This is a genomic window from Streptomyces mauvecolor, assembly GCF_039532965.1.
Taxonomy (GTDB): domain Bacteria; phylum Actinomycetota; class Actinomycetes; order Streptomycetales; family Streptomycetaceae; genus Streptomyces; species Streptomyces violascens.
Map to the genome: position 1 here is coordinate 1 of NZ_BAAASQ010000027.1, position 83,139 is coordinate 83,139.

The 83,139-nt window shown below is 70.5% G+C and carries 73 protein-coding genes and 1 tRNA gene; 34 read left to right on the forward strand and 40 right to left on the reverse strand.

All coding sequences use genetic code 11. The features are described 5' to 3' along the window. Positions 1-60: 60 nt before the first annotated feature. From ABD346_RS30730 to ABD346_RS30745, 4 genes are all read right to left on the reverse strand, one after another. Positions 61-1,233 (reverse strand): serine hydrolase domain-containing protein, encoded by a 1,173-nt coding sequence (locus ABD346_RS30730; RefSeq protein ID WP_381229810.1) that lies wholly within the window; start codon positions 1,231-1,233, stop codon positions 61-63. A gap of 303 nt (positions 1,234-1,536) precedes the next feature. Then, positions 1,537-2,355, reverse strand: a complete 819-nt coding sequence (locus tag ABD346_RS30735; RefSeq protein ID WP_344379325.1) for a hypothetical protein — start codon at positions 2,353-2,355, stop codon at positions 1,537-1,539. 69 nt (positions 2,356-2,424) lie between these two features. Next, complete coding sequence (locus tag ABD346_RS30740; RefSeq protein WP_344379326.1) at positions 2,425-3,162, reverse strand: SAM-dependent methyltransferase; 738 nt, start codon at positions 3,160-3,162, stop codon at positions 2,425-2,427. 93 nt (positions 3,163-3,255) lie between these two features. After that, on the reverse strand, positions 3,256-3,726 hold the full coding sequence (locus tag ABD346_RS30745; RefSeq protein WP_344379327.1) for a MarR family winged helix-turn-helix transcriptional regulator: 471 nt from the start codon (positions 3,724-3,726) through the stop codon (positions 3,256-3,258). Between the two features lie 56 nt (positions 3,727-3,782). Here ABD346_RS30745 and ABD346_RS30750 point away from each other — a divergent pair, with 56 nt between their 5' ends. Both ABD346_RS30750 and ABD346_RS30755 read left to right on the forward strand, forming a co-directional pair. Next, positions 3,783-4,742: an alpha/beta hydrolase gene (locus ABD346_RS30750; protein ID WP_344379329.1), complete on the forward strand. Its 960-nt coding sequence runs from the start codon at positions 3,783-3,785 to the stop codon at positions 4,740-4,742. Between the two features lie 111 nt (positions 4,743-4,853). Continuing rightward, positions 4,854-5,600 carry a class I SAM-dependent methyltransferase gene (locus ABD346_RS30755; protein WP_344379330.1) on the forward strand — a complete coding sequence of 249 codons (747 nt, stop codon included), beginning with the start codon at positions 4,854-4,856 and terminating at the stop codon, positions 5,598-5,600. Here ABD346_RS30755 and ABD346_RS30760 read toward each other — a convergent pair. The 4 genes from ABD346_RS30760 to ABD346_RS30775 form a co-directional block, all read right to left on the reverse strand. Then, entirely contained in the window at positions 5,511-6,101 is a 591-nt protein-coding gene (locus tag ABD346_RS30760) for a GNAT family N-acetyltransferase (protein ID WP_344379331.1), read from the reverse strand. The genes ABD346_RS30755 and ABD346_RS30760 overlap by 90 nt on opposite strands. 60 nt (positions 6,102-6,161) lie before the next feature. After that, entirely contained in the window at positions 6,162-6,683 is a 522-nt protein-coding gene (locus ABD346_RS30765) for a putative immunity protein (RefSeq protein WP_344379332.1), read from the reverse strand. A gap of 124 nt (positions 6,684-6,807) precedes the next feature. Beyond that, positions 6,808-7,542 (reverse strand): sensor domain-containing protein, encoded by a 735-nt coding sequence (locus tag ABD346_RS30770; RefSeq protein WP_344379333.1) that lies wholly within the window; start codon positions 7,540-7,542, stop codon positions 6,808-6,810. A gap of 91 nt (positions 7,543-7,633) precedes the next feature. Further along, a complete protein-coding gene (locus ABD346_RS30775; RefSeq protein ID WP_344379334.1) occupies positions 7,634-8,665 on the reverse strand; it encodes a helix-turn-helix transcriptional regulator in 1,032 nt (343 codons plus the stop codon). Between the two features lie 120 nt (positions 8,666-8,785). Between ABD346_RS30775 and ABD346_RS30780 the strand changes: the two genes are divergently transcribed. From ABD346_RS30780 to ABD346_RS30795, 4 genes are all read left to right on the forward strand, one after another. After that, positions 8,786-9,202, forward strand: coding sequence for a VOC family protein (locus tag ABD346_RS30780; RefSeq protein ID WP_344379407.1), 417 nt, complete (start codon positions 8,786-8,788; stop codon positions 9,200-9,202). Between the two features lie 167 nt (positions 9,203-9,369). Continuing rightward, complete coding sequence (locus ABD346_RS30785) at positions 9,370-10,464, forward strand: alcohol dehydrogenase catalytic domain-containing protein (RefSeq protein ID WP_344379335.1); 1,095 nt, start codon at positions 9,370-9,372, stop codon at positions 10,462-10,464. Between the two features lie 213 nt (positions 10,465-10,677). Continuing rightward, on the forward strand, positions 10,678-11,103 hold the full coding sequence (locus ABD346_RS30790) for a rhomboid family intramembrane serine protease (RefSeq protein WP_344379336.1): 426 nt from the start codon (positions 10,678-10,680) through the stop codon (positions 11,101-11,103). Further along, on the forward strand, positions 11,103-11,327 hold the full coding sequence (locus tag ABD346_RS30795) for a rhomboid family intramembrane serine protease (RefSeq protein ID WP_344379337.1): 225 nt from the start codon (positions 11,103-11,105) through the stop codon (positions 11,325-11,327). Before ABD346_RS30790 ends, ABD346_RS30795 begins: the two co-directional genes overlap by 1 nt. A gap of 69 nt (positions 11,328-11,396) precedes the next feature. Here the strand turns inward: ABD346_RS30795 and ABD346_RS30800 are convergent, their stop codons facing one another. From ABD346_RS30800 to ABD346_RS30810, 3 genes are all read right to left on the reverse strand, one after another. Further along, positions 11,397-12,563 carry a copper resistance D family protein gene (locus ABD346_RS30800; RefSeq protein ID WP_344379338.1) on the reverse strand — a complete coding sequence of 389 codons (1,167 nt, stop codon included), beginning with the start codon at positions 12,561-12,563 and terminating at the stop codon, positions 11,397-11,399. A 132-nt stretch (positions 12,564-12,695) separates the two neighbouring features. Next, on the reverse strand, positions 12,696-13,937 hold the full coding sequence (locus ABD346_RS30805) for an MFS transporter (protein WP_344379339.1): 1,242 nt from the start codon (positions 13,935-13,937) through the stop codon (positions 12,696-12,698). Between the two features lie 133 nt (positions 13,938-14,070). Continuing rightward, the gene (locus ABD346_RS30810) at positions 14,071-14,508 is read right to left on the reverse strand and encodes a protein-tyrosine phosphatase family protein (protein ID WP_344379340.1); all 438 of its coding nucleotides are present in this window, start codon (positions 14,506-14,508) and stop codon (positions 14,071-14,073) included. Positions 14,509-14,698: 190 nt separating this feature from the next. On the opposite strand from ABD346_RS30810, the gene ABD346_RS30815 reads away from it, so the two are divergent. The 4 genes from ABD346_RS30815 (at position 14,699) to ABD346_RS30830 (ending at position 17,416) form a co-directional block, all read left to right on the forward strand. Beyond that, positions 14,699-15,955, forward strand: coding sequence for a serine hydrolase domain-containing protein (locus ABD346_RS30815; protein WP_344379341.1), 1,257 nt, complete (start codon positions 14,699-14,701; stop codon positions 15,953-15,955). A 321-nt stretch (positions 15,956-16,276) separates the two neighbouring features. After that, positions 16,277-16,363 (forward strand) — tRNA-Ser (locus ABD346_RS30820). A 223-nt stretch (positions 16,364-16,586) separates the two neighbouring features. Further along, on the forward strand, positions 16,587-16,907 hold the full coding sequence (locus tag ABD346_RS30825) for an ArsR/SmtB family transcription factor (RefSeq protein ID WP_344379342.1): 321 nt from the start codon (positions 16,587-16,589) through the stop codon (positions 16,905-16,907). Further along, positions 16,904-17,416 carry an SRPBCC domain-containing protein gene (locus ABD346_RS30830; protein WP_344379343.1) on the forward strand — a complete coding sequence of 171 codons (513 nt, stop codon included), beginning with the start codon at positions 16,904-16,906 and terminating at the stop codon, positions 17,414-17,416. Before ABD346_RS30825 ends, ABD346_RS30830 begins: the two co-directional genes overlap by 4 nt. Positions 17,417-17,497: 81 nt before the next feature. Here ABD346_RS30830 and ABD346_RS30835 read toward each other — a convergent pair whose 3' ends face one another. Then, positions 17,498-17,812 (reverse strand): ArsR/SmtB family transcription factor, encoded by a 315-nt coding sequence (locus ABD346_RS30835; RefSeq protein WP_344379344.1) that lies wholly within the window; start codon positions 17,810-17,812, stop codon positions 17,498-17,500. Positions 17,813-18,093: 281 nt separating this feature from the next. Between ABD346_RS30835 and ABD346_RS30840 the strand changes: the two genes are divergently transcribed. Continuing rightward, complete coding sequence (locus ABD346_RS30840; protein ID WP_344379346.1) at positions 18,094-19,302, forward strand: MFS transporter; 1,209 nt, start codon at positions 18,094-18,096, stop codon at positions 19,300-19,302. A 143-nt stretch (positions 19,303-19,445) separates the two neighbouring features. On the opposite strand, the gene ABD346_RS30845 is transcribed toward ABD346_RS30840, so the two are convergent. The 19 genes from ABD346_RS30845 to ABD346_RS30935 form a co-directional block, all read right to left on the reverse strand. Further along, the gene (locus ABD346_RS30845) at positions 19,446-20,162 is read right to left on the reverse strand and encodes a response regulator transcription factor (RefSeq protein WP_344379347.1); all 717 of its coding nucleotides are present in this window, start codon (positions 20,160-20,162) and stop codon (positions 19,446-19,448) included. Positions 20,163-20,645: 483 nt separating this feature from the next. After that, complete coding sequence (locus tag ABD346_RS30850; protein WP_344379349.1) at positions 20,646-21,818, reverse strand: nitroreductase family protein; 1,173 nt, start codon at positions 21,816-21,818, stop codon at positions 20,646-20,648. 8 nt (positions 21,819-21,826) lie between these two features. Beyond that, the gene (locus tag ABD346_RS30855; RefSeq protein WP_344379350.1) at positions 21,827-22,582 is read right to left on the reverse strand and encodes a 4'-phosphopantetheinyl transferase family protein; all 756 of its coding nucleotides are present in this window, start codon (positions 22,580-22,582) and stop codon (positions 21,827-21,829) included. 29 nt (positions 22,583-22,611) lie between these two features. Beyond that, positions 22,612-25,284: an undecylprodigiosin ligase RedH gene (redH, locus tag ABD346_RS30860; protein ID WP_344379351.1), complete on the reverse strand. Its 2,673-nt coding sequence runs from the start codon at positions 25,282-25,284 to the stop codon at positions 22,612-22,614. 20 nt (positions 25,285-25,304) lie between these two features. Next, a complete protein-coding gene (locus tag ABD346_RS30865) occupies positions 25,305-26,399 on the reverse strand; it encodes an SAM-dependent methyltransferase (RefSeq protein ID WP_344379352.1) in 1,095 nt (364 codons plus the stop codon). Further along, positions 26,390-27,196, reverse strand: a complete 807-nt coding sequence (locus ABD346_RS30870; RefSeq protein ID WP_344379353.1) for a thioesterase II family protein — start codon at positions 27,194-27,196, stop codon at positions 26,390-26,392. The genes ABD346_RS30865 and ABD346_RS30870 overlap by 10 nt, the downstream gene beginning before the upstream one ends. Before the next feature lie 17 nt (positions 27,197-27,213). Next, entirely contained in the window at positions 27,214-28,791 is a 1,578-nt protein-coding gene (locus tag ABD346_RS30875) for a D-alanine--poly(phosphoribitol) ligase (protein WP_344379408.1), read from the reverse strand. 35 nt (positions 28,792-28,826) lie between these two features. After that, on the reverse strand, positions 28,827-30,452 hold the full coding sequence (locus tag ABD346_RS30880; RefSeq protein WP_344379354.1) for an aminotransferase class I/II-fold pyridoxal phosphate-dependent enzyme: 1,626 nt from the start codon (positions 30,450-30,452) through the stop codon (positions 28,827-28,829). Next, entirely contained in the window at positions 30,449-30,706 is a 258-nt protein-coding gene (locus ABD346_RS30885; protein WP_344379355.1) for an acyl carrier protein, read from the reverse strand. Before ABD346_RS30885 ends, ABD346_RS30880 begins: the two co-directional genes overlap by 4 nt. Positions 30,707-30,856: 150 nt before the next feature. Then, positions 30,857-31,174, reverse strand: coding sequence for a RedY protein (locus tag ABD346_RS30890; protein WP_344379356.1), 318 nt, complete (start codon positions 31,172-31,174; stop codon positions 30,857-30,859). Between the two features lie 44 nt (positions 31,175-31,218). Continuing rightward, positions 31,219-32,379: an L-prolyl-[peptidyl-carrier protein] dehydrogenase gene (gene redW / locus ABD346_RS30895; protein WP_344379357.1), complete on the reverse strand. Its 1,161-nt coding sequence runs from the start codon at positions 32,377-32,379 to the stop codon at positions 31,219-31,221. After that, positions 32,376-35,171 carry a beta-ketoacyl [acyl carrier protein] synthase domain-containing protein gene (locus ABD346_RS30900; protein WP_344379358.1) on the reverse strand — a complete coding sequence of 932 codons (2,796 nt, stop codon included), beginning with the start codon at positions 35,169-35,171 and terminating at the stop codon, positions 32,376-32,378. The genes redW and ABD346_RS30900 overlap by 4 nt, the downstream gene beginning before the upstream one ends. 31 nt (positions 35,172-35,202) lie before the next feature. After that, on the reverse strand, positions 35,203-36,441 hold the full coding sequence (locus ABD346_RS30905) for a beta-ketoacyl-[acyl-carrier-protein] synthase family protein (protein ID WP_344379359.1): 1,239 nt from the start codon (positions 36,439-36,441) through the stop codon (positions 35,203-35,205). Then, positions 36,441-36,680 (reverse strand): acyl carrier protein, encoded by a 240-nt coding sequence (locus ABD346_RS30910; protein ID WP_344379360.1) that lies wholly within the window; start codon positions 36,678-36,680, stop codon positions 36,441-36,443. Before ABD346_RS30910 ends, ABD346_RS30905 begins: the two co-directional genes overlap by 1 nt. Before the next feature lie 75 nt (positions 36,681-36,755). After that, positions 36,756-37,784 (reverse strand): beta-ketoacyl-ACP synthase III, encoded by a 1,029-nt coding sequence (locus ABD346_RS30915; RefSeq protein WP_344379361.1) that lies wholly within the window; start codon positions 37,782-37,784, stop codon positions 36,756-36,758. Continuing rightward, positions 37,781-38,233: a type II toxin-antitoxin system RatA family toxin gene (locus ABD346_RS30920; protein ID WP_344379363.1), complete on the reverse strand. Its 453-nt coding sequence runs from the start codon at positions 38,231-38,233 to the stop codon at positions 37,781-37,783. Before ABD346_RS30920 ends, ABD346_RS30915 begins: the two co-directional genes overlap by 4 nt. Then, positions 38,208-39,536 carry an aspartate aminotransferase family protein gene (locus tag ABD346_RS30925; protein ID WP_344379365.1) on the reverse strand — a complete coding sequence of 443 codons (1,329 nt, stop codon included), beginning with the start codon at positions 39,534-39,536 and terminating at the stop codon, positions 38,208-38,210. Before ABD346_RS30925 ends, ABD346_RS30920 begins: the two co-directional genes overlap by 26 nt. A gap of 7 nt (positions 39,537-39,543) precedes the next feature. Continuing rightward, positions 39,544-41,136, reverse strand: coding sequence for an aldehyde dehydrogenase family protein (locus ABD346_RS30930; RefSeq protein ID WP_344379366.1), 1,593 nt, complete (start codon positions 41,134-41,136; stop codon positions 39,544-39,546). A 285-nt stretch (positions 41,137-41,421) separates the two neighbouring features. After that, complete coding sequence (locus ABD346_RS30935; protein WP_344379368.1) at positions 41,422-43,668, reverse strand: MMPL family transporter; 2,247 nt, start codon at positions 43,666-43,668, stop codon at positions 41,422-41,424. An 81-nt stretch (positions 43,669-43,749) separates the two neighbouring features. Between ABD346_RS30935 and ABD346_RS30940 the strand changes: the two genes are divergently transcribed. From ABD346_RS30940 to ABD346_RS30965, 6 genes are all read left to right on the forward strand, one after another. After that, positions 43,750-44,343 carry a TetR/AcrR family transcriptional regulator gene (locus ABD346_RS30940; RefSeq protein WP_344379369.1) on the forward strand — a complete coding sequence of 198 codons (594 nt, stop codon included), beginning with the start codon at positions 43,750-43,752 and terminating at the stop codon, positions 44,341-44,343. Between the two features lie 100 nt (positions 44,344-44,443). Further along, positions 44,444-45,022 (forward strand): hypothetical protein, encoded by a 579-nt coding sequence (locus ABD346_RS30945; RefSeq protein ID WP_344379370.1) that lies wholly within the window; start codon positions 44,444-44,446, stop codon positions 45,020-45,022. Between the two features lie 357 nt (positions 45,023-45,379). After that, positions 45,380-46,102, forward strand: coding sequence for an AfsR/SARP family transcriptional regulator (locus ABD346_RS30950; protein ID WP_344379371.1), 723 nt, complete (start codon positions 45,380-45,382; stop codon positions 46,100-46,102). Between the two features lie 314 nt (positions 46,103-46,416). Further along, the gene (locus ABD346_RS30955) at positions 46,417-47,763 is read left to right on the forward strand and encodes an acyltransferase (protein ID WP_344379372.1); all 1,347 of its coding nucleotides are present in this window, start codon (positions 46,417-46,419) and stop codon (positions 47,761-47,763) included. Positions 47,764-47,860: 97 nt separating this feature from the next. Next, entirely contained in the window at positions 47,861-48,730 is an 870-nt protein-coding gene (locus tag ABD346_RS30960; RefSeq protein ID WP_344379373.1) for a hypothetical protein, read from the forward strand. A 10-nt stretch (positions 48,731-48,740) separates the two neighbouring features. Continuing rightward, entirely contained in the window at positions 48,741-50,303 is a 1,563-nt protein-coding gene (locus ABD346_RS30965) for an acyl-CoA carboxylase subunit beta (RefSeq protein ID WP_344379375.1), read from the forward strand. 58 nt (positions 50,304-50,361) lie between these two features. Here ABD346_RS30965 and ABD346_RS30970 read toward each other — a convergent pair whose 3' ends face one another. Beyond that, a complete protein-coding gene (locus tag ABD346_RS30970; RefSeq protein WP_344379376.1) occupies positions 50,362-51,270 on the reverse strand; it encodes an alpha/beta hydrolase in 909 nt (302 codons plus the stop codon). 107 nt (positions 51,271-51,377) lie between these two features. On the opposite strand from ABD346_RS30970, the gene ABD346_RS30975 reads away from it, so the two are divergent. Continuing rightward, entirely contained in the window at positions 51,378-52,421 is a 1,044-nt protein-coding gene (locus ABD346_RS30975) for a helix-turn-helix domain-containing protein (protein ID WP_344379377.1), read from the forward strand. Between the two features lie 77 nt (positions 52,422-52,498). Here ABD346_RS30975 and argG read toward each other — a convergent pair whose 3' ends face one another. Continuing rightward, positions 52,499-53,947: an argininosuccinate synthase gene (gene argG, locus ABD346_RS30980; protein WP_344379378.1), complete on the reverse strand. Its 1,449-nt coding sequence runs from the start codon at positions 53,945-53,947 to the stop codon at positions 52,499-52,501. A gap of 204 nt (positions 53,948-54,151) precedes the next feature. Between argG and ABD346_RS30985 the strand changes: the two genes are divergently transcribed. The 8 genes from ABD346_RS30985 (at position 54,152) to ABD346_RS31020 (ending at position 64,701) form a co-directional block, all read left to right on the forward strand. Beyond that, positions 54,152-55,168, forward strand: coding sequence for a LacI family DNA-binding transcriptional regulator (locus ABD346_RS30985; protein WP_344379379.1), 1,017 nt, complete (start codon positions 54,152-54,154; stop codon positions 55,166-55,168). Then, positions 55,165-56,724 carry a sugar ABC transporter ATP-binding protein gene (locus ABD346_RS30990; RefSeq protein ID WP_344379380.1) on the forward strand — a complete coding sequence of 520 codons (1,560 nt, stop codon included), beginning with the start codon at positions 55,165-55,167 and terminating at the stop codon, positions 56,722-56,724. Before ABD346_RS30985 ends, ABD346_RS30990 begins: the two co-directional genes overlap by 4 nt. Then, complete coding sequence (locus tag ABD346_RS30995) at positions 56,714-58,666, forward strand: ABC transporter permease/substrate-binding protein (protein ID WP_344379382.1); 1,953 nt, start codon at positions 56,714-56,716, stop codon at positions 58,664-58,666. Before ABD346_RS30990 ends, ABD346_RS30995 begins: the two co-directional genes overlap by 11 nt. Before the next feature lie 57 nt (positions 58,667-58,723). Next, the gene (locus ABD346_RS31000; protein WP_344379383.1) at positions 58,724-59,629 is read left to right on the forward strand and encodes a ribokinase; all 906 of its coding nucleotides are present in this window, start codon (positions 58,724-58,726) and stop codon (positions 59,627-59,629) included. A 421-nt stretch (positions 59,630-60,050) separates the two neighbouring features. Next, complete coding sequence (locus ABD346_RS31005; RefSeq protein ID WP_344379385.1) at positions 60,051-61,244, forward strand: low temperature requirement protein A; 1,194 nt, start codon at positions 60,051-60,053, stop codon at positions 61,242-61,244. Positions 61,245-61,364: 120 nt separating this feature from the next. Next, complete coding sequence (locus tag ABD346_RS31010; RefSeq protein WP_344379387.1) at positions 61,365-62,555, forward strand: MFS transporter; 1,191 nt, start codon at positions 61,365-61,367, stop codon at positions 62,553-62,555. Between the two features lie 51 nt (positions 62,556-62,606). Then, on the forward strand, positions 62,607-62,981 hold the full coding sequence (locus ABD346_RS31015) for a nuclear transport factor 2 family protein (protein ID WP_344379388.1): 375 nt from the start codon (positions 62,607-62,609) through the stop codon (positions 62,979-62,981). A gap of 109 nt (positions 62,982-63,090) precedes the next feature. Continuing rightward, positions 63,091-64,701, forward strand: coding sequence for an FAD-binding oxidoreductase (locus ABD346_RS31020; protein ID WP_344379389.1), 1,611 nt, complete (start codon positions 63,091-63,093; stop codon positions 64,699-64,701). Between the two features lie 69 nt (positions 64,702-64,770). Here ABD346_RS31020 and ABD346_RS31025 read toward each other — a convergent pair whose 3' ends face one another. The 6 genes from ABD346_RS31025 to ABD346_RS31050 form a co-directional block, all read right to left on the reverse strand. Continuing rightward, complete coding sequence (locus ABD346_RS31025; protein WP_344379390.1) at positions 64,771-65,601, reverse strand: SDR family NAD(P)-dependent oxidoreductase; 831 nt, start codon at positions 65,599-65,601, stop codon at positions 64,771-64,773. An 87-nt stretch (positions 65,602-65,688) separates the two neighbouring features. Next, a complete protein-coding gene (locus ABD346_RS31030; protein WP_344379391.1) occupies positions 65,689-66,138 on the reverse strand; it encodes a VOC family protein in 450 nt (149 codons plus the stop codon). A gap of 5 nt (positions 66,139-66,143) precedes the next feature. Further along, entirely contained in the window at positions 66,144-66,515 is a 372-nt protein-coding gene (locus ABD346_RS31035) for a nuclear transport factor 2 family protein (protein ID WP_344379392.1), read from the reverse strand. A 28-nt stretch (positions 66,516-66,543) separates the two neighbouring features. Next, on the reverse strand, positions 66,544-67,344 hold the full coding sequence (locus tag ABD346_RS31040; RefSeq protein ID WP_344379393.1) for an ester cyclase: 801 nt from the start codon (positions 67,342-67,344) through the stop codon (positions 66,544-66,546). After that, on the reverse strand, positions 67,331-68,959 hold the full coding sequence (locus tag ABD346_RS31045) for a GMC family oxidoreductase (protein ID WP_344379394.1): 1,629 nt from the start codon (positions 68,957-68,959) through the stop codon (positions 67,331-67,333). Before ABD346_RS31045 ends, ABD346_RS31040 begins: the two co-directional genes overlap by 14 nt. 28 nt (positions 68,960-68,987) lie before the next feature. Then, a complete protein-coding gene (locus ABD346_RS31050) occupies positions 68,988-69,401 on the reverse strand; it encodes a nuclear transport factor 2 family protein (protein ID WP_344379395.1) in 414 nt (137 codons plus the stop codon). Between the two features lie 354 nt (positions 69,402-69,755). Between ABD346_RS31050 and ABD346_RS31055 the strand changes: the two genes are divergently transcribed. From ABD346_RS31055 to ABD346_RS31085, 7 genes are all read left to right on the forward strand, one after another. Beyond that, positions 69,756-70,592, forward strand: a complete 837-nt coding sequence (locus tag ABD346_RS31055) for a type 1 glutamine amidotransferase domain-containing protein (protein ID WP_344379397.1) — start codon at positions 69,756-69,758, stop codon at positions 70,590-70,592. 47 nt (positions 70,593-70,639) lie between these two features. Next, positions 70,640-72,319, forward strand: coding sequence for a thiamine pyrophosphate-binding protein (locus ABD346_RS31060; RefSeq protein WP_344379398.1), 1,680 nt, complete (start codon positions 70,640-70,642; stop codon positions 72,317-72,319). A gap of 2 nt (positions 72,320-72,321) precedes the next feature. Beyond that, positions 72,322-72,930 (forward strand): DJ-1/PfpI family protein, encoded by a 609-nt coding sequence (locus ABD346_RS31065; protein WP_344379399.1) that lies wholly within the window; start codon positions 72,322-72,324, stop codon positions 72,928-72,930. After that, positions 72,927-74,960 carry an alpha-1,4-glucan--maltose-1-phosphate maltosyltransferase gene (locus ABD346_RS31070; RefSeq protein ID WP_344379400.1) on the forward strand — a complete coding sequence of 678 codons (2,034 nt, stop codon included), beginning with the start codon at positions 72,927-72,929 and terminating at the stop codon, positions 74,958-74,960. The genes ABD346_RS31065 and ABD346_RS31070 overlap by 4 nt, the downstream gene beginning before the upstream one ends. Beyond that, positions 74,957-76,426 carry a maltokinase N-terminal cap-like domain-containing protein gene (locus ABD346_RS31075; RefSeq protein WP_344379401.1) on the forward strand — a complete coding sequence of 490 codons (1,470 nt, stop codon included), beginning with the start codon at positions 74,957-74,959 and terminating at the stop codon, positions 76,424-76,426. Before ABD346_RS31070 ends, ABD346_RS31075 begins: the two co-directional genes overlap by 4 nt. Positions 76,427-76,488: 62 nt before the next feature. Continuing rightward, positions 76,489-78,684 (forward strand): 1,4-alpha-glucan branching protein GlgB, encoded by a 2,196-nt coding sequence (gene glgB, locus ABD346_RS31080; protein ID WP_344379409.1) that lies wholly within the window; start codon positions 76,489-76,491, stop codon positions 78,682-78,684. Further along, positions 78,677-80,035 carry a phosphohexomutase domain-containing protein gene (locus ABD346_RS31085; RefSeq protein WP_344379402.1) on the forward strand — a complete coding sequence of 453 codons (1,359 nt, stop codon included), beginning with the start codon at positions 78,677-78,679 and terminating at the stop codon, positions 80,033-80,035. Before glgB ends, ABD346_RS31085 begins: the two co-directional genes overlap by 8 nt. On the opposite strand, the gene ABD346_RS31090 is transcribed toward ABD346_RS31085, so the two are convergent. Further along, positions 80,013-81,368, reverse strand: coding sequence for a helix-turn-helix domain-containing protein (locus ABD346_RS31090; protein WP_344379403.1), 1,356 nt, complete (start codon positions 81,366-81,368; stop codon positions 80,013-80,015). The genes ABD346_RS31085 and ABD346_RS31090 overlap by 23 nt on opposite strands. A gap of 464 nt (positions 81,369-81,832) precedes the next feature. On the opposite strand from ABD346_RS31090, the gene glgA reads away from it, so the two are divergent. Then, positions 81,833-83,029 carry a glycogen synthase gene (gene glgA, locus ABD346_RS31095; RefSeq protein WP_344379404.1) on the forward strand — a complete coding sequence of 399 codons (1,197 nt, stop codon included), beginning with the start codon at positions 81,833-81,835 and terminating at the stop codon, positions 83,027-83,029. Positions 83,030-83,139: the final 110 nt, after the last annotated feature.

The window sequence follows — 83,139 nt, forward strand, 5'->3', positions numbered from 1 at the left end:
GCGTCCACACACCCAACATGCTCCCGAACAGGCCCACCCGGAAGACCTAACGGAGTCCTACTAGTGGTGGGTCAGCAGGGCGCAGACGAAGTCCTCCTCGACGGCGCGCAGGCGAGCCAGCAAGGCCGGGTTGGTCTTCTGGTTCACCTGCGAGGTGACGGAGAGGGTGAGGCCGCGGTGGCCGTCCGGGGTGCCCACGCCGAGCTGGGTGTAGCCCGGGGTGTTGCCGGTGTGTCCGTACACCACCCCGCACCGGGTGGTGTACTTGAAGATCGCCAGCCCGGCCTGGTTGGCGCCGGGGCCCGCCGGCTCCGAGGCGCCGTCGATGAAAGCCCGCTGCTGCTTGCGGGTCGCGTCGCCGATCAGCGTGCCGCCCGCGTACCCGGCCATGAAGACGCTGAAGTCCGCCGGGGTGGACACGATGCCACCCGAGGCCCAGGAACCGGAGGCGCCGAACAGCGTGGAGACGTCCTCCGCCGGCTTGCCCGGTTCGACGTCGTATCCGTGCAGGTACGGCCTGGGCAACCGGTAGCCGGCCGGGAGACTGGTCCCGGTGAGCCCGCGCGGCCGGTAGACCTCCGAGGCCAGCAGGTCCTCGTAGCTGCGCCCGGTCGCGGCCTCGGCCATCAGCGCGACGGCGATGTTGTCGGAGTTGGAGTACTGGTAGCGGGAGCCCGGGGCGAACTCCAGGTCCTGCCCGGCCACGAAGTCGAGCAGGTGCCGGGAGTCGAACACCCGGTGCGGGTCGGCCTGGATCAGCTCGACGAACTCCGGTGCCGCGCTGTAGTCCGGCAGACCGCTCGTGTGGTTGAGCAGCTGACGCAGCGTCACCGCACCCCAGGCGGCCGGCAGCGCGGGCAACCGGCTGAGGGTGTCGTCCAGGCTCAGCACCCCGCGGTCGACCAGGCGGAGCGCGACCGCTCCGCTGAACGCCTTGGCGGCACTGGCCAGCCGCATGTGGTCGGTGGCGCTGGGTGTCCTTCGGGTGCCGAGCTCGGCCACCCCCGCCCGGACCACCCGTACCCGGTCGCCGTCCCGGAGCACCGCGATCGCGCCGGGCGGGCCGTCCGGGCGGTCGACCAACTCGCGCAGGCGGGCCCGGAGTGCGCCGTCCTCGTCGCCATGGGGCGCCGCCCCGGCCGGGCCGGCCAGCGCCAACGAGGTGGCGAGCAGGACGACGAGCGCGCGCCCGCCGTGGCGGGGCAGCGGCAAACGGCGGTAGCGCAGTGACACGACAGAGCCTCCGAACGACGATGCGGCGGGAACGACGCTGCTCTGACCGCCATGCATCACCCGCCGGTACGCCATGCATCACCTGCCGGTGCCCGACCGAAACGCCCTGCCCCCGAAGTGACCCGCCCAGAGGAGCACCCCGGAGCAACGGGGCCGACATGCTGACGCAGCTCAACGGGCGTTGCCCCGGGTCGGCGCGAGGAGCCCCGGTGTCTCGCCTTGCTCCGCCCCTGCTGGTGAACGTCCACTCGGCGCAGCGCGTCGAAGTCCGCCCCGGCCCTGCGGAGGGCTCTGCCGGAAGGGTCAGTCGACGCGCAGGCGCCTGCCCCAAGCGCGGCCCCAGCCGCCGCGCCAGACGGCAAGACCCGCGTCGGTGAACACGCAGCCGATGCCGACGCCCCAGTCCTCGCCCTCGTACCGGATGGCAGGGTCGGCCAGGGCGCGCTGGAGATCGTCGGCGGGGATCACCGTGAACGCGTCGTCGTTCACGCCGGGGTAGTGCCGAACCTCGATCCACCCGGCATGAACAAAGGGGATGAGCGGGGCGAGCTGCCGGTCGACCCACGCGACGCGTTCCGCGCCGACCAGCCCGCTCGACAGGTCCTCCCAGATTCCGAACGGCCCCGTCAGCATGCCGCTTGCCTCCGCGGCGCAGACCAGAACCTCGCGTTGCGCTCTGCTCAACCCGTCCCAGTCGGGGAACCCGTCGGCTTCCACCGCGGGGTAGGCGTCGTCGGCCCAGTCCCGGCGGACGGCGTCCGGGGTCGCAAGGGAGAGGCGGCGCTCGGATGCGGGTGTCCAGAGCCAGTTGACCGGGTCCTTGAGGACCGCGTGCAGCGTATCGCCGGTCAGGATGGGGTCAGAGGGGGAAGGCGATGTGCCTTCCACTGCGCGGACGATGACCAGGTCGCGTTCGACGAGACTCCGCATCACCGCACCGAGCAGCGGGACCAACTCCCGCTGCTCGGCCTCGGAGTAACTACGAGGCGGCGGGGCCTCTGCGGCATGTGCCCAGCGCAGGGCCGTGCCGTAGGCCTGGATCACGCCGGCCAGGGGATCCTGGGACATGGCCCGGCGCAGCAGTGTCTGTTCCGCGAGGGTCAGGGAATTCCAGGAACGCACGACACGGATGATCCCACTTCCTCGCCCGGGCGGTGTCCAGCGCGGGGTTGGCCCGGCTGGGGGCCCGGCTCATCCGGACGTCGGGCGCAGGACCAGGCACACGAAACCGAAGACATCCCGGTACACCTTCAGCCACTCGTCGCGGTGGGTGGTGGCTGCCGCCAGGGCCTGCGGGCTGTCCGGGTCGGCCGGGTGGTCCAGGGCCCAGGAGGCCAGGGATCCCGTCCATGCCCATTCGTAGGCGTCGAGCTCCTGCTGGGTGCTGATGTGTCCGTGGACCGGCGTCCAGCCATCCGCGGTGACATGGGCCAGGGTGGTCGCCAAGTCGCTGAGATCGCCGAGCATGTCGGCGGCTTCGGGGGAGGGCTCGCGCGTCCAGAACCCGTCGCCGACCAGGACGCGTCCGCCGGGAGCCAGGTGCTTGCGTGCCGCCGCGAGGGTGGGGAGCAGGCCGCCGAAGGCGTGCGTGGCCCCGACGCTGAGCACAAGGTCGAAGGCGTGCGGGGAGGCGAACTCGGAGGCGTCCTCCTGGTGGAGGGCGAGGCGCTGTTCGACGCCGGCGAGCCGCGCGGCCTCAAGGGCGTGGGTCAGTGAGCCCTCGGAGATGTCCACGCCTTCGGCCCGTAGCCGCGGGAATGCGGTCAGGGCGCGCAGAAGCCACTCCCCGCCACCGCAGCCGAGGTCGAGTACGCGGGCGTCGGCGCGCGGGATGCCGCGTGCCAGCAGGTGACGTACCGAGCCGTCGTCGAGCGGGGCCGCGATCGGATGGTCCGCGTGGGCATGCAGCGAGATGCGTTCACGGTTCATTGAGGGCAGCCTGGCAGGGGCGGAGGGGGTATGCACCCGCTTTTCCTCGCTCTGGGGGCCGTGCTCCGCGGGCAGTTGGACCGCGTAGGCCCGTCAGCCTGTGGGCATGCCGATCTGGTCGCGTTCCAGTGCGGCGCGGAGTTCCGAGAGAGGCTGCGCGACGGTCGACATACTGGATGTGTCGAGCGTGCCTCCGATCAGCTCGGTCAGCCGCTCGGTGAAGGTGCGGTCGGCCGCTTCGACCAGCTCCGAGCCCTCGTCGGTCAGCGCCAGGAGTGATGACCGGCGATCCGATGGGTTGCGTTGCCGGACGACCCACCCCTGCTTCTCCAGGCGGTCGATGCCCTTGCTGGTCGCCCCGATTCCGACCGCGAACTCGGCAGCGAGGTCCGCCACCCGGGACCCGGGATGGTCACGGAGATGGCGCAGGAACTCGAACTGCGACGTGACGATCCCGTGCCGCTCACGGAGGCGGTCGTTGAGGGCGTTGTACAGCCGCGTCTCGCAACGGACGAGGTCGGAGAAGAGGCTCAGGAGATCAACAGCGTTGGATTTGTATGCCACGGCATATAGTGTAGCGGCAGCTATTTACGTGGCACTACTTGCGACGGGAGCCAGGAATGAGCAAGGAACAGCGCGCGATGGTCAACGCGATGCTCCGGCAGCCCCGACCCGAGGGTCCTCGGCCGGTTGAGGCGATCCGGGCCGGATTCAGGGCGATGATGGCCGAAATGATCGTCCCGGACGGAATCCGCACCACGGCCACGACGCTCGGCCCACGGCCCGCACTGCTTGTCGAACCGGCCGACGGCGCCCGCGGAGGGACGATCCTGTACTTTCACGGCGGCGGCTTCGTGTTCGGTTCACCCGAGACCGGACTGTCCCTGACGGGCAACCTCGTGGCCAGGACCGGATGCAGGGCCTACTCGTCGGACTACCGGCTCGCCCCCGAGCACCCGTTCCCGGCCGCGGTCGAAGACACCCTGAGCGCCTACCGCGCACTGCTCGACAGCGGCGAAGACCCCTCCGCCATCGTGTTCGCCGGAGACTCCGCGGGCGGCGGGCTCACTGTCACCACCTGCCTCGCCGCCCGCGACGCGAATCTCCCCCTGCCTGCGGCGATCGTCGCGTTCTCCGCCGGACTCGACGCCACCCGCACCGGCGAGAGCATGGACACCAAGGCAGGCATCGACCCCTTCTTCACACGCGAATCCCTCGCCCGCACCGGGGCCATGTACCTCGCGGGGCAGGACCCCCTTCAACCCATGCTCAGCCCGGCCGTCCTCGCCGACCCGACCGGATTCCCGCCGATGCTCCTTCAGGTCGGCACCAACGAAGTGCTCCTGGACGACTCCACACGCATGGCCGCGCGAGCGAGGGCTGCCGGAGTGGACGTCGTCCTCGACGTCACCGCCGACGTACCCCACGTGTTCCAGTCGTTCGCCGGCGTCCTCGACGAGGCCGACGAGGCACTGGACCGCGCGGCTCTCTTCCTCACCCAGCACATCCGCACCCGCACGCCGGACACGGCGAGCGCGTCGGCGGGGCAATGCGGTTCCCCCGCCGGCGAGTTCGTGTGACCCCGGCCCCGCCCCCCGGATCTTTCGTAGCTTCTGCCAGTACGGGCCTGCCGCCAAGTCTGGAGAGACTGCCGGTGTCCGGAGAGGACACCCCAACGGGAGGAGTGCGCGATGAGCGCGCAGGAGACGTACGACGAGATCGGTGAGGCGTTCGAGGGGTTCAAGGCCCTGCCACTGGCCCAGTACGTGGAAGCCCCCAGCTTCCTCGGCCTGGTCGGCGACGTCAAAGGCAAGAAGGTGATCGACCTGGCCTGCGGCACCGGCTTCTACAGCCGCGAGTTGAAGCGGCGCGGTGCGGCGGACGTGTTCGGCGTCGACATCTCCGGCGAGATGATCGCCGCCGCGACGGGCATCGAGAAGGCCGACCCGCTGGGCGTGCGCTACCAGGTCGGCGATGTGGCCGACCTGTCGCTGGCGGACGAACGCTTCGATGTGGCGACCGCCGTGATGCTGCTCAACTACGCCGAAACCGTTGAGGGGTTCGAGCACCTGTGTCGCAAGGTGCACGAGAGCCTGAAGAGCGGCGGCGATTTCTTCATGCTTCACCAGAAGCCGGACTACGACTTCACCGGGCCCTCGCCGCGCGCGTACGGCTTCCTCACCGAGCTGACGGGCGAGCAGTCCGGCACGGGGCCCCGGGTGAGGGTCACCGCGCTGCTGGACGGTGCGCCGATCTCGTTCACCTCGGGTCTGGCACGCCGCGAGGTCTTCGAAACATGCCTGGCCAAGGCCGGGTTCAGCGAGATCACATGGGTGCCCACCGAGGTGTCACCCGCCGGAATCGCCGCGTACGGCGCGGACTTCTGGGCGGACTACCGGGCCAACCCGTGCTTCGAGATGCTGCACTGCCGCGCCTGACGACCGGACAGGTGCTCGCCTGTAGCGGAGCTCGGTGACGGGGACTCCGTCGTAGTCCTCCTGCTCCTCGGCGCCGTCGGGGGCGTACCCGGCGAGTTCGTAGAAGCGGCGGGCGCGGGCGTTGTCCCGCAGGACCCACAGCTCGACGGCCGCCCCCGGACCGACGGCCTCGTGGACGGCCGCCAGGAGGGCCCGCCCCACTCCGGTGCCGATGCGGTCGGGGCGTACGTAGAGGGCGTGCAGGGCCCAACCGGTGTCCGTGTTCGGGCCGAAGGCGGCCCAGCCCAGGATCTCGTGGTCCTCGGCCACGGCCACCACGTCGGTGGTGGTGCCCGCCGGGTCGGCCAGCCGCTCCCGTGTCCTGCGGGCCGTTTCCTCGGTGCTCATCGCATCGAGGCAGGACCCGGGCACGATGCCCGCGTACGCCTCCTGCCAGCCCCGTACCCGTATCTCGGCCACGGCCGGGACATCCGTGTCGCCCATGATCCTCACGCGCACCATGCGGCACACGGTACGGAGTCGGGGGCGTGAGGGATCCGATGGGCCCGCACGGCCCGTCGTTCAGCTGCGAAGAGCCGAGTCGAGCTCGAAATACAGCGTGTCCAAGCGGCTGCGGCCGGGGCTGCGCGGTGGCATCCGCCGCAGCAGTTCGCGGACCTCCGGTGGGGCGTGGCCGATCGCCCGTCGGATTTCCTTGTCACCGACCGCGGCATCGCCGCCCTCCGCCAGCTCGCTCGCGCGAGCCCCGTACACCGCGGGCGCGAGCGCGTGCCTCGACTGGTGCGGGGTGGCCAGGGGGTGGATGTACGGCGTCGCCGCCGCGTAGCCCGCGGCGCGGGCGGCGGCGGTCGCGGCCGGGTCGTCGACGTCCCGGGCGGCTGCGAGCGCGGCCCAGGCCACGGCCCGCAGCCGCCCGGTGCGCCTCCCGTCGCATACGAAGGCCCGGATGCCCTCGATCGCCTCGCGAGGGCGGGTGTCCGAGGGAGCCCTCGTCTCGAAGAGGGGCAGCACGCCCTCCACGCAATCGGCGGCCCAGAGCCCGAGAGCCCGGCGGTCTTCTTCGCTGATGGTCACCTGGTTCACCCGTACATCCTGGTGGTTGTCGTGGCCATGCGGTAGCGGGTCGATGACGGGGCCCCGAGGCGCGTCCGGCGATCAGGCGCGCCCGTCCTGGCTCCCCGGCCCGGGCGCCATCGTGCAGATCGCACTAGCCGCGGCCGATCCCGGCACCGGGGGCGTCCACCCCGTCCGTGCCGGGCCCGGCCGGACGCCGGACGCGGGCCGCCGTCGGGGACTGCCTGGTGGGCGCGAGCAGCGAGTGCGTCAGGCGGGCATGCAGACGCAGCACGTACGGTGCGACGAAGAGCCCGACCGGAATCTCGACGAAGCCCAGCACGGCGGCCATGACCGCGTCGTCGTGGTCGCGGAGAGGGATGAACAGGTACCAACTGCCGTCCCAGGCGGTGACCACCGGCTCCCAGATCAGCGGCAGGAGCAGCCCGAAGACGCCGTGCGCCAGCATGCCGAACGGGATGATCGCAAGCAGTCCGCCGACGGTGACGGCCACCTGCGCCCACAGCAGGTCGCGCCAGGTGGAGCTGTCGGTGAAGAGCGCCTCGCACCTGCGCCGGGCGCCGAGCCAACCGCCCCGTGCCGGGGGAGCGGCCCGGTACGGGGAGGCGACCTCCACCCCGCTCGCGGCGGTCATCCGGCGCTGCGCCTGCGCCGACCAGCGCACCGCCGCGACCGTCGGCGGAACCAGGAACAGGCCGACGCCCATGAGCACCAGGGACATCGCGGTGAGCGCGAACCAGGCGAGGAACACCGCCAGTAGCCCGAGGCCGAACATGGCGAGCCCGCGCCCCATCGCCACCCACCCCGCCGTGAACCACGAGCGCCCCTGCCGCACTCCGTGCGCGGAACCGGTCGAACCATCCGTCATGTCAGTCGTCTCCTGTGCTTGGCCCGGGAGGATCGCCCCCGCTGTCGTACCTTGATCATCCTTTGCGTTGCACAGGCGAAGGGCGGCAGGTCTAGTCCAATGTGTCTGTGGGCTGAACCTGACTCCCGCCGTCCCCGGGCCGCCGAGCCGAATCGGCCAGCCGGTCGGCGAGGGCGGCGACGCGTGCGCGGAGTTCGTCCGGTCGATCGATGACGAACGGCCGGTCCAGCGCGGCGAGTTCACCCGGCAGCCAGTCGAGCCGTTCCACTCGCAGCTCGACCCGGAACCAGGGCCCGGCCGAGGCATCCGCGCCGTTCGCGGACGGCAACTCCTCCAGGGTGGCGAGGCCTGCGGGCAGCCGGGCGCGGATCTGCTCGGCCGTCCCCTGGATCCGCAGGGTCACCTCATGCCGGTACGGAGCCGTGGCGAGCCCGGACAGGACGCGTTGCGCGGGGTCGATTCCGGCGGGCGGCACGAACGAGCCGGGGAGGATCCTTGCCTCGGCGATGCGGTCGAGCCGGAACGTCCGGTCCTCGCCGATCGCGGGATCCGAGCCGGTCACGTACCACTTGCCCGCGTGGGCGACGAGCCCGTACGGGTGCAGGGTGCGTTCGCTGCGCCGGCCGTCGGCTGCGGCGTACCTGATCGAGACCGGCCGGTGATGGCGTACGGCGTCGGCGATCGGGAGCAGCACCGTGCTCTCAGGCGTGCTCGACGCGCCGGGCCCGGCCGTGAAGGACAGCGAGTCGAGCACGGCGCCGAGTCTGCGGCCGAGCCGCGCGGGCAGGACCCGCCGGACCTTGGCCGCCGCCGTCTCGCTCGCCGAGCCCGTACTCGTCATCAGGCCGGCCCGCTGACCGGCGACCAGACCGAGGAGCACGGCCAGCGCTTCGTCGTCGCTCAGCATCAGCGGAGGCATCCGGTAACCGGAGGCGAGCCGGTAGCCGCCGTAACGCCCGCGCACCGACTCGACGGGCACGTCGAGGTCGATGAGGTGCTGGACGTAGCGCCGCACCGTGCGTTCGTCCACATCGAGCCGGTCGGCGAGCTCGGCGACGTTACGGACGCCGCCGGACTGCAGGAGTTCCAGCAGGGTGAGCACGCGGGCGGTGGGTCGGGTCATGTCCAGAAGTCTCTCGCGAATACCGGGCGGTTTCTGTCCGGTATTCGCCATAGCGTGCGATCGAAAGCGCAAACGCGCTCTCCCGCACCTCACCCAGGGAGCCAACTCATGGACAGGAACATGGACTTCGTCTCGATCCGCGTCATCACGGACGACATCGGCCGCCTCGTCGACTTCTACGAGCGCGCCACCGGCGTGCGGGCCGACTGGTCCACCGAGGACTTCGCCGAACTCAGGACCGCCACGGCCACCCTCGCGATCGGCAGCACCCGTACGGTCCCGATGTTCGCGCCCGGCGCCGCACACCCGGCCGACAACCGGAGCGTCATCCTGGAATTCCGCGTGGACGACGTGGACGGCGTCCACGAGCACCTGACCGCCCTCGCCCTTGCCGAGGACTTGGTCCAGAAGCCCACCACGATGCCGTGGGGCAACCGCTCCCTCCTCCTCCGCGACCCCGACGGCAACCTCGTGAACTTCTTCACCCCGCCGCGCCTTTCGCCGTCGAGCGACGGTGGCCCGGATGCAGCTCCGTAGCCAGGACCTCAGGCAGGGCCCTGTCAGTCCTGGGACGATCCGTTCCTGGATGCGGGCGGGCGGACTTGTCATGGTGGTCCGGGTCCATGGGTCTCCGTGGATCTTCCATGGACCTCGGTGGAGTTCCATGGATCTCCGTGGCCCTTCAGGGCCTCCAGAAATGAGCCATGACCATGAAAGCCGCACTGCTCAGGACGTTCGGATCACCGCTGGCGGTCGAGACGATGCCGGACCCGGTCCTTGGTACGGGGGAGGTGGTCGTGGATGTCGTGGCGAGTTCCGTACTCCCTTATATGGACGAGGTGTTGAGCGGTGAGCGCGGGTATCTGCTCGACCTGCCACTCGTGCCGGGGATCGGGGCGATCGGCAGGGTGCGGGCGGTCGGGCCCGACGCGACGCGACTGGCCGTCGGCGACTGGGTGTTCTGCGACCCCACCGTCCGCTCGCGCGACGGCGGGCGGACCCCCGACATCACACTCCAGGGCCTGAGCGCGCGCGGTGACGGCGGCCTGCGCCTGCAGCGGCACTTCCGTCACGGCCCCTTCGCCGAGCAGATGCTGATCCCGACCGAGAACGCGATCCCGATCGGCCCGATCGACGCCGCGGATGCCGGACGCTGGTGCGGGCTCGGACCGCTCCTGGTGCCGTACGGAGGCCTCCTCGCGGCGGAGTTCCAGGCAGGCGAGACGCTCCTCGTCAGCGGCGCGACCGGCTACTTCGGAAGCGGGGCCGTCCAGGTCGCCCTGGCGATGGGGGCGGGGTGCGTGGTGGCGCCGGGTCGCAACGAGAAGGTGCTTGACGACCTGGTTCGCCGCTTCGGCCCGCGCGTCCGGCCCGTGCGGCTCACCGGTGACCAGGACGAGGACCGTGAACGGATGCGCCGGGCGGCCCCGAACCCGATCGACTGCGTACTCGACCTGCTCCCGCCCGGCGCAGGGCCGGCCCCGGTGCGGGCCGCCGCGATGACCGTCCGCGAGTTCGGCCGGGTCGTTCTGATGGGAGGCGTGGGCATGCAGGGCGGCGACGATCTCCACCTGCCCTACGCGTGGCTCATGCGGAACAGCGTCACGGTCCGGGGTCAGTGGATGTATCCGGCGGTGGCCGGCGCCCGCCTGGTCACGCTGATCCGGTCCGGCCTCCTGGACCTGGCCGAATGCGACGTCGCGGAATTCGGCCTGGACGAGGCGAATGAGGCCGTTGCCCACGCTGCGGCCGACGGGGGTCCCTTCAGGACGACGGTGATCCGGCCCGACCGGCGGTGATTACCCACCCGTGACCGGAGCGGGTTGCCGAGGCTTGGCCCGGAGGTTGGGGAGGCGCTGCGAGCCTGCCCGAGTCACCCGTTCAAGCGGCGTTTCATACGGGCTTACCATGCCTCTCCAGAGTGTATGAGGACTGGGCTACAGGGGGGGGCGGATCCGGTGGGCAGGCTGCTGCAGGGGTGGGATCGGACGGGGCAGCGAAGCGCCGAGGAAATGATCGCGGAGGCGCGCAAGGCGTTCTTCGTCATGTTCGGATTCATGGTGGTCGTCTGGGCCCTGCAAGTCGTCAACTGGCTGTCGGGCTACCGGCTGGACATGGACTTCGGGGTCGTCCCGCACGATCCGGGCCGTCTGGGCGCCATCCTCGTCGCGCCCTTCCTGCACTTCGGCTGGGACCACATCGAGGCCAATTCCGGGCCGCTGTTCGTCTTCGGGTTCCTGGCGGCGTACCGGGGTGTGGTCCGCTTTCTGTGGCTGACCCTGCTCGTCGCGGTGACCAGCGGCCTCGCGGTCTGGGTCTTCCAGGGCAGCAACACCCTCGGCGTCGGCGCGAGCGGCGTGATCTTCGGCTACTTCGGATACGTGGTGCTGCGCGGCCTGTTCGCCCGCGGCTCATCGACACGCTCATCGGCCTGGTGATGGCGGCGTCCTTCGCGTACATGGTGACGGTCGCCGTGCCCGGCACGCCGGGCGTGAGCTGGCTGGCGCACCTCGGCGGGCTGGTGGGGGGCATGGTCGGCGCATATCTGCTGCGGGACGGCCGCCGTCCCGCGGCCGTCCCGGGTGAAGCGCGGCCTGCCGCCCCGCTGGACCCGGGCCGCGCCGACCTGCACAAGGAACTCCGCGACCTGGGTCTCCTCTGAAGGCATCTTCCCGAGGGCTGCTCCGAGCGCGAGGAGCGCCGACCGGATGCTCAACCGTCCCGTACGGGATCAGGCCGCAGCCAGGTCTCCGCGCCGGGCCAGGGCGTCCGACGTCCTCGCCGTGATGCAGAGGGACGCCGCGAGCGTGAGGACCAGGGCGGCGCCCACCGTGATGATGCTGCCGCTCGTGACGGCCGGCGGGCTGCCCGCCTCCGAGCGGGCCGAGCCGCTGAGGAAGGGGATCACGGCCAGGACGGCGATTCCCAGGGCGACCTCGGCCCATACGACCCTGGGGAAGTGACGCAGCGTCAGGTGCAGCAGAGAGGCCGTGGCGTCGGCCCGACGGGCCTGGGCGATGCGGGGCATCAGCCAGAACTGGTTGACGCCACCGGCGGTGACCATGCCGAGCACCAGCGCGATCTTGATGAGCAGGAAGAGCCCGTAGCTCGTGCTCCACAGCTGCCCGATGCCGCCGACGTGCTTCCAGCTCATCCACAGCCCGGAGGTGAGTACGGCGCCGACGCAGATCAGGGCGACGAGGCTGAAGCGGCGCCAGAGGTCCGCCCACAGTGCGCCCGCGCTCTCGCTGAGCCGGCCGCGGGTCGTGGCGAGGGCGGCGAGGACGGCCAGGCCGCCGATCCACACCGTCCCGCTCACGATGTGCACCTGGTCGCATACGAGGTCGATCACCTTCTCCGCGTTCTTGGGCGCGGTGGCCGGTACGGCCCCGATGAGGGACACCGCCAGCGTCAGGGGCAGGGCGGTGCCGGCGAGGGCGTCGAGGTGTCTTCGAACGCGGGGGAGGAGGAGCGCGATCAGCGTGGCGGACGCCAGGACCAGGACGACGTTCTGCACGATGTAGATCGTTCCCTGAGCCACCCACGCGCCCTTCGCGGCGGGTGCGCGCAGGAAGTCCCAGATGTTCCCCGGCGCGAGCGCCTCGCCGAACGGCATGCCCTTCCCGGCGCGCGCCACGCGGCCGGCGAGCTGGAGGTAGCCGGTCACCAGCAGGACAACCCCGGCCCACGCCAGGTACGTCGCCGACCGCCGGCGCAGCGCGTCGATGTCACCCTGCTCGTTCCCGGGCGTACGAAGTGCCGGGCGGATGGTGGCGGCGTACGTCACGGTGGCGCCGATGGCTCCGGACAAGCCTGCGAAATAGCCCGATTTCGTGAGAATGCGCCAGAGCGGGGGCGTGGTGTATCCGGCCGAGGCGGCCAGGTGGACGAGATTCATGAGAGGTGAGGCTAACCTAAGTGACCCGATGTCGAGTCACGTCGTCCGTCGATCGGGCATGCAAGGTGCGCCTTTGTCCTCGGTAGTCGTAATTGCACCCGGAGGCGGGGGTGCGTGCGGGGGTCCATCTCCTCAGCTGGCGGCCGACTGCCGTGCGGCGGCCTTCGCATGCTCCTGCGGGACGTGCGGCTGGTGGCGCTGCGCCCACCCGACGACGAGAGGTGCCGCCAGCCCGGCGAGGGTGAACAGTGCCCCGACCACGTACCAACCGGGGCGGCCCCATGTGATGCACAGGGCGATGAGCAAGGTCGGGCCGACGGCTTCGGCCAGGCCCGCGCCGAGCCCGAAGACGCCGAGGTACTGACCGGTGGCGTGCTTGGGGGCGAGGGTGAAGGAGACCTCGAAGCCTGCGGCGGCGTGCCACAGTTCACCGATCGTATGGACAACCACCGCGCCCAGAAGAAGAGTTGCGGCCGCCCAGGCCGGTATCCCGGCGGACAGGGAGATGAGCGCGCAGGACAGGAGGAAGGCGAGGCCCGAGCGGCGGTAGGCGAGTGCGCCGGCGGCCGGGGTGTCGACATTGCGGCCGGCGCGCATCTGGAACGCGATGACGATGACGGTGTTGAGCAGCATGGTGCCCGAGATGAGCCAGTGCGGGGCTGTGGTGGCGGCGACCAGCCAGAGCGGGACGGCCACGGTGAGCACCTTGAACTGGATCGCCATGACCCCGTCGAGCAGGGTGAGCGCGAGGTAGGGCCGGTCGCGCAGGGCCGCCCAGCGGGGGCCGCTCGCGGCGGGCTCCGGGGCGACCGGTGGCAGGAGCAGCAGGACCGCCGCGGATGCGGCGAAGGCGAGGGCGTTGCCGATGACGAGAACCTGGTACGCGCCGTGACTGCCGACCTGCACGGCCCACCCCGCCAGTACGGCGCCCAGTGAGATGCCGATGTTGGTCACCGCGCGCAGATAGGCACGCAGCGCCTGCGGCCGGTCGCCGCCGTGGTGCCGGATGAGCGGCCCCCGCGCGGCGTTCCCGGCCCCTTTCGCCCCCGTGGCCACGGACACCGCGAGCACGAACGGCCAGAAGCTGTCGGCGAGTACGAAGCCGGCCGTGGCCAGCGCCTGCACGACAAGAGCAGCCGCATACACCCCGCGCGCACCCCGCCGGTCCGCGAGGTGACCCACGGCGATGCCCAGAGCGAGGGCGAAGATCCCCGCGATGCCGAGCCCGAGCCCGACTTGCGCCGGTGGAAGGTGACGGTCGTGAGTGAAGTAGAGGACCCCGGCGGTGAGATAGAGCCCGCTGCCGACGGTGTAGACGAAGTTCGAGGCGACGAGGGCGCGCTGGGGTCCGGGCTCCGGTAACAAGTAGGCCACGGCAGGGTCCGTTTCATGAGCGGACGGTAAGGACTGGTCTAGCTTGTTGGTTATTACGTGTCGGCGCAAGGGGGTTGTGCGGTGCGGGTATCCGGCGACCGTCTCGCAAAGCCAGCCTTGCCGCGGCCATGCCCTACCCGAACCTCGCAACGAACCCCCGCTGCCAAGGTGTTTCGACCGCGCGGTGTGCGTAGTGCTCCCGTACGTACGCGACCGCGTCCTCGTTGGGGACGCCGTCCAGGACGGCCAGGCAGGCCAGGGCCGTGCCCGTGCGGCAGAGGCCGCCTCCGCAGGCCACCTCCACGCGCTCCTTCCCGGCGCGGGCCAGCAGCGTGCGCAGAGCTTGCGCGAAGGCCGGGCGGTCGGTGGGCAGCCAGAAGTCCGGCCAGCGGAGCCACTGGTGTTCCCACTCGACCGGAGCGGGTCGGCGGCCGCGCAGGTGGAGGGCGAACTCCGGTTTCGGGCCGGGCGGGAGGGGTTTTCGTAGGCCTCGGCCGCGTACGAGCAGACCTGATGGCAGGTGCAGGACGCCCTCGGCCGTTGGGTCCCAGGGTTTCTCCAGCGCGTTCATGGGGCGAGGCTAGACCTTGGGTGCCGAGGGAGCCCGGATCCGTTCGGCGGGCTCATGCACGGTCCTGCCGCTCTCGCAACCCGGGTGCCGCCATGCGGGGGCGGCTCGGCGGGCCTAGCGTGGGAAGCGAGTGATGTCATCGTCCGGATGCCGTTGTCCGGATGTTCCTCGTCCGGCAGGAGGCCTGCCCGTGAGGTATTCACAGATCCAGTGGCGCAGAGCGGGCGTGGGAGTCGCGGCGGCCGCGCTGCTGGCCGTCCCGGCCGTCACGGGCACCGCGTACGGAGCCACCGTGTCCCCGTCCCCCTCCGTGTCGGCATCGAGTGACGGCAGCGGCGACTTCGCCCAGCTCAGCCCGGCCGTCGCCGCGAAGCTGGACACCGCCATCAAGCAGGTCATGAAAGAGACGGGCGTGCCCGGGGTGAGCGTGAGTCTCTCGGCGCCCGGCAAGGGGAACTACGTCAAGAGCTTCGGCGTCGCCGACAAGGCCACGGGCGCCCCGATGAAGCAGGACATGTACACGCGCATCGGCAGCATCACCAAGACCTTCACGGTGACCGCACTGCTCGAACTGGTCGACCAGGGCAAGGTGGGCCTGGACGATCCGATCGGCAAGTACATCTCCGGCGTCCCGAACGGCGACAAGATCACCCTGCGTCAACTCGCCGAAATGCGGAGCGGGTTGTACAGCTACTCGGCAGACAACGACTTCGTCAAGGCGCTCGTCACCGACCCGACGAAGCCCTTCACGCCACAGCAGTTGCTGGACTACTCCTTCAAACACCCGGTCCTGTTCCAGCCGGGCAAGGAGTTCCTGTACTGCAACACCAACCTGATCCTGCTCGGGCTCGTCGTGGAGAAGGCGAGCGGCATGCCGCTCAACCAGTACATCGAGCAGAACGTCGTGAAGCCGGCCGGGCTGACCCACACCAGCTTCCCGACCGACGCGGCGTTCCCCACCCCGCACGCCCAGGGCTACACCAACCAGACCCTGTCCGGAAAGGTCGAGGAAGCCACCGACTGGAACCCGTCCTGGGGCTGGGCGGCCGGAGCGATGATCTCCAATCTGTCCGACCTGAAGAGCTGGGCCACCACCCTCGCCACCGGCACCCTGCTCTCGCACAAGACGCAGGCCGAGCGCCTCAAGACCATCTCCACGGGGATTCCGGGCGCCGGTTACGGTCTGGGCATCTTCAACATCCAGGGCTGGATCGGCCACAACGGCTCACTGCCCGGGTACGAGGCCCTGACGATGTACCTCCCCGAGGCGAAGGCCACGGTGACCCTGGTCCTCAACACGGACATCCTGCACAACGAGAACGAGCCCAGCACCCTCTTCGGCCAGGCGATCACCAAGATCGTGACTCCGAAGCACGTGTTCAACATCCCGGTCGTGGAGCCCCATGCGTCGACCGCCCCGTCGCCCTCGCCGAGCAACTCCGGGTGAGTGGGCGGTACTGGCCCGTGACGAGCAACTTCCTTGCGAGGGAGCGCAGTTCCTCCCCTGGCCCATGGCGGCCAGGGCCTTGAGGGCGTTGAGGCCCACCGGGGCCGAGTCGATCAGGTCCACGAGGACGGGAACGGCGCGGTCCCTGTGACCCCGTCGTGGGCCTCCGCGGCCGCCATCCGCGTCCACGCGTAGCCGTCCGTCAGGCGCGGCTCGATGAGGGGAAGGAGTGGAGCGGCGGCGGTGCCGAGCAGCTCGGGCCCGGCCCGGCTCGCTTCGGGCGGGCGGATCTTATTCGCGTGCCGGTGTCACCGAGCGCGAGCTAACGTGGTGCTCGTCCAGGTGCGCAGGCAGCGGTTACTTCGGCTGTTAACCGAGAGGTCGCGGGTTCGAGTCCCGCCGTCGGCTTCGGCCGGTGTAGCTCAGATGGGTAGAGCACTACGTACCGCCGCCGTCCTCGACCTCTGGACGCATGCTCGGCCCCCGGCCGGCCTTCGGGCCGGACGGGGGCCATCTGCGTTGGCCCGGGTTGGTCTGCGGTGGTGGGGCGGCGGGCGAGCCGGGAAAGGGTGGCAGATCAGGTGGGCTGTATTCCATTGCTGGAATATAGCTGTCGAGGTATATTCGAAGCGTGAGCAGCCCCGCAGGCGACGTCATCGAAGTGCTCGCCGAACCCAATCGCCGACGGATACTCGACCTCCTCAAGGACGGCGAGCGGCCCGTCGGAGAGCTGGTCGACGAGCTGGGGCTTGCGCAGCCGACCGTCTCGAAGCACCTGCGCACGCTGCGCGATGCCGGGCTCGTGGAGGTCAGGGTCGACGCCCAGCGCCGGCTGTACCGGATACGGCCCGAGCCGCTGGCCGAGCTCGACGCATGGCTCGCCCCCTATCGAAGGCTGTGGAGCGGAAGCCTGGACCGTCTCGAACGCCATCTGGAAGAAGGAACGTCATGAACGACTCCGTCCTGTCCGACGAAGGCGTGCTGAGCACCGGCGGCGCCCGGCCCGTCCTGCGTTTCGAGCGGGTTCTGGCCCGGCCTCCCGAGGCCGTGTGGCGCTCGATCACCGACCGCGAGGAGCTCAAGGCGTGGTTTCCGTGCGAGGTCGTTGTCGATGCGTGGGAGCCGGGTGCGCACATCGACTTCCCATTCGCCGGGGGCGATCCGACGCTCACCGGGACCGTTCTGGACGTCGATGAGCCCCGCCTCCTCGCCTACACCTGGGGTGAGGAGACCCTCCGGTTCACCCTGACGCCCGAGCCGGGCGGGCGCACGCGCCTGGTGTTCACCGATGAACTGGGCCCTTCCATCGCCGCCCGCAACGCGGCCGGCTGGCAGGTCTGCCTCGCCCGGCTGACCGGCGACACCCCCGCCGCCGACGCCTGGAAGGGCCACTTCAACCGCTACACCGCCGCGTTCGAACCGGCCCTCGGCCCGCAGGAAGGGCCTCCGGCGGGGCACTGACGCTTCGGGGGATCGGCGTTACGCCGTTCCTCCGAGCACTGTGGCGGGTGCCCATCACTTCCCCTTGCGACGGGGAATGGTTCAAACGGGGTCGACGTTGTCCAGGACCGCGCGCAGCAGGCCGGGGAAGCGGGCCTCGAACTCGTCCGCGCGCAGCCGGGCGCTCTGCTGCTGGCCTTGGTGGGTGCGCAGGAGGATTCCGCACTCGCGCAGCACGCGGAAGTGGTGCGAGGCGTTCGACTTGCTGATGCCCAGGGCGTTGTAGATGTCCGAGCACTCGGTCTCGCCCTGGCGGGCGAGCAGCCCGACGATCCGGAGCCTGAGCGGGTCGCTCAGCCCGTGCATCGCGTCGGCGAGGCTGACGTTGGCCAGCTCGGCGTGGAAGGTGTCTCGCATCGTGGTTGGCCTTCTCCGACCTCTGGGAGAGGTCGCTTGGTGACGGGCGCGGGTGCTGGTGCACCGAGGCTTGCGCGACGGGCGGGCGGACTTCAAGGTAACCATGTCGATCGCCTTCATGGTCCTGGGCCTGGGGCGGGAGGCGTGGGAACCCGCGCCCGCCGACATGGATGGACCGATAGTCGGACTCTCCCCTTGCCCTCAACGGCCCTATCCGCGTGCCCTGTTGGGATTCTCCGGTGCTGCTTCCAAAGGTTCAAGAATCATTGTACCGTTGGACCATGAACCCACGGATCTACCTCTTGGCCCTCGGTACGTTCACAGTAGGAACCGAAGGGTATGTGATCGCCGGCGTGCTGCCGGACGTGGCGCATGACCTGCATTCGACGGTCTCCGTGTGTGGGCAGATGGTCACGGTCTTCGCGCTCGTATACGCCCTGGCTGGACCGCCGTTAATCGGGCTGTTCCAGAACGTGCGGCCCAAGCGACTGCTCATCTGGGCCGCGTTGGGATTCGCCGCTGCCAACCTGGTCGCCGCCGCCTCGCCCAATGTGGCGGCCCTGGCCGGTGCGCGGGTCCTGGCCGCGCTCGGTGCCGCGCTGTTCGCCGCGCCCGCGGCGGCAGCCGCCGCCGCCCTGTGCCCGCCCGAGGACCTGCCCCGGGCGATCGCCGTGACGGCCGGTGGAAACGCGATCGCGCTCACCCTGGGTGCTCCGATCGGCACCATCGTGGGCGCGGCCTTCGGCTGGCGGGCTGCGTTCGGCTTCGTCACAGTTCTCGCGCTGGTCACGGCGGGCGCCGTGTGGGCCTGGCTCCCCGAGGTCCCCACCTCCACGGCCTCCACAGCCGGACGGCTCAACCTCCTGCGCCAAACCCCCATCAGGTGGGGCCTGTTGACGACCCTGGGGCTCTTTCTCGCCGCGTACACCGTGTACACGTACCTCTCGCCCGTGGTGCACGAGGCGACTGGGCTCGGCAGCGACGGCGTGGCCGCCCTGATGATCGTCTTCGGTGCGGGCGGCTTCCTCGCGGGCCGGCTGATCGGCCGGGTGCTCGCCAAGCATCCGATCGCGACCGTCCTGCGCACCGTCCTGCTCCTGATCACCCTGCTGCTCGCCGTCCTGACCCTCACGACGTACGTGCATGTACCCGCCGCGTCCAAGGTCATCGCGTTCCCGTTGCTCTTCGCCTTCGGTGCGGCCTGGTGGTCCGGCGGCATCAGCCAGCAGACGCGGCTCGCCGGCCTCGCGCCGCAGCAGCGGTCGCAGGCCCTGGGGCTGCACTTCTCCGCCCAGTTCCTGGGCGTCGCGATCGGCGGTGCGGTGGGCGGTCTCGCCCTCTCGGCGGCCGGGGCGGGTGCGGTGCCGGTGGTCGGCGGCGTCATCGCCCTGGCCACCATCCTCAGTGTCCGGCAAGTCGTGCCGGGTGCCCGCAAGGACGAAACCCCAGCTGGGGCGCGGACGTTGTCCGGCGACTCCACCTCCGTGTGATGAGCGGCGGCCCGGACGCCGGCGTGTGCGCCCTCCGCGACACCGCGGGCGCGCCGCCCCTGGCCGGGCTGCCCTCTCCCGCGACTCCCGCCCCCATGCCTTCCATCCCCCGTAAGGTGTGGGGGCGGGCCCTTGACGCAGCGTCAGCCCGCCCGCTCCTGAGTGAGCGGCGGGTTGTGACCGATCGCGAGCCGGAAGCCGACCCCTCGGACCGTTTCGATGAGGGCCGGCACCCCGAGTTTCTTGCGGAGCCCCGACATGTGCACCCCCAGGGTGCGGGTGTCCCCGGCACCGTCGTGGCCCCACACCTCGCTCATGATGTGCTCCCGAGTGAATACCCGGGTGGGGTCCGAGACGAGGAGCGCGAGAATGTCGAACTCCTTGCGGGTCAACGGCACTTCATGGCTGTTCGCCGTCACCCGGCGGAGCTGGACGTCGATGCGCAGTGGGCCGAGTTCATGGACCTCCGTCTCGCCCGGCCACCTGGGCTTCCATGGGTCCCACGATTTCTTGGCGCGTCGGATCGCGGCCTGGGTGCGGGCGGTCAGCTCGCGCAGGCTGTACGGCCGCACGATGTAGTCGTCGGCACCCAGCTTGAGGCTCAGTACCCGGTCGAATTCATCACTGCGGGTACTTATCATGATCACGGGGACGTCGGAGACGGCCCGGATAGCTCGGCAGACCTCTAAGCCATCGATATCATCGAGGACCGGATCAAGGAATACCAGGTCCACAAATCGGCAGCGTTCGAGGGCTATTTCGCTGGTGTTTCCGGTCGAGACCTCGAATCCCTGAGTGCTCAGTTCCGCTGCGAACTCTGCAATGAAGTCAGTGTCACCGGATATCGCAAGAACCTGCATTGTTCTCCCTTACTGTGACCCGGCCGCGCCCGGCAGTGGGGAGATCGACGGCCGGTGCGGATCATTCAGCAAGGAATGTTGTCCGGTGTTTGTTCCGACGGGCTCGATCGACCACGTCACGCCCACGACCACGAGGAACGCCCGTGTGCGGAGTCTTATGACGCTTGAGTCAGTACCTGCTTGAGTACCGTCGGGACCGCTGATCGCGAGGGAGGGAAATCATGACGATTCCGGACCTGCAATGTGTGGTGCCACACCCGGTAAAGCAACCATGCGAATGTCAACCCCCGTACGGTCGTCATGTGATTATGACAGCATGGCTTGCCGACCCTCTTTTGTGAGGTCGGTGCGCCTATCACAAGTCTACATAATCGGCTAGATGGCCCGTCAAGCGGCGGCGGGCGTCTTTGCCTTCTCTAAACCATCTCATGGCGCCGGGAGGGATTGTTTCCAGTCGGTGAACTTTTCGGATCCGGGAATATTTCAGATCCGGCGGCCGGACCGGCCGGGATCGAGGCGGGGAGCCGCGGGGAAGTCGGTAGTGGGGCGGCCGAGGCGGGCGACGAAGACGGTCCTCCCGCTCAGACCGAGGGAGGACTGCAACGCCCGGCGCAGGTCGTCGTGCTGGAGCAGTACGCTGACGGGGTGCACGGCGAGCCCCGCGCGGGTGGCTCGGAGCCAGTAGTCCACGAGGTCGCCGCCGGCCCGCACGAGCGAGGCGCCGCCCGGTGCCTCATCGGGTAGGCTCATCGCCACCGTCGCGGGCGCCTTGTCGGCTGCCGCGGCGATGCCCCGGGCGAACACGCGGTGGTAGCCGAGGGGGCGCAGCGTGCGCATCGTCGCCGGGGCGAGCGCTAGGGAGAACAGGCGGCGCCGCGGCGCCGACATGGGGCCGAACAGCTGGCTGAGCGCGAACCCGTCGCCCGCCGCCTGCGCCGCCGCCTCGTCACGGCGTACGAACGAGTGCGTTTCCCGCCACGCCGCCGTATGACTGAAGTCGCGCCCGCCGTGCCGGGCGAGCAGCCGCACGAAGTGGGCCCGCTCGTCCGCGCCGGTGAAGTGGCGGATGATGGTTCCCGCGCTCGTGACGTCCCCCAACTGCCCCAATGTGAAAAGGAGTTCATTGTCGACCGGTTCCTTCCGGTACGGAGCGCGGTTGGTGTGGCGTTCGGTCGCGGTGGTGCGGAGCTCGGCGAGGCTGTCCCAGTCGGGAACGCCGTGGCGCCGTAGCTCCACCACGGCCAGCAGCGCCCAGGTCGACGGCCAGGAGTCGCCGAGTTCGGACACCGGGTGGAGCGGGTGGTCCGGGTACCCGTCGGCGGCCACGGCCCAGCCCTGGATGCCGAGTGCCCGTAGCAGCAGCCACCAGTACGCGCCGCAGCTCAGCAGCATCTCCAAGTCGTGTGCAGGCAGGGCCACAAGACTGCGCTCGCGGTCCAGTGCCAGCGCTAGATACGTGCTGTCACTGTCCTCCGTGCGCCCCATGTGATGGGCAGCGGCGCGGCGGGCCCCGGGGCTCGTGAAATGGGCCAGACCCCACGGCTGGCAGTTGTGCGATGAGGGGGCGAGCACGGCGATCGCCATGGCGTCGCGCAGTGCCGCGTCGAAGGACACCGGCTGACTCGGACGGGCGGGCGGCGCAGGGGTCGGGGTCATGGCTGGTTCTACCTCCACACCAGAGCGAATGCGTAACCGTCGATCTCCCGGACCAGGCTGCGGTACGAACCGCTGTCGCCGGGGGGCGCGTAGGCGGCGATCTCGGGGCCGAGCCGCCACGTGAAGCCGCCGTCCGGACACCAGGTGGTCAGCCGCACCTCCCGCGGGTCGAAACGCAGACCGAAGCCGAACGCCTTGAGCACCGCCTCCTTGCAGGCCCACCGCAGCGGCAGGGGCATGTCTTCAAGGCGGCGACGGGCACCGGGCTCGACGGCCGGCGGCACGGCGAGGAGGTCGGCGAAGTGCGGACCCATCGGGCGGTTGCGTTCGAGATCGACGCCAATGGTGTTCGGCCCGCAGGCGGCCACCGCGAAGTCGCCGGAGTGCGCGAGACCGACGCCGAGCGGAAGATCGACATGGGGCTTACCGGCCCGCAGTCCCTTCGTCTCCACTTCCACATGGACGTCACGGGTTCGTACCCGGGTGTCGGAGTGTCGCCAAAAGTGGGCGGCGACAGCCGACTTGACGGCTAGTCGGCCTGCGAACCAATCCAGGCGGCGTTTCGGGAGGATCAACTTCCCCGCGTGGGCGGCTTCCGGAGCCGAGAGGTGCTGCGACTCCAGCGCCGCGCGCATCGCAGGGCCGCGCCGGTGCAGCCACGCGATCGAGACCACCGTCAGTGTCGGCCCGCCTTCGATGTGCAGAACCCGCCACGGCAGCCCCGGAGCGAACGCGAGGTCCCGTTCATGCTGTCCCTCACCCATCGGCCGACGTGGCGGTGCGGACACCCGGCTCACTCCTCGACTACCTCGACTGTGCCCGTGTCGCCGTCCACGACGATCAGGTCGCCCGTGGAGATCTGCCGGGTGGCGTGCTTGGTGTTGACCACCGAGGGAACGCTGAACTCGCGGGCCACGATGGAACTGTGGGACAGCATCGAGCCGATGTCGGTCACCACGCCGCCCGCGATGGCGAACAGCGGAGTCCACGACGCGTCGGTGAAGCGCGCCACGAGGATCTCCCCGGCCTGGAACTCGTCGGCCTGCCAGGTGAGATCCCCGATGACCCGGGCCCGGCCCACGACTCGCCCCGGGCTCGACCCCAGACCCTCAAGACGCGCGCCGTCCGCCACCGGACGCACGCTCGCAGTCGCGTCGTACTCCCCGATGAAGGTCAGTGGCGGCTCGGGGAGCCGGCTGCGGTACTCGTGCACGCGGCGCCGCTCGTCGATCCGCTGCCGGGGGAAGGCCGCAGGCTCCGGCTCGTCCCCGGCGAGGTAGCTCCGGATCTCCTCGAAGTCGAGGTAGGCGGCCTCGTCCAGGGAGTGCAGCACACCCGCCTCGGCCAGCCGTCGCGCCACCTCGTACACCACACCCCGGACCAGCCAGACCGAGGTGACCATCGCCATCCGGGTGCTCTCGCGCAGCTCGCTGCACGTGGCGTACAGCGACATGACGGTCCTGAGCACCCTGCGCCTGGCAGGGGGCAGCCGGCGCAGCACCCCCTCGGATTCCCGCTCGGCCGAACGGCCGTGCCCCGCACCCGAATCGAGGGTGTACTCCCCGTCGGCATAGCGGCGGATCAGCTGGAAGATGTACGAGGGATCGTCGATCCAGCGGGGGTTGGTGAGCTCCATCTCCTGGCTGCCGCGGGTGCCGTTGGCGCGCAGGAAGGGCTCCATGTGGTCGTCCCAGAAGGAGCGGCCCGCCTCGTCCGCGCGCAGCCGTACGGGGATGTCGGCGGGCCGGGTCCCGCGGATGATCCGCATGACCTCGGGCCGATCCTTGGCGGCCTGTGCCAGGTTCCACAGCTCCCGGGCCGACGCCACGGTCCGCAGACCTGACATATCTGACTTGATGCGGTTCTGTAGGTTGGTGCCGTCGTCGCCGAGCCACGAGGCGCACAGCATGGTGAGGACGTCGTAGAAGCCGAACGCATTGATGTAGTAGGGCATGTAGCCCACGTGCATGTCGTGCAGGAACGCCAGGCGTCGGTCGAGCTCGGCGTGCAGCTCGCTCCGGTCGAGGGCGGCGAGGTCGATGCCGCGGGCGCGGTCGAACTCGTAGAGGCGAGCCCGGTCCATCCGCTCCGCCCGGCGCTCGGCCCCGCGCAGCTCGGACGCCGCGTACTTCGCCCAACTGCCCGCCGCCAGCGCCCCCTTGACGCCGCCGGGATAGGGACCGAACGGGTTGCGGTACGTCGCGAGATCGACCTCCTCGCTCGCGAAGCGCTCGGTGAAGGGTCGCTGGTCCCGGGTGGGCGGGCATTGGGCAAGGATGTGCGCCGTATAGGAGATGTTGAGGTAGACGTGCCCCTGGAGATACCCCATGTGCAGGTCCATGTCGCCGACGTCGCGCACACCCAGGGCCCGCGCGCAGTCGCCGTGCACCTGATGCTGGTAGTAGCGGGCGAAGCTCAGGCCCAGCGGCGACATCATGCCGACGAAGATCTCGCCGATGTCCATGCGCGACCACAGCGTCCGGTGCAGCACGTCCGGCGGCTGCGGTATGCCGTAGGGGCTGGGGGAGTCCGCGGCGCGCCCCGGGCGGACCGTGATCGGCCGGGTCTGGAGCAGATGGAGGTTGCCGTCCTTGAGCGCCCACTCGATGTCCTGCTCGGCGCCGTAGTGGTCACGCACCCGCACGGCCAGAGCGCCCAGCTCGGCGAGTTGACGGTCGGTCAGGCACGGTGTGTTCCGCAGCTCCGGGTCGACCTTCACCAGGTCGACGCGGCCCGGTTCCACGGGTACGCACCGGGTGACCTTGTAGCGGACCCGGCGCTCGACGACCTCCAGGCCGCCGCCGTCCACGACGAAGGAATCGCTGGTCACCTTCCCCGCGACCAGGCCCTCGCCCAGGCCCCAGCACGCCTCGACCACCAGTCGCCCGGACTCGCCGCTGATCGGATCGGCGGTGAACAGCACTCCGCTGGCGTCAGAGTTCACCATCTCCTGGACGACGACGGCAATGAGACCGACCGGCCCGGGGCCCTGGCGGTAGACCGCCGCCCGGTCCGACCACAGCGACGCCCAGCACGTCTTCACCGCGGCGAGCAGCGCCGCCTCGCCCTCGACGTTGAGTAAGGTGTCGTGCTGTCCGGCGAACGAGTGCGAGGCGCCATCCTCCTGGCTGGCCGAGGAGCGCACCGCCACCCGCGGCCGCCCGAGCGCTTCGTAGGCGGCGAGTATCGCGTGGGCGATCGGCGCCGGTATCTCGTGGTCCAGGATCTCCTTGCGGATGGCGTCGGGCTCCGCGCCCTCGACCGTGTGGAGGAGCCCGGTCTCCGCCAGGAAGGCGTGGAACAGCTCGGTGGTGACGCAGAAGGCGGGCGGCACCGGAAGGCCGGCCCGGGTCATCTCGGCCAGGTGCGCGCCCTTGCCGCCGAGCAGGGCGCCGTCGGCCGTCGTGCCGCCGATGGTGACGACGGCACCGGAGTGGGCCGCCGACAGGTCATTGAGTGCTGGCATGAGTCGGTCTCCTGTGGGGATCACGCTTGGGCGGTCCGGAAGGCGTGCGCGTTGGTGCCCACGAAAGCGCGGAACTGCTCGCCCGGGACGATCTGGGTGGCGCTGACACCGGTGAAACCGGCCCGCTCCATCTGCCACACCAGTTCGTGCTCGTGGGGGAGGGGGCCGCCGAAGTCGGCGTTCTCGAACCAGAGGTTGAGCGCCCGCAGGCCGGCGTTGCCGCCCTGGCACGAGGTGGTGAGCAGCAGCCGCCCGCCGGGGGCTAGCAGGGCCCTGGCCCGCTCCAGGGCCGCGGTCCGTTCGGCCTTGGGGAAGTAGTAGATGTTGTTGTGCATCGTCACGAGGTCGAACTGCGGCTGGAGCTCCAGCGCGCGCAGATCGCCGTGCCGGGTGCGGACGCGGTTGGCGAGTCCCCAGCGGGCCATGTTGGCGGCAGCCTCCTCGGCGACCTCCTCCTGGAGATCGATGGCCAGCGCTGAGAGACGGGGGTTGAGCGAGGCTGCGTAACGGACGTAGACCCCGCTGCCGCAGCCGATCTCCAGGAGCCGCACTGGGGAGGTGCGGTCCAGGGTGCGGGCGATGGCCTCCTCGATGAAGGGCTGCACGATGCGGCTGGATCGGGCGATGACGCCGCCGTCCTGGTCGCCGAGGGAGAGCCGGCGGCCGTCGCGCAGCATGGCGGGCGCCTGGAGGAGCACGGTGGCGTGGAAGCGTACGACCTCTTCGAGGGCGGCACTCACCGCGTCGTTCTCGGGGCGTGACAGCGCCTTGGCCACGCGGCTCCTGAGCCGGTAGCGGCCGTCGCCAAAGCCCAGGTCGCCGAGTTGGACGCCGATGTCGAGCCAGGAGCGCAGCCGGTCGCCGCCGCCCGGGATGCCGAGCCCGGCCGCAAGTTCGTCCGCCCCGGCGGGTCCCTGCGCCAGCGTACGCAGCACGCCGTGCCCCGCCGCCGAGGTGAGGAAGAACGCCCGGTAGACCGGCGTGGCCAGGTTCTTCGACAGGGAGAGCAGGAGCGGGATCTGCCGGTTGCCCACGATCCTGGCCAGCGCCCGCGCGTGGGTGGCGGTGGTCCTGGAGCGGTGCCTTGCGCTCGTGGCGAGCATCTTTACGTCCATGATCCGTTCCTCTGTGCGGTAAGGACTGGAGGGCGCCCGGTCGGGGCGAGCCCGGCGCGTATCTCATGCAGGGCGCGGCCACGGGACGGCCCGGTCAGGAAGAAGTGGCCGCCCGGAAGGTGCCTGCTGCGGAACGGGCCCGAGGTCACGTCGCGCCAGGCCGCGACCGCGTCCGGCGGGGCCACCGGGTCGCCCTCGGTCGAGAAGGCCGTGACGGGGCAGCGCAGCGGGTCACGTGGTGCACTGCGGTAGTTCTCGCAGGCGGCGAGGTCAGCCCGCAGTGCCGGAAGGCGGCGCTCCCAGTAGCCGTCCGCGACCGCCGATCCGCCGTCGATTCCGCCCAACTCACGCAAACTGTCCCAGAGTTGACGCTCATCGAGCAGATGGTCGCGGCGCCCGGCCGGTAGCTGTGGGGCCCGGCTCGCGGCGACGTACAGGTGCCGCGGCTCGGCGAGCCCCCGACGGCGCAGCCCGCAGCAGGTCTCGTAGGCCACCAGTGCTCCCATGCTGTGGCCGAACAGTGCGTAGCCGCCATCCGTGAGACCCCGGTCGAGCAGTGCGTCGACGACGGCGGTGACCAGGGCCGCCATCGTGGCGTACGGCGTTTCGCCCAGCCGTACGCCCCGGCCCGGCAGCAGCACCGGCACCACCCGCACGCCATCGCCGAGACTGGCCTGCCAGTCGCGGAACAGGGAGGGGGTGCCGCCGGCGTGCGGGAAGCAGATCAGCGGGAGGGCGGCGCCGGTGCCGATTCCGGTGCCGGGGAACCAGGGCACGGGGCGGCGGTCGGGGGTCACGGTGGCCGGCCCGCCTTCTAGTGGCCGTCGGCCGCGAGCGCGGCCAGGGTGCGGTAGTCGGTCTTCCCGTTGGCGTTGCGCGGCAGCTCCGCCAGGCAGGTGGCGGAGTGCGGCAGCATGTACTTCGGCAGGTACTGCGAGCAATGCCTCTTGATTCCCAGCAGGTTGGGCCGCACGCCGTGCGGGCGGAGTGTGTAGTAGAGGGCGAGCCGGGCGGCCGGGCCCTCGCCGTGCACCACCACCGCGGCCTCGGCGAGCCACGCGTGGCGCAGCACCGCGGCCTCGATCTCGCCCAGTTCGAGACGGTAGCCGGAGAGCTTGACCATCCGGTCCTTGCGCCCGCGGTAGACGAGCCGCCCGTTCTCCTCACTGACGATGTCGCCGGTCGCATGGCGGCGCGCCCGGTGCAGCTCCGCGGCGGGCTCCGTCTCACGGCGCCAGTAGCCGGGGGTGACACAGTCGCCGGACACGATCAGTTCGCCGTGCGCGCCGGGCTCCTCGACCGGATCACCGTGCTCGTCGACGACCGTCAAGGTGGTGCCGGAGATCGGTACGCCGATGGGTGCGGGCTCCTCGCGCGCCAGGTCCTCCGGGCGGACCCGGTGATGACTGCACACGTTGGTCTCGGTCGGTCCGTAGAGGTTGTACAGGGCAGTGGAGTCGCTCAATAGACGGGCCAGCCCCCGGAGTTGAGGCATTGGGTACACCTCTCCGGCGAACAGGACGTAGCGCAGGCTGGCGGCGCCCTCGGCGGTGAGGGCACCCGAGGCGGTGAGGAGGTGGAGTATCGAGGGCACCGAGTACCAGACGGTGACGCGGTGCTCCCGGATGCCCGCCGCGAGGGCGGCCACGTCACGGGCGAGCGCGTCCTCGACGACCCACACCGCGGCCCCCGACGAGAGGGCCACGAACAGGTCGAACGTGCTGAGGTCGAAGTTGAACGAGGCGTGATTCGCGAACACGTCACCCGGGCCCACATCCAGCTCGTCGCGGGCCCACCCGACGAAGTTCGCCAGATTGCGGTACGAGATCTTCACGCCCTTGGGCACCCCGGTCGACCCCGAGGTGTAGAGCAGCGCGGCCAGGTCGTCCGGGGCGGGCTCCGGCGCCGCGCTGGAATGGTCTCCGGCGGTGGCGGTGAAGGCTTCCCACGCGTGGACGCGGACGCCGCCGATGCACTCCACGTCCGGTGCGGCCGGGCCCGCCACCACAACCGCACGCACGGAGCCGGGCAGTTCGGCCCCGGTGAGGGCGTCCAGGTGGCGCCCGTCGGTGAGGACCACGGCTGGCTCCGCGTCCGCGAGGATCGTCGTGACCCTGCCGACCGGCTGGCCGCCGTCCAGCGGGACGTACACACAGCCCGCGTCGAGGGAGGCAAGGATCGCCTCCACGTACCGTGGCTGCTTGTCCATCCAGATCGCCACACGGTCACCGGGACGGACGCCCTGGCAGAGCAGTGCGTCGCCCAACAGGCGTACACGACGGGTGAGCTCGCCGTAGGTGACGGGATTGGGGCCCACGAGCGCGGGGCGTCCGGCCCGGTCGGAGGCCGGCTCGTGGGGGAGCCGGATGAGGGAGGTGCCCTTGGCGCCCATGGTCTGCACGTACCTTCTCCTTTCGCGGGGGTGGGTCACTCGGCGGCGGGAAGCACACCCGTCTCGTGGGCGGCCTCGACGAAGATGCCCGCGGCCTCCGCCAGGTCCTCGGGGGTGTGCTCGCTGGTCACGCTGATCCGCAGCCGGGCGTCGCCCAGCGGGACGCCGGGGAAGACGACGGTCTGGCAGAACAGTCCGCGGGCGCGCACCGCACGGCCCATCTCCATCGCCCGGCGCTCGTCCCCGATGACGATCGGCAGGATCGCGCTCTCCGTGTTCTCCAGGTCGAACCCGGCGGCAGTCAGGGCGCCGCGCAGGGTACGGATGTTGCTCCAGAGCTGCTCTAGCCGGTGCGGTTCGCTCTCCATGACGTCGATCGAGGCGATGAGCCCGGCCGCGACCCCGGCGGGGATGTTCGCCGCGAAGACGTAGGAGTTGGAGTAGAAGCGGAGGTAGTCGACGACCTCCTCGTCACCGACGACGAACCCGCCCATGCCGGCCAGCGCCTTGCTCATCGTGCCCAGCTCCAGGTCGACCTCGCCCTTGAGCCCGAAGTGCTCTGCCGTGCCGGTGCCCCGGGCACCCAGCACACCCGTGGCGTGCGCGTCGTCGACCATGACCCGCGCCCCGTATTCCTTGGCGAGCTTGACGATCTCGGGCAGGTCGCAGATGTCGCCGTGCATGCTGAAGACGCCGTCGGTGACGATCAGCTTGCCCAGCACGTCGTCCGCACAGCGCTCCAGGACCCGTTCCAGGTCGGCCATGTCGTTGTGGCGGTAGATCTTGCGGGCCGCGCCGGACAGCTTGCCGCCGTCGACGATGCTCATGTGGTTGAGCTTGTCGACCACCAGCGCGTCGTGGCCCTTGACCAGTGCCGAGATGGCGCCGAGGTTGGCGGCGTACCCGCCCGGATAGACGATGCAGGCAGGGCGCCCCTTGAACGCGGCCAGGCGTCGCTCCAGCTCCTGGTGGAGGTGGTTGGTGCCGCCGATAATCCGTGAGCCGGTGTGGGTGGCGCCGTAGGTGCGGGTGGCCTCGCACACGGCCTCCACGACCTTGGGGTGATTGGCCAGGCCCAGGTAGTTGTTCGACGCGAACATCAGGAACTCGCGCTCCCGGCCGGTCTGTTCGTCGTCAATGAGCACGCGGTTGCCGGACCGCGAGCGCATCGGCATGCCGTACCAGTACAGCTGCTCCTCGTTGCGCCTGCGGAAGTACGCGCTGAAACCGCGGGCCTTTGCGAAGAGGTCGGGATCGCGCTGTTCCATGAAGTCCTTCATGGAGCGGGCGTCCCAGCCAGGGCCCGCTGCCACCGGAGGCTCGGTCGGCGACGGAAGGACCCGCCGCAAGGGCTCGGGGTCCGCGCCCGGGGACTCCCACGCGGAACCGTCCGGCGGATCCTCGCCGGCAGCCTCTGCCACGGCCGTGACCAGGTCCCGGATCGTGGTGAGGCCCGGCGGCAGCTCCGCGTGCAGTCCGAAGCATTCGCGCACATCGGCCAGGATCGACTCCAGGATGACCGAGTCGATCCCGAGGTCACCCTCCATGGCACTGTCCGGCGTCAGATAGGACTCGTCGTAAAGGGTGTGCGCGGTGACGATGTCGAGTACCCGCCGGTGTACGGATCCGGAACCCCGTATGGTGTTCACCCCGTTCGTCATCGGACGGCTCCTTTCTCCTGCAGACGGTGGACGAGGTCGGCGATCGCGCTGATGGTCCGGAAATTCCGGGGCGCGACGTCTGGCAGTGGAACTGTCACCCGGTACTCGTCCTGGAGATGGTGGACGAGATCGAAGATTCCAGCCGAGTCGATGACGTTGAGCTCGGCGATCGGGGTGTTCTCGTCAAGGCCCTCCGCGTCACCGTCCAGCCAGTTGTCGGCGATGTAGCGGATGAGTGATTGCTCAGTTTTCATTGCCGTCCTCGGCTCGGCATTCCGGAAATGCAGAAGGTTGGGAAACACAGTGGCACAGCGTCCTTGCATCCCACTGAGATGATCATGAAGCGGGAGAAGTCTCCGCAGGTGGCGGGTCTCTCGAGGGCTGCTCACCGGGGCGGGGCAGGGTCATGCGGCGGCATATCCCGGCCCGACGCGCTCGCCGGACAATCTCTCGATCACCTCGGCCAACCCGTGGAATTCCGAGGCGAGTTGCCGGAACGTCTCCGACCGCGTGTCCCGCTCGAACGCGTCCCGGCTGCTCACCGTGATGACCTCGAAATACTCTGGGGCACTGGCGCCTTCGCCCGGTATCCGCTGGACGCTGAAGGAGGCGACGCTCGACAGTCGGGGGCAGGCGGCGTAGTCGACTTCGGTTACCCATTTCTCGAACCGGTCCCGGGGGACGGATTCCCGCAGGCGGATACGGTGCACGATGATGTCCATGAATTCCTCGACGTGAGCAGGGAGATGAATATGTCCGCGTGAGTTCAGCGGCGGCGGACGCGGCGCTTCGGGCCGAGCCCCAGGGCGCGGGCGATGTTGTTCTTCTGGATGTCATTGGTGCCGGAGAAGATCCGGGCCGGCAGGGCGTCCCGCAGCAGGGTCTCCGCCTCGCCGCTCAGCACGCCCAGGGCGCCCCGGATCTGCATGGCATCGAGCCCCAGCTGCACGGCCGCCTCGCTGACGGCCAGCTTCGCCAGGCCCGGCGCGACCTCGTCCCGCTCTCCCCGGTCCAGACCCCAGGCCGCCCGGTAGAGCAGCAGTCGCGCGGATTCCAGGCGCAGCGTCATGTCGACGATGCGGTGGCTGACGGCCTGGAAGCCGCCTATGGGCATCCCGAACTGTTCGCGCAGGCCGGCGAATTCGACGGTCGAGTCGAGGACGCGGCGCATCGCACCGAGGTACGCGGCGAACAGACAGGTCCGCTCCCACGCCATCGACGCAGAGAAGACGGCCGCGCCGCCTCCCTCCGTACCCAGCACGTGGTCCGCCGGTACCGCGCAGTCCTCCAGGTACACGTCGGCGGTCGGGGAGCCGTGCAGGCCGACCTTGTCGTAGGGCCGTCCCACGCGCAGCCCGGGCGTGCCCGCCTCGACGAGGAAGGAGGTGAGGCCGAAGAACCCAGCGGACGGGTCGGTCACGGCCTGCACCACGAACAAGTCGGCCACCGGCGCGTTGGTGGTGAACGCCTTGCCGCCGTTGAGCACATAGTGGTCGCCCCTGAGCTTGGCGGAGGTGCGCAGGGCCAGCGCGTCGGACCCGGCCTCCGGCTCGGTGATCCCGTGCGCCGCGATCCACTCGCCCGAGGAGAGCCGGGGCAGCCAGTGCCGCTTCTGTTCCTCGGTGCCGAACTCCACCACCGGTCTCAGACAGGCGAAGAGGTGGGCGGCCACGGAGAAGGCGAAGCCGGTGTCCTCGGAGCCGTGCCCCAGGGCCTCCATGAGCGCCGCGGCCGTGACGGCCCCGAGCCCCAGTCCGCCGTACGCCTCGGGGACCGCCGTGCCCACGACGCCCTGCTCGCCCGCCAGTAGCCAGCGCTCCCGGAACGCCACGGGGTCGAACGCGTCGGGGCACGGCAGTTTGTCGCGGGCGAAGGCCGAGATGGCCGCACGCATCTCCTCGGTGTCCGTGTCGAAGTCGAAATTCATCGTGGCCCGTCCCGGTGTTCCTCTAGGAGTAGGTGGTAGTTGGTACCGCCGGTGCCGAACGAGCTGACGGCGGCCCGGCGCGGGCGGCCCCGCACCGAGGGCCAGGCCATCGCCTCGGTGGGCACGAGCGCGGGGATCGCGTCGATCGGCAGGTCCGGGTTGAGCGTGCTCAAGTTGGCGCCCGGCGGGACGGTCGCGGCCCGCAGGGCCAGCAGCGCGCGCAGTGTCCCGGCGGCACCGGCCGCCGCGTAGGTGTGGCCGAAGTGCGACTTCGCGGAGCCGATCAGGAGCGGTGCGTCCCGGCTGCCCGAGTACACCTCGGCCACCGAGGCGATCTCGGCCCGGTCGCCGACCTTGGTGCCGGTCCCGTGGGCCTCCAGGTAGTCGACTGTCTCCGGCGCGAACTCAACCTGGGCGAAAGCCCGTTGGATGGCCCGTGCCTGGCCTTCGGCGTCCGGCGCGATCAGGGACTTGGCGTCGTTGGAGGCGCCGATCGCGCGGATCGTGCCTAGTACGGTGTCACCGTCCCTGCGGGCGTCCTCGTACCGCTTGAGCATGAACAGTGCGCAGCCATCACCGGGGGTGAAGCCGTCGGCCGCCGCGTCGAACGGGGTGATCCGGCCGCGCGAGAGCAGCCCGAGCGCCGAGCAGAGCACCATGTCCCGTGCTGTGCAGGCCAGTTCAACCCCGCCTGCCAGCGCGTAGTCGACATCGCCGGACCGCAGCGCGCCCACCGCCACGTCCAGAGCCGCCAGCGAAGAGGCGCAGGCCGCCTCGACGGCCACCGGGACGGCGTCGAGACCGTACTCGTGGGCGACGAGGGCAGCGCCGCCGCTCGCGAGCCGGCCGTCGAGGAGCACAGGGTACGGCGGCCCGTCGCCATCGTGGTGTTCCTCCCGAACCTCCTTGAGCAGTGACTCCCGTACGTCGTCGGCGAGTCCGGCCAGCGCGGGCAGGGCACCCGCGACCGACTCCAGGTAGCCGATGGAGCGTTCAGTGTGCGCCTGCCGGTCACGGGTGAGACCGAGGTTGCTGCCCACGGCGACCAGACCCCGGCCGACGAGCGGCGGAGCGCCCCCGTCGCGGCGGTCCAGCAGCTGACCCGCGGTCTCCAGGACGGTGCGCTGGGCGGCGTCCAGGGAGCGGTAGCGGTCCGGTGCGATGTCCAGACCGGGCGGCGGCACCTCGGGCACGTCGATGGGCGCGGCGAGTTCGGTGTAGCTGTGGGTGAGGCTGAGCGAGCCGGGCGCGTAGTAGAGCTCGCGGTCCAGGACGCGCTCGGACACCGGCGCGATCCGATCCTGCCCGGACAGGACGACCTGCCAGAAGGCCTCCGGATCCGGCGAGCCGGCGAACTTCGCACCCATGCCCACGATCGCGATGGGCTCGGCGGCGGGGTGTGCTGACTGGCCGGGGCGTCGTTCCCGCGTACGTGCCCCGGCTACCGGGCGCGGCTCCGTGGGGGTGTGCTCCTCCATCACGAGGTGGCACACCGCCCCCGTCACCGAGGTGCCCGTCACGGCAGCCCGCCGGGGCAGCCCGGGAGCGGGGCGCTCCCAGGGCTCGGCGGTGGTCGGGCTGCGGAAGGCGTGGGGGCCGGGCAGCGCGCGGTCCGGTGCCGCCGACGGGGGAACCGTGCGGTGGTGCAGCGCGAGCGCCACCTTGCTGACCGCCGCCAGACCGGCATTCGCGAGGGTGTGCCCGATACGGTCCTGCGCGCTGCCCACCGCCGCCGTGCCCGGCAGGAGCTGTACGCCGTGCTCCCCCGCCAGCGCCGCGAGCTCGGCCGCCGCGTCCTCGGGGCTGCCCGCCCCGACGCGCTCGACGTACTGCACCGACTCGGGGGTGACGGCCGCGCCGCGGTAGGCGGCCCGCGCGGTGGTCCGGTGCAGCCCGGCGGCGGAGGAACGCCGGAACGGCCCGGGCTGGGCGTCCAGGCGCAGCGCGCAGTGCAGGATCCGCGCGTACACGCGGTCACCGTCCTGCTCCGCCAGGGACAGCGGCTTGAGGAGCAACGCGCCCACCCCCTCGGCGAGGCGGCCGGCCTGCCCCTCGGCCCCGGCCGTCACCCAGCCCTCGATCATCCGCTCCAGAAGGGGGCTCTCCCGGCGGTGGCCGGCTACCACGAGCGCCGCGTCCGCCGTGCCGGCGCGCAGCGAGGTCACCGCGTGCGCGAGGCCCACGAACGAGGTGGCGTCCGCCGATTCGAGTGCGAGGGTCCGGCCGCGGAACTTGAACGCGGCGGCGATCCGCGCCGGGATGGTACTGGCCATCTCGCCCACCCGGTCGTGCGGAGACGCACCGAGCCCGCGACGCAGCTCCTCCTGGAACTCGGCCGCGGCGCGCCCCGCCGCGTCGGACTCGCCCCGCCCCTCCAGTGCGCGCCGCAGGTCGCGGGCGTAGCGGCTGCCCTCGATGCGCAGCGCGTTGGCGTACTGACGGTCCAGGCCGAAGCAGGTTCCCACGACGACGTCGGTGCGCTCATCCGGCAGGGACCGGGCGTCGTGGCCGGCGTCGGCGAGACAGCGCCGCGCGGCCTCCAGCATCAGGATCTGCATCCGGGCCATTGCGCCGCTCTGAGCGGGCGGGATGCCGAAGCGTGCCACATCGATGTCGAGGTCGTCGAGGCTGCCGTCGTGCGGTGAACTCGCTCGATTCAATGGCTGGTTGAGGAGTGACCAGTAGGCGTCGGCGCTGTGTGCGCCCGGGTACAGCGCGCCGATGCCGACGATCGCCACGGGTTCGTCTGCCGGGCGCGGAGCGCTGCGGCTCTGCTCCGGTTGGGAGTTCATGAGGTGACCATTCCTGGGTTTCGGGGAGGCGTCACGGACGGGTGAGCACGAGCACCGCGTTCTGCCCGCCGAACCCGAAGGAGTTGCTGACCGCGACCTGTACGTCGCTCCGCCGGACTGACTTGCACACGATGTCGAGGCCGATCTCGGGGTCCTGGGCGTCCACGTTGGCGGTGGGCGGGATCAGGGAGTGTTCAAGAGTGAGCGCGGTGATCGCCGCCTCGATCGCACCGGCGGCCCCGAGCGCGTGACCCAGGACGCCCTTGACCGAGGTGACGGCGGGCCGCTCGCCGAGCGCCCGCCGGATCAGCCTGGCCTCCATCACGTCGTTGAGCGGGGTCGAGGTGCCGTGCGCGTTCACGTGATCGACGGCATCCGGAGAGGTCGAGGCGTCCAACAGGGCTGCACGCAGGGCGAGTTCGGCGCCCTCGCCCAGTGGGTGGGGCGCGGTCGCGTTGTACGCGTCGGCCGACGCTCCGTACCCGCTGACCCGGGCGTGGACGTGTGCGCCGCGGGCCCGGGCGTGCTCGGTGCGTTCCAGGACCAGGATGGCCGCACCCTCCGCGACGACGAAGCCGTCCCGGTCGGCGTCGAAGGGGCGGGAGGCCGCGGCCGGGTCGTCGCTCCGGCCGGAGAGCGCGCCCATCTGGCTGAAGCCCGTGGTGATCGAGGGCACCACACAGGCCTCGGTGCCGCCCGTGATCACCACGTCGCACACGCCCCTGCGCAGCAGTTCACGGGCCTGGCCGATGGCGCTGGTGCCGGAGGCGCAGGCGGTCGCCACCACGAAGTTGGGCCCGCGTGCCCCATATTCCATGGCGATGTTCCCGGCGGACATGTTCACGGCCAGCATCGGGATCAGCATCGGGGAGACCTTCAACGGGCCCTGTTCCAGCAGGACATGGTGCTGCCTCTCCCACGTGGCCGCGCCACCGATGCCGCTGCCGAGCACCACGCCGACCCGGCTGCCGTCGCCCGCGGCGAGATCCGCACCCGAGTCCGCGACGGCCTCGGCGGCGGCGGCGAGCGCCAGCTGGGAGGCGCGGTCGAGCCGCCACGCCTTGCGGCGACCGAGCAGGGCGGTCGCGTCGAAGCCCGGCACGGTGCAGGCGAAGTCGACCGGTGCACCGGCCAGTTCGGGTACTCGGCGAGCCGCGGTCGCCCCGCCCTCCTTGACTCGCTCCCAGGTGACGTCGGTCCCGGGGCCGGCCGCCGTCACCATGCCGATGCCGGTGATCGCCGCGTCGAAGCGGTCGTTGGAGCCGGCCATCAGGCCGCGACCTCCAGTTTGCTCCCGATGACGGCGGCGGCCTGAGCGATGGTGTCGTGGGCGGCGAGGTCGTCGTCGCCGATCTTCACCCCGAACTCCTCCTGCACCAGCAGGGTCAGCTCGACCAGGGCCAGCGAGTCGAGTTCGAGCTCGGTGAAGGTGTGGCCGGGCTCGACCTCGCCGCGCTCCACGCCGAAGCTCGCCAGCAGGCCGACGAACCGCTCGTAGACGTCGCTCATCACAGGTACTCCTTCATGGTGGTTGATCGGTGGTGCGGTCGGACGTGGGCTCGATGGTGCGGTCGGACGGCGCGCTCAGACGGTGCCCAGCTCGGGCCAGCGCAGCGCGCAGGCGCCCCAGGTGAGCCCGCCGCCGAACGCGGTGAGCAGCACCCGGTCGCCGGCCGCGAGCCGGCCCGAGACGGCGGCGTCGTCCAGGGCGAGCGGCAAGGACGCGGCCGCGGTGTTGCCGACCCGGTCCAGGTGCACGTGGCAGCGTGGGCGCGGCACTGGCAGCCGGTCGGCCACCGCGTGCATGATCCGCAGATTGGCCTGGTGGGCCACGAAAAGGTCGATGTCCTCGACCGCCCAGCCCGCCCGCCCGGCCGCGGTGCGCGAGGACTCCACCATGCGCTCCACGGCGTTGCGGAAGACAGCCTTGCCGTTCATGCGGAAGTACGGATCAGGGCCAAGAGGTGAAGGAACTGCCTTGGATTCAGGCGTGGTTGACGTATGCCAGGGTTCGCGTGATCCGCCCGAGCGTACGCAGATCAGGTCGCTTCCGGTGCCGTCGCTGGCCAGGACCAGCGGACCCAGGGCCCCCGCCTCGGCCGCGTCCCCGGCCCGCAGGACGGCCGCGCCGGCGCCGTCGCCGAAGATCGCGCGGGTCGAGCGGTCGTGGGGGTCGAGGATGCCGGAGAACTTGTCGGCCCCGATGACGAGAACCCGCTCGGCGGTGTGCGTCGCGATGAGCCCGGCCGCGGTGGCGAGCCCGTACAGGAATCCCGTGCACACCGCCGCCACGTCGAAGGCCGCGACGGTGCCGAGCCCCAGGCGGGCGGCGACCGAGGGCGCGGTGGCCGGGCAGGAGTGGTCGGGAGTGGTGGTGGCGACGACTACCGCGTCCACCGGGTCGCTGCCCGCGGACTTCAGCGCTCGCGCGCCTGCCTCGACGGCCAGGTCGGAGGTCGCGGTGTCCCGGGCGGCGACGTGGCGGCGGGAGATTCCCGTCCGGCTGCGGACCCACTCGTCGGTGGTGTCCAGCTCCGCCTCCAGGTCCTGGTTGGTGACGACTGCGGGCGGGAGCCAGGAGCCCAGGCCGCACAGGACCGCGGCGCGGTTCACGAGACGACGGCCGCGGCCGGTGCGAAGAGCCGGGAAAGGACGGTACCGATGGTGTCCTTGATGACGCGTTCCGCCACCGGTTCGAGAATTCCGGCGAGGCTCGGAATGCCGAAGTCGAAGGTGGCCCGGAAGTCGACGAGACAGCCGCCACCGGATTGCGGAACTATGCGCCAGACGCCGTGGAACGAGTCGAAGTCGCCTTCCAGTTGCCGGAATTTGATGACCAGCTGGTCCGGGTCGGGTTCGTCGCTCTCTGTCCAGCGCAGAATTCCGTTCCTGAAGTAGACATCCCAGTCGCTCCGGTCGCCCTGCACCTTCACATTGCGTACGACGGGGGAGTGCTGAGGGTAGAGGTCGAACCGCTGCACCGTCTCGAATGCGGTGATGGCCGAGGTATCGGGAAGTTCGACTGCTACGCGTACGTCACGCATGGGCTGTGTCGCTTTCATCGGCGGGTACGTAACGGGCCGCCTGCGCGCGGCAGGCACGGTCGAAGGCGACGCACAGGAAATCCACGTCCGAGGCGGAAAGAACAGCTGGCGGCGTGAAACGCAGCACCATGTGCGAGTTGAGCGAGTGATTGGCGATCACGCCCTGCTCGATCAGCTCGATGAGCAGCTCTCCCGCAAGGCCGGGTTCGGTGAACTCCACACCCAGGAGGAGGCCCCGGCCTCGCACTTCGCGCACCAGATGGCCCAGGTGCTCCCGCGCGATGCGCCGGATCTCGCCGAGCAGCCGGGCCCCGAGCTCGGCCGACCGGCGCACCAGGTCACCCTCCTCGATCGCCGCGAGCGCCCCGCGCACGGCGGCCATCGCCAGCGGGCTGCCGGAGAAGGTCGAGGTGTGCAGATAGGGGTCCCTGTCGAAGGAGGCGAACACCTCGGCGCTCGCAGCCAGGGCGGAGACCGGCAGGACGCCGCCGCCGAGCCCCTTGCCCGAGAGCAGGATGTCGGGGTGGACGCCGTCGTGGTCGGCACCCCACCAGGTGCCGAGCCGGCCGAGCCCCGTCTGGATCTCGTCGAGCACGAACAGCGCGCCGTGGCTGCGGCACAGCCGGGCCGCGTCGCGCAGATAGCCGTCCGGCGGAAGGACCACGCCCGCCTCGCCCTGCACCGGCTCGACGATGAAGCAGCCGCGGCCCGGCACCTTTGCGAGGGCCCCCTCCAGTGCGGCCGCGTCGCCGAAGGGCACGTGCTCGACGCCCGGCAGGAGTGGCCGGAACGGGTCCTGGAAGACGTCCTTGCCGGTGAGGCTCAGGGACCCCAGGGTCTTGCCGTGGTAGCCGTCGGAGGTGGCGATCAGCCGGTCCTTGCCGAGAGTCCGCGCCAGCTTGATCGCGGCCTCCACGGCCTCGGTCCCCGCACAGGCGAAGTGCACCCGCTCCAGGCCCTCGGGAACCCGGCTCAGGAACGCGTCCGCCGCATGGGCGACCTGCGGTTCCAGGAAGAGCCGGGTCGCGACGGGATGGCGGCCGAGCTGATCGGTGACGTACTCGAGGACCGTGGGGTTGCGAGCCCCCATCAGGAAGACGCCGTAGCCGCCACAGTTGAGGAGCCGCTGCCCGGTGACGGTGGTCACCCAGGCTCCCTCCGAGGCCACCTCGACATGGCCGCCGAACAGTTCCCCAAGGGTGGCCCGGCCCTTGCTCAGCCGCCTGCGGTACAGGCCGACGAGCGCGTCGCGGTCCGCGGCCGGGTGCGCTGCCGTCGTCCCCCCGACTCGGCTGTGGATCCGGTCGTCGTGAAGAGTCATCGGTGCCTCACGCCCCTTGTCCGGAGAGATTGCGCCAGGCCCCGAAGACAGCCTCGGACGGCCGGGAACCGGAGCTGATGCTGACGCCCTGGATGTGGGAGGTCCGCAGGATCGGATAGTTGGCTTCGCCGAACACCCCGCCGGTCAGGCCCGTGCCGCCGTGCGTGGGCAGATACGGCAGGAAGCCGATGTGCGAGTCGTTCACCTTCAGCAGCCCACCACCGGTGACGGAGCCGACGAAGCGGTCGACCACCTCGGGATCCCTGGCCCACAGCGAATTGCGCAGGCCGTACTCGTTGGAGTCGACGAACTCGATGAAGCGGTCCAGGAGTACGTCGTCGGTGGCCGGCTCGGCGACGACGACCGGAAGCAACGGGAAGAAGGTCTCGTGGCGTACGGCATCGATCTCACGGGCACCTGACAGGCCGCGCACGAGCACCACGGTCGGCTCCAGGAAGATCCCGTCCGGCGCGCGCTCCCCGTCCACCTGAACGGCGTGACCCCCGCACACCAGCTCCGCGCCCTTGGCCAGGGAGTCTTCAAGACAACTGAAGAACTTCTCGTTGCGCAGTACGGGAGTGAGCAGGACATCGGGGTCGCTCGGGCGCCCCGGGCGCACCTGCGCGACCCGGCGGACGAGTGCGTCGAGCAGGCCGGGGGCGGCCTCGGGGTGCACGAGGACCTGATTGGGGATCATGCACAACTGGCCGGAGCCGTAGAAGCTCTCGAGCAGCGCCTCGGCGGCGAGCTCGACGTCGGCGTCCTTCCAGATGGTCACCGCGTCGTTCCCGGCCAGTTCGAGAATGGGCTTCTTGCCCCGGGCCACACAGCGCTGCTCGAACTTCAGCCCGTTCTCGCTGCTCCCGAAGTAGATGACGTCGTCGACGTGCGGACTCTCCAGCCAGGCCGAGAGCATCGGAGCAGGGTCCCCGCAGACGACATTGAGCACGCCGGGCGGAGCACCGATCTCCCTGAGCACGGGCGCCACGACGTCCTGGAGCACGAACATGGCGCCGAGCGGGCCGCTGCGCGGCGCCCGGACCACCAAGGTGTTGCCCGCCATGATCGAGGTGACGCCGAGTAGAGCGCTGGAGAGCGGCGCGTTCTGCGGCGGGTTGAGGCAGACCACTCCGTCCGGCCGGCGCCGCACCTGGAGGCGCCGCTCGTCGCGCCGGAACTCCTGGTGCATCAACGACCGGTAGAAGCTCACCGATTCGGCCCCGAAGACCTCCAGCATGCCGGAGACCTGCCAGCGGGCCAGCGCGAGCGGATGCCCCTCGGTGACGAGCACGTCGGCGATGTCGTCCGCCATGTCCACGATGCGCCGGTGGAGCAGGGCCGCGAACTTGTCGATACGCAGATCGGGCGGCAGCGCGCTCCAGGCGGGGAAACTTTCCCGGGCCGCGGCGAGGGCCGCGTCGACGGTTTCCCGGTCGGCTTTGGCGACCCGGGCGACCACGGTGTCCGGGAGATCTATGGGCGCCACTTTTCCGCGTTCGAGATCGCGCTTGAGACGCAGGCTGGAGAATGCGTCGTCGATGAGCGACTCCGAGTCTACGACATAAACCCAGTCGTCACTCGCGAGGGACTCGCCGTTCACATAGGAGCAATAGGTGCGCAGGGGCTCCGACTTGAGTGCCGTCCCATTCAGGCGCCGCGGCACTGGAGAGGGTAATTCCGTACTGCTCACACTCACTCCCTGTCTTTGGCGGACGCCGTTGCACGGCTCTCGAAAGGCACTCGAAAGCGTTCTGCCGAAGACTCTCGCAGGAGTTCCTGACAGGGCACTGAAATTTCGCTGTGCCCCTGCCGGAAAACGGCCGGTCCGCCGTCCGGCGCCTTGTCGCGGCACCGGACGGCGGACCGTAAATTCCCTGTGTCCGGCTCAGCGGGCGGCCGGTTGCAGTGCCGCTTCCTCGGGTGCCGGGGGTTCGTCGTGCCTGAATCCCAGGCGTTCGTACAGACGCTGGAGCGGACCGGGTGCCCACCAGTTGGCCCGTCCTGCCAGACGCATGAACGCGGGCACGAGCAGACCACGGATGATCACGGCGTCCGTCACGATCGCGAGGGCGGTGCCGAGTCCGAGCACCTTGACCGGGGTGAAGCCGACGCTGATCAGGGCGATGAAGAAGATCGCCATCAGCCCCGCGGCGGCGCTGATGAGACTGCCGGTGCTCTCCAGACCCGCCGCGACCGCGGTCCGGTTGTCGCCGGTGCGGTCGTACTCTTCGCGGATCCGGGACAGCAGGAAGACCTCGTAGTCCATCGACAGGCCGAAGATGACGCAGAACATGAGGATCGGCATGGTCACGTCGATCTGCCCGGTGTTGGTGAAGTCGCCCACCAGCCACTTGAGATGGCCGTCCTGGAAGACGTACACCATCGCGCCGAACGTGGCCGTCAGGCTGAGCAGGTTCAGCACGATCGCCTTGACGGGGATCAGGACGCTGCCGGTGAACAGGAAGAGCAGGACGAAGGTGGTCACGGCGATGATCAGTGCCGCGTACGGCAGCGCGGACCAGAGGCTGTCCAGGGTGTCGCTGTACGCGGCGGCCGGTCCGGCCGTCCGGGCCGTGGCACCCGCGGGAGGCGTGATGGCCCGGACGTCGGTGACCATGTCCTGGCCCGAGCGGGAGTAGGCCTCGGCGTTGCTGGTCAGCGACAGCCAGGCGTCGCCGTCCTTGGTGAACATCGCCTCGGCTCCCGGCACGGCGGGCGCCGACCGCCGTCCGGCCTGGTAGCTGCCGGTGGCCGTGTCGACCCGAGCGACACCGGGAACCTCGGACAACTTCTCGGCGTACGAGCCGAGTTGGGAGGTGTCCGGCCTGCCGCCGGTGAGGGTGACCTGAACCCCCTGGCCGGCCAGGGCAGGGAAGTCGTCCCGGATGGCCGAGCCGACCTTGGCCGCCGCCATGTCCTTGGGCAGCGCCCGGTCGTCGGGCAGCCCGAACGACGCCTTGGCGAACGGCAGGACGAGCACGGCGAGGCCGAGCACGACCACGACGAGCACCGGCCACGGGCGCTTCATCACCGCCGTCGCGAGGCGGTGCCACACCCCGTGCCCGGGGTTGGCCGCGGCCCGCTCGGCCCGCCGCCCGCGCACCTTGGCCAGCGGGTCGAACCGGTCGATCCGCGGCCCGATCGCGGCCAGCAGCGCGGGCAGCACGACCAGCGAGCCGATCATGGCGAACACGACCACGCCGATGCCCGCGTACGCGAAGGACCGCAGGTAGTAGAGCGGGAAGACGAGGAGTGCGCACAGCGAGAGCAGCACGGTGAGGGAGGAGAACAGGACGGTGCGGCCCGAGGTGACGAGCGAGGTGCGCAGCGCCGCCGCGGTCTCCCGGCCCAGGGCTCGTTCCTGGCGGTAGCGGCTGACGATGAACAGTGAGTAGTCGATGGCGAGTCCGAGCCCGAGGGCGGTGGTCAGGTTGGTCGCGAACACCGACACCGGGGTGAACCCGGCGATCACCCTCAGCACTGCGAGCGAGCCGACCACGGACACCCCGGCGACGGCGAGCGGGAGCAGGGCCGCGATGCCGGAGCCGAACACCACGACGAGCAGTACCAACGTGATGGGCACCGCGATGCCCTCGGCCTTGGTGAGGTCGACGCCGACGCGGTCGTTGGCCTGCCGGTTGAACTCGGCGGCGCCGCCCGACGTCACGCGCAACGCGCCCTGCGCGCCGGTGACTTGGGGAGCGATGCGCTTGGCGGCCTTCTCGACGGCGCTCTCGTCGCCGCTGAGGCGGGCGAGCACCAGCGCGGAGCGGCCGTCCTTGGAGCGCAGGTCGGGCGAGGTCCCCTCGCCCCAGTACGACGTGACGGAGGCGACGCCGTCCTCACCCTTGAGCTTCGCGGTGAGGGCGCGGCCGGCTTCGACGGCGGCAGGGTCGTCGACGGACCGGTCGGGTGTTGCCAGCAGGATGAAGTTCGGATCGCCGGCGTTGAAGCGCTCCCGCAACGACGTTGCGGCCAGGGTCGATTCGGACTTCGGGTCGTCGTAGCCGCCCGCCGACAGCATCCCCATCACCGGAGCGCAGAGCGCGGTGATGAGGACGAAGCCCAGGACGGCGAGGGTGAGGACAAGGCGGCGCCGCTCTAACGCGAGGGACGCCAGTCGGGTGAGCATGTGTTTCCCCCAGTGCGAGGAAGGCCCGGAGTGGTGCACGGGCCCGATGACAGATCCGTACGCCGAGGCTATATTAGTCGTATGACTAATCAAGTCGACCGACTAATTTCACCTCGCGGACTGCGCCGCCGGGAGCAGCTGGTCGACGCCGGTCTCGCCCTCCTCATCGAGGGCGGCTGGCCGGCCGTGACGACGCGCTCCACCGCCGAACGGGCCGGGGCGAACCTCGGGTTGATCCACTACTATCTGGGCGGACTTCCCCAGCTGAAGGTGGCCATCGCCGAGCGGGCCTGCGGGCTGGTCTTCGGCGCGATCACCACCGATCTGCTCGGCAGCGGAGGCGTGAAGGAGGCCCTCGACCTCTTGAGACAGCTGCTGGCCGAGCCTTCCGACAGCCGGATGTCACGGCTGACCATCGAACTCATCGCGGGCGCGCAGCGCGAGCCCGCGCTCGGCGACGTCATGCGCGAAAGCCTCGCGGCGGCACGCGCCGAGCTGTCCGGCTGGCTGTCCGAACACCTCCCCGACGCACCCCCCGGCACCGCGACGCTGCTCGTGGCGATGGTCGATGGGCTGCTCATCCACCGCATCCTCGACCCCGAGCTCGACGTCGAGGCGGTGCTGGATGCCTTCGCCGCGTTCCTCGCCGCCCCGCCGGCACGCGACCGGCCCTGAGAACCGCGGCCGGCTGCTCGTCCCCCGGAGCGGCCGGCCGCCACCCCCTTGCGAGCGAGACCCGCGGTACGCCCCCGAAGAGCCAAGCGACGGAGGAGCCATGGAAGCGAACAGGCGTGACTGGCTGTTCGGCACCGGCGCCACATCCACCGAGAAACTCCTGGCCCACGCGACCGCGACTCTCGGCGCGCTGGCCGTGACCGTGGCCAACCGCCATGCGGGCTGGGCCTGGTGGCAGTGGCTGCTCGGTCTCTCGCTGGTGTGGGACCTGGTTGGCGGAGTGGTCGCCAACGGACTCGACACCGCCAAGAGCTTCTACCACTCGCCGCTGCCCGCGGACACGCCGCGGAGCATCCGCTTTGTACACCACCCGGTGGGATTCACCGGGCTCCACATCCAGCCAATCCTCGTCGGCTTCCTCTTCCCTGGCGGCAGTTGGTGGTGGGGAGTGCTCTGGTACGGCCTCGCGCTCGCCGGAGCCGTCGCCGTCGGGGCCGCACCCGAGCGGCTGCAGCGGCCGATCGCCCTGGCCACCGTCGCGGTCGGCGCGATGCTCTCGCCGCTGCTGCCCGGCCCGGACGGTCTGAGCTGGCTCCCCGTCGTGCTTCTCCTCAAGCTGGTCCTCGCGCACGGCGTACCGGAGGGGAAATGCGCCCCCCAACGCGCGACCGTGGCTTGAATGATGGAAGTCGCTTAACCACTCGGCAGATCGCTATGGACCTCCGTGGGATGCCTATGGATAGACTCGACCTGAATCGTGTGCATCATCCAACGACTCTCTCAACCTACTCTTCTGAGTGAAACAGAATGGGCTTCTCTTTTTTGCGGAACAAGTCGGCAGCCACACGCTGACACCCTCTCGGGCGCGCATGTAGTGAGTCCTCGCGCGATGAATCCGAGGTGTCAGGACCGCGGCCGTCGACCATGAGTCGAGAACTGCACAAGAGCTTCACACTTGCGAGGTGAAATTGACATGTGGGCGGGGGACGGCATGGAGGTAGAGATCCTCGGATCTCTCCGGGTCACATTAACCAAGGTGGACACAGAAATACCCGGGACGAAACTACGGGCTGTTCTGGCCACCCTCGCGCTGAGCCCGCGCGAGGCGGTCTCGCCTTCGGTGCTCCTTGCCGAACTGTGGGGCGACCGGCCGCCCCGCACGGCGTACAACACCCTTCAGGGCCATATCGCACGGCTGCGGCGCACTCTGGTGGAGCAGTCGCGGGCGCCGCAGGCCAGGGAACTCATCCGCACCACCCATGCCGGCTATCTGCTGGACATCGATCCCGAGCACGTGGACTCCGTCCGCTTCGCGCGCACCGTCAAGGACATGGCGGTGCGCGCCGAGGACGACGCCGAGCGGGCGGTCGCCGTACTCACCCGGGCGCTCGGCATGTGGCGGGGCCAGGCGCTGTCCGACGTCGGCCACGGCGTCACCTGCCGGACCGCCGCCGCCCATCTGGACGAGACCCGTCTTATGGCGCAGGGCATGCTGATCAACGCGCAGTTCTCGATGGGACTGCATCAGCAACTGGTCCCGGAACTGGAGAACCTGACCTCGCGCTACCCCCTGCGGGAACGGTTCAGTGAGCAGTTGATGCTCGCGCTCTACCGCTCGGGGCGCCAGGCCGACGCCATAGATGTCTACCACCGGGTCCGGCGTCGGCTCTCGGAGGAACTCGGCGTCGAGCCGGGACCAGGCATGCAGGACCAACTGGCCCGAATTCTCCGCCAGGAGCCGTGTCTGCTCGGCGCCTGAGCCGCCGCACGGCCCCATCGAAACGTGAACCCGGACATCCCGTGGCACGGGTGATCTCCACCCGTGCCATGGGATTCTGTCGTGTGGCACTCTCCGAAGAGGGTTGAGTCGACTCCCCTCCTGTTTTTGAGAGCTGTGTCACACAACTCCGCCTCGTTGGGACCACTTGACGTTCAACGAGGGAGACCTAGCGAAAACTTAGAACGGAATATCTTGAGTTTCCCCGCTCTTCAGAAGAGCCTGATGTAGGCAGCATTCGGTTTTTGGCAGAACGATCCTGAAGAGTTATTCGCAGTCAGTCACGGGGAGGCCAAGTGAACAAGTCCGACTACTTCGACCCGAATACGACCGTGGAACGGGTCAGCGCGGAGGAACTTCCGGGGAGGCTGGCCCCGCCGGCCACTTCGAAGCCATATCCCGTCGTCCGGTACGCGGCAACCCTCAAAGAACTGCGGAAGCAGTCGTCGAAAATAGGCAACGAACAGCAGCAGCTGGAGTTCGGACGTCTCGTCAAGGAATCCTTGGAGAACCTGGGTGCAGAACTGAACCTCCCGGACGGGCATTTCTCGGTCGACACTTCAGGGGACCCGCTGCTCGTCAAGGAAGGCGCCGGCCAGCACTGGATCCTGCCGACCCACTTCGAGGGAGGCGCCTACTTCAGCGCCCCGCACGCCGACCACCAGTACGCCTTCGAAGGCCACCAGATACCCCGGATCAACATCGGCCGCTACGTCCGGTTCGGTAAGAGCAGCGGCATCAACGCCGGCGGTGACATCACCATCGGCGACGGCGCCTGGCTGTCCCCGGGGAGCCTGCTCCTGCGCCAGGACCACGGCGCGTACGGCAGGCCCTCGATCGGGTCGCGCACCGTTTCCATGACGACCCAGCCGAGCATCACACTGCGGGACTACGCCTGGGTCGGCCGGGACGCCATGGTCGGCTGGAACAGCGACTACATCGGCCTGGGCGGCATCGTCGGTACCCGGTCCTTCATCAACAGCTGGGTCGGCGACTACTCCATCGTCGGGGACCACGACCGGATCCTGTCGTACCAGCCCTTCAAGGCGTTCCTGCTCGGCGAGTACCGCCTCACCGTCGAAGAGGTCTTGCGGATCTCCGACTGGGCCAGGGTCGACCAGGACTGGCTGAAGGTCTACGCGAAGAACGTGACCGCGCTGCTCGGGGCCGACGGCGACACCGCCGAGTTCGGCGAGGCCGTCCGGGACGTGACGGGCAACGGCCGCAAGGCCCTTGTCGTGCAGCCGAGTTCGCTGCGCCTCGTGTCCGCGCTCGCCGCCGGCCGCGTGGACGTCGTCACGGACTCGCAGGCCCTGACGCCGTACGTGCTGCAGTGGGCCAACGACCACAAGAACCGGCGGACGCGCGTCAGGTCCGACCTGGCGGGACTGGACCTCCCGGTCGAGACCGCAGGGGTCCTGCACTACAACAAGCGCGTCGGCTACGACCTCGTGGTCGCCGAGCACGACGGGCACGCGCCCGCGGTGCCGCTCGCGGAACTGCAGCGTCCCCTGCACCAGGGCGGACTGCTCGTCGTCGACGTGCGCAGCCTCGAAGGCGCCGCTGACGGCCCCGACTCCCTCGTCGAACTGCGCGAACTCCGGGTCGGCGGCAACCTGTTCAAGGTGTTCGAGAAGAAGTGATCCGACCGAGCCCGCCCCTCGGTCGAGCTATGGGGAGTCGGCTTCACCGGCTGGCTCCCCACCGCGAGGCCACCCAAGACGGAGGTAGTGAGTCGTCATGACCAACTCGGTGGACGCTCCCGGCGAGGGTGCCCGGAGCGTGCTGACCCTGTCCGGCGCGAGCCGGACCCCGGCCGCCGGACCGTCCGGCGCACAGCCCCTTTCCGGAACGTACGAACTCGCCGTGGCCTTCGCCAACAGTGGTTCCACGTGGACGGATTTCCTGGCCGGCCAGGTCGGTGATCGTAATGAAGTCCCTTGTGGAACACGGCAGTTGGAGGGCGTGCCATTCCTTCCGGCGTCGCCCGGCATGTCCGCCGTCTACAGCTTCGGATACACGCACACCTCGGTGAACGACACCAAGGTGGAAAAGGGAAAGCTGGATTTCTACCACAAAGGCCCTGGTGAACTGCTGATCACGGATGGCGAGCCCTTGGTCGGTACGTCTCTGGTGGTGGGCGGCGGAATCGAGGTCGAGTACTGCGCGATCTACTGCGTGAACGAGCGCGGTGAGGCGGTCTACCTCGGGCACACCCTGGCCAACGACTTCTCGGACGCTGGGCTGCGGCACGCCCATCGCAACTTGGCAAACCTCTCGAAACTGCACCCCTCCGTCCTGTCCCCCGAGGTGATACTCGAAGACCTCCCCGCCTCCAGCGCCGTCGGCGCGACGGTCGAGCGGGACGGCTCCCTGCTGTGGGAGCGGAAAGGGGAACTGGGAACCCAGGCCCTCCTCTACTCCCGCCGCCTGATGGAGCGGCTCCTGTTCCGCCGCAGCGGGGTCTTCCACCCCGGGATGGTCGTGTACCTCCTGCTCGGGTCCTGCATCAGCTCGCACAAGGACGGGGTCGAACTGCGCGACGGGGACCTCGTCACGATCCGGGACTCGGGCTCCGGGCTGTCCCTCACCAACCACTTCCACGGCTGAAGGAGCACAGGTGCCGACGGCGGAGAACACCCGCGCGCGGGTGAGCGAACTGCACGGAATCCGCGAACAGGCCGAGGCCGGCCCGAGCGCCGGAGCCACCGAGGCCCAGCACGCCAAGGGCAAGCTGACGGCACGCGAGCGGATCGCCCTGCTGCTCGACGAGGGCTCGTTCCATGAGGTGGAGCCGTTGCGCCGGCACCGGGCCACCGGCTTCGGCCTGGAGAACAAGAAGCCCTACACCGACGGCGTGATCACCGGATGGGGCACCGTGTTCGGCCGTCCCGTGTTCGTCTACGCACACGACTTCCGGATCTTCGGCGGCGCGCTCGGTGAGGCGCACGCTCAGAAGATCCACAAGATCATGGACATGGCCCTCGCGGCGGGTGCCCCGCTCGTGTCGCTCAACGACGGTGCGGGAGCCAGGATCCAGGAGGGTGTCACCGCGCTCGCCGGATACGGCGGCATCTTCGTCCGCAACACCCGGGCGTCCGGCGTCATCCCGCAGATCAGCGTGATGCTCGGCCCGTGCGCGGGCGGCGCCGCCTACAGCCCGGCCCTCACCGACTTCGTCTTCATGGTCCGCGACACCGCGCAGATGTTCATCACCGGACCGGACGTGGTCCAGGCCGTCACCGGCGAGAAGGTCTCCCAGAACGGCCTCGGCGGAGCCGATGTGCACGCCGAGGTCTCCGGAGTGGCCCACTTCGCCTACGACGACGAGGAGACCTGCCTGGAAGAGGTCCGCTACCTGCTCTCCCTGCTCCCGGCCAACAACCGCGAGATGCCCCCGAAGGCAGTGGCCGACGACCCGGCGGACCGCCGCTGTGAGGCGCTCCTCGACCTGGTCCCCTCCGACGGCTCCCGCGCGTACGACATGCGGGAGGTGCTCGCCGAGGTCGTGGACGACGGCGAGTACATGGAGGTCCACGAGCGGTGGGCGCCCAACGTGATCGTCGCGCTCGCCCGGATGGACGGGCAGTGCGTCGGCATCGTGGCCAACCAGCCCCAGGCGTCGGCAGGTGTGCTGGACATCCACGCGTCAGAAAAGGCTGCCCGCTTCGTGCAGATGTGTGACGCCTTCAACATCCCGCTCCTCACCTTCCTGGACGTCCCCGGCTTCCTGCCGGGCGTCGACCAGGAGCACGGCGGGATCATCCGGCACGGTGCCAAACTCCTGTACGCCTACTGCAACGCCACCGTCCCGCGCGTCCAGCTCATCCTGCGCAAGGCCTACGGCGGCGCCTACATCGTCATGGACTCCCGCTCGGTCGGCACCGACCTCTCCTACGCCTGGCCGACCAACGAGATCGCGGTGATGGGCGCCGAGGGCGCGGCCAACGTCATCTTCCGCCGCCAGATCGCCGAGGCGGACGACCCCGAGGTGATGCGCCAGCGGATGGTGAAGGAGTACAAGGCCGAGCTGATGCACCCGTACTACGCGGCGGAGCGCGGCCTCGTCGATGACGTCATCGACCCGGCCGCCACCCGCGAGGTACTGATCCGCTCCCTGCGCATGCTGCGGACCAAACACGCGGAGCTGCCGCAGCGAAAACACGGCAACCAGCCGCAGTAGGCGGGCCCGCCCCCGCGCCCCCGGCCGGCAGGGTGGGCTCCCCATGCGGTTGGCGCGGTCACTTCGTCAGCGCCCGGCGCAACACCGCGGCCAGCTCCGCCAACTGACGCTGTGACACCTCCGCCGGAAGAACCGCCTGCGAGCCGTGGAACGTGCCGGGCCACTGGTGCAGTTCGACCGACACCCCCGACTGCAGCAGGCGCAGCGCGTAGGCGATGTCCTCGTCGCGGTTCGGGCAGTACTCCGCTGTCGCGACGTACGCGGGAGGCAGGCCGGTCAGGTCGGTGGCGCGGGCCGGGGCTGCGTACGGGGAGGCCGGTGTGGAGCCCAGGTAGTGGCGCCACGATGCGGTGATCTTGTCGCGGTTCATCCAGGGCGTGTCGGTGAACTCCGTTGCTGACCAAGTCTGTTGGCGGTCGTCGAGGCCGGGCTGGTTGAGCAGCTGGAAGCGGATGCGCGGGCCCTGCTCGTCACGCGCCCGCAGTGCGATCGCGGCCGCGAGGCCCCCGCCGGCGCTGTGGCCGCCCACCGCGATCCGCTCCGGGTCGATGCCGAGTTCGGCCGCGTGTCCGGCCGCCCAGGTCAGTACGGCATAGGCGTCGTCCGGCGCGGCCGGGAACGGGTTCTCGGGGGCCAGGCGGTAGCCCACCGAGATCACCACCGCGCCGGAGGCCTCCGCGATGCGGGCGGCCCACGGGTGTTCGGTCTCCACGTCGCCCATCACGAATCCGCCGCCGTGCAGCCAGATCAGGGTGCCCTGCGCCTCGCGCGGACGGTAGATCCGTACCGGCACCTGGGGGTCGGCGGGCACCATGACGTCCTCGACGTCCAGGTTCGAGGTGTCCGGCGCCGGCACCGAGGCGGCCAGCGCGGCGAAGTTCACCCGCTCCTTGACCGGGTCGGTCAGGTCGGCGCGGGGGAACAGCGAGATGAATGCTTCGAGTTCGGGATCCAGTGTGTGTTCCATGCGGACCATCCTCGGTCCGGCCCGCCGCCGGGAGCATCCGCCGGGCGTCGGGCATCGGGTCCTCATCGCGCGCCGTTCGGCGCTTACCCTCCTGTCGGGGAGGTGTCATGGAGGCACTGGTCATACGGCTGTCGCAGGTGGATTCCGCGGCGGAGGGCGCCATCCGCGTCGTCATGTTCTACGACACGCTGATGCGCCGACGCGTCGATCTTCCGGCGCTCGCCCGGGCCTCGGCGGGCCTGGCCGAATGCGTGGCCGGGATCCGGCTGCACGGCACCGGGCGGGCGGTCCGCTTCGCGCCCGACGGTACGGGGGCGACCGCCCCGCCACCAACGCCGTCCAGCAGTGCACCGATCACCCTCGACGAGGAGGAGATCGGCACGGTGTGGCTGGAGCGGCCCGGTGTGCCGGGGCCGCTCGACGACATGGTGCTCGAACGGCTCTCCATCGCCGTCGCGGCGGCCGTCGAACGCTACGGCCCGGCCCGCACCACCATGGCCGACCCCGCTCTCGTCGAGTTGGTCGTCAGCTCGGACAGCGACGAGGCGGCCCGCGCCCGGGCCCTGCGGCTGCTCGGCTTCGCCGCCGAGGTGCCGGTCCGTGTCGTCGCCGTACGCTCGCACCTTCCGCTCGACAAGATCGGCGGGCTGCTGTGCCCCGCGCGCCCGGTGAAGGCGGCACCGCTCGGCGACGTGGGCGTCATCCTGGCCGCGAGCGTCGACGTGGCCCGGCTTCCGGCCGGCGTACGCGCGGGAGTCGGCGCCGCAGAGAGTCCCGGCCGCTCGTGGTGCGAGGCGCGTACCGCACTGCGCTTCACCAGCGAGCGCCAACCCGTCGTCGGTTACGAGGAGTTGGGGGCGCTCGCCCTCCTCGCCGAGATCCCGCGGGACGTCTCGCGCGACAACGCCGACGTGGCCGCGATCACACGCCTCGCCGGCAACGGCAACCCGGAGGATCTGGAGACGCTGGACGCGTACTGCGCCACCGGCTCCCTGCGCAGGGCCGCCGACCTGCTCCATCTGCACCACAGCAGCGTCGCCCGCCGGCTGGAGCTGATCGGGAAGACCCTGGGCATCGAACTCACCGATCCCGCCGGCCTGTTGAGAGCCCGGCTCGCACTCACCGCACGACGGCTGCTGCTCGACGAATGAAACACGTCGGTCCGCTCCCCGAGAGGAGCGGACCGAGAGGTATGGCGCGGACGAAGAACCCCGCTTTCCGCGGAGCGCTAGTCCGTGCCGAACTCCATCGCCGCGCGGTCCAGGAGCTCGTCGTCGCCCGACACCTGGCCGCGCGAGGCGATGACCTCCGCTCCGCCCTCCGGCATCGCGCCGATGAGGCCGGTCGCCGCCGCCTGGGCGGCGCCGATCAGCTCCGGGTGCGCGGTGCCGACGATGCCGAGACCGGCGTACTGCTCAAGGCGGGCGCGCGAGTCGGCGATGTCGAGGTTGCGCATCGTGAGCTGACCGATCCGGTCCACGGGACCGAACGCGGAGTCCTCGGTGCGCTCCATCGAGAGCTTGTCCGGGTGGTAACTGAACGCGGGACCCGTGGTGTTGAGGATCGAGTAGTCCTCGCCGCGCCGCAGCCGCAGCGTCACCTCGCCGGTGACGGCCGAGCCGACCCAGCGCTGGAGCGACTCGCGGACCATCAGCGCCTGCGGGTCCAGCCAGCGGCCCTCGTACATGAGCCGGCCGAGGCGGCGGCCCTCGTTGTAGTACTGGGCGAGGGTGTCCTCGTTGTGGATCGCGTTCACGAGGCGCTCGTACGCCGCGTGCAGCAGCGCCATGCCCGGGGCCTCGTAGATGCCCCGGCTCTTGGCCTCGATGATCCGGTTCTCGATCTGGTCGGACATGCCCATGCCGTGGCGGCCGCCGATCGCGTTCGCCTCCATCACCAGGTCGACCGGGGAGGCGAACTCCTTGCCGTTGATCGTCACCGGGCGGCCCTGGGCGAAGCCGATCGTGACGTCCTCGGTGAGGATCTCGACCGACGGGTCCCAGAACCGCACGCCCATGATCGGCTCGACGGTCTCGACACCCGTGTCGAGGTGCTCAAGGGTCTTGGCCTCGTGGGTGGCGCCCCAGATGTTGGCGTCGGTGGAGTACGCCTTCTCCGTGCTGTCCCGGTAGGGCAGGTCGTGGGCGAGCAGCCACTCCGACATTTCCTTGCGGCCGCCGAGCTCGGTCACGAAGTCCGCGTCCAGCCAGGGCTTGTAGATCCGCAGGTGCGGGTTGGCGAGCAGGCCGTACCGGTAGAACCGCTCGATGTCGTTGCCCTTGAAGGTCGAGCCGTCGCCCCAGATCTGGACGTTGTCCTCCAGCATCGCCCGCACCAGGAGCGTGCCGGTGACGGCGCGGCCCAGCGGGGTGGTGTTGAAGTAGGCGCGGCCGCCCGAGCGGATGTGGAACGCGCCGCAGGCGAGCGCGGCCAGGCCCTCCTCGACCAGCGCCGCACGGCAGTCGACCAGGCGTGCGATCTCGGCACCGTAGGCCTTCGCGCGGCCGGGCACCGACGCGATGTCGGGCTCGTCGTACTGGCCGATGTCGGCGGTGTAGGTGCACGGGACGGCGCCCTTGTCGCGCATCCACGCGACCGCGACGGAGGTGTCGAGTCCGCCGGAGAAGGCGATGCCGACGCGCTCGCCGGCGGGCAGGGAGGTGAGAACCTTGGACATGGGAAGAGTATGCATCAATGCGAATGTTTATGCAACCCGCTGCGAGTGCTCGCCGGATTCCCTGTCACGATCCGGTCTCGCTACCCCGTTCAGGTCTTGCCGGGCTGCCGTGTAATCGATTCCATGGGCTGCGTGTAATCGATTCCACGACCGGCTGCGGTCCCGGGATCGGGAGTCGAGGTTCCACGAGGAGGTGGTCCGGTGATGGCGGGCATCAAGGACGTCGCGGCCGAGGCGGGGGTGTCCGTCGCCACGGTGTCGCGGGTGCTCAACAGTCATCCGTCGGTCAGCGAGGCGGCCCGCGCCCGGGTCCTCGCGGCCGTCGAGACGCTCGGCTACCGGCCGAACGCCGTGGCCCGCTCGCTGCGCACCGACCAGACGCGCACGCTCGGCCTGGTCATCAGCGACGTACTGAACCCGTACTTCACCGAGCTGGCCCGCTCCGTCGAGGAGGCGGCCCGGGCGCTCGGCTACAGCGTGATCATCGGCAACGCCGACGAGCGTCCCGAACTCCAGGACCACCACGTCCGCACCCTCCTGGACCGCCGCATCGACGGGCTGCTCGTGTCGCCCACCGACGGCGGCTCCCCGCTCATGCTGGAGACCGCGCGCGGCGGCACCCCCATGGTCTTCGTCGACCGCTGGATCCCCGGCATCGACGTGCCCGTGGTGCGCGCCGACGGCCGCGCCGCCATCCGCGACCTGGTCGGCCATCTGCACCGCCTCGGCCGCCGCAGGCTCGCCATCATCGCGGGCCCCGCCGCCACCACCACCGGCAGCGAGCGCGTCGAGGCCTTCCGCGCGGCACTCGGCGAACACGGCATCTCGCTCCCCGGCGAGTACGTCGGCCAGGGCGACTTCCAGGCGGCCAGCGGGCGCCGGGCCACCGAACGGTTCCTGGCCCTGCCCGAGCCGCCCGACGCCGTCTTCGCCGCCGACAACCTGATGACGCTCGGCGCGCTCGACGCGCTGCGCGCCCGCGGGCTGCGCATCGGCGACGACATCGCGCTCGCCGCCTTCGACGACATCCCGTGGTTCGTGCACACCGACCCGCCCGTCACCGCGATCGCCCAGCCGACCGGCGAGCTCGGCCGGGCCGCCGTCCGCGCGCTCGCCGACCTCATCGAGGGCCGGACCCCGCGGTCCGTCACCCTCCCCGCCTCGCTCGTCGTACGCCGCTCCTGCGGCGAGAGCGCCCCGAACCCGAGGAGCGAGCCGTGAGCTCAGCAGAGGATCAACTGGCCGTGGATACAGGCGAGTTGCTGCGCATCGAGGGAGTCCGGAAAGCCTTTCCCGGTGTCGTCGCCCTCGACGGGGTCGACTTCGATCTGCGGCGCGGCGAGGTGCACGTGCTGCTCGGAGAGAACGGGGCCGGCAAGAGCACCCTCGTCAAAATGCTCTCCGGCGCCCACCGCCCCGACGGCGGACGCATCCTCGCCGAAGGCCTCGAGGCGCGCATCCACAGCGCGCAGGACGCCGAACGCCTCGGCATCGCCACCATCTACCAGGAGTTCAACCTGGTGCCCGAGCTGAGCGTCGCCGAGAACATCTTCCTCGGCCGCCAGCCACGGCGCTTGGGGATGATCGACCGCCGGACGATGGAAGCCGCCGCCGCAAAGCTCCTCAAGCGGGTCGGCGTGGACGTCCCGCCCCGTACCAAAGTGCGCGAACTCGGCATCGCCCGGCTCCAGATGGTGGAGATCGCCAAGGCGCTCAGCCTGGACGCCCGCGTGCTGATCATGGACGAGCCGACGGCCGTGCTCACCTCGGAAGAGGTGGACAAGCTCTTCCGGATCGTGCGCACCCTGCGCGACGACGGCGTGGGCATCGTCTTCATCACCCACCACCTCGAAGAGATCGCGGCACTCGGCGACCGGGTCACCGTGCTGCGCGACGGCCGCAGCATCGGCCAGGTGCCCGCCTCGACTCCCGAGGACGAGCTGGTACGGCTGATGGTGGGCCGCAGCATCGAGCAGCAGTACCCGCGCCAACGGCCCGCCCCGGGGCCGCCGTTGCTCCAGGTCAGCGGCCTGACCCGGCACGGCGTCTTCCACGACGTCAGTTTCGAGGTGCGGGCCGGGGAGGTCGTCGGCCTCGCAGGCCTCGTCGGCGCCGGGCGCACCGAGGTGGTCCGCGCGGTGTTCGGCGCCGACCCGTACGACGCGGGCACCGTCGAAGTACGCGGCGAACGGCTCGCCCGGGGCGATGTGAACGCCGCGATGGGCGCCGGGGTCGGGCTCGTGCCCGAGGACCGCAAGGGGCAGGGCCTGGTGCTCGACGCCTCCGTGCAGGAGAACCTCGGCCTAGTCACGCTGCGCTCGGCCAGCCGCGCCGGGCTCGTCGACCTCAAGGGCCAGCGCAGGGCCGCCGCCCGCATCGCCGGGCAGCTCGGGGTGCGCATGGCCGGGCTCGACCAGCAGGTGCGCACCCTGTCCGGCGGCAACCAGCAGAAGGTCGTCATCGGCAAGTGGCTCCTCGCGGGCGCCTTGGTGCTGATCCTCGACGAACCGACCCGGGGCATCGACGTGGGCGCCAAGGTCGAGATCTACCAGCTCATCAACGAACTCACGGCCTCCGGGCACGCGGTCCTGATGATCTCCAGCGATCTGCCCGAGGTGCTCGGCATGAGCGACCGGGTCCTCGTCATGAACCAGGGCCGCATCGCCGGCGAACTCCCCGCACATCGAGCGACCCAGGACGCCGTGATGGCCCTGGCCGTCGCCGCACCGAACGCACAGCAGGACCAGGAAGACATGGAGGGCTCCCGTGGCCACTGACACGCTCGACAACCGCAGCGGCGCGGGCGGGGCCGCGATCCTGCGCCGCCTGCTGCTCGACAACGGCGCGCTCAGCGCCCTGGTGGTCCTGCTCGCGGCGATGGCGCTGCTCTCCGGCGACTTCCTCACCACGCAGAATCTCCTGAACGTCGGCGTGCAGGCCGCGGTCACCGCGATCCTCGCGTTCGGCGTCACCTTCGTCATCGTCTCGGCGGGCATCGACCTGTCGGTCGGCTCGGTGGCCGCGCTGTCGGCGACTGTCCTCGCCTGGTCGGCGACGTCCGAGGGCGTGCCCGTGTGGCTCGCCGTCCTGATGGCCGTCGCCACCGGCACCGCCTGCGGTCTTGTCAACGGCGTGCTCGTCTCGTACGGCAAACTCCCGCCGTTCATCGCCACGCTGGCCATGCTGTCGGTCGGCCGGGGCCTCTCGCTGGTGATCTCCCAGGGCAGCCCGATCGCCTTCCCCGACTCGGTCTCGGTCCTCGGCGACACACTCGGCGGCTGGCTGCCGGTCCCGGTTCTGGTGATGATCGCGGCCGGACTGATCACGGCACTCGTCCTCTCCCGTACGTACATCGGCCGCTCGATGTACGCGATCGGAGGCAACGAGGAGGCGGCGCGGCTCTCGGGCCTGCGCGTGAAGCGGCAGAAGCTCGTCATCTACGCGCTGTCCGGTCTGTTCGCCGCCGTCGCGGGCATCGTCCTCGCCTCCCGGCTCGTCTCCGCGCAGCCGCAGGCGGCCCAGGGCTACGAGCTCGACGCGATCGCCGCGGTCGTCATCGGCGGGGCCAGCCTGTCGGGCGGCGTCGGCAAGGCGTCGGGCACCCTGATCGGCGCGCTGATCCTCGCGGTGCTGCGCAATGGGCTCAACCTCCTGTCCGTGTCGGCGTTCTGGCAGCAGGTCGTCATCGGCGTCGTCATCGCCCTTGCGGTGCTCCTCGACACTCTGCGCCGCAAGGCGGGCGCGACGCCCGGCGCCCCTTCCGGCGCGGCCGGGTCCGGAAGAAAGGGGCCCGGCGCGGTGAAACTCGCGGTCGCCGCGGTATGCCTGGCGGCCGTCGTGGGCGCGGGGTACCTCCTGAACCCGGGGTCGTCCGCAGGCACCACCAAAGTGGGCATGTCCCTGTCCACCCTCAACAACCCGTTCTTCGTGCAGATGAAGGCGGGCGCACAGGCCGAGGCGAAGGCGGAGGGCATCGACCTCACGGTCACCGATGCGCAGAACGACGCGTCCCAACAGGCCAACCAGATACAGAACTTCACCAGCTCCGGCATGAAGTCGATCATCGTCAACCCGGTGGACTCGGACGCGGTCGGCCCCTCCGTACGCGGCGCCAACCAGGCGGACATCCCGGTGGTCGCCGCCGACCGCGGCGTCAACAAGGCCGAGACCGCGACACTGGTCGCCTCCGACAACGTGGCGGGCGGCAGGCTCGCCGCGCAGACCCTCGCCGAGAAGCTCGGCGGCAAGGGGAAGATCGCGATCCTCCAGGGCACCGCGGGCACCTCCGCGAGCCGGGAGCGCGGCGCGGGCTTCGCCGAAGGCCTCAAGGCGTACCCGGGCATCGAGGTCGCCGCCCGCCAGCCCGCCGACTTCGACCGCACCAAGGCCCTGGACGTCATGACCAACCTCCTCCAGTCCCACCCCGACATCACCGGGGCGTTCGCCGAGAACGACGAGATGGCGCTGGGCGCGGTGAAGGCCCTTGGCGCGAAGGCGGGCAGCTCGGTCGCGGTCGTCGGATTCGACGGAACTCCCGACGGAATCAAGGCGGTTGAGGCGGGCACGCTGTACGCCTCGGTGGCCCAGCAGCCGGCGGAACTCGGCAGGACGGCCGTACGGAACGCGGTCAGGGCGGCCCGGGGCGAGAAGCCGGAGAGCGCGGTGAAGGTGCCGGTGAAGGTGGTGACGAAGAAGAACGTGGCGGACTTCGTCTCGTGAACGCGTGTTCCGGCACCGCCATCTGACGATCAATCAGCATTGACGAGGAACGATTTCATGCAGGACTACGGTTTGCTGGTGGTGGGGTCGGCGAACGCCGATCTGGTGATCGGGGTGGAGCGCAGGCCCGCCCCCGGTGAGACGGTGCTCGGCTCGGACCTCGCCGTCCACCCCGGGGGCAAGGGCGCGAACCAGGCGGTGGCCGCCGCGCGCCTGGGGGCCCGAACGGCCCTGCTGGCCAAGGTGGGCGACGACGAGTACGGACGGCTGCTGCTGACGTCGCTGCGCGCGGCCGGGGTCGACACGGTGGGCGTGCTGGTGGACAAGGCGTCCACCGGAGTCGCCCTGATCACCGTCGACCCGTCGGGCGACAACAGCATCGTCGTGTCCCCGGGCGCCAACGCCCGCCTGACCCCCGACGACATCCGCGCCGCCCGGACCCTGTTCGCCCTGGCCCCGGTCGTCTCCGTACAGCTGGAGATCCCGCTGGAGACGGTGACGGAGGTGGCCCGCTGCCTGGCCCCGGACGCGCGCCTGGTCCTGAACCCGTCACCGCCCGCCCCCCTCCCTCCTGAAGTCCTGGCGGCCTGCGACCCGTTGATCGTCAACGAACACGAAGCGCGGTTCATGCTGGGGGAGTCGGCGGGGGAGGGCCCTCAGGACTGGGCGCGGGCACTGCTGGCCCTCGGGCCGCGCTCGGTGGTCGTCACCCTGGGCGCGGACGGCGCCCTCGTCGCCTCCTCGGACGGATGCGTACGGGTCCCGAGCCCGGAGGTCGCCCCGGTCGACACGACGGGCGCGGGCGATGCGTTCACGGCGGCGCTGGCCTGGCGGCTGGGAACGGGCGAGGACCTGACGGTGGCGGCGGCGTTCGCGGCGCGGGTGGGGGCGGCGGCGGTGACCCGGAGGGGGGCGCAGGAGTCGTACCCGACGATGGGGGAGCTGCCCGGCGGGGGCTCGTAGCGGGAGGCCCGGGCTGGGGGCCGGTGTCCCCGAATGGGTGACCCGTGGAGCGCCACTCGGCGGGTATGGGTAGCGTCGGAGCAGCTGGAACCCGACATCCTCCACAGAAAGGACATTGTCATGGGAGGTTTGGGAGATCTGCTCGGCGGACTACTCCACGCCGTGCTCGGCCTGCTCGGCCTGTAGAAGCGCTATCGACCGTGTCGCCCCGGCGACCAGCCGGGGCAACACGCAGGACACGTGCCTGCCGGCGCGGGTCACCTCGTAACGCCGGCCATGTCCCCCGAGATGGGACAGCCCCCTCCGCGACTTACCGCAATGTGCTCCCGTGCCACCCCTGGCCGCGGGGCACGCATACAGGTACAGACACATTTGACGCTGCAACCAGCATTCCCGTCGGTCGAGGGGAGTAGGTGCGGCGGTGGTCTATCTCGCTGGTCAAGTACGGTCCGCGGAGCCCGGGTTCGTCGATGTGCGGGACCGGGCCACCTGGACGGAGCTCTTCTACGATCTGGTGCTCGCCTTCGGGGTGAGCCAGATCGCGCACGTCCTCGCGCAGCGGCCCGACTGGGCCACGCTGGGCAGTTGCCTGCTGGTCCTGGTGCCGCTCTGGTGGGCCTGGGTCGATGTCGTCATGGCGATGAACGCCGTGCGCGAGACGACCATGCAGCGGGTGTTCCTGCTGCTCGCCGGGCTCGCCACGTACGGCATGAGCGTCGCCGCCCCGCACGCCCTGGAGACACGCTACGAGGCGCTGCTCTACGCCGGGTGCTATCTCGCGCTGCGCCTGCTCATCGGGGAGGCCATCCGGCGCGAGTGCGCTGTCTACACCATTCACCCCTATCGGGCCGGGCTCGCCTTCGCTCTTGTTCTGTTCGCCACCGCTGTGCTGCCTTCCGGGCTGCGCACCATCGGGTGGGCCGTCGCCGTGGTCGCGGAGTTACTCGCTCCACTGATCCTCAGCGGGCATTTACGGCAGTTGGCCTTCGGGGTCAACCATCTGCCCGAGCGGTTCGGGCTCTTCATCATCATCGCGCTCGGTGAGAACGTCGTGTCCGTGGGCGCCTGGGTGGCCGGGCGGCGGCTCGGGCTGCTCGAACTGCTCTCCGTCTCCCTCGCCTTTCTGACCGGGTGCGCCCTGTGGTGGCTCTACTTCCACCTCGTCGCCTCCGCCATCGCCCACGCCCTGCGCACCCACCCCACCCCGTCCATCGTCGTACGCGATGTGCTCAGCTATGGCCATCTGGTGCTGGTTCTGGGGTTACTGCTTGTTTCGGTCGGGGCGGACCGCATGGTTGTCGAGCCCACCCATGTGCCCCACCGGCTCGCCGCCGCGCTGCTTCCCGTCGGCGCCGCGCTCTTCACACTCACCTTCTGCTACACCCGGCGGCGCATGTTCGGTGCCGCCTCCCTCACCCGGTTCGCGGGAGGCCTCGCCCTGCTCGCGCTCGGCGGCGTGGCGCCCTGGCTTCCCGGACTCGCCACGCTCGGCTCCGCGGCCGCTCTGCTGGTCGCCGTGAACGGCATCGAGCACTGGCTGACCAGCGGCGGACGTTCCGTTCCGCTGATCTTCCACAAGGCCCAACGTCCCTCGTCCGACGTCCAGTTGACGTAGTACGGCCAGGGACCTCGCAGAGTGCTCCGGGGGGTCCCCGCCGAGCGCGAAACCGAAAGCCCCCGGCCCCTAACGTTCCTGCGTACTCAAGTTTTCCGGCATGGAAAAGGAGGTGGCGTGATGCCGTCCCGCAGTTCGACACCGGCCCTGCTCGCGTTGTCGCTGGGCTATTTCAGTCTGGGGACGATCTCACTTGCAGTGGTCGGTCTCAACGGCCCCATCGGAGACGACCTGCACGTCGCGCCGGCTCGTGTGGGCTTCCTGGTCACCGTCTTCGCGCTCACATTCGCGCTGTTCGCCCCGGCCGCCCCGATTCTGCTGCGCCGCTGGAACCGCAAGCGGGTGCTCCTGCTCGGCATCGGCCTGCTGACCGTGGGCGCGGCCCTCGGCGCGCTCGCCCCCAACTACGGCTTCCTCGCCGTGACCCGGGTCGTCGGCGCGATGGGCGCGGCCGTCTTCGGGCCGGGCGCCTCCGCGGCGGGCTCCCTGATCGTCCCGCCCGAGCGCAGGCAGCGCGCGCTTGCCACCGTGTTCGCCGGGATGACGGCGGCCGCGGTGCTCGGCGTGCCGCTCGCCTCGTTCCTCGGCGGCAGTCTCGGCTGGCGCCCGGCGATGCTCGGAGTGGCCGCACTGTCGGCACTCGGGTGTCTGCTCGTCGCGGTGTACGTGCCGGAGATCCCGTCCGGCGAGCCGCCCACGATCAAGGCTTACCGCGACACCCTGCGCACCCCCGCCGCGCTCTCGACCGTCTCGACGACGCTGCTGTTCATGGCGGCCCAGTTCACGGTCTACGGCATCGCGGGCGCCTATCTCAAGGACCGCTTCGGCGCCTCCTCCGGGCTGATCTCGGTCACCCTGCTCGCGTTCGGCGTCATCGGAGTCCTCGGCAACGCCTCGTCGCCCAGGATCGCCGAGAAGCTCGGCGGCTCGCGCACCATCACCATCGCGGTCGCCGGCCTCGCCGCCGGATTCGTGCTGCTCCTGGTGGCCCCGCACTCCGAGCCCGGCCTCGTGGTCTTCGCGATCTGGGCCTTCTTCAGCCAGATGTACCAGGCACCCCAGCAGGCCCGCCTCGTGGACCTGCTGCCCACCCAGCCCGGACTCATCCTGGCCATGAACGCCGCCGCCCTCTACCTCGGCATGAGCCTGGGCAGCTTCATCGGCAGCGCCCTGCTGCCCGGCATGGGCGCGGGCCCCATCCCGGCCGTCGCCCTCGTCATCCTCGCCGTCGCCGCCCTCGCGCACGCCTCGTCGGCGCGCAAGGTCACGGTGGCCGAGCAGCCCGCCACCACCCCGGTCCCCAGCTCGTGAGGGCCCACCCGAACCACACCTCGTAACAGGCAGAAACAACAAGGAGACACCGTGTCCAACCACCACGTGCAGCTCGTGCGCGACTACATCGAGAACATCTGGAACGAGGGGCAGACCGACCGGGCCGACGAGTACCTGGCCGAGCGGCTGATCCAGCACAACCCGAACCTGCCCGACGGCCGGGGGCCGCTCGTCGAGTTCATCGAGGGCTTCCGCAAGCAGCTGCCCGAGGCCCGGTTCGAGATCCGCCGGGTCGTCGGTGACGACGGGCTGGTCTTCACGCACTCCCACTTCCGTCCGCAGCCGGGCCACCGCGGGATGGTCGTCGTGGACGTGTTCCGCATCGACGACGGCCGCATCGTGGAGCACTGGGACGTCCGCGAGGACGTGCCGGAGACCACGGTCAGTGGCCACGACGTCTACTGAGCAACCCCCGCTCCCCCCGCTGCCGCTCCCCGAGGCCTCTGCTTCGGGGAGCGGCAGCTCCCGTTTCACCCGCCCCACCCGCCTGTTGAACCTGTTGAAGGAGACCACCATGGCTGGAGTGACCCGCCGGGGATTCCTCGGCACCGCCTCCGGAGTCGGCGGCGCCGCCGTGCTCGGCATCACCGCGGCCGGCCCCGCCCGCTCCGCGACCGGCACCGCGGACACGACGAGCACGACCGTCGCCGCCCTCACCGTCACCCCCGACGACCCCCGCTATCTGGACCTCACGGCCCGCGGCTACAACGCCAGATTCGCCGCCAAGCCCGATTCCGTACGCCTCGTGCACTCCACCGACCAAGTGGTGCAGGCCGTGCAGGAGGCGGTGAGCGGCGGCAAGAGAATCGCCGTCCGCGGCGGCGGGCACTGCCTCGACGGCCTCGTCGACGACCCCGACGTCCGGATACTCGTCGACATGTCCGAGATGAACGCCATCACCTACGACTCGGCGCGCCGCGCCTTCGCCGTGGAGGCGGGCGCCATGCTCGGCCATGTCTACCGCACCCTCTACCTGGAGTGGGGCGTCACCATCCCCGGCGGCACCTGCCCCACCGTCGGCGTCGGCGGCCATGTCAGCGGTGGTGGATACGGAGCCATGTGCCGCCAGTACGGTGCGGTCGTGGACCACCTGTACGCGGTGGAGGTGGTGTATGTCGACGCCCTGGGCATCGCGCGCTGTGTGGTCGCGACCCGGGACACCACCGATCCCAACCGCGAGCTGTGGTGGGCCCACACAGGGGGCGGCGGCGGGAACTTCGGCATCGTGACCCGGTACTGGTTCCGCTCGCCGAACGCCACCGGCTCCACCCCCGCGAGCCTGCTCCCCAAGCCGCCGGCCACCCTGCTCAAGGCCACCGCGAGCTGGAAGTGGGCCGACCTCACCGAGGCCGACTTCGACCGCCTGGTGCGCAACCACAACAACTGGCACCACGCGAACAACACCGTCGGCACCCCGTACGACAGCCTCAACAGCGTGTTCATCCTGAACAACTACGTCCAGGGCGCCCTCGTGCTCAGCGCCCAGATCGACGGCTCGCTCCCCAACTCCGCGGATCTGATGGGAAGTTACATCGCCGCGGTCGCCGAGGGCGTGACCGCGCCGCACACCACGGCCACCTCCAGCTGGCCGTGGCTGAAGGCCACCCTCAAGGACCCGTACGACACCGGTGTGTTCAACCGGGGCAAGTTCAAGGGCGCCTATCTGCGCGAGAGCTGGTCGGACGCACAGCTCGCCGTGCTCTGGCGCAACCTCTCCGACAAGACCTACGACGGCCACGCGGGCATCCTGCTCTACACCTACGGCGGCCAGGTCAACGCCGTCGCGCCGAGCGCCACCGCGCTTGCCCAGCGCGACTCCATGCTGAAGGCCAACTTCACGACGTACTGGAGCGACCCCGGCCAGGACGCCCGGCACATCGCCTGGATGCGCAACCTGTACCGCGACATGTACGCCGACACCGGCGGGGTGCCGCTGCCCGACGGCCCCGCCGACGGCAGTTACATCAACTACCCGGACGTCGACCTCACCGACCCGGCCTGGAACACCTCGGGCGTGCCCTGGCAGACCCTGTACTGGAAGGGCAACTACCCCCGCCTCCAGAAGGTCAAGAAGACCTGGGACCCGAGGAACGTCTTCCACCACGCCTTGTCGGTCACGGCCTGACCCCCGCGTACGACGTGATGTGCCCCGCCCCGGGATCCGGAGCGGGGCACATCCCTTGGGGAAGGACAGTCAGGTCAGCGCGGGCAGCGCCACCCCCGTCAGGGACTCGCTCAGTTCGCGCAGGCGGGCCCGGGCCGCCGGGTCGTAGGCCTGGGCGCCGGCCCGCGAGCGGCGGTCGCGGTCGAAGTACTCGCCGGTGACCTCCGCCAGCGCGGGGTCCGTGACGAGCCGCGCCACATTGCGCATCCCCTCCGCGACCGTGCTCTGCGGGGTGAACAGATGCACCACCATCTTGGTCGGCATGTACGAGGCCGGGTGCAGCGCGTTGACCGTGACACCCGTCCCGGCCAGCTGCTCGGCGAGGTCCACCGTCAGGCTGATCTGGGCCAGCTTCGCCTGGCAGTACGCCTGCACCCCGTCCCAGCGGCGCTCCAGCATGACGTCGCCGAAGTCGATCGGGGCCTGCCCGGCCGAGCTGACGTTGATGACGCGGGCCGGCGCGGAGCGTACGAGGAGCGGGGCGAGGCGGCAGCTGAGCATGTAGGCCGCCAAGTAGTCGACCTGGAAGGTGAGTTCGAGGCCGTCCTGGCTTTCCTGGCGGGCCAGTTCCACGCCGATGCCGGCGTTGTTCACCAGGACGTCGAGCCGGTCGTGCCGGTCGAGGATCCGGTCGGCGAGGGCGCCGATGTCCTTGAGCGAGGAGAAGTCGGCGAGCTCGTAGGAGAGGTTCGCGTTGCCGGTCTTCTCGCGGAGCTCCGCGAGAAGCTCCTGGCCCTTGCGGGCATTGCGGCCGTGCAGGATCAACGAGTGGCCCTGAGCGGCCAGTTCATGGGCGAGAGCCCGGCCGAGGCCGTCGGTCGCACCGGTGATGAGGACGGTCTGCTCGGTGACAGGGGTCATGCGGTTTCACTCCGTGGGATGTCGGATGGTGCCCATGGGGGCACGGCCGGTCGAGTGACCGGCCGTGCCCCGAGCGATCGTGCGGATTCACGCGTACGTCCGCAGTTCCTCGGCGGACTGGTCGGTGTAGCCCTGGCTCACCTCGATGACCAGGCCGTCGGGGTCGGAGACCCAGACGGTCTTCCAGCCGGGGATGAATTCGTCGAAGGCGAGCGGGCCGAGGGTGACCTTCAGCTCGCCGTCCGCCGCGGCGAGGAACGCGTCGACGTCGTCGACCTGGAAGGCCAGGTGCCGGGCCGCGCCCGGGTTGTCGGGCCCGTCGTCGACGGTGTCGAAGGCGGGCGCCGCGTCGGTGGGGAAGAGCTCCAGGTAGACCGGGCCGCTGCGCAGGAACACCACGCGGCTGCCGTCGGCCTCGACCACGCGGGCCCGGCTGAAGCCGAACCAGCGGCTGTAGAACTCCTCCGTGACCTTCTGGTCACGGCAGTTGAGGCCCACATGGGCCCAGCGGACGTTCACGTCGGCGGGTGCGGACACGGGCGTCACGCTCCCGTGACGGCCGCGAACGGCACGCTGTCGTGGAAGTTGGACATGTACTGGATCAGGCCGGACGAGATCCGGAAGTAGTTGCAGACCTCCGCCTCGACGGTGTCGCCGCCGGTGGTGACGGCGGAGATGTGCGAGACCACCGCGGCCTGTTCCCCGTCCACCACGATGTGCACCGGGGTGTTGGAGAACGACGCGTACATCTCGGGGAAGCCCTTCATCATCTCCCTGAGCGTCTCACGTCCCTCGACGTGTCCGGCAAGCTGCTCGTCCATCGTCTGGTCGACGGCGAACAGGTCGCACCAGGCGTCCCACTCACCGGAGTTGGCGAGCCGGTAGTACGTGTCGACGATCTCTCGCGTGTTCATGGGTGATCCCTCCTGGGTCGGCGCGTACTTACGGGAGCGGCACGTCGAGCTGGCGCATCAGGCCGGCGGTGTCGGCCTGCACCCAGCGCTCCACCACCTTGAAGTTCTCCAGGCGGTAGACCTCCAGGCTGGTCCACGACACCTCCTTGCCGCTGGCCTCCATGCCGAAGAACGGCGCGATGTGCTTGCCGTGGAAGGTGATGTGCATGATCACCTTGTCGGGCGCGGCGGCATACAGGGCGTCGAGGGTGACCTTGAAGTCGAGGGCGTCGTGGGCGGCCTTGATGATGCCCTTGAGCTCGTCCAGGCTCTGCACGTCCCACGCCGGGTTGTTGTCCTTGAACGTGGGGCCGAACAGGTCGTCGAGGTCGTCGTAGCGGCGCTCGTTGACGGCGTCGCTGACCTTCTGCACGACGGCGACGTTCTCCTCGTCGGGCGACAACTGGCCGCGCAGGCCGAGCAGATCGTCCTCCGCCCAGCGCTCCACGAGGCGGTCGTCCTGGATCCGCCAGATCTCGGTGGTGGTCCACTCCACCTTGCGGCCGGTCGCGGGGAAGCCGAGTACGGTGTCCTGGTGGGCGCCGGTCAGGCGCACCCGGGTGATCAGCTTGTCGCCCGACTCGATGGTCTCCAGGAGCTCGCCCTTGATGGCGAGCGTGCGGTGGGCACCGCGCAGGGCGTCGAGGTACGACTCAAGGCCCTTGATGTCGAAGCCCGGGTGGTGGTCCTCGAAGTCGGCGCCGATCACGCGGGCGATCTCGGCGTAGTCCTCGGTGTTGAGCGCGGTGAGGAACCGCTCGTACAGCCGGAGGTGGTCAGACGTGGGCATGGGGATTCCCCTCGGTCCGGAGTGACGGGTGAAGGAAGGACTTCTTGATGAGATCGGCCGCCTTCTCGCCGATCATCACGCTCGGTGCGTTGGTGTTCCCGGCGACGATCGTCGGCATGACGGACGCGTCGGCGACCCGAAGGCCGTCGATGCCGTGCACCCGCAATTCGGCGTCGGTGACCGCGTCGGGCCCGGTGCCCATGCGGCAGGTGCCGACCGGGTGCCACAGGGTGGTCGCATGGGCGGCGACGTAGCCGCGCAGTTCGCGCGGGTCCCTCACGTGCTCGCCCGGGCCCAGCTCCGCGCCGCGGAACGGGACGAAAGCGGAGGTGTGCGCGAGCTCCCTGGCCAGCAGAATGCCGTGCACCAGCACATCCGTATCGGCAGCAGACGCAAGGTAGTTGGCGCGCACGACCGCGTTGGCCGACGGGTCGGCGCTGCGCAGCCGGAGCCGGCCGCGGCTCTGCGGAAGCAGCGAGATCGGTGCGAACGTGAAGCCGGGGCCCTCGTGATGTGCGGCCGGAGCGTCGGGCGCCAGGAACTTGACGGGCCCGAACGTGAACTGGAGGTCGGGCGGCTCACCGGGACCCGCGTCCTTGGTGTGGGTGAAGAGCCCGGCCTCGGAGAGCAGCGCGCCCTCGGGGTGCTCCTGGAGCGACTGGTAGCAGACCGGCACGAACAGGTGGTCCTGGAGGTTGCCGCCGACCCCGGGCAGATTCTGTACGCAGTCGATGCCGTGCGAGCGCAGATGCGCGGCCGGGCCGATCCCCGACAGCATGAGCAGCTTCGGGGATTCGAAGGCTCCTGCCGAGACCACGACCTCCTGCTCGGCGACGGCCCTGTGCAGCCGCCCGTCCTGCTCGTACTCGACGCCCGTGACCCGGGTGCCGTCCAGGATCAGCCGGGTGGCCCGGGCCCGCACCTCGACGGTCAGGTTGGGCCGGTCGAGGGCGGGACGCAGATAGCCGTCCGCCGTGGAGGAACGCGCCCCGGTGTCGTCCCGGGTCGTCTGGTACAGGAAGCCGAAGCCGTCCTGCCGCCCGGCGTTGTAGTCCGACTCGCTTGATTTGTACCCGAGTTCGGCAGCTCCCGCGACGAACGCCCCGGCGAGCGGGGTCGGGTCGTCGAGGTCGCGCACCCGTACCGGGCCGCCGCTGCCGCGCAGGTCCGAGCCGCCTCCCGAGTAGTCCTCGGAGCGCCGGAAGTACGGCAGGACGTCGTCGTAGGACCAGCCGGCGTTGCCGAGCGCCGCCCAGCGGTCGTAGTCGTAGCGGCTGCCGCGCACCCACATCAGCGCGTTCACCGAGCTGCAGCCGCCGGCCACCTTGCCCCGGGCGACCGGGATCCGGCGGCCGTCCATGGCGGGTTCGGGCTCGGTGGCGTACCCCCAGTCGATCTCGGGGCTCCACTCGGAGGTGAGCAGCGCGAGCACCGCGGCCGCGTCCGAGCGGTGTATCTCGGGGCGCTCGTCCCAGCCGCCCGCCTCCAGGACGAGCACGGCCGTGTTCTCGTCCTCGCTGAGCCGGCTCGCCACGGCGCAGCCGGCCGACCCGGCGCCGACCACGATGAAGTCGAAGGCGCGAGGCGCTGAATTGCCCGTGGAACGGGGCGACATGGAACCTCCTGGATCGGGGTGGGCGCGGTCAGGCCGGGTTGAGGTCGCCGACGCGGTAGCCGGAGATGAGCGGCCGGCCGGTGCCGGCCTCGCGGACCAGGCGCCAGGTCTGGCCGATGCGGAACGAGCTGACGGAGCCGTCGGAGGTCTGCTTGGCCGTCCACACGACGGTCAGCGAGATGTCGACGCCGGTGCTGTCCTCGGAGACGTCGAGGCGCTCGACCACATGGCTCTGGTCGGTGAAGGCCTCGCCGACCACCTCGTACCACTCGCGGAAGTCGGCGTGGCTGCGCAGGGTGCGCTCGGGGAACACCATCTCCAGGCCGTCGTCGACGATGTGGGCGAGGAGTTCCTCGACGGGCTCGTGGCTGCTGAGAATGTCGAACCAGTGCTGGACGAACGCGGCGATGCCCGTGCCGGGCGCGGTCTTTTCGGCCGTCATGGCTGACTCCCTTCAGTGCGCGGGCCCGGGGCCCGCGGCAGGACTCGGCGCGGCATCCGGGGCGCGGTGCCGCCCACCGATTCCGGCACAGCCCGCGACCGCCGCGCACGGCCCGGTTCGTGGCCGGTACGCACTGCGTGAAGTCGTCGTCCGGGCTGCGGCAACTCGGGCCACAGCGCCGGGTGTTGGGGCATCGCACCCCCTGTGGCCTGGGCCTGAGCACGACATGCCGTAGTCCGCCCGCCCACTTGTGGATGTCTGCGCGCCGGGGCGTCGAGGGCTGGTACCGGCCGAGCGGGCGGACCTAGACAGGACCCCGGCACCACGTGGAACCCCCCAAGGAGAGGAACTCCCGTGAGCAAGCGCATCCTCGTCGTCCTGTCCGAATACGGCTACTGGGGCGAGGAGTTGATCGGCCCCCTGGAGACGTTCGACAAGGCCGGCTATCACGTCAGCTTCGCGACCCCGACCGGCAAGCGGGCCCCGGCCCTGCCGCCGAGCATGGACCCCGACTACATCGACCCGCCGCTCGGCCGCTCGGTCACCACCCCCGAGATGGCCGCCAAGGTCAAGGCGATCGACACCTCGGACCGGCTCGACGACCCGCTGGACCTGTCGTCCTGGCTGCCCGACCGCCCCTACCGCAGCAAGCCGTACTTCCTGCGCGACTGGGAGGCGTACAACACCCGCCTGGAGCAGGTCCGCGAGCAGATCGCGGGACGGTACGACGCCCTGCTCATCGTCGGCGGCAGTGGTCCCATCGTCGACCTCGCCAACAACTGGCGGGTGCACGACCTGATCCTCGCCTTCCACGGCCTCGACCTGCCGATCGCGGCCGAGTGCTACGGCGTCGCGGCCCTCGCCTTCGCCCGCGACCAGGAGGACCGCACCAGCATCATCCGGGGCAAGCACGTCACCGGGCACTGCATCGAGTACGACTACAAGGACGGCACCGGCTTCATGGGCACCGACTTCGTGATCGGGCCGCCGCCGTACCCGCTGGAGTACATCCTGCGCGACGCCACCGCCCCCGGCGGCGCCTACCACGGCAACTTCGGCAAGGAGACCTCGGTCATCGTCGACTACCCGTTCATCACCGGGCGGTCCACCCCCGACTCCTACCTCACCGGCCAGAAGGTCGTCGAGGTCCTGGAGCAGGGCCTGCGCCAGTGGGGGTTCCTCACCAACTGACCCGAACAGCACGGCAGTTCCCGTTCCGCACGAGAGGTGAGCACACCATGGTCAGCAGGCCCGCGCGGGTCGCGATGCTCGAACAGCTGCAGGCCGACGGGGTCCGGTACATGTTCGGCAACCCCGGCACGGTCGAGCAGGGATTCCTCGACGAACTGCGCCACTTCCCCTCACTGGAGTACGTCCTCGCACTGCAGGAGGCCGTCGCCGTCGGCATGGCGGACGGCTACGCGCGGGCCACCCGCCGCCCCACCGTCGTCCAGCTCCACACCGGAGTGGGCCTCGGCAACGGCATAGGAATGCTCTACCAGGCCAAACGGGGCCACGCCCCGCTCGTGGTGATCGCCGGCGAGGCCGGTCTGCGCTACGACAACATGGAAGCGCAGATGGCCGCCGACCTGGTGGCCATGGCCGAGCCGGTCACCAAGTGGGCCACCCGCGTGGTGGACCCCGAGTCCACCCTGCGCACCCTGCGCCGCGCCTTCAAGGTGGCTGCCACACCTCCGTACGGACCGGTGCTCGTGGTCCTGCCCGCCGATGTCATGGACCGGCCCACCACGGAGGAGGCCGTGCCGGTCACCTACCTCGACACAGCGAGCAGCCCCGACCCCGAGGCGCTCGGCCGGGCGGCCTCGCTGCTCGCCGGCGCCGAGCGCCCGATCGTCGTCGCCGGGGACGGGGTGCACTTCTCCGGCGCCCAGCAGGAGCTCGGCCGCCTCGCCCAGACCTGGGGCGCCGAGGTGTGGGGCGCCGACTGGTCGGAGGTCAACCTCTCGGTCGAACATCCGGCGTACGCGGGGCAGTTGGGGCACATGTTCGGCGAGAACAGCCGCCGGGTCACGGCCGCGGCCGACGCCGTCCTCATCGTCGGAACGTATGCGCTGCCCGAGGTCTATCCCGCACTCGACGGTGTTTTCGCGCCCGGTGCCCCGGTCGTGCACATCGACCTGGACACCGACGCCATCGCCAAGAACTTCCCCGTGAACCTGGGTCTCGTCGCCGACCCGAAGCGCACCCTGGCCGCGCTCGCCGACGCGCTGGAGACCCGGATGAGCCCGGTGAACCGGCGGCGGGCCGAGGAGTGGCTGCGGCGCCGGGCCGCCGAGCGGTCCTACGAACTCGCCGCGAACCAGCAGAAGAACGAGGCGGCGCTCGACCCGTTGGCGCTGCCCACCACGGCCTTCGCGCAGGAGCTGGCCCGCCGGCTCCCCGAGGACGCGATCCTCTTCGACGAGGCGCTGACCGCATCGCCCGACCTCTTCCGCCATCTGCCGCCCACCCGGCCCGGCCACTGGTTCCAGACCCGCGGCGGCTCCCTCGGCGTCGGCATCCCGGGTGCGATCGGCGCCCAACTCGCCCACCCGGACAAGGTGGTCGTCGGATTCACCGGCGACGGCGGGTCGATGTACACCGTCCAGGCGCTGTGGACCGCGGCCCGGTACAACATCGGCGCCAAGTTCGTCATCTGCAACAACGGCAGCTACAAGCTGCTCGAGGACAACATCGAGCAGTACTGGCGCTCGGTCGGCGTTCCCGCCCACGACCACCCCGAGATCTTCGACCTGAGCCGGCCCGCCATCGACTTCACCGCGCTGGCCAAGTCCCTGGGCGTACCGGCCGTACGCGTCGACAAGCCCGGCCAGGCAGGTGCCGCCGTCGCCGAGGCGCTCGGCACCCCGGGGCCGTTTCTCATCGACCTGGTCACCGGCGCAGGGAGGGAGGAGTAGCCGTGCGACTCACCGGCCACAAGATCGCCGTCCTGATGGAGAGCGACTTCTACGAACCGGAGATCCTCTACTACCAGCACCGCTTCCCCGAAGAGGGCGCCGAGGTGCACTTCCTGACCCGGCTGTGGGGCCAGGACTCGATGACCTTCACCGGGCACGAGCACCGGATGCCGTTCGAGGTGTCCCGCTCCTTCGAGGACATCGACGAGTTCGCGCTCAAGGAGTTCTCCGCCGTGATCGTGCCCTCCGGCATGGTCTCCGACCGGCTGCGCTACACCGAGGACCCCGACCGGCTGCCGCCCGCGTCCACGTTCCTGCGCCGGGCGTTCAACGACCCGGCGATCGTCAAGGGCATCATCTGCCACGGCATGTGGCTCGCGGCCCCCGTCCCCTCCCTGGTGCGCGGGCGGCGCGCGGTCGTCCACAACAACCTGCTCGGCGACCTGCGCAACATGGGCGGCGAGTACGTCGACCAGGACGTCGTCGTCCACGACGACCTGGTCACCGCGCGGACCGGCGCCCACTGCCACCTGTTCGCCCGCACCATCATCGACCTGCTCGCGAACCGGGAGCGCCCGGTGCGCGGGGCCGCCGTGAGGAGCGCGCGATGACCTCCATGACCTCCGCACGTGCCGCGATGCCGACCGCGCCCCGGGGCGCCCGCATCCCGGTCCTCGACGTCACGCCGCAGGTGCGGGGTGGCGAGGTGCCCGCCAAGGCGGTGACCGGTGAGAGCGTCACCATCGGCGCCACCGTCTTCCGCGAGGGCAGCGGCCTCGTCGGCGCCAACGTCGTGCTCCGCGACCCGGCGGGACGGCCGGGACCCTGGACGCCGATGGCACTCGTCGACGCCGACGCCGACCGCTGGGAGGCCACCGTCGTCCTGGACGCCGCCGGACTCTGGACCTACACCGTGGAGGCCTGGGCCGACCCCGTCGGCACCTGGCGCCGCGACGCACAGCTGAAGATTCCCGCCGGGGTCGATGTGGAGCTGATGCTCGCCGAGGGGGCCCTGCTGCACGAGCGGGCCGCCCTCGCGATCCCGGACCCGGACCGCCGGGAGGCGGTGACAGCGGCAGCGGGGGCGCTGCGCGACGAAGCGAGCCCCACCCCCCGTCGGCTCGCCGCGACCACCGACCCGAAGGTGATCGCCGCGCTGGACGCCCGTCCGCTGCGTGAACTGGTCACCGCCTCCCGGCCGCTGCACCTCCTCGTCGAGCGCCGGCGCGCCCTCGTCGGCTCCTGGTACGAGCTGTTCCCGCGCTCCGAGGGGGCAGTGCTCACCCCGGGGAGGCCGCCCGTCAGTGGCACGTTCAGGACCGCCGCCGAGCGCCTTCCGGCCGTCGCCGCGATGGGCTTCGACGTGGTGTACCTGCCGCCCGTCCACCCCATCGGACGCAGCCACCGCAAGGGCCCGGACAACGCGCTCACCGCGGGCCCCGACGACGTGGGCTCGCCCTGGGCGATCGGCTCCGCCGACGGCGGCCACGACGCCGTCCACCCGGCGCTCGGCACCCTCGACGACTTCCGTCAATTCGTCCTCAGGGCACAGGAGTTGGGTCTGGAGGTGGCACTGGACTTCGCGCTCCAGTGCTCGCCCGACCACCCCTGGCTCACCGAGCACCCCGAGTGGTTCACCCACCGCGCGGACGGCACCATCGCCTCCGCCGAGAACCCGCCGAAGAAGTACGAGGACATCCACCCCCTCGACTTCGACACCGACTTCGAGGGCCTTGTCGCCGAGACCGTACGGATCCTGCGGCACTGGACCGCCCAGGGCGTCCGCATCTTCCGCGTCGACAACCCGCACACCAAACCGGTCGCCTTCTGGGAGCGCGTCATCGCAGCGGTCCGTACGACCGACCCCGACGTGGTCTTCCTCGCCGAGGCGTTCACCCGCCGGGCCATGGTGCACGCCCTCGCCCAGGCCGGCTTCCAGCAGTCGTACACCTACTTCACCTGGAAGAACACCAAGGAGGAGCTCACCGAGTACGGCGCCGAACTCGCCCAGGACAGTGCCGACTTCCTTCGGCCCAACCTGTTCGTCAACACCCCCGACATCCTGCATGCCTACCTCCAGAACGGCGGCAGGCCCGCCTTCGAGGCGCGCGCGGTGCTCGCCGCGACCCTCGCGCCGACCTGGGGCATGTACGCGGGCTACGAGCTGTGCGAGGGCGAGGCGCTCGCGGCGGGCACCGAGGACTACGCCCGCTCCGAGAAGTACGAGCTGCGGCCCCGCGACTGGGCAGCCGCCGAGGCAGAGGGCCGCACCATCGCGCCGCTGATCACCCGCCTCAACGAGCTGCGCCGCACCCACCCCGCCCTCCAGGAGCTCAAGAACCTGCGCTTCCACCCCACCGACCACGATCAAGTCCTGGCCTATTCCAAGCAGTTGAGGCTCCCGGACGGCACCAGCGACACCGTCCTCGCGGTCGTCAACCTCGACCCGCACCACGCGAGCGAGGCCACCGTCTCCTTCGACCTCGCCGCACTCGGCCTGCCCGAGGACGGCTCCCTGAAGGTGCGCGACGAACTCACCGGCGAGCTCCACACCTGGCACCCACACACCTACGTACGCCTGGAGCCGTCGGATACCCCCGCGCATCTGCTGACCCCGCTCGCCGACGGGCCGACGCCATGAGCGTCACCGCCACCGAGCCGGGCATCCTGGCCCCGCTGCTGCCCGCCCTCGAACCGTGGCTGGTCACCCGCCGCTGGTTCGCGGGCGGCGGCGGGCCCCTCGTCGAACTCACCCCGGTCGCCGTCACCGTCGTACGCGAACAGGCCCCGGCGCTGGTCCACGCCGTGCTCCGGGCCCGCCACGGCGGTGGCCCCGAGCGGCTCTACCAGCTCCTGCTCGGGCTGCGCCCGGACCTCCCCGCGCGCCTCGCCCCGTCCGCCATCGCCGAGGTGCCGGACGGGCCCTGGTGCGGCTGGACCCTGTACGAGGCCGTCGAGGACCCGGCGCTGCTCGGGGTGCTCCTGCGCACCCTGGCCCTGCGCGACGGCACCGGCGGGCCGCGCCTCGTCCGCACCTCCGCACTGCCCCTGCCCGTCGGCCTCGTACCCCGGGCGCTGACCGCCGAGCAGAGCAACAGCACAGTGGCGTACGGCGACCGGCTGCTGCTCAAGCTGTACCGGCGGCCGGAGCCGGGCCCGCACGCCGAGATCGACGCCCTGCGCGCCCTCACCGAACAGCGCTGCACCCGCACGCCCCGCCTCCACGGCGCGCTGCACACCGACGCGCCGGGCGGCGAGGGCCTGGTGCTCGGCCTTCTCGAAGACTTCCTGCCCGCCGAGGCCGACGGGTGGGAGAGCGCGGTGCGGCACGCCGCCGACTGCATCGAGGGCAGCTGCCGCACCATCCCCGCGACCGGCGGCTTCACCGCACACGCCCGCACCCTCGGCCAGGCGGTCGCCGAGGTCCACACCGCGCTCGCCGAGGCGTTCCCGCGCCATCTGCTCGGGCCGGGCGCGGTGGCCGACGATGCCGCGCACATGAAACGCCGCCTGGCCGAAGCCGTCGACGAGGTGCCTGCGCTCGCCCGCTACCGCACCGCGCTCGGCGCCCTGTACGAGGACTACGCGGCCATGGCCGCACGCGGCTGCCCGATGCTGGCCCAACGCACGCACGGCGACCTGCACCTGGGGCAGGCGCTGCGCACCGCAGACGGCTGGCGGATCATCGACTTCGAGGGCCAGCCCGCCACCCCCGCCGCCGAACGGACCCGGCCGCAGTCCGCGCTGCGCGACGTCGCCTCCATGCTGCGCTCCTTCGACNTGCGCGACGTCGCCTCCATGCTGCGCTCCTTCGACTACGCCGCCCGCACCGCCCTCGCCGACGTGCACGAACGGTCCGCCGAGGAGGGCCCCGGCCCCCGGCTGCGGCGTACCCGGCGGGCGTACGCCTGGGCCGTCCGCAACCGCCGTGCCTTCTGCGACGGCTACCGCGACGCGGGCGGCGCCGACCCCTACTGCCGGCCCGTGCCGCTGCGCGCCTTCGAGGCGGACAAGGCGGTGTACGAGGCGGTCTACGAGGCGCGGCACCGCCCGGCCCTGCTGCCCGTTCCGCTGGCCGCGATCCACCGGCTCACGGGCTCCCGCTGACCCACCGGACATCCCTGAAAGGACCCCAACCCGTGCTCCAGACCCGGCACTTGACGACCCACATGGCCGACGCCGAGCTCGACCGGCTGCTCGCGGGGGCGCACCACGACCCGCACGGCGTGCTCGGCGCGCACCCGGTCGCGGACGGTGTCGCGGTCAGGGCGCTGCGCCCGCTCGCCCGCAGCGTGACGGCGGTCACCGCGGACGGGGCCCGGGTCGAACTCACCCACCAGCGCGACGGGTTGTTCACCGGCCTCCTTCCGGGCGCCGCGGTGCCCTCCTACCGGCTCCACGTCACCTACGGCGAGCGCGAGGAGAGCCACGAGGACGGCTACCGCTTCCTGCCCACCCTCGGCGACCTCGACCTGCACCTCATCACGGAGGGTCGGCACTGGGAGCTGTGGCAGGCGCTCGGCGCCCGGGTCCGCACCCTTGAAGGCGTCACCGGCACCGCCTTCGCGGTGTGGGCTCCCAACGCCCAAGGGGTGCGTGTCATCGGCGACTTCAACGGCTGGAACGGCGTCGCGCACCCCATGCGCTCGCTCGGCTCCAGCGGCGTATGGGAGCTGTTCGTGCCGGACGCCGGGCCCGGCACCCGCTACAAGTACGAGATTCACACCCGTGACGGCCGCATGCTCCAGAAGGCCGACCCGCTGGCCCGCGCCGCCGAGTGCCCGCCCGCGACCGCCTCCGTCGTCCACGCGTCCGCGTACGTCTGGGGCGACGCCGAGTGGATGGCCCAGCGGGGCGGCGAGGACTGCCGGCAGCGTCCCCTGTCGGTCTACGAGGTCCACATTCCGTCATGGCGACCTGGTCTGACCTACCGTCAGCTTGCCGAGGAATTGCCGAAATACGTCGCCGGCCTGGGGTTCACGCATGTGGAGCTCATGCCGGTGATGGAACATCCCTTCGGCGGCTCCTGGGGCTACCAGGTGACCGGCTACTTCGCCCCGACCGCGCGCCTGGGCACCCCCGACGACTTCCGCTACCTCGTGGACGCGCTGCACGGCGCCGGGATCGGGGTCATCGCGGACTGGGTGCCGGCCCACTTCCCGAAGGACGAGTTCGCCCTTTCCCGATTCGACGGCGAACCCCTTTACGAACCCGCCGACACCCGGCGTGCCCATCATCCGGACTGGGGCACCCTGGAATTCGACTACGGCCGACGCGAGGTACGCAACTTCCTTGTCGCCAACGCCGTCTACTGGTGCACCGAATTCCATGTCGACGCGATACGCGTGGACGCGGTCGCCTCGATGCTCTACCTGGACTATTCCCGGGAGGAGGGCGGCTGGAGCCCCAATGAGCACGGCGGACGGGAAAACCTGGCCGCCGTCGCCTTCCTCCAGGAAATGACCGATACTGTGCGCCGCCGCGCCCCGGGCGCCCTCACCATCGCCGAGGAGTCGACGTCCTGGCCGGGCGTGACCCGGCCCACCTACGAGGTCGGCCAGGACGGATTCGGCGGGCTCGGTTTCGACCTCAAGTGGAACATGGGCTGGATGCACGATTCGCTCGGCTATGTCGCCCGCGACCCGGTCCACCGCGCGTATCACCACGACGAGTTGACCTTCTCGATGGTGTACGCCTACAGCGAGGCGTTTGTGCTGCCCCTCTCACACGACGAGGTGGTGCACGGCAAGCGATCGCTGGTCGCGAAGATGCCGGGGGACTGGTGGCAGCAGCGCGCGAATCTCCGCGCCACTCTCGGTTACATGTGGGCCCATCCGGGAAAGCAACTCCTTTTCATGGGCCAGGAGTTCGCGCAGGGTGAGGAATTCGACCACGATCGCGGGCCGCAGTGGTGGGTCCTCGACGAGGACTGGCCCGGCCATGCCGGCCACCGCGGCATCCGCTCCCTGGTCAGTGATCTGAACCAGGTCTACACCGCGACCCCCGCCCTGTGGGAGCTCGACTGCGACCCGTCGGGCTTCTCCTGGATCGACGGATCCCGGTCCGAGGACAACGTCCTGTCCTTCGTGCGGTACGACGCCGAAGGCCGCCCCCTGGTCGTCGTCTGCAACTTCTCCCCGGTGGTCCGCACCGGCTACCGCATCGGCCTTCCCGACGCCGCCGCGTGGACGGAGGTCCTCAACAGCGACGCCGAACGCTACGGCGGCAGCGGCGTGGTGAACCCCGGCGTCATCGCGCCCGAGCCGGTGCCCTGGCACGGCCGCGCCCGGAGCGCCGCCCTCACCCTGCCCCCGCTGGCCACCTTCTGGCTCCGCCCGAACCCCCAGGAGAGCGACGATGAGTGAGGTACGCGGCACGGCCGAGCGGATCGTCGGGACGTACGGCATCCGCGGCCGGGTCCCCGACGAGCTGGACCTGGGCGGCGCCTATCGGACCGGCGCCGCCTTCGCCCTGCTCACCGGGGCGCCCGTGGTCGCGGTGGCGCACGACCTGCGCGGCTCCTCGCCGGCGCTCGCGGACGCCTTCGCCCAAGGGGTGCTCGACCAGGGTGCGGACGTCCTCGACGCCGGCCCCGGACCGGCCGACTGCCTGACCTATCTGTCGGGGAAGCTTGAGGTGCCCGGCGCTCTGGTCACTTCGGGCCACGGCCCCGGCGCGCCCCACGGCATCCGGCTGTGCCGGGCCGGCGCGGTGACGGTCGCCGAGGGCACGGGGCTCGAAGCGATCAGGGAGCGGCTCACGGGGCCCCGCCCGCCGATGGCGGACGAGCCCGGCTCCACGGTCGCCGCGCCGGTCCTCGACGAATACGCGCGGCATCTGCGCTCCCTGGTCGACCTCACCGGCATCCGGCCGCTGAAGGTGGTGGTCGACGCGGCCCACGGCATGGCCGCGCTCACCGCACCCCGGGTGCTGCACCCGGCGGTGGAGCTCGTGCCCGTACGGTTCCCGGGCACCGACGAGCGGTCACGGCAGGAAAGCCGGGACCTGGGGGAGTGGGTGCGGCGTACGGGAGCGGACCTGGGGCTCGCCTTCGACGCGGGTGCGGACCGCTGCCGCGCCGTGGACGAGCGGGGCGCGGCCGTCCCGCCCGCCGCGGTCATCGGGCTCGTCGCGGCGCGCGAACTCGCCCGGCGGCCCGGCGCCGCCGTGGTCCACGACCTCGTCACCTCGCGCTCCGCCATCGAGGCGGTCGAGGCGGCCGGCGGCATCCCGCTGCGCTGCCGGGTCGGGCGCGCGGCCATCCGCTCCCTCATGGCCGAACAGGGCGCGGCCTTCGGCGGCTCGCACTCGGGCCGCGCCTACTTCCGCGACTTCTGGTGCGCGGACTCGGCCATGCTCACGGCCCTGCACCTGGTCGCGGAGCTCGGCCACTCGGGCCGCAGGCTCTCGGAACTGGCCGCCGGCCACGACCGCTACCCGGGCTCCGGCGAGATCGGCATCCGGGTCGAGGACCCCGTGGCGGCCCTGCACCGCGTCACCGCGCACTTCGCGGCCACCGAGGCCGAACTCGACCACCTCGACGGCGTCACCGGGGAGTTCGGCGACGGCTCCTGGTTCAACGTACGGGCCGCCCGCACGGTCCCCTTGGTACGCATCCACGTGGAGGCCGAGACCCCGGCCGCGATGGAGGCGCTGCGCGACCGGGTGCTGGGTGTGGTGACGGGGTCGGCGGCTAGCGCGACGCCTGCTCGCTGAGGACGTCGCGCAGGTTGGGCGTGGGCTGGAAGCCAGTCGCCGACAGGGCCGCGTCGTAGGCTGCGAGGGCCTGCTTGGCGTGGCCCTCGTCCTTCCAGAGGTCGCCGATCCGGCGCCAGTACGCCGCGGTCTCGTACGAGGCGGGGAAGTGCCGCAACTGACGCGTGGCGGCTTCGAGTACTTGCTTGCCGAGGTCATTCTCCCGCCGCAGGAAGTGCAACTGGGCGAGGGCGGTACGGGCGGCGACCGCGAGGACGCGGGGTTCGCTGCCGAGGAGGCCGAGAGCGCGTTCCGCGTGTGCGGTCGCCTCGGTCCAGTTGCCCAGCGCGGTATCGGCCTCGGCCAGATGGAGTTCGCAGCGCGCGAGCTCGTCGGCATTGCCGGTCTCCGCGAGCGACTGCTGCGCCCCCTCCAGGAGGTCTTTGGCTCGGCCGAGGTCCCCGGACTCGGTCTGCAGCAGCAACCACCCGTAGTTCATCTTGAGCATGGCGACATGCCGGATGTTGTCGTCCTCGGCCATCATCGCCAGCGCCCGCTCGATCAGGGCGAGGGCCTCGGTGAGCTGTCCGCGCGACTGGGCGACCAGGCCCGCGTTCCAGTACACCGCGCCCCGCGCGGCCCGCGCACCTTGCTTCTCGGCGATGGGGATGAGGCGCTGAGCGAGCAAATGCGCGCGGGTGTGGTCGCCTCGATGCCGATAGGAGCCCATGAGGGTCGAGCCGAGCTGGACGTGATCGACTGTCACATCCAGCCCCAATGAGTCCAGCTTGCTCATGGCCCGCTCACCGATCTCGATGCTGACCGTGATGTCGCCCATGTTGCGGTAGCAGCGGCACAGCGCCACCGCGGTACGGCACCACTCGTCCGAGCCAGCCGCCAGCGCGCGGTCGGCGAAGATCTCCTCAAGGAGGGGGATCGCGGCCTCCAGGCGCCCGAGCTTCTCGAGCGCGGATGCCTGGCCCATGCGGGCGCGTCGCTTCATGGCGGCATCCAGCGGCAGCGAGCCGCCGAGCAGCTCGCTGAAGGTCTGCAGCGCCTCGCCGTCGGCGCCATTGCGCAGGGCCATGTCACCGAAGGCCAGCTTGAGCCTGGCCTCCTCCATCTCGTGCTGGTCGCGGCCGGTGCGCAGATATTCGGCGGAGCAGCCCAGCTTGTCCGCCAGCGTGCCGAGCACCGTGTCGGACGGCGCCCGCTTGCCGGACTCGATCAGCGACACGTAGCTGGTGGAGATCTCTTCGGACGCGAGGTCCTGCTGTTTGAGTCCGCGCCGGACCCGGAGCTCCCGGATGCGCTGCCCGAGGCCGACGGGAGAAGAAGGCTCAGAGTGATCCACGGCGACTCCTTGAGCAACGGTGCTTGACTCAGATCATTACAGGTGATGCTACCCGCAAGTCAGGCGCCTGCAAGCGTCCGCGTCACGTTTTTTGAGGTCTACAGGGCGCAGTTTGGCTGCTTTCGTGCTCCAGCGCCGGGGCAGATTCGGAATTCTATCCTCCGTAACGACCAAGATCACGTATTGCCCAACCTATACTTGACTGAAAAGGTCACGCCTGATTGACTCGTCTAGTCAAATTGAGTTGTCCAAGTGGGGGATATTTCAATGGGGTCGAAGGGATTGTGGCTGATCATCGTCGCAATGTTCTCGATAGGGGTAATTCTCAGCGGGGCTATGGTGTTCACATCGGGCCCCTCTCTGATATCGCCTGCCGTCGGTCGCGCTGGCATGGCGACGCCAAACTCGATAACGGGAGGCTGCTGCTGAACCGCCTCGTGGGTCGTACGACGAAAGGAGAGGGAATGCGCATCGATCTACTCACCCGTGAATACCCGCCCGAGGTCTACGGCGGAGCCGGCGTTCACGTGGCCGAGCTGACGCGGGGGCTGCGCCGGCTCGCCGACGTACAAGTGCGCTGTCTGGGAACGGCCAGAACGGAACCGGGCGTTGACGCATACGAGCCACCGGCTCGCCTCGCCGCGGCGGACGCCGCGCTGGGATTCCTCGGGGCGGACGCGGCGATGGCCGCCGACTGCGCCGGAACGGACGTCGTGCACAGCCACACCTGGTACGCGAACATGGCCGGGAACCTCGCAAGCCTGCTGCACGGCGTGCCGCACATCATGACGCTGCACAGCCTGGAGCCGCTGCGGCCCTGGAAGGCCGAGCAACTCGGCGGCGGATACGCCCTGTCGTGCTGGATGGAACGCACGGCCGCACAGTCCGCCTCGGCTCTGATCGCCGTGTCGGCGGCGATGCGCGACGACATCCTGCGCGTCTACCCCGACGTCGACCCCGAGCGGGTGCACGTCATCCACAACGGCATCGACCCCGAGGCCTACCGGCCCGACCCGCGCCCGGACGCACTGGAGCGGTACGGCATCGACCCGGACCTGCCCATAGTGCTGTTCGTCGGCCGCGTCACCCGCCAGAAGGGGCTGCCGCACCTGCTGCGGGCCGCGTTCGGCCTGCGCTCGGACGTCCAGCTGGTGCTGTGCTGCGGACAGCCCGACACGCCCGAGATCGCCGCCGAGGTCGCGGAACTCGTCGAGGAACTGCGCACGGTACGCGACGGGGTCTTCCGCATCGACGGGATGCTGGACCAGGACTCGGTGCGTCAACTCCTCACCCACGCAACGGTGTTCGTGTGCCCCTCGGTGTACGAGCCGATGGGCATCGTGAACCTGGAGGCGATGGCCTGCGGCACCCCGGTCGTGGCTTCCGCGGTCGGCGGGATCCCCGAGGTCGTCGACGACGGGGTGACCGGGCTGCTCGTCGCGTTCGAGGCGCGGGACGACGCCACGGGCGAGCCGGTCGATCCTGACAAGTTCGCTGCGGGCCTCGCCGAAGCCGTCAACGACCTGATCGAGGACCGGGGCCGGGCCGCCGCACTCGGTGCCGCGGGCAGGGCGCGGGCGGTGGAGCACTTCTCGTGGGACAAGGTGGCCGAGCGGACTCTGGAGGTCTACCGCGAGGCGGTCTCGGCCCACCGGGTGTGAACTCCCGGAGCCCGTGTCCGATCCGGACGGGGTACGGACGCGGGCTCTCACTGAGCGTTTGGTGCTGTTTCACTGCGATCCATGGCGGTTTGGTGATGCCGGCGGATTGA

Excerpts from the sequence above, each read along its gene's own strand:
- ABD346_RS30910 (WP_344379360.1), bottom strand. The coding sequence starts at position 36,680 with ATGAGCGACGTCTACGAGCGGTTCGTCGGCCTGCTGGCGAGCTTCGGC.
- redH (WP_344379351.1), bottom strand. The coding sequence starts at position 25,284 with ATGCCAGCACTCAATGACCTGTCGGCGGCCCACTCCGGTGCCGTCGTC.
- ABD346_RS30760 (WP_344379331.1), bottom strand. The coding sequence starts at position 6,101 with ATGGTGCGCGTGAGGATCATGGGCGACACGGATGTCCCGGCCGTGGCC.
- ABD346_RS30970 (WP_344379376.1), bottom strand. The coding sequence starts at position 51,270 with ATGGAACACACACTGGATCCCGAACTCGAAGCATTCATCTCGCTGTTC.
- ABD346_RS30920 (WP_344379363.1), bottom strand. The coding sequence starts at position 38,233 with ATGAAAGCGACACAGCCCATGCGTGACGTACGCGTAGCAGTCGAACTT.
- ABD346_RS31050 (WP_344379395.1), bottom strand. The coding sequence starts at position 69,401 with ATGACGGCCGAAAAGACCGCGCCCGGCACGGGCATCGCCGCGTTCGTC.
- ABD346_RS30810 (WP_344379340.1), bottom strand. The coding sequence starts at position 14,508 with ATGAACGCGCTGGAGAAACCCTGGGACCCAACGGCCGAGGGCGTCCTG.
- ABD346_RS30905 (WP_344379359.1), bottom strand. The coding sequence starts at position 36,441 with ATGGCCGGCTCCAACGACCGCTTCGACGCGGCGATCACCGGCATCGGC.
- ABD346_RS31020 (WP_344379389.1), top strand. The coding sequence starts at position 63,091 with ATGGCTGGAGTGACCCGCCGGGGATTCCTCGGCACCGCCTCCGGAGTC.
- ABD346_RS30775 (WP_344379334.1), bottom strand. The coding sequence starts at position 8,665 with ATGACCCGACCCACCGCCCGCGTGCTCACCCTGCTGGAACTCCTGCAG.
- ABD346_RS30750 (WP_344379329.1), top strand. The coding sequence starts at position 3,783 with ATGAGCAAGGAACAGCGCGCGATGGTCAACGCGATGCTCCGGCAGCCC.
- ABD346_RS30880 (WP_344379354.1), bottom strand. The coding sequence starts at position 30,452 with ATGACGAACGGGGTGAACACCATACGGGGTTCCGGATCCGTACACCGG.
- ABD346_RS30785 (WP_344379335.1), top strand. The coding sequence starts at position 9,370 with ATGACCATGAAAGCCGCACTGCTCAGGACGTTCGGATCACCGCTGGCG.
- ABD346_RS31085 (WP_344379402.1), top strand. The coding sequence starts at position 78,677 with ATGAGTGAGGTACGCGGCACGGCCGAGCGGATCGTCGGGACGTACGGC.
- ABD346_RS30960 (WP_344379373.1), top strand. The coding sequence starts at position 47,861 with ATGACCAACTCGGTGGACGCTCCCGGCGAGGGTGCCCGGAGCGTGCTG.
- ABD346_RS30975 (WP_344379377.1), top strand. The coding sequence starts at position 51,378 with ATGGAGGCACTGGTCATACGGCTGTCGCAGGTGGATTCCGCGGCGGAG.
- ABD346_RS30800 (WP_344379338.1), bottom strand. The coding sequence starts at position 12,563 with ATGAATCTCGTCCACCTGGCCGCCTCGGCCGGATACACCACGCCCCCG.
- ABD346_RS31025 (WP_344379390.1), bottom strand. The coding sequence starts at position 65,601 with ATGACCCCTGTCACCGAGCAGACCGTCCTCATCACCGGTGCGACCGAC.
- ABD346_RS31035 (WP_344379392.1), bottom strand. The coding sequence starts at position 66,515 with ATGAACACGCGAGAGATCGTCGACACGTACTACCGGCTCGCCAACTCC.
- ABD346_RS30935 (WP_344379368.1), bottom strand. The coding sequence starts at position 43,668 with ATGCTCACCCGACTGGCGTCCCTCGCGTTAGAGCGGCGCCGCCTTGTC.
- ABD346_RS30940 (WP_344379369.1), top strand. The coding sequence starts at position 43,750 with ATGACTAATCAAGTCGACCGACTAATTTCACCTCGCGGACTGCGCCGC.
- ABD346_RS30790 (WP_344379336.1), top strand. The coding sequence starts at position 10,678 with ATGATCGCGGAGGCGCGCAAGGCGTTCTTCGTCATGTTCGGATTCATG.
- ABD346_RS31070 (WP_344379400.1), top strand. The coding sequence starts at position 72,927 with ATGACCTCCATGACCTCCGCACGTGCCGCGATGCCGACCGCGCCCCGG.
- glgA (WP_344379404.1), top strand. The coding sequence starts at position 81,833 with ATGCGCATCGATCTACTCACCCGTGAATACCCGCCCGAGGTCTACGGC.
- ABD346_RS30780 (WP_344379407.1), top strand. The coding sequence starts at position 8,786 with ATGGACTTCGTCTCGATCCGCGTCATCACGGACGACATCGGCCGCCTC.
- ABD346_RS30770 (WP_344379333.1), bottom strand. The coding sequence starts at position 7,542 with ATGACGGATGGTTCGACCGGTTCCGCGCACGGAGTGCGGCAGGGGCGC.
- ABD346_RS30885 (WP_344379355.1), bottom strand. The coding sequence starts at position 30,706 with ATGAAAACTGAGCAATCACTCATCCGCTACATCGCCGACAACTGGCTG.
- ABD346_RS30865 (WP_344379352.1), bottom strand. The coding sequence starts at position 26,399 with ATGGACGTAAAGATGCTCGCCACGAGCGCAAGGCACCGCTCCAGGACC.
- ABD346_RS30850 (WP_344379349.1), bottom strand. The coding sequence starts at position 21,818 with ATGACCCCGACCCCTGCGCCGCCCGCCCGTCCGAGTCAGCCGGTGTCC.
- glgB (WP_344379409.1), top strand. The coding sequence starts at position 76,489 with ATGGCCGACGCCGAGCTCGACCGGCTGCTCGCGGGGGCGCACCACGAC.
- ABD346_RS30985 (WP_344379379.1), top strand. The coding sequence starts at position 54,152 with ATGGCGGGCATCAAGGACGTCGCGGCCGAGGCGGGGGTGTCCGTCGCC.
- ABD346_RS31010 (WP_344379387.1), top strand. The coding sequence starts at position 61,365 with ATGCCGTCCCGCAGTTCGACACCGGCCCTGCTCGCGTTGTCGCTGGGC.
- argG (WP_344379378.1), bottom strand. The coding sequence starts at position 53,947 with ATGTCCAAGGTTCTCACCTCCCTGCCCGCCGGCGAGCGCGTCGGCATC.
- ABD346_RS30900 (WP_344379358.1), bottom strand. The coding sequence starts at position 35,171 with ATGAACTCCCAACCGGAGCAGAGCCGCAGCGCTCCGCGCCCGGCAGAC.
- ABD346_RS30740 (WP_344379326.1), bottom strand. The coding sequence starts at position 3,162 with ATGAACCGTGAACGCATCTCGCTGCATGCCCACGCGGACCATCCGATC.
- ABD346_RS30875 (WP_344379408.1), bottom strand. The coding sequence starts at position 28,791 with ATGGGCGCCAAGGGCACCTCCCTCATCCGGCTCCCCCACGAGCCGGCC.
- ABD346_RS30840 (WP_344379346.1), top strand. The coding sequence starts at position 18,094 with ATGAACCCACGGATCTACCTCTTGGCCCTCGGTACGTTCACAGTAGGA.
- ABD346_RS30855 (WP_344379350.1), bottom strand. The coding sequence starts at position 22,582 with ATGGGTGAGGGACAGCATGAACGGGACCTCGCGTTCGCTCCGGGGCTG.
- redW (WP_344379357.1), bottom strand. The coding sequence starts at position 32,379 with ATGAATTTCGACTTCGACACGGACACCGAGGAGATGCGTGCGGCCATC.
- ABD346_RS30830 (WP_344379343.1), top strand. The coding sequence starts at position 16,904 with ATGAACGACTCCGTCCTGTCCGACGAAGGCGTGCTGAGCACCGGCGGC.
- ABD346_RS30890 (WP_344379356.1), bottom strand. The coding sequence starts at position 31,174 with ATGGACATCATCGTGCACCGTATCCGCCTGCGGGAATCCGTCCCCCGG.
- ABD346_RS30795 (WP_344379337.1), top strand. The coding sequence starts at position 11,103 with ATGGCGGCGTCCTTCGCGTACATGGTGACGGTCGCCGTGCCCGGCACG.
- ABD346_RS30925 (WP_344379365.1), bottom strand. The coding sequence starts at position 39,536 with ATGACTCTTCACGACGACCGGATCCACAGCCGAGTCGGGGGGACGACG.
- ABD346_RS31040 (WP_344379393.1), bottom strand. The coding sequence starts at position 67,344 with ATGCCCACGTCTGACCACCTCCGGCTGTACGAGCGGTTCCTCACCGCG.
- ABD346_RS31045 (WP_344379394.1), bottom strand. The coding sequence starts at position 68,959 with ATGTCGCCCCGTTCCACGGGCAATTCAGCGCCTCGCGCCTTCGACTTC.
- ABD346_RS30945 (WP_344379370.1), top strand. The coding sequence starts at position 44,444 with ATGGAAGCGAACAGGCGTGACTGGCTGTTCGGCACCGGCGCCACATCC.
- ABD346_RS31000 (WP_344379383.1), top strand. The coding sequence starts at position 58,724 with ATGCAGGACTACGGTTTGCTGGTGGTGGGGTCGGCGAACGCCGATCTG.
- ABD346_RS30835 (WP_344379344.1), bottom strand. The coding sequence starts at position 17,812 with ATGCGAGACACCTTCCACGCCGAGCTGGCCAACGTCAGCCTCGCCGAC.
- ABD346_RS30755 (WP_344379330.1), top strand. The coding sequence starts at position 4,854 with ATGAGCGCGCAGGAGACGTACGACGAGATCGGTGAGGCGTTCGAGGGG.
- ABD346_RS31060 (WP_344379398.1), top strand. The coding sequence starts at position 70,640 with ATGGTCAGCAGGCCCGCGCGGGTCGCGATGCTCGAACAGCTGCAGGCC.
- ABD346_RS30845 (WP_344379347.1), bottom strand. The coding sequence starts at position 20,162 with ATGCAGGTTCTTGCGATATCCGGTGACACTGACTTCATTGCAGAGTTC.